The organism is Citrobacter sp. Cpo100 (assembly GCF_030332595.1).
In the GTDB taxonomy this organism is placed as follows: Bacteria; Pseudomonadota; Gammaproteobacteria; order Enterobacterales; family Enterobacteriaceae; genus Citrobacter; species Citrobacter portucalensis.
Window position 1 is genome coordinate 230,686 of the sequence record NZ_JAOWHM010000023.1, and the last position, 115,343, is coordinate 346,028.

Annotated in this window: 101 protein-coding genes and 2 pseudogenes (2 of these 103 only partly in view); 62 read left to right on the top strand and 41 right to left on the bottom strand. The window is 52.4% G+C overall.

Annotated features, from left to right (window positions below; translation table 11 throughout):
• Both secA and mutT read left to right on the top strand, forming a co-directional pair.
• Nucleotides 1-2,095 carry the 3' portion of a preprotein translocase subunit SecA gene (gene secA / locus OGX96_RS02230; protein WP_003829517.1) on the top strand. The gene continues 611 nt to the left of window position 1, outside the view, so the window shows 2,095 of its 2,706 coding nt (coding positions 612-2,706); its start codon lies off the left edge, out of view; the stop codon is at nucleotides 2,093-2,095.
• A gap of 56 nt (nucleotides 2,096-2,151) precedes the next feature.
• Nucleotides 2,152-2,541, top strand: coding sequence for an 8-oxo-dGTP diphosphatase MutT (gene mutT / locus OGX96_RS02235; protein ID WP_286582136.1), 390 nt, complete (start codon nucleotides 2,152-2,154; stop codon nucleotides 2,539-2,541).
• 172 nt (nucleotides 2,542-2,713) lie between these two features.
• Here mutT and yacG read toward each other — a convergent pair whose 3' ends face one another.
• The 3 genes from yacG to coaE are packed head-to-tail and all read right to left on the bottom strand — an operon-like array spanning nucleotide 2,714 to nucleotide 4,281.
• Nucleotides 2,714-2,908 (bottom strand): DNA gyrase inhibitor YacG, encoded by a 195-nt coding sequence (yacG, locus tag OGX96_RS02240; protein ID WP_003018740.1) that lies wholly within the window; start codon nucleotides 2,906-2,908, stop codon nucleotides 2,714-2,716.
• Nucleotides 2,909-2,917: 9 nt separating this feature from the next.
• Nucleotides 2,918-3,661 (bottom strand): cell division protein ZapD, encoded by a 744-nt coding sequence (gene zapD / locus OGX96_RS02245; protein ID WP_008786201.1) that lies wholly within the window; start codon nucleotides 3,659-3,661, stop codon nucleotides 2,918-2,920.
• Complete coding sequence (gene coaE, locus OGX96_RS02250; protein ID WP_008786202.1) at nucleotides 3,661-4,281, bottom strand: dephospho-CoA kinase; 621 nt, start codon at nucleotides 4,279-4,281, stop codon at nucleotides 3,661-3,663. The genes zapD and coaE overlap by 1 nt, the downstream gene beginning before the upstream one ends.
• A 225-nt stretch (nucleotides 4,282-4,506) precedes the next feature.
• Between coaE and OGX96_RS02255 the strand changes: the two genes are divergently transcribed.
• Entirely contained in the window at nucleotides 4,507-5,550 is a 1,044-nt protein-coding gene (locus OGX96_RS02255; RefSeq protein WP_003829510.1) for a GMP reductase, read from the top strand.
• A 57-nt stretch (nucleotides 5,551-5,607) separates the two neighbouring features.
• Here the strand turns inward: OGX96_RS02255 and hofC are convergent, their stop codons facing one another.
• The 4 genes from hofC to nadC all read right to left on the bottom strand — a co-directional run bounded on the left by hofC (nucleotide 5,608) and on the right by nadC (nucleotide 9,769).
• Nucleotides 5,608-6,810 carry a protein transport protein HofC gene (gene hofC / locus OGX96_RS02260; RefSeq protein WP_286582138.1) on the bottom strand — a complete coding sequence of 401 codons (1,203 nt, stop codon included), beginning with the start codon at nucleotides 6,808-6,810 and terminating at the stop codon, nucleotides 5,608-5,610.
• A complete protein-coding gene (gene gspE, locus OGX96_RS02265; protein ID WP_103285763.1) occupies nucleotides 6,800-8,185 on the bottom strand; it encodes a type II secretion system protein GspE in 1,386 nt (461 codons plus the stop codon). The genes hofC and gspE overlap by 11 nt, the downstream gene beginning before the upstream one ends.
• A 9-nt stretch (nucleotides 8,186-8,194) precedes the next feature.
• Nucleotides 8,195-8,632: a prepilin peptidase-dependent pilin gene (ppdD, locus tag OGX96_RS02270; protein ID WP_032942370.1), complete on the bottom strand. Its 438-nt coding sequence runs from the start codon at nucleotides 8,630-8,632 to the stop codon at nucleotides 8,195-8,197.
• Nucleotides 8,633-8,875: 243 nt separating this feature from the next.
• Nucleotides 8,876-9,769 (bottom strand): carboxylating nicotinate-nucleotide diphosphorylase, encoded by an 894-nt coding sequence (gene nadC, locus OGX96_RS02275; RefSeq protein WP_003837454.1) that lies wholly within the window; start codon nucleotides 9,767-9,769, stop codon nucleotides 8,876-8,878.
• 87 nt (nucleotides 9,770-9,856) lie between these two features.
• Between nadC and ampD the strand changes: the two genes are divergently transcribed.
• Nucleotides 9,857-10,420, top strand: a complete 564-nt coding sequence (ampD, locus tag OGX96_RS02280; protein ID WP_008786207.1) for a 1,6-anhydro-N-acetylmuramyl-L-alanine amidase AmpD — start codon at nucleotides 9,857-9,859, stop codon at nucleotides 10,418-10,420.
• A complete protein-coding gene (gene ampE, locus OGX96_RS02285; protein ID WP_204192001.1) occupies nucleotides 10,417-11,271 on the top strand; it encodes a beta-lactamase regulator AmpE in 855 nt (284 codons plus the stop codon). The genes ampD and ampE overlap by 4 nt, the downstream gene beginning before the upstream one ends.
• Before the next feature lie 92 nt (nucleotides 11,272-11,363).
• Here ampE and OGX96_RS02290 read toward each other — a convergent pair whose 3' ends face one another.
• From OGX96_RS02290 to aroP, 3 genes are all read right to left on the bottom strand, one after another.
• Entirely contained in the window at nucleotides 11,364-12,314 is a 951-nt protein-coding gene (locus OGX96_RS02290) for a glycoside hydrolase family 43 protein (RefSeq protein WP_286582141.1), read from the bottom strand.
• Nucleotides 12,314-13,720 carry a glycoside-pentoside-hexuronide (GPH):cation symporter gene (locus OGX96_RS02295; RefSeq protein WP_003829494.1) on the bottom strand — a complete coding sequence of 469 codons (1,407 nt, stop codon included), beginning with the start codon at nucleotides 13,718-13,720 and terminating at the stop codon, nucleotides 12,314-12,316. The genes OGX96_RS02290 and OGX96_RS02295 overlap by 1 nt, the downstream gene beginning before the upstream one ends.
• Before the next feature lie 159 nt (nucleotides 13,721-13,879).
• The gene (aroP, locus tag OGX96_RS02300) at nucleotides 13,880-15,253 is read right to left on the bottom strand and encodes an aromatic amino acid transporter AroP (protein ID WP_008786209.1); all 1,374 of its coding nucleotides are present in this window, start codon (nucleotides 15,251-15,253) and stop codon (nucleotides 13,880-13,882) included.
• A 564-nt stretch (nucleotides 15,254-15,817) separates the two neighbouring features.
• Between aroP and pdhR the strand changes: the two genes are divergently transcribed.
• The 5 genes from pdhR to traT all read left to right on the top strand — a co-directional run bounded on the left by pdhR (nucleotide 15,818) and on the right by traT (nucleotide 23,839).
• Nucleotides 15,818-16,582, top strand: coding sequence for a pyruvate dehydrogenase complex transcriptional repressor PdhR (gene pdhR / locus OGX96_RS02305; protein WP_003018699.1), 765 nt, complete (start codon nucleotides 15,818-15,820; stop codon nucleotides 16,580-16,582).
• A 163-nt stretch (nucleotides 16,583-16,745) separates the two neighbouring features.
• Nucleotides 16,746-19,409, top strand: coding sequence for a pyruvate dehydrogenase (acetyl-transferring), homodimeric type (gene aceE / locus OGX96_RS02310; RefSeq protein ID WP_048236129.1), 2,664 nt, complete (start codon nucleotides 16,746-16,748; stop codon nucleotides 19,407-19,409).
• Nucleotides 19,410-19,423: 14 nt separating this feature from the next.
• Complete coding sequence (aceF, locus tag OGX96_RS02315) at nucleotides 19,424-21,313, top strand: pyruvate dehydrogenase complex dihydrolipoyllysine-residue acetyltransferase (RefSeq protein WP_003829487.1); 1,890 nt, start codon at nucleotides 19,424-19,426, stop codon at nucleotides 21,311-21,313.
• 175 nt (nucleotides 21,314-21,488) lie between these two features.
• Nucleotides 21,489-22,913: a dihydrolipoyl dehydrogenase gene (gene lpdA, locus OGX96_RS02320; RefSeq protein ID WP_003829486.1), complete on the top strand. Its 1,425-nt coding sequence runs from the start codon at nucleotides 21,489-21,491 to the stop codon at nucleotides 22,911-22,913.
• Nucleotides 22,914-23,107: 194 nt separating this feature from the next.
• Entirely contained in the window at nucleotides 23,108-23,839 is a 732-nt protein-coding gene (gene traT / locus OGX96_RS02325) for a conjugal transfer complement resistance protein TraT (protein ID WP_048236127.1), read from the top strand.
• 63 nt (nucleotides 23,840-23,902) lie between these two features.
• On the opposite strand, the gene OGX96_RS02330 is transcribed toward traT, so the two are convergent.
• The gene (locus tag OGX96_RS02330; protein WP_008786213.1) at nucleotides 23,903-24,697 is read right to left on the bottom strand and encodes a DUF2950 family protein; all 795 of its coding nucleotides are present in this window, start codon (nucleotides 24,695-24,697) and stop codon (nucleotides 23,903-23,905) included.
• Between the two features lie 10 nt (nucleotides 24,698-24,707).
• Nucleotides 24,708-26,294: a DUF3300 domain-containing protein gene (locus OGX96_RS02335; protein ID WP_286582144.1), complete on the bottom strand. Its 1,587-nt coding sequence runs from the start codon at nucleotides 26,292-26,294 to the stop codon at nucleotides 24,708-24,710.
• A gap of 448 nt (nucleotides 26,295-26,742) precedes the next feature.
• On the opposite strand from OGX96_RS02335, the gene acnB reads away from it, so the two are divergent.
• The 6 genes from acnB (at nucleotide 26,743) to OGX96_RS02365 (ending at nucleotide 34,029) form a co-directional block, all read left to right on the top strand.
• Nucleotides 26,743-29,340 (top strand): bifunctional aconitate hydratase 2/2-methylisocitrate dehydratase, encoded by a 2,598-nt coding sequence (acnB, locus tag OGX96_RS02340; protein ID WP_057067418.1) that lies wholly within the window; start codon nucleotides 26,743-26,745, stop codon nucleotides 29,338-29,340.
• A 174-nt stretch (nucleotides 29,341-29,514) separates the two neighbouring features.
• Nucleotides 29,515-29,877, top strand: a complete 363-nt coding sequence (gene yacL, locus OGX96_RS02345) for a protein YacL (RefSeq protein ID WP_020996227.1) — start codon at nucleotides 29,515-29,517, stop codon at nucleotides 29,875-29,877.
• A 180-nt stretch (nucleotides 29,878-30,057) separates the two neighbouring features.
• Nucleotides 30,058-31,011 carry a 2-keto-3-deoxygluconate permease 1 gene (locus OGX96_RS02350; RefSeq protein WP_008786218.1) on the top strand — a complete coding sequence of 318 codons (954 nt, stop codon included), beginning with the start codon at nucleotides 30,058-30,060 and terminating at the stop codon, nucleotides 31,009-31,011.
• A complete protein-coding gene (gene dtnK / locus OGX96_RS02355; protein WP_060682743.1) occupies nucleotides 31,008-32,279 on the top strand; it encodes a D-threonate kinase in 1,272 nt (423 codons plus the stop codon). Before OGX96_RS02350 ends, dtnK begins: the two co-directional genes overlap by 4 nt.
• Nucleotides 32,269-33,252 (top strand): D-threonate 4-phosphate dehydrogenase, encoded by a 984-nt coding sequence (locus OGX96_RS02360; RefSeq protein ID WP_082196955.1) that lies wholly within the window; start codon nucleotides 32,269-32,271, stop codon nucleotides 33,250-33,252. Before dtnK ends, OGX96_RS02360 begins: the two co-directional genes overlap by 11 nt.
• 9 nt (nucleotides 33,253-33,261) lie before the next feature.
• Nucleotides 33,262-34,029 carry a DeoR/GlpR family DNA-binding transcription regulator gene (locus OGX96_RS02365; RefSeq protein ID WP_032942381.1) on the top strand — a complete coding sequence of 256 codons (768 nt, stop codon included), beginning with the start codon at nucleotides 33,262-33,264 and terminating at the stop codon, nucleotides 34,027-34,029.
• Between the two features lie 30 nt (nucleotides 34,030-34,059).
• On the opposite strand, the gene OGX96_RS02370 is transcribed toward OGX96_RS02365, so the two are convergent.
• The gene (locus tag OGX96_RS02370; RefSeq protein WP_032941691.1) at nucleotides 34,060-34,407 is read right to left on the bottom strand and encodes a YacC family pilotin-like protein; all 348 of its coding nucleotides are present in this window, start codon (nucleotides 34,405-34,407) and stop codon (nucleotides 34,060-34,062) included.
• 153 nt (nucleotides 34,408-34,560) lie between these two features.
• Here OGX96_RS02370 and cueO point away from each other — a divergent pair, with 153 nt between their 5' ends.
• From cueO to hpt, 3 genes are all read left to right on the top strand, one after another.
• Nucleotides 34,561-36,177: a multicopper oxidase CueO gene (gene cueO / locus OGX96_RS02375; protein WP_286582147.1), complete on the top strand. Its 1,617-nt coding sequence runs from the start codon at nucleotides 34,561-34,563 to the stop codon at nucleotides 36,175-36,177.
• Nucleotides 36,178-36,360: 183 nt separating this feature from the next.
• Nucleotides 36,361-38,016: a methyl-accepting chemotaxis citrate transducer gene (tcp, locus tag OGX96_RS02380; RefSeq protein WP_286582149.1), complete on the top strand. Its 1,656-nt coding sequence runs from the start codon at nucleotides 36,361-36,363 to the stop codon at nucleotides 38,014-38,016.
• 251 nt (nucleotides 38,017-38,267) lie between these two features.
• Nucleotides 38,268-38,804, top strand: a complete 537-nt coding sequence (gene hpt, locus OGX96_RS02385; RefSeq protein ID WP_003018658.1) for a hypoxanthine phosphoribosyltransferase — start codon at nucleotides 38,268-38,270, stop codon at nucleotides 38,802-38,804.
• A gap of 70 nt (nucleotides 38,805-38,874) precedes the next feature.
• Here the strand turns inward: hpt and can are convergent, their stop codons facing one another.
• Entirely contained in the window at nucleotides 38,875-39,537 is a 663-nt protein-coding gene (can, locus tag OGX96_RS02390; protein ID WP_008786227.1) for a carbonate dehydratase, read from the bottom strand.
• A 108-nt stretch (nucleotides 39,538-39,645) separates the two neighbouring features.
• Between can and OGX96_RS02395 the strand changes: the two genes are divergently transcribed.
• The 4 genes from OGX96_RS02395 (at nucleotide 39,646) to OGX96_RS02410 (ending at nucleotide 43,174) form a co-directional block, all read left to right on the top strand.
• The gene (locus OGX96_RS02395) at nucleotides 39,646-40,572 is read left to right on the top strand and encodes an ABC transporter ATP-binding protein (protein ID WP_003829469.1); all 927 of its coding nucleotides are present in this window, start codon (nucleotides 39,646-39,648) and stop codon (nucleotides 40,570-40,572) included.
• Nucleotides 40,569-41,339, top strand: coding sequence for an ABC transporter permease (locus OGX96_RS02400; RefSeq protein WP_008786229.1), 771 nt, complete (start codon nucleotides 40,569-40,571; stop codon nucleotides 41,337-41,339). The genes OGX96_RS02395 and OGX96_RS02400 overlap by 4 nt, the downstream gene beginning before the upstream one ends.
• Nucleotides 41,340-41,442: 103 nt before the next feature.
• Complete coding sequence (locus OGX96_RS02405) at nucleotides 41,443-41,883, top strand: PTS sugar transporter subunit IIA (protein ID WP_032942385.1); 441 nt, start codon at nucleotides 41,443-41,445, stop codon at nucleotides 41,881-41,883.
• A gap of 61 nt (nucleotides 41,884-41,944) precedes the next feature.
• A complete protein-coding gene (locus OGX96_RS02410) occupies nucleotides 41,945-43,174 on the top strand; it encodes a polysaccharide deacetylase family protein (RefSeq protein WP_286582151.1) in 1,230 nt (409 codons plus the stop codon).
• 1 nt (nucleotide 43,175) lies between these two features.
• Here the strand turns inward: OGX96_RS02410 and OGX96_RS02415 are convergent, their stop codons facing one another.
• From OGX96_RS02415 to thpR, 17 genes and pseudogenes are all read right to left on the bottom strand, one after another.
• On the bottom strand, nucleotides 43,176-44,240 hold the full coding sequence (locus OGX96_RS02415; protein ID WP_286582153.1) for a fimbrial protein StkG: 1,065 nt from the start codon (nucleotides 44,238-44,240) through the stop codon (nucleotides 43,176-43,178).
• A gap of 8 nt (nucleotides 44,241-44,248) precedes the next feature.
• Nucleotides 44,249-44,848, bottom strand: coding sequence for a fimbrial-like protein (locus OGX96_RS02420; RefSeq protein WP_198802722.1), 600 nt, complete (start codon nucleotides 44,846-44,848; stop codon nucleotides 44,249-44,251).
• Between the two features lie 14 nt (nucleotides 44,849-44,862).
• Entirely contained in the window at nucleotides 44,863-45,426 is a 564-nt protein-coding gene (locus OGX96_RS02425) for a fimbrial protein (protein ID WP_137377584.1), read from the bottom strand.
• Nucleotides 45,427-45,452: 26 nt separating this feature from the next.
• On the bottom strand, nucleotides 45,453-46,034 hold the full coding sequence (locus OGX96_RS02430) for a fimbrial protein (RefSeq protein ID WP_137377585.1): 582 nt from the start codon (nucleotides 46,032-46,034) through the stop codon (nucleotides 45,453-45,455).
• Between the two features lie 34 nt (nucleotides 46,035-46,068).
• Nucleotides 46,069-48,651, bottom strand: a pseudogene (locus OGX96_RS02435) (outer membrane usher protein); the annotation flags it as partial.
• Nucleotides 48,627-48,707: pseudogene (locus OGX96_RS22585) on the bottom strand (hypothetical protein); the annotation flags it as partial. The pseudogenes OGX96_RS02435 and OGX96_RS22585, both read right to left, overlap by 25 nt.
• Nucleotides 48,708-48,730: 23 nt before the next feature.
• A complete protein-coding gene (locus tag OGX96_RS02440) occupies nucleotides 48,731-49,483 on the bottom strand; it encodes a fimbrial chaperone (RefSeq protein WP_137377587.1) in 753 nt (250 codons plus the stop codon).
• Between the two features lie 79 nt (nucleotides 49,484-49,562).
• Nucleotides 49,563-50,168, bottom strand: a complete 606-nt coding sequence (locus OGX96_RS02445) for a fimbrial protein (RefSeq protein WP_286582162.1) — start codon at nucleotides 50,166-50,168, stop codon at nucleotides 49,563-49,565.
• Nucleotides 50,169-50,439: 271 nt separating this feature from the next.
• The gene (gene panD / locus OGX96_RS02450) at nucleotides 50,440-50,820 is read right to left on the bottom strand and encodes an aspartate 1-decarboxylase (RefSeq protein WP_000621526.1); all 381 of its coding nucleotides are present in this window, start codon (nucleotides 50,818-50,820) and stop codon (nucleotides 50,440-50,442) included.
• 95 nt (nucleotides 50,821-50,915) lie between these two features.
• Nucleotides 50,916-51,770, bottom strand: coding sequence for a pantoate--beta-alanine ligase (gene panC / locus OGX96_RS02455; RefSeq protein ID WP_008786233.1), 855 nt, complete (start codon nucleotides 51,768-51,770; stop codon nucleotides 50,916-50,918).
• Nucleotides 51,771-51,848: 78 nt separating this feature from the next.
• Entirely contained in the window at nucleotides 51,849-52,640 is a 792-nt protein-coding gene (gene panB, locus OGX96_RS02460) for a 3-methyl-2-oxobutanoate hydroxymethyltransferase (RefSeq protein ID WP_057066628.1), read from the bottom strand.
• Between the two features lie 120 nt (nucleotides 52,641-52,760).
• Entirely contained in the window at nucleotides 52,761-53,252 is a 492-nt protein-coding gene (gene folK / locus OGX96_RS02465) for a 2-amino-4-hydroxy-6-hydroxymethyldihydropteridine diphosphokinase (protein ID WP_003829228.1), read from the bottom strand.
• A gap of 51 nt (nucleotides 53,253-53,303) precedes the next feature.
• Nucleotides 53,304-54,701, bottom strand: coding sequence for a polynucleotide adenylyltransferase PcnB (gene pcnB / locus OGX96_RS02470; protein WP_204192014.1), 1,398 nt, complete (start codon nucleotides 54,699-54,701; stop codon nucleotides 53,304-53,306).
• 71 nt (nucleotides 54,702-54,772) lie between these two features.
• Complete coding sequence (gene gluQRS / locus OGX96_RS02475) at nucleotides 54,773-55,669, bottom strand: tRNA glutamyl-Q(34) synthetase GluQRS (protein ID WP_286582165.1); 897 nt, start codon at nucleotides 55,667-55,669, stop codon at nucleotides 54,773-54,775.
• A gap of 70 nt (nucleotides 55,670-55,739) precedes the next feature.
• Entirely contained in the window at nucleotides 55,740-56,195 is a 456-nt protein-coding gene (dksA, locus tag OGX96_RS02480; protein WP_003829221.1) for an RNA polymerase-binding protein DksA, read from the bottom strand.
• 177 nt (nucleotides 56,196-56,372) lie between these two features.
• Complete coding sequence (gene sfsA / locus OGX96_RS02485) at nucleotides 56,373-57,077, bottom strand: DNA/RNA nuclease SfsA (RefSeq protein ID WP_186413719.1); 705 nt, start codon at nucleotides 57,075-57,077, stop codon at nucleotides 56,373-56,375.
• Nucleotides 57,078-57,092: 15 nt separating this feature from the next.
• Nucleotides 57,093-57,623, bottom strand: coding sequence for an RNA 2',3'-cyclic phosphodiesterase (gene thpR / locus OGX96_RS02490; RefSeq protein WP_032942390.1), 531 nt, complete (start codon nucleotides 57,621-57,623; stop codon nucleotides 57,093-57,095).
• A gap of 73 nt (nucleotides 57,624-57,696) precedes the next feature.
• On the opposite strand from thpR, the gene hrpB reads away from it, so the two are divergent.
• The 10 genes from hrpB (at nucleotide 57,697) to fhuB (ending at nucleotide 74,273) form a co-directional block, all read left to right on the top strand.
• Nucleotides 57,697-60,126 (top strand): ATP-dependent helicase HrpB, encoded by a 2,430-nt coding sequence (hrpB, locus tag OGX96_RS02495; protein WP_286582167.1) that lies wholly within the window; start codon nucleotides 57,697-57,699, stop codon nucleotides 60,124-60,126.
• A gap of 135 nt (nucleotides 60,127-60,261) precedes the next feature.
• Nucleotides 60,262-62,802, top strand: a complete 2,541-nt coding sequence (gene mrcB, locus OGX96_RS02500) for a bifunctional glycosyl transferase/transpeptidase (RefSeq protein ID WP_008786249.1) — start codon at nucleotides 60,262-60,264, stop codon at nucleotides 62,800-62,802.
• A gap of 406 nt (nucleotides 62,803-63,208) precedes the next feature.
• On the top strand, nucleotides 63,209-63,775 hold the full coding sequence (locus OGX96_RS02505) for a fimbrial protein (protein WP_250671350.1): 567 nt from the start codon (nucleotides 63,209-63,211) through the stop codon (nucleotides 63,773-63,775).
• 47 nt (nucleotides 63,776-63,822) lie between these two features.
• On the top strand, nucleotides 63,823-64,536 hold the full coding sequence (locus OGX96_RS02510) for a fimbrial biogenesis chaperone (protein WP_008786251.1): 714 nt from the start codon (nucleotides 63,823-63,825) through the stop codon (nucleotides 64,534-64,536).
• 43 nt (nucleotides 64,537-64,579) lie between these two features.
• Nucleotides 64,580-67,066: a fimbria/pilus outer membrane usher protein gene (locus OGX96_RS02515; RefSeq protein WP_286582171.1), complete on the top strand. Its 2,487-nt coding sequence runs from the start codon at nucleotides 64,580-64,582 to the stop codon at nucleotides 67,064-67,066.
• Nucleotides 67,067-67,100: 34 nt separating this feature from the next.
• Entirely contained in the window at nucleotides 67,101-68,099 is a 999-nt protein-coding gene (locus OGX96_RS02520; RefSeq protein ID WP_233097517.1) for a fimbrial protein, read from the top strand.
• Between the two features lie 210 nt (nucleotides 68,100-68,309).
• Nucleotides 68,310-70,484, top strand: coding sequence for a ferrichrome porin FhuA (fhuA, locus tag OGX96_RS02525; protein ID WP_286582174.1), 2,175 nt, complete (start codon nucleotides 68,310-68,312; stop codon nucleotides 70,482-70,484).
• A gap of 47 nt (nucleotides 70,485-70,531) precedes the next feature.
• The gene (gene fhuC / locus OGX96_RS02530; RefSeq protein WP_003829206.1) at nucleotides 70,532-71,329 is read left to right on the top strand and encodes a Fe3+-hydroxamate ABC transporter ATP-binding protein FhuC; all 798 of its coding nucleotides are present in this window, start codon (nucleotides 70,532-70,534) and stop codon (nucleotides 71,327-71,329) included.
• Nucleotides 71,329-72,219 carry a Fe(3+)-hydroxamate ABC transporter substrate-binding protein FhuD gene (gene fhuD / locus OGX96_RS02535; RefSeq protein ID WP_286582176.1) on the top strand — a complete coding sequence of 297 codons (891 nt, stop codon included), beginning with the start codon at nucleotides 71,329-71,331 and terminating at the stop codon, nucleotides 72,217-72,219. Before fhuC ends, fhuD begins: the two co-directional genes overlap by 1 nt.
• A gap of 14 nt (nucleotides 72,220-72,233) precedes the next feature.
• Nucleotides 72,234-74,273, top strand: a complete 2,040-nt coding sequence (gene fhuB / locus OGX96_RS02540; RefSeq protein ID WP_286582195.1) for a Fe(3+)-hydroxamate ABC transporter permease FhuB — start codon at nucleotides 72,234-72,236, stop codon at nucleotides 74,271-74,273.
• A gap of 113 nt (nucleotides 74,274-74,386) precedes the next feature.
• Here the strand turns inward: fhuB and hemL are convergent, their stop codons facing one another.
• Nucleotides 74,387-75,667: a glutamate-1-semialdehyde 2,1-aminomutase gene (hemL, locus tag OGX96_RS02545; protein WP_100271481.1), complete on the bottom strand. Its 1,281-nt coding sequence runs from the start codon at nucleotides 75,665-75,667 to the stop codon at nucleotides 74,387-74,389.
• Between the two features lie 168 nt (nucleotides 75,668-75,835).
• On the opposite strand from hemL, the gene clcA reads away from it, so the two are divergent.
• From clcA to erpA, 3 genes are read left to right on the top strand one after another with little or no spacing between them, the layout of a single operon-like run.
• Nucleotides 75,836-77,257, top strand: a complete 1,422-nt coding sequence (gene clcA / locus OGX96_RS02550; protein WP_008786259.1) for a H(+)/Cl(-) exchange transporter ClcA — start codon at nucleotides 75,836-75,838, stop codon at nucleotides 77,255-77,257.
• Between the two features lie 23 nt (nucleotides 77,258-77,280).
• Entirely contained in the window at nucleotides 77,281-77,346 is a 66-nt protein-coding gene (yadW, locus tag OGX96_RS02555; RefSeq protein ID WP_122973801.1) for a small protein YadW, read from the top strand.
• Nucleotides 77,339-77,683: an iron-sulfur cluster insertion protein ErpA gene (erpA, locus tag OGX96_RS02560; RefSeq protein WP_032942401.1), complete on the top strand. Its 345-nt coding sequence runs from the start codon at nucleotides 77,339-77,341 to the stop codon at nucleotides 77,681-77,683. Before yadW ends, erpA begins: the two co-directional genes overlap by 8 nt.
• Before the next feature lie 119 nt (nucleotides 77,684-77,802).
• Here the strand turns inward: erpA and OGX96_RS02565 are convergent, their stop codons facing one another.
• From OGX96_RS02565 to mtnN, 3 genes are read right to left on the bottom strand one after another with little or no spacing between them, the layout of a single operon-like run.
• Nucleotides 77,803-78,426: a TRIC cation channel family protein gene (locus OGX96_RS02565; protein WP_003829199.1), complete on the bottom strand. Its 624-nt coding sequence runs from the start codon at nucleotides 78,424-78,426 to the stop codon at nucleotides 77,803-77,805.
• A 37-nt stretch (nucleotides 78,427-78,463) separates the two neighbouring features.
• Entirely contained in the window at nucleotides 78,464-79,264 is an 801-nt protein-coding gene (gene btuF, locus OGX96_RS02570; RefSeq protein WP_003829197.1) for a vitamin B12 ABC transporter substrate-binding protein BtuF, read from the bottom strand.
• Nucleotides 79,257-79,955: a 5'-methylthioadenosine/S-adenosylhomocysteine nucleosidase gene (gene mtnN / locus OGX96_RS02575; RefSeq protein WP_003829195.1), complete on the bottom strand. Its 699-nt coding sequence runs from the start codon at nucleotides 79,953-79,955 to the stop codon at nucleotides 79,257-79,259. Before mtnN ends, btuF begins: the two co-directional genes overlap by 8 nt.
• A gap of 83 nt (nucleotides 79,956-80,038) precedes the next feature.
• Here mtnN and dgt point away from each other — a divergent pair, with 83 nt between their 5' ends.
• The 3 genes from dgt to cdaR all read left to right on the top strand — a co-directional run bounded on the left by dgt (nucleotide 80,039) and on the right by cdaR (nucleotide 84,425).
• Nucleotides 80,039-81,556, top strand: coding sequence for a dGTPase (dgt, locus tag OGX96_RS02580; RefSeq protein WP_111466094.1), 1,518 nt, complete (start codon nucleotides 80,039-80,041; stop codon nucleotides 81,554-81,556).
• Nucleotides 81,557-81,685: 129 nt separating this feature from the next.
• Nucleotides 81,686-83,119 (top strand): serine endoprotease DegP, encoded by a 1,434-nt coding sequence (degP, locus tag OGX96_RS02585; RefSeq protein ID WP_003829191.1) that lies wholly within the window; start codon nucleotides 81,686-81,688, stop codon nucleotides 83,117-83,119.
• Between the two features lie 148 nt (nucleotides 83,120-83,267).
• The gene (gene cdaR, locus OGX96_RS02590; RefSeq protein ID WP_003829189.1) at nucleotides 83,268-84,425 is read left to right on the top strand and encodes a DNA-binding transcriptional regulator CdaR; all 1,158 of its coding nucleotides are present in this window, start codon (nucleotides 83,268-83,270) and stop codon (nucleotides 84,423-84,425) included.
• Between the two features lie 87 nt (nucleotides 84,426-84,512).
• Here cdaR and OGX96_RS02595 read toward each other — a convergent pair whose 3' ends face one another.
• From OGX96_RS02595 to map, 4 genes are all read right to left on the bottom strand, one after another.
• Nucleotides 84,513-84,899, bottom strand: a complete 387-nt coding sequence (locus OGX96_RS02595; RefSeq protein ID WP_005132126.1) for a DUF3461 family protein — start codon at nucleotides 84,897-84,899, stop codon at nucleotides 84,513-84,515.
• A 109-nt stretch (nucleotides 84,900-85,008) separates the two neighbouring features.
• Nucleotides 85,009-85,833, bottom strand: coding sequence for a 2,3,4,5-tetrahydropyridine-2,6-dicarboxylate N-succinyltransferase (gene dapD / locus OGX96_RS02600; protein ID WP_003829186.1), 825 nt, complete (start codon nucleotides 85,831-85,833; stop codon nucleotides 85,009-85,011).
• A gap of 31 nt (nucleotides 85,834-85,864) precedes the next feature.
• The gene (glnD, locus tag OGX96_RS02605; RefSeq protein ID WP_003829184.1) at nucleotides 85,865-88,537 is read right to left on the bottom strand and encodes a bifunctional uridylyltransferase/uridylyl-removing protein GlnD; all 2,673 of its coding nucleotides are present in this window, start codon (nucleotides 88,535-88,537) and stop codon (nucleotides 85,865-85,867) included.
• A 113-nt stretch (nucleotides 88,538-88,650) separates the two neighbouring features.
• Entirely contained in the window at nucleotides 88,651-89,445 is a 795-nt protein-coding gene (gene map / locus OGX96_RS02610; protein WP_003829182.1) for a type I methionyl aminopeptidase, read from the bottom strand.
• A 449-nt stretch (nucleotides 89,446-89,894) separates the two neighbouring features.
• Here map and rpsB point away from each other — a divergent pair, with 449 nt between their 5' ends.
• The 20 genes from rpsB (at nucleotide 89,895) to tilS (ending at nucleotide 113,442) form a co-directional block, all read left to right on the top strand.
• Nucleotides 89,895-90,620: a 30S ribosomal protein S2 gene (gene rpsB, locus OGX96_RS02615; protein WP_003018553.1), complete on the top strand. Its 726-nt coding sequence runs from the start codon at nucleotides 89,895-89,897 to the stop codon at nucleotides 90,618-90,620.
• Between the two features lie 136 nt (nucleotides 90,621-90,756).
• Nucleotides 90,757-91,608, top strand: coding sequence for a translation elongation factor Ts (gene tsf, locus OGX96_RS02620; RefSeq protein ID WP_003018551.1), 852 nt, complete (start codon nucleotides 90,757-90,759; stop codon nucleotides 91,606-91,608).
• Nucleotides 91,609-91,753: 145 nt separating this feature from the next.
• The gene (gene pyrH / locus OGX96_RS02625) at nucleotides 91,754-92,479 is read left to right on the top strand and encodes a UMP kinase (RefSeq protein ID WP_003018549.1); all 726 of its coding nucleotides are present in this window, start codon (nucleotides 91,754-91,756) and stop codon (nucleotides 92,477-92,479) included.
• 139 nt (nucleotides 92,480-92,618) lie between these two features.
• Nucleotides 92,619-93,176, top strand: coding sequence for a ribosome recycling factor (gene frr / locus OGX96_RS02630; protein ID WP_003018547.1), 558 nt, complete (start codon nucleotides 92,619-92,621; stop codon nucleotides 93,174-93,176).
• A 183-nt stretch (nucleotides 93,177-93,359) separates the two neighbouring features.
• Nucleotides 93,360-94,556, top strand: a complete 1,197-nt coding sequence (gene ispC / locus OGX96_RS02635) for a 1-deoxy-D-xylulose-5-phosphate reductoisomerase (RefSeq protein ID WP_003829176.1) — start codon at nucleotides 93,360-93,362, stop codon at nucleotides 94,554-94,556.
• Between the two features lie 187 nt (nucleotides 94,557-94,743).
• Complete coding sequence (gene ispU / locus OGX96_RS02640; protein ID WP_008786266.1) at nucleotides 94,744-95,502, top strand: (2E,6E)-farnesyl-diphosphate-specific ditrans,polycis-undecaprenyl-diphosphate synthase; 759 nt, start codon at nucleotides 94,744-94,746, stop codon at nucleotides 95,500-95,502.
• Nucleotides 95,503-95,514: 12 nt separating this feature from the next.
• Nucleotides 95,515-96,372 carry a phosphatidate cytidylyltransferase gene (gene cdsA / locus OGX96_RS02645; RefSeq protein WP_286582179.1) on the top strand — a complete coding sequence of 286 codons (858 nt, stop codon included), beginning with the start codon at nucleotides 95,515-95,517 and terminating at the stop codon, nucleotides 96,370-96,372.
• 11 nt (nucleotides 96,373-96,383) lie between these two features.
• Nucleotides 96,384-97,736, top strand: a complete 1,353-nt coding sequence (rseP, locus tag OGX96_RS02650; protein WP_003829173.1) for a sigma E protease regulator RseP — start codon at nucleotides 96,384-96,386, stop codon at nucleotides 97,734-97,736.
• 29 nt (nucleotides 97,737-97,765) lie between these two features.
• A complete protein-coding gene (gene bamA, locus OGX96_RS02655) occupies nucleotides 97,766-100,183 on the top strand; it encodes an outer membrane protein assembly factor BamA (protein ID WP_111466090.1) in 2,418 nt (805 codons plus the stop codon).
• Between the two features lie 122 nt (nucleotides 100,184-100,305).
• Nucleotides 100,306-100,791 (top strand): molecular chaperone Skp, encoded by a 486-nt coding sequence (skp, locus tag OGX96_RS02660; RefSeq protein ID WP_003018533.1) that lies wholly within the window; start codon nucleotides 100,306-100,308, stop codon nucleotides 100,789-100,791.
• A 3-nt stretch (nucleotides 100,792-100,794) separates the two neighbouring features.
• The gene (lpxD, locus tag OGX96_RS02665) at nucleotides 100,795-101,820 is read left to right on the top strand and encodes a UDP-3-O-(3-hydroxymyristoyl)glucosamine N-acyltransferase (protein WP_006686790.1); all 1,026 of its coding nucleotides are present in this window, start codon (nucleotides 100,795-100,797) and stop codon (nucleotides 101,818-101,820) included.
• A 103-nt stretch (nucleotides 101,821-101,923) separates the two neighbouring features.
• Nucleotides 101,924-102,379, top strand: a complete 456-nt coding sequence (gene fabZ, locus OGX96_RS02670; RefSeq protein ID WP_003018528.1) for a 3-hydroxyacyl-ACP dehydratase FabZ — start codon at nucleotides 101,924-101,926, stop codon at nucleotides 102,377-102,379.
• Between the two features lie 3 nt (nucleotides 102,380-102,382).
• Complete coding sequence (lpxA, locus tag OGX96_RS02675; RefSeq protein WP_003018525.1) at nucleotides 102,383-103,171, top strand: acyl-ACP--UDP-N-acetylglucosamine O-acyltransferase; 789 nt, start codon at nucleotides 102,383-102,385, stop codon at nucleotides 103,169-103,171.
• Complete coding sequence (lpxB, locus tag OGX96_RS02680; RefSeq protein ID WP_286582181.1) at nucleotides 103,171-104,319, top strand: lipid-A-disaccharide synthase; 1,149 nt, start codon at nucleotides 103,171-103,173, stop codon at nucleotides 104,317-104,319. The genes lpxA and lpxB overlap by 1 nt, the downstream gene beginning before the upstream one ends.
• Nucleotides 104,316-104,912, top strand: coding sequence for a ribonuclease HII (gene rnhB / locus OGX96_RS02685; RefSeq protein ID WP_003018518.1), 597 nt, complete (start codon nucleotides 104,316-104,318; stop codon nucleotides 104,910-104,912). Before lpxB ends, rnhB begins: the two co-directional genes overlap by 4 nt.
• A gap of 24 nt (nucleotides 104,913-104,936) precedes the next feature.
• Entirely contained in the window at nucleotides 104,937-108,419 is a 3,483-nt protein-coding gene (dnaE, locus tag OGX96_RS02690) for a DNA polymerase III subunit alpha (protein ID WP_008786271.1), read from the top strand.
• A 12-nt stretch (nucleotides 108,420-108,431) separates the two neighbouring features.
• Nucleotides 108,432-109,391 (top strand): acetyl-CoA carboxylase carboxyl transferase subunit alpha, encoded by a 960-nt coding sequence (accA, locus tag OGX96_RS02695; protein WP_003829164.1) that lies wholly within the window; start codon nucleotides 108,432-108,434, stop codon nucleotides 109,389-109,391.
• 99 nt (nucleotides 109,392-109,490) lie between these two features.
• A complete protein-coding gene (gene ldcC / locus OGX96_RS02700; protein ID WP_048236098.1) occupies nucleotides 109,491-111,629 on the top strand; it encodes a lysine decarboxylase LdcC in 2,139 nt (712 codons plus the stop codon).
• 66 nt (nucleotides 111,630-111,695) lie between these two features.
• Nucleotides 111,696-112,085, top strand: a complete 390-nt coding sequence (locus OGX96_RS02705) for a VOC family protein (protein ID WP_286582184.1) — start codon at nucleotides 111,696-111,698, stop codon at nucleotides 112,083-112,085.
• Nucleotides 112,086-112,146: 61 nt separating this feature from the next.
• The gene (tilS, locus tag OGX96_RS02710; protein WP_286582186.1) at nucleotides 112,147-113,442 is read left to right on the top strand and encodes a tRNA lysidine(34) synthetase TilS; all 1,296 of its coding nucleotides are present in this window, start codon (nucleotides 112,147-112,149) and stop codon (nucleotides 113,440-113,442) included.
• A gap of 42 nt (nucleotides 113,443-113,484) precedes the next feature.
• Here the strand turns inward: tilS and rof are convergent, their stop codons facing one another.
• Both rof and OGX96_RS02720 read right to left on the bottom strand, forming a co-directional pair.
• Nucleotides 113,485-113,745: a Rho-binding antiterminator gene (gene rof, locus OGX96_RS02715; RefSeq protein ID WP_003018503.1), complete on the bottom strand. Its 261-nt coding sequence runs from the start codon at nucleotides 113,743-113,745 to the stop codon at nucleotides 113,485-113,487.
• The gene (locus OGX96_RS02720; protein WP_003018499.1) at nucleotides 113,732-113,932 is read right to left on the bottom strand and encodes a YaeP family protein; all 201 of its coding nucleotides are present in this window, start codon (nucleotides 113,930-113,932) and stop codon (nucleotides 113,732-113,734) included. The genes rof and OGX96_RS02720 overlap by 14 nt, the downstream gene beginning before the upstream one ends.
• A gap of 188 nt (nucleotides 113,933-114,120) precedes the next feature.
• Between OGX96_RS02720 and OGX96_RS02725 the strand changes: the two genes are divergently transcribed.
• The 3 genes in view from OGX96_RS02725 to nlpE are tightly spaced (at most 30 nt apart) and all read left to right on the top strand, a layout consistent with a single transcriptional unit that may run on beyond the window.
• A complete protein-coding gene (locus tag OGX96_RS02725) occupies nucleotides 114,121-114,666 on the top strand; it encodes a YaeQ family protein (protein WP_003018497.1) in 546 nt (181 codons plus the stop codon).
• On the top strand, nucleotides 114,663-115,085 hold the full coding sequence (arfB, locus tag OGX96_RS02730; protein ID WP_032942412.1) for an alternative ribosome rescue aminoacyl-tRNA hydrolase ArfB: 423 nt from the start codon (nucleotides 114,663-114,665) through the stop codon (nucleotides 115,083-115,085). The genes OGX96_RS02725 and arfB overlap by 4 nt, the downstream gene beginning before the upstream one ends.
• A 30-nt stretch (nucleotides 115,086-115,115) precedes the next feature.
• A protein-coding gene (gene nlpE, locus OGX96_RS02735; RefSeq protein ID WP_085951559.1) for an envelope stress response activation lipoprotein NlpE crosses the window boundary here: on the top strand, nucleotides 115,116-115,343 show its start. It continues 471 nt past the right edge of the window; 228 of the gene's 699 nt are visible here — the first part of the coding sequence; it begins with the start codon at nucleotides 115,116-115,118; the stop codon falls past the right edge of the window.

Genomic DNA, 115,343 nt, shown 5'->3' on the forward strand with positions numbered 1-115,343 from the left:
CTATGCGCTGGTCGATGAAGTCGACTCCATCCTGATCGATGAAGCGCGTACGCCGCTGATCATTTCCGGCCCGGCTGAAGACAGCTCGGAAATGTACAAAAAAGTGAATAAAATCATCCCGCACCTGATCCGTCAGGAGAAGGAAGATTCCGACACGTTCCAGGGCGAAGGCCACTTCTCTGTTGATGAGAAAGCGCGCCAGGTTAACCTGACCGAACGTGGTCTGGTACTGATTGAAGAGCTGCTGGTTAACGAAGGCATTATGGACGAGGGCGAGTCACTGTACTCTCCAGGCAACATTATGCTGATGCACCACGTGACTGCCGCACTGCGTGCGCACGTGCTGTTTACCCGCGACGTAGACTACATCGTGAAAGACGGCGAAGTTATCATCGTCGATGAACACACCGGTCGTACCATGCAGGGGCGTCGCTGGTCCGATGGTCTGCACCAGGCTGTTGAGGCTAAAGAAGGCGTAGAGATCCAGAACGAGAACCAGACGCTGGCATCTATTACCTTCCAGAACTACTTCCGTTTGTACGAAAAACTGGCCGGTATGACCGGTACAGCCGACACTGAAGCGTTTGAATTTAGCTCCATCTACAAACTGGATACCGTGGTTGTGCCGACCAACCGTCCGATGATCCGTAAGGATTTACCGGATCTGGTGTACATGACCGAAGCGGAAAAAATTCAGGCGATCATTGAAGATATTAAAGAGCGTACCGCAAATGGCCAGCCGGTACTGGTAGGTACTATCTCCATTGAAAAATCGGAAGTAGTGTCTAACGAGCTGAGCAAAGCGGGTATCAAACACAATGTTCTGAACGCCAAGTTCCACGCCAACGAAGCTGCAATCGTCGCCCAAGCGGGTTACCCGTCAGCCGTGACTATCGCGACGAACATGGCCGGTCGTGGTACCGATATCGTGCTGGGCGGTAGCTGGCAGGCGGAAGTTGCCGAGCTGGAAAACCCAACTCCGGAACAAATCGCGCAGATTAAAGCCGAGTGGCAGGTTCGCCATGACGCGGTATTAGCTGCCGGTGGCTTGCATATTATCGGTACCGAGCGTCACGAATCTCGCCGTATCGATAACCAGCTGCGTGGTCGTTCGGGTCGTCAGGGTGATGCGGGCTCTTCCCGTTTCTATCTGTCGATGGAAGATGCGCTGATGCGTATTTTTGCCTCTGACCGCGTGTCAGGCATGATGCGTAAACTGGGTATGAAGCCAGGTGAAGCCATTGAACACCCATGGGTGACCAAAGCAATTGCTAACGCGCAACGTAAAGTGGAAAGCCGCAACTTCGATATTCGTAAGCAGCTGCTGGAATATGATGACGTTGCCAACGATCAGCGTCGTGCTATCTACACCCAGCGTAACGAACTGCTGGACGTAACTGACGTTAGCGAAACCATCAACAGCATCCGTGAAGATGTCTTCAAAGCAACTATTGATGCCTATATTCCGCCGCAGTCTCTGGAAGAAATGTGGGATATCCCGGGTCTGCAGGAACGTCTGAAAAACGACTTCGATCTTGAGATGCCGATTTCAGAGTGGCTGGATAAAGAGCCTGAGCTGCACGAAGAAACGCTGCGTGAACGTATCCTGGCAAACGCCATCGAAGTTTATCAGCGTAAAGAAGAAGTTGTGGGCGCGGAGATGATGCGTCACTTCGAAAAAGGCGTGATGCTGCAAACTCTCGACTCTCTGTGGAAAGAGCACCTTGCTGCGATGGACTATCTGCGTCAGGGTATCCACCTGCGTGGTTATGCGCAAAAAGATCCGAAGCAGGAATATAAGCGTGAATCCTTCTCTATGTTTGCGTCAATGCTGGAATCACTGAAATACGAAGTGATCAGCACCCTGAGCAAAGTTCAGGTGCGTATGCCTGAAGAAGTCGAAGCCATGGAGCAGCAGCGTCGTGAAGAAGCTGAGCGCTTAGCGCAGATGCAGCAGTTGAGTCATAAAGGCGACGATTCTGCCGCAGCAGAAGAGCTGGCAGCACAAACCGGCGATCGTAAAGTGGGTCGTAACGATCCGTGTCCTTGCGGCTCTGGCAAAAAATACAAACAGTGCCACGGCCGTCTGAGCTAAGAAAATAACTTACTGAAAAGGCGCAGAATTCTGCGCCTTTTTTATGGACGATAAAGATGAAAATACTGCAAATCGCCGTCGGGATTATTCGTAATCAGCAACATGAAATTTTTATCACCCAGCGTGCGGCTGATGCCCACATGGCAAATAAGCTGGAATTCCCCGGCGGGAAAATTGAAGCGGGCGAAACGCCGGAGCAGGCGCTGATTCGCGAGCTACAGGAAGAAGTGGGGATCACGCCGACTCAAAGCTCATTGTTCGAAAAGCTGGAGTATCAGTTTCCGGACAGGCATATCACTCTGTGGTTCTGGCTGGTTGAAAGCTGGGAAGGCGAGCCGTGGGGAAAAGAAGGGCAACCGGCGCAGTGGATTGCGCAAGATGCTCTGAATGCGAAGGATTTCCCGCCCGCGAATGCACCGGTCATTGAAAAGCTGATAGCTGGCTAATGGTGCTGTAGGCCGGATAAGGCAACGCCGCATCCGGCAAGTTATGGCGGGGCGCTACGCTTGCCCGCCCTACGTTTTAGTTCGTAGACCTGATAAGCGCAGCGCCATCAGGCAAAACAACATAAAATGCCGGATGCGGCGTTGCCTAATCCGGCCCACCGTTTTAGCAGAATTACTTCTGTTCTTCACTCCAGTCGTCGCTTTCTGACAGATCACCAGAGCTTGGGATGCGTTTCTCTTCTGCGGCCCACTCTCCCAGATCGATTAACTGGCAGCGCTTGCTGCAGAATGGGCGAAACGGACTGACCTCAGCCCATACTACAGGCTTGCCGCAGGTTGGGCAGTTGACGATGGTTTGTTCAGACATGTTGACTCCTTAACAGCACGCCAGTTCAAAATCGAGGCGCTCAGGCACCTGACCATTCTCGCTATCCAGCGGCATAAAGCGGATGGCAAAACGGCTCTTATGACCAGAAATTTGCGGATAAAGCAGCGAATCAAGCGGCAGCTGTAAGCGCAGTAGATCTGCATCTTCGCCGTTGTCCTGATAAAAACCATTCAGGCTGGTTTGCTTACGAAACGGTGCTGAGTTGCGAATTAAATCCAGTACCAGCGACAGCGCCTGGTTGAGCGGATTCAGGCTGGCAAGCCAGGTTTCAACCTGCGCGTCACGATGTGACTGTGCCAGGTGTAACCAGATATGCAGAGTCGGCAGATCGAAACTACAGCACCCGCCAGGAATACTTAAACGCTGACGGACGAGACCAATCAGACGATCTTCGCGCAGCGTCTGTCCAATACGCGGGGCAGAAATCAGAATGCTGCCTGCACTTTTTAGCTGCTGACGCAAAGAGTCGATTCTGCTTTGATCGACGCCGGGAACTTCGACCCAGGCCTGGAGTTTACGCTGCTGTCGCTCCAGTTCTTTGAGGAGTTCGGTACGGACTTCGCCGCGTTCAAATACATCCAGTAAATCTCCGATATTGCGGAAAAAATGCAGAGCGCCGGCATGGTCAGTAATGGGCAAATTAACGGAGAGCTGTTGGATTAAAAACTCAATGCGCAGCCATGTACGCATCTTCTCATTGAGAGGGTGTTCAAAAAGGACCTGGGTGTGCATTACGGTTTTTCCTGTGAGACAAACTGCGACGCGCATTGCAAATAGAGCGCGTGCAGGCGGGCGACATCCGAGGCGATGGCTTCCGGTGCGCCATTATTATCAATAACATCGTCTGCCACGGCCAGCCGCGCTTCACGCGTTGCCTGGGCAGCAAGAATTTGTTCAACATGCTCACGCGTGACGTCATCACGCTGCATGGTGCGTCTGAGCTGGGTTTCGGGGGTGACATCCACCACGAGTACGCGGTCGGCTTTTTTATACAGCGAATTTTCCACCAGCAAAGGGACAACCCATAGCAGATAAGGAGAGGTTGCTTGCTGAAACTGACGCTGCGTTTCCTGCTGAATAAGCGGATGAAGCAGGGCATTCAGCCAGCTTTTCTCCTCAGGATTGGAAAAAATGCGTTCGCGTAAAATGCGTCGCTGCAACGATCCGTCTGCGGCTATAACGTCGGAACCAAAATGTTCTTCGATCGCCTTAAGAGCAGGTGTGCCGGGTTCAACCACCTGGCGCGCAATAATATCTGCATCAATGACGTTTATTCCGAGGTCAGCGAACGCATTTGCAACGGTGGTTTTACCACTGCCAATGCCGCCGGTTAAGGCTACCGTATACCTCATAGATGCCGATCCTGGAGTTTAAGTTTGATTATCAAACAGTTAAAAGTTATGCGTGCGAAGGCGAGGCTGCTGCAGGATTAACCTACTATTCGCCAGGTAAATTTATGGGATTGTAGCGTAAAAAAAGAGAATTTCGCAGTCTTGCGCAGCATTGATTAGTGCGTATGATAGCGTCACTGGAGTTGTGAGTTTCGATTTTTCGCCATTAACCCCAGGAATCCGCACATGCGTATCGAAGAAGATCTGAAGTTAGGTTTCAAAGACGTTCTTATCCGCCCTAAGCGTTCTACTCTCAAAAGCCGTTCCGATGTTGAGCTGGAACGTCAATTTACCTTTAAGCATTCAGGTCAGACCTGGTCCGGCGTACCTATTATTGCCGCGAACATGGACACTGTCGGGACGTTTGCCATGGCAACGGCACTGGCTTCCTTCGACATCCTGACCGCTGTGCACAAACACTATTCTGTTGAAGACTGGGCCGCCTTCATCGCAGAGAGCTCTGCCGATGTGCTCAAACACGTAATGGTTTCAACCGGTACGTCTGATGCAGATTTCGAAAAAACTAAACAGATTCTGGCGCTCAACCCCGCGCTGAACTTTATCTGCATTGATGTGGCCAATGGCTACTCAGAGCATTTTGTTCAGTTCGTGTCGAAAGCGCGTGAAGCATGGCCGACTAAAACGATCTGTGCGGGCAATGTGGTCACCGGTGAAATGTGCGAAGAGCTGGTACTCTCCGGTGCTGATATTGTCAAAGTCGGCATTGGCCCAGGTTCTGTATGTACCACGCGTGTAAAAACCGGCGTTGGCTATCCACAGCTTTCTGCGGTTATTGAATGCGCCGATGCAGCCCACGGTCTGGGTGGCATGATTGTCAGCGACGGCGGCTGCACAATGCCGGGTGACGTGGCAAAAGCGTTCGGTGGCGGCGCAGACTTCGTGATGCTCGGCGGCATGCTGGCTGGTCATGAAGAAAGTGGCGGCAAAATTGTTGAAGAGAACGGTGAGAAATTCATGCTGTTCTACGGTATGAGCTCTGAATCTGCCATGACGCGTCACGTAGGTGGTGTTGCACAGTACCGCGCTGCAGAAGGTAAAACCGTCAAGCTGCCACTGCGCGGCCCGGTTGATAATACTGCTCGCGATATCCTCGGCGGTTTGCGTTCTGCTTGTACCTATGTGGGCGCATCCCGTCTGAAAGAGCTGACCAAACGTACAACGTTTATTCGTGTACAGGAACAAGAAAACCGTGTTTTCAATAGCCTGTAAGAACAGCTAGTTCTGTGAAATGCCTGATGGCGTTACGCCGTCATCAGGCATTTGAATCTATCCCACCCCGCTCATCGCATCTCCCAAATGGAAAATCGGTAAATACATCGCGACGACCAGTGTACCGATGATAAGCCCCGTAATGACCAGCAACGCAGGCTCAAGTAATGCAGCCAAATTATCAGCCTGAGCCAGGGTTTTCTCGCCATGGTGATGAGCAAGATTGCGCAGCATTGCATCCAGCGAGCCGGAAGCTTCACCAGTTCTGACCAGCTGTATACACAATGGGCTGAATTCACAGCTATTTTTAAGTGCTAACCAGATCGGTTTTCCTGAGCTGATGTCCTGCTGAACCAGTGCTAAACGTTGCGACCAGAAAGGGTTAGCCAGCGTTTCGGTAACGCTCTCAAGACCCTGCAAAAAGGGAATGCCCGCATTTTGCGTTAACGCCAGAACAGTGAATATCTGCGTGAGTTTTTGCCCTCTCACCATCGTCCCTATGACCGGGAGGCTGAGCAGCAATTTCTGGCGCAGAATGAGCCAGTACGGTTTCTGCTTTATCAAATGATGTGTGGCAACTGCTACCAGGCCAAGCGCTACCGCCAGCCATCCCCATTGGCTGCTACAGTGTGCGATGGTAATAATCCACTGAGTGAGCGCCGGTAGCGGGGTGTTGAACGTCTGGTAGATAGCGGCAAACTCAGGGAGTACAAACTGCAGCATCGCAAATACGACCATCACCGCCATTGTTATGATGATGATCGGATAGCGCAGGGCTTTTTTAACTTTATCAGCAAGTTGCTGTTGTTTCTTTTGCTGGTAGGCGAGTTCAAAACAGCAGTCGTCCAGCTTACCCGTAAGTTCTCCGGTACGGATCATTGCCTGGTAAAGGGGCGGAAAAACGTGTTGCCATTGTGATAACGAGGCGGAGAGGGTTATGCCCTGTTCCATATCGTAAGCCAGCGTACGCAGTAGCGCCTGCCATTGAGTGCTGGGATGCTGTTCAGCAAGCAGAGCTAGCCCTGTTGAGAGCGTTAACCCTGCCTTTAGCAATGTCGCCAACTGGTGTATGGTTTCGGCGCTTCTTGTTCGGCTCCAGTGCGAGGTTTTGACACGCATACATTTAATGCGCAGCGGCGTAATCTGTTGTTTCTCAAGAGCCAGCATCAATGACGGTCGGGTATCGGCCCATAGTGTGCCTTCCAGCGATTTACCTTCGTTGTTAATGCCTTGCCAGCGCCAAAGCTGTTTAGCGGACATGAGGCATGCCCAGTACACGAATCAGCTCTTCAAATGTCGTTAACCCTTGCTCGACGGCCTGACAGCCATTCTCGAAAAGCGTTCTCATTCCTGATTGCTGAGCATCAGATTCCACTTCGTCTACGGATGTGCCACTGGCAATACTCTGACGTAATGCCGGAGTAACAGGGAGCACTTCAAACAATGCCGTACGGCCATAAAATCCGTGATAACAATGTTTGCAGCCAGGGGCCTGCCAATTCGGTAGTGGTGTAGGCCAGACAGTTTTCGGGAGCGTGATAGGCGTACTCTGACGTTGTCGGCAATGGGGGCACAACTTTCTGACCAACCGCTGTGCAATAACGAGCGTCAGCGCGGAGGCGATCATCCAGCGTGCGACACCCATTTGTTGCAGGCGCACCAGCGTTTCACTGGTGGAATTGGTATGCAGCGTAGAAAGAACCAGATGACCTGTTTGTGCGGCTTTAAGGGCTATTTCTGCCGTTTCGCCATCGCGGATTTCACCCACCATGATAATGTCGGGATCCTGGCGCAGCAGCGCGCGTAAGACTCCCTGAAAAGTCAAACCGGCGCGTGGGTGAATTTGCGTCTGGTTGAGGCCTGCGATCGGGATCTCTACCGGATCCTCCACGCTACAAAGATTCACATCCGGGGTGTTTCGGGTTTGCAGCGCACTGTACAGCGTGACCGTTTTGCCGCTTCCGGTAGGCCCGGTAACCAGAATCAGCCCCTGAGGCTGCTGCAAGGCTTGCGAAAATGCGGCCAGCTGCGCGTCTTGCATTCCCAGCGCCGCGATCTCCAGTGACTGATCGACCTGATGAAGTAGCCGTAACACGACTTTTTCGCCGTAGCGACAGGGTAGGGTGGCGATGCGAAACGAGACCGGCTCTCCTGAAATCTCAACGGTAAATTGTCCGTCTTGTGGAAGCCGATGCTCGGCGATATCCAGGCTGCCTAATACTTTTAACCTTGCGGTGATGGCAATGCCCATCTCGGTCGTGACTTCCGGTAAAGCGTGAAGCACGCCATCTACGCGTAATCTGATTCGATAGTGATTTTCCTCGGGTTCAAAATGAATATCAGAAGCCCGTTGCGTCAGAGCGGAATGAAACGTCTGATTCAGCAAGTCTGCCGCGCTGGCGCTGCTTTTCGTGACTACTGCTGGGAGCATTTTCTGCGGTGTATGCGTGTGGCCTTCCATTTGCTGACGTGTCCAGCAGACAATGTCGATGTGTCGGGTGGTGGCAAAATGCAGCGCATCCAGCAGCTCGTGTGATGGGGCGTCTACGACGGCGATATGCACCACTTCATTGTCTGCATCCAGTAATATTGCCTGATAACGTTGGCATAGTGCCGTAAGTTGGGTGGTGTTCATCTCTGTTCCTTAGTGGGTATCGAAGCGGAAAACGTCTTCACAGGCCTGCTGCAATGCGCTGTCGTTCTGGATGACGCAGTTTCGGTTCCAGCCGGTAATGCCGTTGGCATTGTCCCAACCTGGCGTCATGGTGATGCTTAGCCCGTTCAGGCTTTCCTGCCCACTAAGGCTGACAACTCCCTTTTCAACGCTCATGGCTGAGACGTAACGGGTAGTTGTTGGAGAGGGAATACCATTCGTTCCGGCATCACAGGTATTTGTTCCGCCATGCTCCAGTGCACAGAGCTCAACCGCCGTGCGATAGGGGACAAATGTTTGTAGCATGTCCGTCAGCGCGGCTTTGCGCAGATAGTTTTGATATGCCGGAATGCCGATGGCGCTAAGGATGGCAATAATGCCAATCACCACCATGAGTTCGATAAGCGTAAAGCCTCGTTGCTTGTTCATCGTTCGCTCCTTGAGTTTGCTGGCGCTACTTTGGCAAACCGACGGGAGGACGGCGAGAGACAAAAAACAAAACGGGAAAGCGGGTTCAGAGGATTTTTACGAAATTACAGAGTCAGACAATGTACTTGCGAAGAGACTCGAAGAAACTGCCGGGTGGTGGTGTAAATGCCGTATTCGGCTTACGGAATAAACCTGTGTAGTAGGCCCGATAAGCGAAGCGTCATCGGGCAATACAATCAGCAATTAGCGAAATCGCATGGAGAGATCGAGTGCGCGAACATGTTTGGTCAGCGCGCCAACGGAGATAAAGTCCACACCGGTTTCGGCAAATTCGCGCAGCGTTTCATGGGTGACGTTGCCCGACACTTCCAGACGCGCCTGGCCGTTGGTGCGCTTTACCGCTTCGCGCATTTGGTCAGTTTCGAAGTTATCGAGCATGATGATATCGGCCCCGGCTTTCAGCGCGTCGTCCAGTTCATCCAGGCTTTCTACTTCGACTTCAACCGGCACATCCGGGTGCAACCAGAAGGCTTTTTCGACGGCCTGACGTACCGAGCCGGAAGCAATAATGTGGTTTTCTTTAATCAGGAAGGCGTCGGACAGCCCCAAACGATGATTCGCGCCGCCGCCGCACAATACGGCGTATTTTAGCGCGGTACGCAGTCCCGGCAGGGTTTTGCGCGTATCCAGCAGTTGGGTCTTGGTTCCCGCTAACAGGTCGACGTATTTACGCACTTCACTCGCTACACCTGAAAGCGTCTGCACAAAATTCAGCGCAGTACGTTCACCGGTCAGTAAAACGCGGGAAGGGCCGTCCAGTTCAAACAGCGGCTGATTGGCCTTTATGCTGTCGCCATCTTCGACATGCCAGGTGATGTTGACATCATCGCCAGCCAGCTGAATAAAGACCTCTTCCACCCAACGTTTTCCACAAAAAACGCCATCTTCGCGGGTGATTACGGTGGCATGGGAGCGCATGTCTTCGGGTAAAAGCTGTGCGGTGATATCGTTATTGGCATCAACTTCTCCGCCTAAATCTTCACGCAGCGCCTGAGCTACAGCGGCAGGGATATCCAGATTTATGCGTTCCAACAGCGCGTCACGTCGGTAGTCAGGGTTATAGCGGCGAGGCGGCATGATAAAACTCCAAATTGCTAACGAATCATAAGGTGGAAACATGCTACCCTGAACCTGATATGAGCACCACCAATAAGGAGATTCTGCATGTTGTTAGACGAGGGCTGGCTGGCAGAGGCGCGACGCGTTCCCTCTCCGCATTACGATTGCCGCCCGGATGACGAAAACCCTTCTCTGCTGGTGGTGCATAATATCAGCCTGCCGCCCGGCGAGTTTGGTGGCCCGTGGATAGACGCGCTGTTTACGGGCACGATTGATCCCAACGCCCATCCTTATTTTGCCGGGATCGCCCATCTGCGTGTTTCGGCCCATTGTTTGATTCGCCGTGACGGTGAAATCGTGCAATATGTGCCTTTTGATAAACGCGCCTGGCATGCGGGTGTGTCGAGCTATCAAGGGCGAGAACGCTGTAATGATTTTTCAATTGGTATTGAGTTGGAAGGGACGGATACGCTGGCCTATACCGATGCGCAGTATCAGCAACTGGCTGCCGTGACGAATACTCTGATTACGCGTTATCCGGCCATTGCTAACAACATGACAGGACATTGCAATATTGCGCCCGAGCGTAAGACCGATCCCGGGCCGTCCTTTGACTGGGCAAGGTTCCGCGCCCTGGTCACCCCCTCGTCGCACAAGGAGATGACATGACGCTGTTTACAACATTATTGGTGTTGATTGTTGAACGCCTGTTTAAGCTGGGTGAGCACTGGCAGCTTGATCACCGGATTGAAGCTTTTTTCCGCCGGATTAAGCATTTTTCGATGATGCGTACGGTAGGCATGACTCTGATTGCGATGGGAGTGACATTTCTGCTACTGCGCGTACTTCATGGGCTGTTGTTTAATGTTCCGTTGCTGGTGGCGTGGATCTTAATTGGCTTGCTGTGCATCGGTGCTGGCAAGGCGCGCCTTCACTATCACGCTTACCTGAACGCGGCTGCTCGCGATGATGCTCACGCCCGTGATGCGATGGCCAGCGAGCTGACGCTTATCCATGGGGTTCCGCCGGACTGCGATGAGCGTGAATTCTTGCGCGAACTGCAGAACGCGCTGTTATGGAACAACTTCCGTTTTTATCTGGCGCCGTTATTTTGGCTGATTGTCGGTGGTCCGTGGGGACCTGTGACGCTGGTTGGTTATGCTTTTTTACGCGCCTGGCAGTCCTGGCTGGCGCGCTATCAGACACCGCACCAGCGTCTGCAATCAGGCATTGATGCGATCCTGCATGTGCTGGATTGGATCCCGGTGCGTCTGGCGGGCGTGGTCTATGCGCTGTTGGGACATGGTGAGAAAGCGCTGCCGGCCTGGTTTGCCTCGCTTGCGGATCTGCACACGTCGCAATATCAGGTGCTTACGCGTCTGGCGCAGTTCTCGCTGGCGCGTGAACCGCACACCGATAAAGTCGAAACGCCAAAAGCCGCCGTTTCGCTGGCGAAGAAAACCTCGTTTGTGGTGGTGGTGGTTATTGCGGTGCTCACCATTTATGGGGCATTAGTATAGCGTTGTGCCGGATGGCGCTAATGCTTATCCGGCCTACAATGAAAAAACGTGTAGGCCCGGTAAGCGCTAGCGCCACCGGGCAGTGCAACGGTTTAGTTCGTATCAGCAGGCGGCACGCCAAAATCTGGCATGCCGTTTTCGTCCCAACGCACGAGCTTCAGACGAGTGTGGCGGTTTGGGTCGTACAGCGGATCGCCCTCGATTTCGGTGTAGTTTCTCGCGTGATACACCAGTACATCTTCACCTTCCGGCGTTTGTGTAAAGCTGTTGTGTCCTGGCCCAAACTGGCGGTTTTCATAACTGGTGGTAAAGACCGGACGCGGTGATTTGTGCCAGTTCTGCGGTTTGAGCGGATCGGCGTTGAGGTCAATCCACAATAATCCCATACAGTAGTTCTCATCGGTGGCGCTGGCGGAATAGCTGATAAACAGCTTATCGCCATGAACCATGACGGCAGGACCTTCATTGACCCAAAAACCCCGGCATTCCCAGTCATACTCAGGATGACTTAGCATGACCGGCTCGCCTTTAATCGTCCATGGATTTTCCAGCTCTGCGAGGTAGATATTGGAGTTTCCGGCGATATCGGGCGACTTCTGCGCCCAGAGGTACCACTGTTTTCCCTGATGGTTAAAGGTGGTGGCATCAAGCGCAAAGGTATCAAACTGCGTTTTAATCTGACCTTTCTCCGTCCACTGCCCGGTCAGCGGATCGGCGTCGGCACATTCGAGCGCAAACATGCGATGCTGGAACATCCCCAGCTTGTCGAGCGACTGTGTGTGGGTGGCAGCAAAATAGATGTACCACTTGCCTGCCTGATGATGGATTTCGGGTGCCCAGATGAGTTGGCTCATGGGGCCGCTTTCTGGTTTGCGCCAGACGACAACCGGGGCGGCGGTGCGCAACCCCTCCAGCGAGTCGGCCCGGCGTATCTCCAGTCGGTCATATTCGGGTACTGAAGCAATGAAATAATAGTGGCTACCGTCACGTAAGATAAACGGATCGGCACGCTGTTCAATAAAGGGATTTGGCCACTGATTCATTAGGCTTTCCTTACGGTTTCAGTCGTTTTTATATCGTGGTATTCATTCAGTTCACGGTAGTTGGCGCGGCGCTTTTCTAAATCTGTCTGGATTTGCTGCATAAACTCGCGGTCAACTTTAAGCAGACGAACCACGCCTGCGGTAATCAGGTAGCCTACGCCCGGTATGATGGTAAACAGCAGCATAATACCGTTAATGGCAGAGTCGCTTTGCGCTTTCGCCCCAGCGTCGTAACCGTACCAGGAGAGCAGGAAGCCGACCATCGCTCCGGCAATCGCCAGGCCCAGTTTCAGGAAGAACAGGTTACCGGAGAAGCTGATTCCGGTGATGCGTTTACCGGTTTTCCACTCGCCATAGTCATCGACATCCGCCATCAGCGACCAGTGCAGCGGAGAAGGAATTTGGTGCAGGATGTTGAGCAGGAAGTAGAGCACCATAATCATCATGGTGGCTTTCGGATCGAAGAAGTAAAACGCGGCAGAGAAAATCGCCAGGATAATATTGGTCCAGAAGAAGACTTTCAGTTTGCACCAGCGATCGGTTAATACCTTCGCCAACATACTGCCGATCATCATGCCGACCACACCAAGACTGATAAACAGCGTTGCGAACTGCGTGCTTTGCTGCATAACCCATGTCACGTAGTACATGGTGGCAGCCATGCGAATAAAGCCCGGACAGACGTTGCACAGTGTTAACAGCAGAATTTTTACCCACTGATCGTTCTTCCACACGTCTTTCAGATCGGCTTTTAAATCGTCATTGGTCTGGACAGCAGGGCGCACGCGTTCACGGACCGTAGCGAAGCAAAACAGGAACATACACATGCCGATGAAAGCCAGAACCGCCATCGCCATCTGATACCCTTTGGCTTTGTCTTCCCCGCCGAACCAGTCGGCCATTGGCAGCAAGGTGAGGGACAGCAGCAGGGTTGCAATGCCTACCAACACAAAGCGATATGACTGGCAGGCGACGCGTTCCTTCGGATCGTTGGTGATGACGCTGCCGAGCGAGCAGTAGGGAATGTTGATCGCTGTATAAGTAATAGATAGCAGGAAGTAGGTAACGAACGCATAGATAACTTTGCTGTTATAGGTCCACTCTGGAGTGGTAAACATCAGTACGCTGAATAACGCGTACGGGAAAGCCATCCATAAAAGCCATGGACGAAATCGACCATATTTACTACGGGTGCGGTCGGCCATCGCGCCCATTATAGGGTCGGTAACGGCGTCGATAACGCGTACTGAGAGCAGTAATACGCCGACCAGTGCAGGTGCCAGACCAAAAATGTCTGTGTAAAAATAGTTAACAAACAACATGATGGCGCCAAAGATGATGTTGCATCCGGCGTCGCCCATTCCATAGCCGATCTTTTCTTTCACCGTGAGCTTACTGGTTTCCATCAACTGCACTCCATTAATGAGATATGGAGAGAATTATTGTCCGGCACCGGTGTTTTTGCGTTGCAGGATAACGCCGCTGATATGGACTAAACAGTCGTGAGTGGGAAAGTGTGAGGCAGGTAACAACCCCCACCTGACGCAGGTGGGGGGAGGGGGGGATTAATGCGCTTTAACCGCGCCGGCCGTTTTTTGTTTACACAGGTAGCCGATGCCAAGAATGGCAATCCATACAGGGATTAAGTACACCGAGATCGCCATACCCGGCGTCATCAGCATAATCACCAGTACTGCAGCCATGAAAATCAGGCACACCCAGTTACCCAGCGGATAGAGCAGCGCCGGGAAGCGGGTGGTAACACCCTGCTGCTGTTTGGCTTTGCGGAACTTCATGTGTGCCAGGCTAATCATTGCCCAGTTGATCACCAGTGCGGAAACCACCAGCGCCATCAGCAGGCCAAAGGCGGATTCCGGTGCCAGGTAGTTGATCAGCACACACAGAGCCGTCACCAGTGCGGAAACCAGAATGGTGTTCACCGGTACACCGCGTTTGTCGACGTTCATCAGCGCTTTGGGCGCATTGCCCTGCTGTGCCAGACCGAACAGCATACGGCTGTTGCAGTATACGCAGCTGTTATAGACAGAAAGGGCGGCAGTCAGCACTACGATGTTCAGGGCATTAGCAACAAAGGTGTCGCCCAGTTCGTGGAAAATAAGGACAAACGGGCTGGTATCCGCCGTGACACGCGTCCACGGCATCAGGGAAAGCAGAACCGCCAGCGAACCCACATAGAAAATCAGGATACGGTAGATAACCTGGTTGGTCGCTTTGGGAATGCTTTGCTCCGGGTTATCCGCTTCTGCTGCGGTGATCCCGACCAGCTCCAGCCCACCGAAAGAGAACATAATAATAGCCATCATCATCACCAGACCGGTGAAGCCATGCGGCAGGAAGCCTCCCTGGTCCCACAGGTTGCTGACGCTGGCCTGCGGGCCGCCGTTACCGCTAAACAGTAACCAGCCGCCGAACAGGATCATCGCTACGACGGCAATGACTTTAATAATGGCGAACCAGAACTCCATCTCACCAAACACTTTCACGTTGGTCAGGTTGATGGCGTTGATCAGCACAAAGAAGGCAGCCGCAGACACCCATGTTGGGATCTCCGGGTACCAGAACTGGATGTATTTACCCACGGCAGTTAGCTCTGCCATGGCAACCAGCACGTACAGCACCCAATAGTTCCAGCCGGAAGAGAACCCCGCGAAACCACCCCAGTATTTATAAGCAAAGTGACTAAATGAGCCTGCAACGGGCTCTTCAACCACCATTTCACCTAACTGACGCATAATCAAAAAGGCGATAAAGCCGGCAATAGCGTAACCCAGAATAATACCCGGTCCTGCAGACTGGATAACGGATGCGCTACCGAGGAATAACCCGGTACCAATCGCGCCACCCAGCGCGATTAGCTGTATATGGCGGTTCTTAAGGCCGCGCTTGAGCTGATCGCCATGCTGTTGACTTTCCATCATGAAACCTCGTGTGTGGTTTTACTCTTCATATTTCGAGTGCTTATTTTTTGAACTACGCAGCAATGCGTGTGTAAGTTTGCAATTCCGTTTGTTGTATTAATTTGTTTACAGATGCTTTTGATAAAATGTTGCCTTAATACTTTTGTCTTGATCAGAATAATGATATGCGAGCGCGAATGCACCTGCTTTATGCGGGGAAGATGACGAGTTGAATAAAAAGAAACCATTTGTAAATGCGAGTTTATCTACCACAAAATTTCCATTTTGAATTTCTATTCATTAATAGTGGTTGATATATCGATAAATAAGCAGGTGAATCGGTTCAGATGAGATAATTTTTCGTTTCAATTCCGTTAAAACTACCCCGAGGTGGGTAAATTTAACATTTGTGCATAGTTACATGTTTGAAACGTTATTTCTGTAATGTTGTTAAAATATGCCTCCTTTACTGATTTCAATCAAAACCTGTATGGACAGAAGGTGAATACTTTGTTACTTTAGCGTCAAGAACATGAAATTGGTAAGACCAATTGACTCCGGGCAAATGGCTTAAGACAGGAAATCATGGCCTACAGCAAAATCCGCCAACCAAAACTCTCCGATGTGATTGAGCAGCAGCTGGAGTTTTTAATTCTTGAGGGGACACTTCGCCCCGGAGAAAAACTCCCACCGGAACGCGAGCTGGCAAAACAGTTCGACGTCTCCCGCCCCTCCTTACGCGAGGCGATCCAACGCCTTGAAGCGAAGGGCTTACTGCTTCGTCGTCAGGGCGGTGGCACTTTTGTTCAGAGCAGCCTGTGGCAGAGCTTTAGCGACCCACTGGTAGAGCTGCTCTCCGACCATCCTGAATCCCAGTTTGACCTGCTTGAGACGCGCCATGCGCTGGAAGGTATTGCGGCTTATTACGCTGCACTGCGCAGCACGGATGAAGACAAAACGCGTATCCGTGAACTCCACCATGCGATCGAGCTTGCTCAACAGTCCGGCGATCTTGACGGCGAATCTGATGCGGTACTCCAGTATCAAATTGCTGTCACCGAAGCGGCACACAATGTGGTGCTGCTCCATTTGCTAAGGTGTATGGAGCCGATGCTGGCCCAGAACGTTCGGCAAAACTTCGAATTGCTGTATGCGCGTCGTGAAATGCTGCCACTGGTTAGCAGTCACCGTACCCGTATTTTTGAAGCAATTATTGCCGGGAAGCCGGAAGAGGCGCGTGAAGCGTCCCACCGTCACCTGGCGTTTATCGAAGAGATCCTGCTAGACAGAAGCCGTGAGGAAAGCCGTCGTGAACGCGCCTTACGCCGTCTGGAGCAACGAAAGAATTAGTGATTTTTCTGGTAGAACGTTAACCAGAAGATGTTGTAAATCAAGCGCCATATAAAGTGCGCGGCAACTAAACGCAGAACCTGTCTTATTACGCTCTCTGGCGAGAACGTAATGGGACAGGTTCCAGATAACTCAACGTATTAGATAGATAAGGAATACCCCCATGTCAGAACGTTTCCCAAATGACGTGGATCCGATCGAAACTCGCGACTGGCTACAGGCGATCGAATCGGTCATCCGTGAAGAAGGTGTTGAGCGTGCTCAGTATCTGATCGACCAACTGCTTTCAGAAGCTCGCAAAGGCGGCGTGAAAGTAGCGGCAGGTGCAGGGGCCAGCAATTATGTAAACACTATTGCCGTTGAAGATGAACCGGAATACCCGGGCAATCTGGAGCTGGAACGTCGTATTCGTTCTGCTATCCGCTGGAACGCCATCATGACCGTACTGCGCGCGTCTAAAAAGGACCTCGAGCTGGGTGGCCACATGGCATCCTTCCAGTCCTCCGCAACGGTATATGATGTTTGCTTCAACCACTTCTTCCGCGCACGCAACGAGCAAGATGGCGGCGATCTGGTGTACTTCCAGGGTCACATCTCTCCGGGCATCTACGCACGCGCATTCCTGGAAGGTCGTCTGACTGAAGAGCAGATGAACAACTTCCGTCAGGAAGTACATGGCAAAGGCCTGTCTTCCTACCCGCACCCGAAACTGATGCCAGAATTCTGGCAGTTCCCGACCGTATCTATGGGTCTGGGCCCAATCGGTGCTATCTACCAGGCTAAATTCCTGAAATATCTGGAACACCGTGGCCTGAAAGATACCTCTAAACAGACCGTTTACGCCTTCCTGGGCGACGGCGAGATGGATGAGCCAGAATCTAAAGGTGCGATCACCATCGCGACCCGTGAAAAACTGGACAACCTGGTCTTTGTTATCAACTGTAACCTGCAGCGTCTTGACGGCCCGGTAACCGGTAACGGCAAGATTGTTAACGAACTGGAAGGCATCTTCGCAGGCGCTGGCTGGAACGTTATCAAAGTCATGTGGGGCGGTCGTTGGGATGAGCTGCTGCGTAAAGACACCAGCGGTAAACTGATCCAGCTGATGAACGAAACCGTTGACGGCGACTACCAGACCTTCAAATCCAAAGATGGCGCATACGTACGTGAGCACTTCTTCGGTAAATACCCGGAAACCGCAGCACTGGTTGCTGACTGGACTGACGAGCAGATTTGGGCTCTGAACCGTGGTGGTCACGATCCGAAGAAAGTCTACGCTGCACTGAAAAAAGCGCAGGAAACCAAAGGCAGAGCAACTGTAATCCTGGCCCATACCATCAAAGGTTACGGCATGGGTGACACTGCTGAAGGTAAAAACATCGCTCACCAGGTTAAGAAAATGAACATGGACGGCGTGCGTTATATCCGCGACCGTTTCAACGTTCCTGTGACTGATGAGCAGGTTGAAAACCTGTCTTACATCACCTTCCCGGAAGGTTCTGAAGAGCACACTTATCTGCACGCTCAGCGTCAGAAACTGCATGGCTACCTGCCAGCTCGTCAGCCGAACTTCACCGAGAAGCTGGAACTGCCAGCTCTGGAAGACTTCGGTGCGCTGCTGGAAGAGCAGAACAAAGAAATCTCCACCACTATCGCTTTCGTTCGTGCCCTGAACGTGATGCTGAAGAACAAGTCGATCAAAGATCGTCTGGTTCCGATCATCGCTGACGAAGCGCGTACTTTCGGTATGGAAGGTCTGTTCCGTCAGATTGGTATCTACAGCCCGAACGGTCAGCAGTACACCCCGCAGGACCGTGAGCAGGTTGCTTACTACAAAGAAGACGAGAAAGGTCAGATCCTGCAGGAAGGTATCAACGAACTGGGTGCAGGCGCATCCTGGCTGGCTGCTGCGACTTCTTACAGCACCAACGATCTGCCGATGATCCCGTTCTACATCTACTACTCCATGTTCGGGTTCCAGCGTATTGGTGACCTGTGCTGGCAGGCAGGCGACCAACAGGCTCGTGGCTTCCTGATTGGTGGTACTTCCGGTCGTACGACGCTGAACGGTGAAGGTCTGCAGCACGAAGATGGTCACAGCCATATTCAGTCTCTGACTATCCCGAACTGTATCTCTTACGATCCGTCTTACGCGTACGAAGTTGCGGTCATCATGCACGATGGTCTGGAGCGTATGTACGGTGAGAAACAAGAGAACGTTTACTACTACATCACCACGCTGAACGAAAACTACCACATGCCGGCAATGCCAGCAGGTGCCGAGGAAGGTATCCGTAAAGGTATCTACAAACTCGAAACCCTCGAAGGTAAGAAAGGTAAAGTTCAGCTGCTGGGCTCCGGTTCTATCCTGCGTCACGTGCGTGAAGCAGCACAGATCCTGGCGAACGACTACGGTGTAGGATCTGACGTTTACAGCGTAACCTCCTTCACTGAACTGGCGCGTGATGGCCAGGATTGTGAGCGCTGGAACATGCTGCACCCGCTGGAAACTCCGCGCGTTCCGTACATCGCTCAGGTGATGAACGACGCTCCGGCAGTGGCATCTACTGACTATATGAAACTGTTTGCCGAACAGGTTCGTACTTATGTACCGGCTGATGATTATCGCGTACTGGGTACTGACGGTTTCGGTCGCTCTGACAGCCGTGAAAACCTGCGTCACCACTTCGAAGTTGATGCTTCCTACGTGGTTGTAGCGGCCCTGGGCGAACTGGCTAAACGTGGCGAAATCGATAAGAAAGTGGTTGCTGACGCAATCATCAAATTCAACATCGATGCAGATAAAGTTAACCCGCGTCTGGCGTAAGAGGTAAAAGAATAATGGCTATCGAAATCAATGTACCGGACATCGGGGCTGATGAAGTTGAAATCACCGAGATCCTGGTCAAAGTAGGCGACAAAGTTGAAGCTGAACAGTCGCTGATCACCGTAGAAGGCGACAAAGCCTCTATGGAAGTTCCGTCCCCTCAGGCGGGTATCGTTAAAGAGATCAAAGTCTCTGTTGGCGACAAAACTGAGACCGGCAAACTGATCATGATTTTCGATTCCGCCGACGGTGCAGCAGCAGCTGCACCTGCTCAGGCAGAAGAGAAGAAAGAAGCAGCTCCGGCAGCAGCACCTGCTGCCTCTGCGGCGAAAGACGTACACGTACCTGACATCGGCGGCGACGAAGTAGAAGTTACCGAGATCATGGTTAAAGTGGGCGACACCGTTGCGGCTGAACAGTCTCTGATCACCGTTGAAGGTGACAAAGCCTCTATGGAAGTTCCGGCGCCGTTCGCAGGTACCGTCAAAGAGATCAAAATCAACACGGGTGACAAAGTGTCTACCGGTTCCCTGATTATGGTCTTCGAAGTGGCGGGCGCTGCGCCTGCTGCTGCACCGGCTCAGGCGGCTGCTCCAGCAGCAGCGGCGGCTCCGGCTGCTTCCGGCTCGAAAGAAGTTAACGTACCGGATATCGGTGGTGACGAAGTTGAAGTCACTGAAGTGATGGTTAAAGTGGGCGATAAAATTGCCGCTGAGCAGTCACTGATCACCGTTGAAGGCGATAAAGCGTCGATGGAAGTTCCGGCACCGTTCGCGGGTACCGTGAAAGAAATCAAAATCAGCACCGGCGACAAAGTTAAAACCGGTTCTCTGATTATGGTCTTCGAAGTCGAAGGCGCAGCACCTGCAGCCGCTCCTGCACAAGCAGCAGCTCCGGCTCCGGCCGCTGCACCAGCGCCTGCGCAAGCCGCAGCTCCGGCCGCGAAAGCGGAAGGCAAATCTGAGTTTGCTGAAAACGACGCTTACGTTCATGCAACGCCGCTGATTCGTCGCCTGGCGCGCGAATTCGGTGTGAACCTGGCGAAAGTGAAAGGTTCTGGCCGCAAAGGTCGTATCCTGCGTGAAGACGTTCAGGCTTACGTGAAAGACGCTATCAAGCGTGCTGAAGCGGCTCCGGCTGCAGCAGCAGGTGGCGGTATCCCGGGCATGCTGCCTTGGCCGAAAGTGGACTTCAGCAAGTTTGGTGAAATCGAAGAAGTGGAACTGGGCCGTATCCAGAAAATTTCTGGTGCTAACCTGAGCCGTAACTGGGTGATGATCCCGCACGTTACTCACTTCGATAAGACCGATATCACCGATCTGGAAGCGTTCCGTAAACAGCAGAACGCCGAAGCTGAAAAACGTAAACTGGACGTGAAATTCACCCCAGTAGTCTTCATCATGAAAGCCGTTGCCGCAGCTCTGGAACAGATGCCGCGCTTCAACAGCTCCCTGTCTGAAGACGGTCAGCGCCTGACCCTGAAGAAATACATCAACATCGGTGTAGCGGTTGATACTCCGAATGGTCTGGTTGTTCCGGTCTTCAAAGACGTGAACAAGAAGAGCATTACCGAGCTGTCTCGTGAACTGACCGTGATCTCCAAGAAAGCGCGTGATGGCAAGCTGACCGCTGGCGAAATGCAGGGCGGTTGCTTCACCATCTCCAGCATCGGTGGCCTGGGTACTACCCACTTCGCGCCGATTGTGAACGCGCCGGAAGTGGCTATCCTCGGTGTCTCCAAGTCCTCTATGGAGCCAGTGTGGAACGGTAAAGAGTTTATGCCGCGTCTGATGATGCCGATTTCGCTCTCCTTCGACCACCGTGTAATTGACGGTGCGGATGGTGCGCGCTTTATCACCATCATCAACAACATGCTGTCTGACATTCGCCGCCTGGTGATGTAAGCGAAAAAGCCGGCCCGACGGCCGGCTTTTTTCTGGTAATCTCATGAAGTCAGTGAGGTTATTGTGCGAAAGACAAATCGGTTGCCGTTTGTTGTTTCAAAATTGTTAACAATTTTGTAAAATACGGGCGGATAGAACGACCCGCTGGACGACGGGTATAAATTAAGAGGTCATGATGAGCACTGAAATCAAAACTCAGGTCGTGGTACTTGGGGCAGGCCCTGCAGGTTACTCTGCTGCCTTCCGTTGCGCAGATTTAGGTCTGGAGACCGTCATCGTAGAACGTTACAGCACCCTTGGCGGTGTTTGTCTGAACGTCGGCTGTATCCCTTCTAAAGCGCTGCTGCACGTAGCAAAAGTTATCGAAGAAGCCAAAGCGCTGGCTGAACACGGTATCGTTTTTGGCGAGCCGAAAACCGATATCGACAAGATTCGTACCTGGAAAGAAAAAGTTATCACTCAGCTGACCGGCGGTCTGGCGGGTATGGCCAAAGGCCGTAAAGTGAAAGTGGTTAACGGTCTGGGTAAATTTACCGGGGCAAACACCCTGGAAGTTGAAGGCGAAAACGGCAAAACCGTGATCAACTTCGACAACGCAATCATCGCGGCGGGTTCCCGTCCGATCGAACTGCCGTTTATTCCGCATGAAGATCCGCGCGTGTGGGATTCCACCGATGCACTGGAACTGAAAACTGTTCCTAAGCGCCTGCTGGTAATGGGCGGCGGTATCATCGGTCTGGAAATGGGTACCGTGTACCATGCGCTGGGTTCAGAGATCGACGTGGTTGAAATGTTCGATCAGGTTATCCCGGCTGCCGACAAAGACGTGGTTAAAGTCTTCACCAAGCGTATCAGCAAGAAATTCAACCTGATGCTGGAAACCAAAGTGACCGCCGTTGAAGCGAAAGAAGACGGTATCTACGTTTCCATGGAAGGCAAAAAAGCCCCTGCCGAAGCTCAGCGTTACGATGCTGTGCTGGTCGCTATCGGTCGTGTACCGAACGGTAAAAACCTCGACGCGGGCAAAGCTGGCGTGGAAGTTGACGACCGTGGCTTCATCCGCGTTGACAAACAGCTGCGCACCAACGTACCGCACATCTTTGCTATCGGCGATATCGTCGGTCAGCCGATGCTGGCACACAAAGGTGTTCATGAAGGTCACGTTGCCGCTGAAGTTATCGCCGGCAAGAAACACTACTTCGATCCGAAAGTTATCCCATCCATTGCATACACTGAACCAGAAGTTGCATGGGTTGGTCTGACCGAGAAAGAAGCGAAAGAAAAAGGCATTAGCTACGAAACCGCCACCTTCCCGTGGGCTGCTTCTGGTCGTGCTATCGCTTCCGATTGCGCAGACGGTATGACCAAACTGATTTTTGACAAAGAATCTCACCGTGTTATCGGTGGTGCGATTGTCGGTACCAACGGCGGCGAGCTGCTGGGCGAAATCGGTCTGGCGATCGAAATGGGTTGTGACGCAGAAGATATCGCGCTGACAATCCACGCGCACCCGACTCTGCACGAGTCCGTGGGCCTGGCGGCAGAAATCTTTGAAGGTAGCATTACCGACCTGCCAAACCCGAAAGCGAAGAAAAAGTAATCTTCCCGCTTTTGTGAAAACGCCTCTTCGGAGGCGTTTTTTTTGCCTGAAAACTACCAGTTTTAGTAGTCATCTCATTGATATTTCCACTAAAAAAAATTGCGCAACTGCCGATACTTTTTTCGCCATTGTGTGGCTACTGGCCGCACGGAGAAGAGGCTCTGGACTCTCTATTACACGAAAAAGGAAAATACATGTCTTTAAAAAAAATCGCGGTTGTTGGCATGGTTGTCGCGACAATGACGCTGACCGGTTGTGGTGCGATGACCACCGCCGTTAAAAAACGTAACCTTGAAGTGAAAACGCAGATGAGTGAAACCATCTGGCTGGAGCCTTCCAGCGAGAAGACCGTCTACATTCAGGTAAAAAACACCTCTGACAAAGACATGAGTAACCTGCAAACCCTGCTGGCAAATGACCTGTCAGCGAAGGGGTATAAAGTGACCAGTTCGCCAGACAGCGCTTATTACTGGGTGCAGGCGAACGTGTTGAAAGCGGACAAAATGGATCTGCGTGAAGCTCAAGGCTTCCTGAAAACGGGTTACGAAGGTGCCGCGATGGGCGCAGCGCTGGGCGCGGGGATTACCGCTTATAACAGCAACTCCTCTGGTGCGGCGCTGGGTGTTGGTATCGCGGCGGGGCTGATCGGCATGGCCGCGGATGCGATGGTGGAAGACGTTAACTACACCATGGTTACTGACCTGCAAATCTCTGAACGCAGCAAAGCTAAAGTGACAACGGATAATGTTGCTGCATTGCGTCAAGGGACATCTGGCATCAAGCTGCAAACCAGCAGCGCGCAAGGCGATCGCGCAAAATACCAGACCCGCGTTGTGTCTAATGCTAACAAAGTGAATCTGAAGTTCGAAGAAGCGAAGCCGGTGTTGGAAGCTCAATTGGCGAAATCTGTCGCTAACATCCTGTAATTTGTTGCGGGTTGCCGGGGGGCGGCTATGCCTTACCCGGCCTACTAACCTTCCGACTCGGTATCAGGGCGCTACAGGTTGCCAGTTTTTATCCGGATGGAATGTGGTTAACGCTTGTGCTTTCTGCTGTGATTCAACACCGAGATCGGCCTGGTAGACTTTGTCTTCACCGTTAATCATAAAACTCATCACGCCGGTGTGATCGTAGCTAACGGGCCAGGCTACCATGGCAAAACCGCTGGTTTTATCGGGAAGGATCCGGAAGCGATAGCCGTGATAGCCCATGCCCGGCTCCTGTGGACTGAAGGCTGGGCCAAGCGGGCTTGGCGCTTCGCCCGGCGAAACAGGCCAGTACAGACCATCCTTTTTCCCTTCAGAACTGACAATCTTTTGCGCGTATTTCTGGTTCATCGCAAAATAGCTCTGCTGAGCATCCACATAGGCGTGCAACGCCTCAATGGCAGCAAGTTCGTTGCGTCCAATCTCACGGGTCAGGATCTCTTCGGCCGCTTCCTTGATATCAAATTGCCAGCCTGAAGCGTTTTTGACGACCGGGATTGGCAGTTGCCAGTCGCTGTCCCCAACCACAAGATGCGCCGTATTGCCGTCGATGACAGTGCTATGGCGTACCTTCCAGTCACGCAGGAAGCGATCAACCGCATCAGGATCGACGCCTTCTGGCGGCAGAAAATCACGCCAGTTTTCCCCGAGCAGGTTGCTCATTGCACTTTCATTTTGCTCACTGATAGCGTTTGCCAGCGCATCTGTTGCCTGGTCTGGTGTGCTGAAGGATTGTTGTGCCATCGCGGTGGCCGAAACCATGAACAACACCATTCCACTGAGTAGTTTATTTTTCATGTCGGTTCCCTTAACGATGACGGAATTCACGGTGTTCAGCACGCCCGCCAGAAGGCTGGCGCGATGGCTGATTACGGGCGACCTGCCGGCTCTGGGCACCTCGCTGTTGCTGTGCCTGCCAGTTGGCGGAGCGACTGTCGTTACCGCTCAGCGCATTGGCGCGTGGCTGGCTGGTTCGCTGTTGAAGATTGCGCTGTTGCACATTGCGTTGTTGCGCCGGTTGCGTGACCCGTTTCTCCTGTCGCTGGGCGACTGCCTGGCGATTCTCCCGCTGCTGAGTGCTCGTCCGCTTCGCGGTTTGCGGTTTGGTATCGTAACCGCGGTAGTTATTACGTTGGGAAATTTGCTTCAGTTGTTGATTCGATGCCTGACGCTGGGCGTCTCTCGTGCCCGAGCGTGCCGTCTGCGGGAATGTTTTCCCCGTCGATTTTTCCATTTGGCTCATCGCGGCCTGGCGCTGGTTATCACGGTTGACCGGTCTTTGCTGGGTCGAACTTAATCCGGTTGCCGTGTTAGTGGAGTGGAAGCGGTTATTGAGCTGGCTATTTGGGTAAGGCACACCCTCACGGTAGGCCGGGTTATGCTGCCAGGTACGGTTGGCATCTGTCAGGCGCTGACCACTGATTTTATTGAAGTTATCAACGTTAATGTTGATGTTGTTATCACCGTTGCGGTTATAGCCGCCATGGTTATCCCAGTCATCATTATGATGGTGGTCGTCGTCGTCATCCCAGTCGATGTTGCTGAAGATGGCATAGGTTGTGGCGACACCAAGGCTGAAGCCTAAACCATTGACGAAGCTGTTACCAAATTGCTCACCGGGCGTTGGTGGCAGATAGGTTGGCGGATAGGCGGTATTCGGCCAGGTACCGTAAACCGTGTTCGGGTTATAGGTTGGAACGTACACCACCTGCGGATCGGCGGATTCAATCTTGATGACAGTAGGGCTTGTCGTGGTGGTAGTGCTGGTTGTTGACGTGCTGGTGGCGGTTTTCGCCGGTGCCGCTTTGGTCACGGTGGTGACGGTCTGTTGCGGTGTTGATTGCAGCGCGCCGGTTTGTTGCGCCAGTACACGCAGACGTTGAACGGAATCCATGACGTCCTTCGGCTGTGCGAGGAAAGCATCGCCCAGGCTTTGTACCCACGGCGGATTTTCACCCATCAGCGACATCAACTGAGGAAAAGCGACCAGCGATTTCACGCTGGGATCCCAGGGCTGGCTGGCAACGGCCTGAATGGCGGCATCGCCCTGCATTTTGGGATTGTCTTTTGACCACTGTGCGGCCTGGATGACGTTAGCCGGATAGGTTGAGGCCATCAAAATTTGCGACAACAGCGAGTCTGGATAGAGCGCGATGGGTGCAACCCACTGATCGATTTGTGCTGCTGAGTAGGTTGGTGCCACGGCGGGCGCTGTTTGGTCGGCCGGGGCAGGGGCCGCTACGGGAGCTGGGGCCGGTGTTGACGGTTGCTGCGCAACGGGGGCCGGAGCAGCAGGCTCCGTTGTGCGACTTTTAACAAACATCACGCCAGAGGCGGCAAACAGCCCGGCACTGCACAAAAGGACAAGCAGATGTGGCTTAAGGGGCAACTTCATAAAATGACTCCAACGAGACGAGCGCTGTGCCGTGAGGCGTTCCTGTTGCCGCGAGTATTATTCACCCGTGTTAGACAGTTTTGACTTTTATGGTTGATTCACCAGGTAGGTCCGAAAAAAGAGTGTGAGTATTTATTACACAATTATATGTGATGGCGGAAAAATCGCTGGAATATTCAGCCGATCGCGCTTGAAAATTAACCGTTTATGGGCGGTTTTAAGCTGACTTAATTTCACCTCGCCTTGTCGCTATACCATTCTTAACGATTCAGCCAATTTTTTATGTTGCTTTTTTGTAAACGGATTAACACTTAATGAAAATCCTGTTATTGTGCCTTATGCGGTACCGGGCATTTACCCTACTAACTACTGTCTCACAGGAGCGTGAAGAGAATCGCCCATCTACAAAAGCGCCGCATTATGACAATGAGAGCGAGGAGATATCGTCGTGCTAGAAGAATACCGTAAGCACGTAGCTGAGCGTGCTGCCCAGGGGATTGTGCCAAAACCTTTAGACGCAACCCAAATGGCTGCACTTGTCGAGCTGCTGAAGACCCCGCCTGTGGGCGAAGAAGAATTCCTGTTAGACCTGTTGATCAACCGCGTTCCTCCTGGCGTAGATGAAGCCGCTTATGTTAAAGCTGGTTTTCTCGCCGCTGTCGCAAAAGGCGACACCACCTCCCCGCTGGTTACCCCAGAAAAAGCCATTGAACTGCTGGGCACCATGCAGGGTGGCTACAACATTCATCCGCTGATCGACGCGCTGGACGATGCAAAACTGGCGCCGATTGCCGCCAAAGCGCTCTCTTCAACGCTGCTGATGTTCGATAACTTCTACGATGTAGAAGAAAAAGCCAAAGCGGGCAACGAATATGCGAAGCAGGTAATGCAATCCTGGGCTGATGCCGAATGGTTCCTGAACCGTCCAGCTCTGGCAGAAAAAATCACCGTTACCGTCTTTAAAGTGACGGGTGAAACCAACACCGATGACCTTTCTCCGGCACCGGATGCATGGTCTCGCCCGGATATCCCTCTGCACGCGCTGGCGATGCTGAAAAACGCCCGTGAAGGTATCGAACCGGATCAGCCGGGCGTGGTTGGCCCGATCAAACAGATCGAAGAATTGCAGAAAAAAGGTTACCCGTTGGCTTATGTGGGTGATGTTGTCGGTACCGGTTCTTCGCGTAAATCCGCAACCAACTCCGTGCTGTGGTTCATGGGTGACGACATTCCTCATGTGCCGAACAAGCGTGGCGGCGGCCTGTGCCTCGGCGGTAAAATTGCACCTATCTTCTTCAACACCATGGAAGATGCGGGCGCACTGCCGATTGAAGTGGACGTGTCGAACATGAACATGGGCGACGTGATTGACGTTTACCCGTTCAAAGGCGAAGTACGCAACCACGAAACCGGCGAACTGCTGGCAAGCTTTGAGCTGAAAACCGAAGTCCTGATCGACGAAGTACGCGCCGGTGGCCGTATCCCGCTGATCATCGGTCGTGGCCTGACCACCAAGGCGCGCGAAGCGCTGGGCCTGCCGCACAGCGACGTATTCCGTCAGGCGAAAGACGTGGCGGAAAGCAGTCGTGGCTTCTCCCTGGCACAGAAAATGGTTGGCCGCGCCTGCGGCGTGAAAGGCATCCGTCCGGGCGCATACTGCGAACCGAAGATGACCTCCGTCGGTTCTCAGGATACCACTGGCCCTATGACCCGTGACGAACTGAAAGACCTGGCGTGTCTGGGCTTCTCTGCTGATCTGGTGATGCAGTCCTTCTGCCACACCGCGGCCTATCCGAAGCCGGTGGACGTGAACACGCATCACACGCTGCCAGACTTCATCATGAACCGCGGCGGTGTGTCGCTGCGTCCGGGCGACGGCGTTATTCACTCCTGGCTGAACCGCATGCTGCTGCCGGATACCGTAGGTACCGGTGGTGACTCCCATACCCGTTTCCCGATTGGTATTTCCTTCCCGGCAGGTTCTGGTCTGGTGGCGTTTGCTGCGGCGACCGGCGTGATGCCGCTGGATATGCCGGAATCCGTTCTGGTGCGTTTCAAAGGCAAAATGCAACCGGGTATCACCCTGCGCGATCTGGTACACGCCATCCCGCTGTACGCGATCAAACAGGGTCTGCTGACCGTTGAGAAGAAAGGTAAGAAGAACATCTTCTCTGGCCGCATTCTTGAAATCGAAGGTCTGCCGGATCTCAAAGTAGAGCAGGCGTTCGAATTGACCGACGCCTCCGCTGAACGTTCTGCTGCCGGTTGTACCATCAAGCTGAACAAAGAGCCGATCGTTGAGTATCTGAGCTCTAACATCGTTCTGCTGAAGTGGATGATCGCAGAAGGTTACGGCGATCGCCGTACGCTGGAACGTCGTGTGCAGGGCATGGAAAAATGGCTGGCGGATCCGCAGTTGCTGGAAGCCGACGCTGACGCAGAATACGCGGCAGTGATCGACATCGATCTGGCGGATATCAAAGAGCCAATCCTGTGTGCACCGAACGATCCGGACGATGCGCGTCTGCTGTCTGACGTACAGGGCGAGAAGATCGACGAAGTGTTCATCGGCTCCTGCATGACTAACATCGGCCACTTCCGTGCCGCTGGTAAGCTTCTGGATGCGCACAAAGGCCAACTGCCAACGCGTCTGTGGGTGGCTCCGCCAACCCGTATGGATGCGGCACAGCTGACCGAAGAAGGTTATTACAGCGTGTTCGGTAAGAGCGGTGCGCGTATCGAAATTCCAGGCTGCTCTCTGTGCATGGGTAACCAGGCGCGTGTAGCCGACGGCGCAACGGTGGTGTCGACCTCTACCCGTAACTTCCCGAACCGTTTAGGTACCGGAGCGAACGTCTACCTGGCTTCTGCGGAGCTGGCGGCGGTTGCGGCGCTGATCGGCAAACTGCCGACGGCGGAAGAGTACCAGACCTATGTGGCGCAGGTAGATAAAACGGCCGTAGATACTTACCGTTATCTGAACTTCGACCAGCTGTCTCAGTACACCGAGAAAGCCGATGGTGTGATTTTCCAGACCGCGGTGTAATGCCTTAAAGCATTTTGTGTAAAAACGCATCAATGCCCGGAGAAGTCTGCTTCTCCGGGCATTTTTATTTCTATTCCTTATACCCACTACGCTTTTTTTCTGCCGCGCTGCTGCGATAATTACAGCAAGGCGCAATGCGGTATTGGCGCATTGCCGGGAGTAGAGGAAGACATTATGGATTACGAATTTCTGCGCGATATTACCGGGGTGGTAAAAGTGCGTATGTCCATGGGCCACGAGGTGGTGGGGCACTGGTTTAATGAGGAAGTGAAAGAAAACCTGGCCTTACTTGATGAAGTGGAACAGGCAGCGCGTGCGGTTAAGGGCAGTGAGCGCTCCTGGCAGCGAGCAGGGCATGAATACACGCTCTGGCTGGATGGCGAAGAAGTGATGGTTCGCGCTAATCAGCTGGAGTTCTCTGGCGATGAGATGGAAGAGGGGATGAGCTACTACGACGAAGAAAGTTTTTCGCTCTGTGGTGTAGAGGACTTTCTTCAGGTTGTGGCGGCATACCGCGAATTTGTGCATCAATCCTGAGATATTTCAGATATCAATGAAGCCGGGTGAGACAAACCCGGCTTTTTTTTCGTCCGAATGATTATTTGATTTTTATTAATCATTCAAAAACTGTGATCTGCCGCGTTTGTGATCTGATTTTGATTGAATATAATCGCTGTGATTTTATTTAATCACAACATAACAACAGGCGGGAAGACCATGAACATCAAGAAGGCAATAGAACGCGTACCCGGCGGCATGATGGTTGTGCCGTTGGTTATCGGTGCCATTATCAACACTTTTGCCCCGCAGGCGTTGCAGATCGGTGGATTCACCACGGCTTTATTTAAAAATGGCGCGGCTCCCTTGATTGGCGCGTTCCTGCTCTGTATGGGGGCGGGAATTAGCGTAAAGGCGGCGCCGCAAGCTTTGCTACAAGGCGGCACGATTACGCTGACCAAGTTACTGGTCGCGATTGCAATTGGTCTCGGGGTTGAACACCTGTTTGGCGCGGAGGGCATCTTTGGCTTAAGCGGTGTTGCCATTATTGCGGCAATGAGTAACTCCAATGGCGGGCTTTACGCGGCGCTGGTTGGCGAGTTTGGCAATGAACGTGATGTCGGTGCGATCTCCATTTTGTCTCTGAATGACGGGCCTTTCTTTACCATGATCGCGCTGGGCGCGGCGGGTATGGCAAATATTCCTATCATGGCGCTGGTGGCGGTTCTTGTTCCGCTGGTGGTTGGCATGATCCTCGGTAACCTCGACGCTAATATGCGTGACTTCCTGACCAAAGGCGGTCCACTGCTCATTCCTTTCTTTGCATTTGCACTTGGAGCCGGTATTAACCTGGAAATGCTGCTGCAAGGCGGTCTGGCGGGCATTCTGCTGGGCGTGCTGACCACCTTTGTGGGCGGTTTCTTTAACATTCGTGCCGATCGTCTGGTTGGCGGGAGTGGTATTGCTGGTGCTGCGGCATCCAGTACGGCGGGGAACGCCGTCGCGACGCCACTGGCCATAGCACAGGCCGATCCCTCGCTGGCAGAGGTTGCCGCTGCGGCAGCGCCGCTGATCGCTGCGTCAGTCATTACAACCGCAATTCTGACGCCAATTCTTACGTCGTGGGTCGCGAAAAGGCAGTCTCGTCAGGCCGTGCAGGAGAAGAAAGCATGAAAATGATCGTTATCGCCGATGACTTTACGGGCTCTAACGATACCGGCGTACAGCTGGCGAAAAAAGGGGCGCGTACCGAAGTAATGCTGACCCCAGCGCAGAAACCGTCGCGCCGCGCCGATGTTCTGGTCATCAATACGGAAAGCCGGGCGATGCTGGCAACGCAGGCCGCCGCGGCTGTACAACAAGCGTTAGCGCCATGGTGTGAGGGCGAAGCAACACCGCTGGTATACAAAAAAATAGACTCGACATTTCGTGGCAATGTGGGGGCTGAAGTCACTGCAGCCATGCGTACAGCCGGTCGGACGCTGGCCGTGATTGCGGCGGCAATTCCTGCTGCCGGGCGCACCACGCAGGATGGCTTGTGCCTGGTCCATGGTGTGCCGCTGCTGGAAACGGAATTCGCCAGCGATCCAAAAACGCCTATTCACTCTTCGCGTATTGCTGAACTGGTCGCGCTGCAAAGCGATGTCCCTGTACATGAGGTGTCGCTGGTGGATGTGCGTCGGGGAAGTTTGAGTGCGCTGCTGAGCGCTTTTGCAAAAGCCGGCGAATGTATGGTGGTGGTGGATGCCGTGGAAGAGCGAGATCTCGCGCTCATTGCGCAGGCGGTTTGTGAGCAAAAACAGATGCCGCTGCTCGTAGGGGCGGCAGGGCTGGCCAATGCGCTACCAGCCGCAACGTTTATGCAAGAAAAGCAGGAATTACCGGTGTTGGTTGTGGCTGGCTCAATGAGTGAGGCAACGCGACGTCAGGTGGAAAAAGCAGTGTGTCAGGGTCGGGCAAAAGTCGTTGATATCGATGCCGCGCGGTTGGTTGCATCGTCATTTGCACCGGAAATGGACTCTGTTATTGAACAGGCTTGTGCGCAACTGAGCCAGCAGCAGCACACGATCTTACGCACCAGTCGATGTGCAGAAGACCGGGACATGATCGACACGCTGTGTTTCAACGTGGGGATGAGTCGCCAGCAGTTGGGAGAACTTCTGAGTCAGCGTCTAGGGGAGATAACGCTGCGCATTATTGAACAAGCACGTATCGGCGGATTGTTCCTGACCGGAGGCGATATTGCCACGGCGGTCGCCAGTGCGTTGGGTGCAGAAGGGTATCGCATCCACAGTGAGGTCGCCCCCTGTATTCCGTGCGGAACGTTTGTGAATAGCGAGATTGACGACTTGCCGGTTATTACCAAAGCGGGTGGATTCGGTTCTGATACGACCCTTTGCGATGCGCTGTATTTTATTGAGGAGATGTACCGTGGTAACTAAAACAATTGCGATTACGATGGGAGACCCGGCGGGGATTGGTCCGGAAATTATTGTTAAAGCGCTACGCGAAGATGAACTTAATGGTGCGCCGCTGGTGGTGGTCGGGTGCCTAAAAACGCTGCAGCGGTTACAGGCTCAGGGGCTGGCTGACGGAGTAACATTTCGCGCTATTGAACAGGTCGCCGATGCCAGATTCACGCCAGATACGATTCATGTGATTGATGAACCGCTGGCGAAACCTGACGAACTGCTCCCAGGTACAGTGCAGGCGCAGGCGGGCGATCTGGCCTATCGCTGTGTGAAGCGGGCGACTGAACTGGCGATGAAGGGGGATGTACATGCCATCGCGACCGCGCCGTTGAACAAAGAAGCGCTGCATCTCGGCGGACACAATTATCCTGGACATACCGAACTGCTGGCAACGCTAACCGAAAGCCGCGACTATGCGATGGTGCTGTACACCGATAAGCTGAAAGTTATCCATGTTTCGACGCATATCGCACTGCGCAAATTCCTTGATACGCTCAATGGGCAACGTGTCGAAACGGTGATTGGTATCGCGGATACCTTCCTGAAGCGCGTAGGCTTTGCACACCCGCGTATTGCCGTTGCGGGGGTGAATCCACATGCCGGAGAGAATGGCCTGTTTGGCGATGAGGAAATTCGTATTGTCGGACCCGCGATTGAGAATATGAAAGCGAAGGGGATGGATGTTTACGGTCCGTGCCCGCCGGATACCGTGTTTTTACAGGCTTATGAAGGTCAGTATGACATGGTGGTGGCGATGTACCACGATCAGGGGCATATCCCGCTGAAATTGCTGGGTTTCTATGATGGTGTAAATATCACAGCAGGTTTACCGTTTATTCGTACCTCTGCCGATCACGGTACGGCATTTGATATCGCCTGGACGGGAAAAGCAAAATCTGAGAGCATGGCCGTATCGATCAAACTGGCAATGCAACTGGCGTAATTTACTGTTATGAAAGGGCAACACCGTCTGGATAAGATTGTGGCGTATTTGAAAAATCATACGCTGGTTACCGTGGAACAGTTGGTTGACGCGGTTGACGCCTCTCCAGCAACGATCAGGCGCGATCTCATCAAGCTGGATGAACAGGGTGTGATCAGCCGCAGCCACGGCGGTGTTGCGTTACGACGCTTTGAAGCGGCGCAGCCAACCACAAACGAAAAGCAACTGCGATCGCCTGCTGAGAAACGGGCGATTGCGCGTTTTGCCGCCTCAATGGTGCGTGCGGGCGATGCCGTGGTGCTTGATGCCGGTACCACAATGCTGGAGCTGGCAAAATGTCTGACGCATTTGCCGCTGCGAGTGATTACCGTTGATCTGCATATTGCCCTGTTTTTGTCAGAATTCCGTCAGATAGAGGTGACGATCGTCGGTGGACGCATCGATGACAGCAGCCAGTCCTGTATTGGTGAGTTTGGCCGGAAAATGTTGCGCAGCGTCTATCCTGATATTGCTTTTATGAGCTGTAACACCTGGAGTATGGAAAAGGGTGTAACCACGCCAACGGAAGACAAAGCGGGATTAAAGCAGGAAATTATTGCGAATGCCCAACGGAAGGTATTACTGGCGGATAGCAGTAAGTACGGCGCACATTCGTTATTTAACGTCGCGCCGCTTAGTTGCTTTACCGATGTTGTTACCGATGTGAATCTACCGCCAAACGCGCAGGCTGAATTAAAAGCGCAATCCGTTGCCCTGACGCTGGTACAGCCAGAGTAACTGCACTCTCAACCCTGATTGCGCCGGAGATTATTTAACGTAGGCCAGCAGGCTCAGAGAGTCACGCGCCAGCGCTTTGCATTTCTTTGCTGTTGGGATGCCGATACCGCTGAGATCGCGGTAGCTGTCTTCACCCAGCGCTTTCATATTGAAGGTGTCGTAATTACTCAGGTCCCACTGGTTTTGCTGGGCAAAAAAGACCAGTGCGCGACGAATCTGCCCATTAGGCAAATTCTGGTATCCACAGTCATTTTTCAGAAAAACAAAAACTGCCGTTAAATCGGCCATATCTTCGGCTTCGGACTCGCTGAGCGCGTAGCTATTTGCGCATACGGCCATCAGGGTGCCGAACAAAACTGTTCTGAAAAACGTCTTCATTGCTTCTACCACTGCATCACGGAATTTAAACGTTAGCATACTGCGAGCGAAGCGACGACCTTTATTATTAGCCGTTCACTTGACCTTCCCGTAAGGGGAAGGCTTATGCTTAAAAGATAGCCTGCTTAAGCTGCTGAATATAAGGAAGTGATTATGCAACGTCGTGACTTTTTAAAGTACTCCGTGGCGCTGGGCGTCGCGTTAGCGTTACCTCTGTGGAGCCGGAGCGTATTTGCCGCAGACCGCCCTGCATTGCCCATTCCTGACCTGCTAACCGCGGATGCCTCAAACCGTATGCAATTGGTGGTGCAAGCCGGAAAATCGAGCTTTGCTGGTAAAACAGCGACGACCTGGGGATATAACGGCAATTTACTCGGACCTGCGGTCAAGCTGAACAAAGGGCAGTCGGTGACCGTGGATATCCATAACCAGCTTGCCGAAGAGACGACGTTGCACTGGCACGGTCTGGAAATCCCCGGTGAAGTCGACGGTGGGCCGCAAGGCATTATCCCGGCGGGCGGGAAACGTTCAGTGACCTTCACGCCGGATCAACGGGCGGCGACCTGCTGGTTCCACCCGCATCAGCATGGAAAGACCGGCCGTCAGGTAGCTATGGGACTGGCCGGACTGGTGCTAATTGAAGATGAAGAGATTCGCAAGCTGATGCTGCCTAAGCAGTGGGGCATTGATGATGTGCCGGTGATTATTCAGGATAAACAGTTCTCTGCTGATGGGCAGGTTGATTATCAACTGGACATCATGACCGCCGCCGTCGGCTGGTTTGGCGATACGCTGCTGACCAACGGGGCGATTTATCCTCAGCATGCCGCACCGCGTGGCTGGTTGCGTCTACGCCTGTTGAATGGTTGTAACGCACGCTCACTGAACATTGCGGCCAGCGACAATCGTCCTTTGTACGTCATTGCCAGCGACGGCGGACTGTTGGCGGAACCGGTAAAAGTGACCGAGCTTCCTATGCTGATGGGCGAGCGCTTTGAAGTGCTGGTGGATGTCAGTGACGGCAAAGCTTTTGATCTGGTCACTCTGCCAGTCAGCCAGATGGGGATGGCGATTGCGCCATTCGATAAGCCGCACCCGGTGATGCGCGTTCAACCGTTGCTGATTACCGCTTCCGGCACGCTGCCAGATTCGCTGACATCCATGCCATCGCTGCCATCACTGGAAGGTCTGACGGTGCGCAAGCTGCAGCTGTCGATGGATCCGATGCTCGATATGATGGGCATGCAAATGCTGATGAAGAAATACGGCGGTCAGGCCATGGCGGGTATGGATCATGGGAAGATGATGGGCCATATGAATAATGACAATATGGGCCACGGCAATATGAATCATGGCAATATGAACCACGGTGAGATGGGGAATATGCAGCATGGCGACATGGGCAACATGAAGCATGGAACATTCGACTTCCATAATGCCAACCGGATTAATGGCCAGGCATTTGATATGAATAAACCGATGTTTGCCGCGGCGAAAGGTCAGCACGAACGCTGGGTGATTTCCGGCCAGGGCGACATGATGCTGCATCCGTTCCACATTCACGGCACGCAGTTCCGCATTCTGTCTGAGAATGGCAAAGCGCCTGCCGCACACCGCGCGGGATGGAAGGACACTGTGCGGGTAGAAGGCGGCGTGAGCGAGGTGTTAGTGAAGTTTGACCACGACGCGCCAAAAGAGCATGCCTATATGGCGCACTGCCATCTGTTAGAGCATGAAGATACCGGGATGATGCTCGGCTTCACCGTCTAAAATATTACGCTGAGCTTATCCGGCCTGCAGAAATCTCTCGTAGGCCGGATAAGACACAGTCTCTTTACAGCGTTTCACCGCACGACTCCCTCCTCCTGCAAATTCTTCTATTGCACATAAAGTAATCGCCTTTGAAGCCGATAATCATTGGGTACCCAATGTGAGTTCAATGGATGAAATACTATGATTAAAAATGTGCGTGTTATTACCGGCATTCTTCTGGTTCTCGCCATTTTCTGTTTGCTACAGGTCGTGACAGGAAGCTTTTTTTATTCTGCGGTAAACAATGATCGCCATAATTTCCAGAACTCAGGCACCCTGAATGCCCAACAGGAAAATCTGAGTGATAGCGTCAATACGCTGATTAAAACCCGAGTAACGGTAACCCGCGTAGCAATTCGTTTCTTAAAGAATCAACGCGATCCGGCCTCACTGGCGGCCATTGATACTTTGCTAAAGACGGCGAGTGAGTCGATGAAGAAGGCTGAGGGATACTTCGCGCATTATCAGTCATTGCCGCAGGTGTCGGGGCAGAATCCGCAAATTGCATCTGAAATGGAAAAACAGTATCGGCAGATGCACGACGTGATGGCGTTATCGATAGAGTATCTGCGCGCGAATAACTATCAGGCCTATGGCGATCTTGATGCTCAGAAGGCGCAGGATGAAATGGAAGCCAGCTATGACCAGTGGCGTAACGAAAACAACGCGTTGCTGCAGCACGCGGCGGCGGAGAATCAGCACAGCTTTACCCGCATGCAATGGACGTTAGGGGCAATTGTCGTCGCTGTGCTCATCGTTCTGGGCATGATCTGGAGTGGGTTGCAGCATATGCTGCTTAAACCCCTGGCGCAGATCATGGAGCATATCCGCATTATTACCCGTGGTGATCTGACCCATCAACTCGACGTCCAGGGACGTAATGAAATGGGACGTTTGGCGACGGGCTTAGATGAAATGCGACAGTCGCTGATTTCGACAGTCACGTCGGTGCGTAACAGCTCAGAAACGATTCATAGCGGCGCAACGGAAATCTCATCAGGTAACAACGATCTGTCTTCGCGTACTGAGCAGCAGGCTGCTTCACTTGAAGAGACAGCCGCCAGCATGGAACAGCTTACCGCGACCGTGAAGCAAAATACGGACAATGCGAAACAGGCGACTCAACTGGCTAAGAATGCGTCTGATACTGCCGCACGTGGTGGACGGGTTGTTGATACTGTCGTGCACACGATGAGTGAAATTGCCGGTAGTTCACAGCAAATTGCGCAGATCACCAGCGTCATCGACAGTATTGCTTTCCAGACCAATATCCTGGCGCTCAACGCGGCGGTCGAGGCTGCCAGAGCAGGAGAGCAGGGACGCGGATTTGCTGTTGTGGCGGGTGAAGTCCGTACCCTGGCAAGCCGTAGCGCTCAGGCAGCCAAAGAGATCAAAGCGTTGATTGATAACTCAACCCACAGCGTGGGGATGGGATCTCAGCAGGTGTCGGACGCGGGTAAAACGATGAAAGAGATTGTCGCAGCGGTCACCCGCGTGACGGACATCATGGGGGAAATCGCCTCAGCCTCGGAGGAACAGAGTCGGGGGATTGAGCAGGTGAGTCTCGCGGTCTCGCAGATGGACAGTGTCACACAACAAAACGCCGCGCTGGTAGAGGAGTCTGCCGCCGCAGCCGCTTCGTTGAAACAACAAGCTGAACAGTTACGCCTGGCCGTGGCGGCATTTCGCATCACTCGCGATGCCTCCAACAGTGAGCATCGAAAACCACCTAAGGATACTCCACGAGCGACCTCTGCGGGGAGTTCGCCACAAGATCCACACTGGGAAACGTTTTAGCCACAGACTGCCGTGCACTCCTGGTTTTGATTAATAAGCGTACAAAAAACGACGCAAACGGGTTCTCCTGTGAACTATCAGAGGAACCCGCTCTCTTTACTGGTATACTTCATCAACTGAATTGTTTGTATGCTGTCGCAAGTTTTGTGGTTAGAGCGGGTCGCCGTCTGTCAGTCGGTGTATCAACGTAAGCGCTTTCTTTCGATTTGCATGATGTGTCAACTGATAAAAATCAGTGAGTTATAGGGTTTATGAAACATACTGTTGAAGTGATGATCCCGGAAGCGGAGATCAAAGCGCGTATTGCTGAACTGGGGCGCCAGATTAACGAACGTTACAAGGACAGCGGCAGCGATATGGTGCTGGTTGGTCTGTTACGTGGCTCATTTATGTTTATGGCGGATCTGTGCCGTGAAGTGCATGTCTCTCATGAAGTCGATTTCATGACGGCATCCAGCTACGGTAGCGGAATGTCTACCACGCGTGATGTTAAAATCCTGAAAGACCTGGATGAAGACATTCGTGGCAAGGACGTGCTGATTGTCGAAGACATCATCGATTCCGGCAATACGCTGTCCAAAGTGCGTGAAATTCTGAGCCTGCGCGAGCCGAAATCCCTGGCTATTTGTACGCTGCTGGACAAACCTTCTCGTCGTGAAGTGAATGTTCCGGTCGAGTTTATCGGCTTCTCAATTCCTGATGAGTTTGTGGTCGGTTACGGCATTGACTATGCCCAGCGTTATCGCCATCTGCCGTATGTTGGCAAAGTAGTGCTGCTGGACGAGTAATTGGCTGGAGCGCCTGATGGCGCAGGTTTGTAGGCCGGGTAAGGCGTCGCCGCCTCCCGGCAATGTCACATTATTTATGGTTGCTGTGTTTCTGACTCAGGTTAGACAACCCCTGGCGATAGCGCTGTTCCAGCGTTTCGCGGCTGGTGGCGGTGACGTCGAGATCGCGCAGCAGGCCATCATGAATACCGTAAGCCCAGCCGTGAATGGTCACTTTCTGACCGCGCTTCCAGGCTGAACGCATAATGGTTGAGTGGCCCAGGTTATAGACCTGTTCCATGACATTCAGTTCGCACAGGGTGTCCATACGACGTTCCTGCGGCATTTCGCCCAGCAGTGAGCTGTGTTTGAACCAGATATCGCGGATGTGCAGTAACCAGTTATCAATCAGCCCCTGTTCTTTATTTTCAATCGCCGCCTGGACGCCGCCGCATCCATAGTGGCCGCATATAATAATATGTTCCACTTCCAGCACATCCACCGCATACTGAACCACTGAGAGGCAGTTCAGGTCGGTGTGAATAACCAGATTGGCAACATTGCGGTGAACAAATAATTCACCCGGTTCAAGACCGGTCAATCGTTCAGCGGGAACGCGGCTATCGGAACATCCAATCCATAGAAAACGCGGATTCTGGGCATGCGTCAGCGTTTCAAAAAATCCGGGATCTTCTTCTATCAGCATCTTTGACCATAGTGCATTGTTGCTGATGAGTGTATCTATGTCTTTCATGGAGTAGCACGACCCGAAGCCAGATAAATTCGATGGGCTAATATAGGGTAACTCCATCATTATTTAAACTATATATAAAATGTCAGAACGTAAGGTAAGTATAAAAACATGACCATTGCTCTGGAACTTCAACAACTTAAAAAAACTTACCCCGGTGGCGTTCAGGCGTTACGCGGGATAGATTTGCAAGTCGAAGCGGGTGATTTTTATGCGCTTTTGGGACCGAATGGCGCAGGAAAATCCACCACCATTGGAATAATCAGCTCGCTGGTGAATAAAACCTCCGGGCGGGTGAGCGTCTTCGGATACGATCTTGAAAAAGATACGGTTAATGCTAAACGCCAGCTTGGCCTGGTACCGCAGGAGTTTAACTTTAACCCGTTTGAAACCGTGCAGCAGATTGTGGTCAACCAGGCGGGTTACTACGGTGTTGAGCATAAAGAAGCGGTCAAACGCAGCGAACTATATTTAAAGCAGCTCGATTTATGGGAAAAACGTAACGAGCGCGCGCGCATGCTGTCTGGTGGGATGAAACGTCGTCTGATGATTGCCCGTGCGCTGATGCACGAGCCGAAATTACTCATTCTGGATGAACCAACGGCGGGCGTCGACATTGAGCTGCGTCGTTCAATGTGGGGCTTTTTAAAGGATTTAAACGACAAAGGCACCACCATTATTCTGACCACTCACTATCTCGAAGAAGCGGAAATGCTGTGTCGTAATATCGGCATTATTCAGCACGGCGAGCTGGTGGAAAACACCTCGATGAAGAGTCTGCTCTCCAAGCTGAAATCCGAGACCTTTATCCTCGATCTGGCACCAAAAAGTCCGCTGCCGAAACTGGAAGGTTATCAGTACCGACTGGTCGACACTTCCACGCTGGAAGTGGAGGTTCTGCGTGAACAAGGGGTCAACAGCGTCTTCTCTCAGCTGAGCGCACAGGGCATTCAGGTATTGAGTATGCGTAACAAAGCGAACCGACTGGAAGAACTTTTTGTTTCTCTGGTGCATGAAAAACAAGGAGATCGCGCATGATGCAGCTTTACTGGGTTGCGCTGAAAAGCATCTGGGCGAAAGAGATCCACCGCTTTATGCGTATCTGGATCCAGACTTTGGTGCCACCCGTCATCACCATGACGCTCTATTTTATTATCTTTGGTAACCTGATCGGCTCGCGTATCGGCGAAATGCATGGCTTTAGCTACATGCAGTTTATTGTGCCGGGGCTGATTATGATGGCAGTGATCACCAACTCGTACGCCAACGTGGCCTCGTCGTTCTTTAGCGCCAAGTTTCAGCGCAATATCGAAGAGCTGCTGGTCGCCCCGGTGCCGACGCACGTGATTATCGCCGGTTTTGTCGGCGGCGGCGTGGCGCGTGGCCTGTGCGTAGGCATTCTGGTCACGGCTATTTCACTGTTCTTCGTGCCGTTCCAGGTGCATTCCTGGGTCTTTGTGGCGCTCACGCTGGTGTTAACGGCGGTACTGTTCTCGCTGGCCGGTTTGCTGAACGCAGTCTTTGCTAAAACCTTTGACGATATCAGCCTGATCCCCACCTTCGTGCTGACGCCGCTGACCTATCTGGGTGGCGTGTTCTATTCGTTAACGCTGCTGCCGCCGTTCTGGCAGGGACTGTCGCATCTGAACCCAATTGTCTACATGATTAGCGGCTTCCGCTACGGCTTCCTGGGTATTCATGATGTTCCGCTGGTCACCACGTTTGGCGTGCTGGTGGTGTTCATTGCGGCGTTTTACTTGCTGTGCTGGTACCTGATTCAGCGCGGACGCGGCCTGCGTAGCTAATTCTTTCTTCCTCTTCTGACTCGGGAGAGGAAGACTTTTGATGCTTATCACCATTACCGATTTATCACCCTGATAAACTACTTGCCTGCTAAGGAGGTAGGCAATGTTAGGTTGGGTAATTACCTGTCATGACGATAAGGCACAGGATATGCTGCATCGTCTGGAGAAAAAGTACGGTCCGTTGGAGCAATGTCAGGCGGTAAGTTTCTGGCGTGGGCTCAGCTCGAATATGTTAAGCCGCATGATGTGCCATGCCCTGCATGCCACAGACTCTGGTGAAGGGGTAGTATTCCTGACGGATATGGCCGGGGCTGCGCCATACCGTGTAGCCTCGTTAATGAGTCATAAACATCCCCAGTGCGAAGTGATTTCAGGTATCAGCTATCCATTGCTTGAGCGAATGATTTCGTCACGGGAATCGCTGAGCAGTTCTGCGTTTCGCGATTGCATCGTCGCGCTTGGCGGCCCCGAAGTCTCCAGCCTCTGGCATCAACAACAAAAAAATCCCCCCTTCGTGTTGAAGCATGATTTGTATGAGTATTAATCATTGGTATTGATGATGCTTTTGCTACAATAACCGAGGTTTCTCGCCTCGGTTAAATCATATGGTTATGCGCGTTCTGTTTGTTCTGTTGCTCCTGTTTTCTGGTGGCGTAGGTGCGGCCTTGCCCGCTCGCTATATGCAAACCACGGAAAATGCGGTGATCTGGGCGCATATTGGCAATAAGACGGAGACTGTCGGTAATTTACGTGCCGGACAGATTATTGCCGTTGAACCGGATGCAAAGGATTACTACACCTTCAACTTCGGCTTTGGCAAAGGCTACATCGACAAAGGGCACCTGGAACCTGTGCAGGGGCGTCAGCGTGTGGAAGACGGCCTGGGTGACTTAAATAAACCGTTGAGTAACCAGAACCTGATTACCTGGAAAGATACTCCGGTCTATAACGCGCCGGACGTAGGCAGTGCGCCGTTTGGTACGCTGGCTGAGAATCTACGCTACCCGGTGCTCAGTCGGCTGAAAGACAGACTGAATCAGACCTGGTATCAGATTCGCATCGGCGAGCGGCTGGCCTATATCAGCGCGCTGGATGCTCAGCAGGATAACGGTATCCCGATTCTGACTTACCATCATATTCTGCGCGATGAAGAGAACACGCGTTTTCGTCATACCTCCACCACCACATCAGTGCGCGCGTTCAGTAACCAGATGACCTGGCTGCGAGATATGGGCTATACCACGCTGACGATGTATCAGTTAGAAGACTACCTCAATAATCGCGCAAACCTTCCGGCGCGTTCGGTCGCTATTACGTTCGATGATGGCCTGAAGTCCGTTAGCCGCTATGCGCATCCCGTCCTCAAGCAGTATGGCTTTAAGGCGACGGCGTTTATCATTAGCTCACGTATCAAGCGCCACCCACAGAAGTGGGATCCGAAATCGCTGCAGTTTATGAGTATTTCCGAGCTGGAAGGGATTAAAGATGTTTTCGACTTCCAGTCGCACACCCATTTCTTGCATCGGGTGGATGGCCAGCGACGACCTATTTTACTCAGCCGTAACTATCACAATATTCTGTTTGATTTTGAACACTCCCGTCGGGCGCTCGGGCAGTTTAATCCGCATGTGCTCTATCTTTCCTACCCGTTTGGCGGCTATAACGCGACGGCGGTGAAAGCGGCGCATGATGCCGGTTTTCATTTGGCGGTGACGACGGTGAAAGGGAAGGTGAAGCCTGGCGATAACCCGATGTTGCTAAAGCGGCTGTATATCCTGCGGACGGATTCGCTGGAAACAATGTCGCGGCTGATAGTCAATCAGCCGCAGGGGTAGTTTACTGGTAGGTTATCTGGAAGGTGACAGACGTTCCGAAAATGCCAGGGGTTACGGCTTCAGTCCCTGTTTTGACAAGCTTTGCCTTAAAGTTAGCGTTTACCGAGGTCACAGGCATTCCGATTATCGCACCCACGGCAATGACTTCAGCTGTGCTGTCGGCATACATTTGCGAATAGGCTGGAGAGCTTATTTTCACGCCGACGCCGCCAGCCGCGGTGATGCTGGCGTTGCTGGTGATCGAGTTGGTGAATAAGCTTTTATCCGCTGTGGTGTACGATGATTTAGCCACGAACGAGACTTCAATCGTCCCGGTACAGGTGCCGCTAATCTGGAAAGGCACCTCGGTGGTTTGGTCTTTCTCCACGTCACTTCGATACCAGTCGCCTAAATTCACGGTGGTGGGGGCTGTAAGAATGCAGGTCGGTTCGGAGAATGGAATGTAAAATGTGGCATCTGACATCGTAATCAGCGGACGAGGATGGTCGCTGCCCTCGGAGCTACTGGGGTTTCCCAGCACAATATGACCGATCGGACCGCCGACGGCGCTAAGAAAACCGATGCCTTCAGGCACACCGCTAAAGCCCGGTAGCTGGTAGATATCCATGACCGCATGCCATTTTTTTTCACTGAAGTAGCTTTCATTATCATTAGATATCGCAGATTCGGTATACGAGTTGGTGTTGGTGAGGAACCATGCAGTAAGCGGTCGTCCGTCGGGGTAGAGCCCGATGGTGTACTCAATGCCCGGAATGTTAGTACGAAACAACGCCTTCCCATCGACAGAGCCGATTAATAAGCTGCTGTCCGTCATTGAGAAGACATCTTCGCCATCAATCCCCATCATGCAGTGGCTTTGCATCTGCGGGGTGAGTTCCATAATGATATTGCTCGCCAGCAACGTAGCGCTAGACACGGAAGGCAGGAAGGTGATCGTCGGTGCGGTACCGGGAGACATGATTTCCCGCGTTGTATCATTGTAAAATTTACATTCCTGGTCAGCATATGCTGCACCGGATGCGCCCAACAGTAACAACGCGGCCAGGTGAGGGGAGAGCTTCATCATAAATCCTTTTATTCGTAGCTGACGTCAACCAAGACGTTGCTGGTGACAACGCCGCTGACAACTGCGCCCGTATTCTGATAGCGCGCGTAAAACTGATAATCCGTTAAATACTGTGAACTGCTTTTCTCGCTGACGTCGTAAACAACATTTGAACTGCCATCGCTGTTTAAGACGTTAGTTTTAGCGTCCGCAGAAAAAATAACGATACCGACGTTTTGCGCGGCATCCACCGTGGCATCATTTTTGAAAACCTGGTTCTGGTTGCTCCAGAAGCCAGATTGCGGCGTAAAACTGAACATCAGTTGCTTGATACTGCCGTTATCGGCGCAGTCTTCGAGCCGGACGTTAAAAGGTGTGCCGCCAGCATCATCGGTTGGTGCATATTTACTGCTGCCGTCACTATGGTAAAACCATGCCCGTGCAACAGTGGGGAGATAAATCTCCCCTCCGTTTTCCAGACTCAGCTGACAAGTGTTGTTGATGATATTGGCCGTTAGGTTGATATCCAAACCAGCACTTGCCTGGCTTACCCCAGACGCCAGCCCACTCGTCAGGCCCGCAAGCAACACAAGACCGGGCTGGCGAAAAAAGAACGGTAATTGTTGCATGTGCATTACCTGCTTTACGGGTAGGTAACGGTGAAGGTGACCGGTGCGAGCGCGGAGCCTGTTTTCACATCACTTATCGTTCTGTCTTGCGCTACAACGATACGTGAATTCATGGGAAACTCGCCGACACCTTCGGTAATAGTCACTTCCTGCGCTGCTGGCGGCCTTTTGCAGCTCAGCATAAGGCCGGTGTCCGCCTCGCCGGACCACACTTCAAACCCTGTGCCCAAGCCAGCCGCAAAGGAATCTCCATTGCTATTTGGGCCAGAGCATCCCCCGCCAGAACCCGGCTTGGCGGCTACAGTGGCGATGTCGACCCCGGAGCAGTTAGTGAATTTAATTTTCAGGGGTTCAATACGTGTTTTATTCGCGATATCGGAGATATAAACATCGCCAAAACCGATTTCTGCGGTTTCTGTCCCCGCTCCATTAACCACGCTAGCGTTACAGGTACCGGTGGTTACCGTTGATGTAAAGGTCATTTGCACGCTGTCGGTGCCGCTAATTGCCGCATTAACCATGCCGGAAAATAAAATGGCAGAAACGGATAAAGCGAGTAATGCTGAGTTAAATTTCATAGGAGTTCTCCGTTATTCTGCGCGAATTAATCGTATTCAAACTCGAATACGGCGGTGGCTTCAAATTTACCCACGGTCAGTGAACTGGCCTTGGTTTCTTGCAGAGAAGCGACCAACGGTACGGATTTATTCGAGATCTCCGTTTCCGTCCAGACCAAACGTTCTGCATCAGCGGTTGAGTTAATGACAAAAGGGGTGGTTGATGCGGTTTGTCGCGCGATGGTGACGGCGGAGTAGTCTGAAACGCCAGTGCCTTTCGCCAGTGAGTTGGCTAACCCGGTGGGCAGAAGATTTGACGGCGTACCGGTGACCGTTGTTTTTAATGAGCTGAGCGATGCCGGGCATTCGACGAGCACAATCTGGAAATTCGCCGTTGCCGCATTATTACGTACATCATCGAGGCGAACTTCACCATTAGCATTACCTATGGTTAAGCTCTGCACGGTATCGCTCCCCGTACCACCGACCAGTTTCATGTTACACGTCGTCTCGAAAATAGTAGCCGTGAAGTTAACATCAAGGTTGGTGGAGTTAGCAGCAAGGGCGCTTCCAGAGGCTGCCATCGCGACAAATGCCGCGATGGGAAGACTGAGGCAGTTTCTTTTCATATAAACTCTCATTAGTTTTTCCCTAAACAGGTCATTACATGTGGCAAAGTTGGTTACTTAATACGGGCGTTAGCCCCGCTTTTGCCGTGGTTTCGGTAAACTGATAATGCACCGTACAGGTGCTTTCTTTACCACTGCCCCACACCACGCGAAGTTCGCCTTGTGGGTCTACACCGCGGACGTAGGCTTGCCCGGCCTGACCTACGGTGCCGACGGTTTCATTTTTCTCGTTAAGGACATCTGCGCCTAAAGGAATAAAACCTTTATCGCTGCGCAGTAATTCCAGAATCAGTGAGCGCCCTTCATTGGTTTCAAAATTGACCAGCACGACGGCACCGCTTCGCGGTACGGTAACGGTACTGGTACTTTTGATTTCAACATCGTTTTCCAGCGTGCTGATATCCAGCGACACCCGGTTCTCGCGGTAGGCCGACATATACGGCAAAATGCCGTAGCCTGAGCTTCCGATTTCACTGCTGCTGTAACCTAACCCTGCACCTTTCGCGCCACTGGCTTTTACCAGCGCGACGGCGTCGCTCTCGCCAATGCTGCCCGGCGCGAACGCTACACCGCCAGAATGCAGCACCATGCCACCGCTGTAGCTGGCGGAATATTGCTGGCTATTGTCGTCGCCAAAAGAAGCGGAAAGCCCTAATGGGCCGTAACTGCTGTTGAGGGAACCAAAGCCGCTCACCTGATTCAGATTGCCGTAATTACCGCTACTGGAGGCGGCGCTAACGGAGTAGCTGATGTCGTTATCTTTGGTGTTACCGCTGGCGGTGGAGTTGACGTTAGTACCGCCCTTCATGTCAGAGCGCAGGCCCATGTTGATATTGGAGAAGCCGCCAGAGCGTTCCCCGCTGTGGGAAAACATACTCAGTGGAATACTGAAGCTGACATAGATGCTGTCGTCTTTATTGCCGTTCTGGTCATAGGCACGTTGTACCGACAGGCTATAGCTGCCGTAGGCAAAACTGTTGTTGTAACCCACGCTATAGTTGGCCGTTGATCCCGCGTCATTCCAGTAATCTTGCCATGTTCCGCTGACATACACAGAACCCCAGGCAGTTTCTCCCTGGTTTAAGGGCTGGTTGATACTGACCTGCACCTGGTTTTTGGTGCGCTGGTAATCAGCATAAAGCTCATCACCTGATTGGTAACTTTGCTGGGCGTATTGCCGGTGTTTAACACTGTCTTGCAGAGATGCAGCGTCATTCAGGCTGAGGTAATCTTCGGTGGAAAAGCGATAAGCGGCGACGTTAAACGAGGTATTGGTCGCTTCTATCATTTTGCTGTATGTCAGTCGGTAGCTTTGCCCACTGAGTGTGCCTAGATCATCAATGCTGGCGTGAGATTGCGTCACATCAAAGGCGAATGCGCCAATGCCGGTGTTCATTGCCAGGCCTAATAACCCGGCATAGAAGTCCATATCGGTATATTGCGCGCCAATATAGCCGGTAAAGGTGTTGTTCAGGCCATAGTAAAACTGCGCGTAACCCACCTGTGGTTTATCATGCAAAGAATCATCGTTCAGCTCGCCGACGCCGATATCCCAACGTGTCGCGCCGGGGCGTAACATTTGGGTGACAGAAGAAAAGGGGACAGAAAAGCTGCGTTTGCTGCCATCGGTTTCTTCTACGGTAACCAGCAGATCGTTACCGTAACCCGTGGTGCTGAGGTCGTTAATCTCAAACGCGCCCGGCGGTACGGTCGTTTCGTAGATTTTATTACCGCTTTGCATCACCGTGACTTTGGCGTTGCTGTTGGCGATGCCGCGGATGACGGGCGCATAGTTGCTGGAGCCCATCGGCAGCATGCGATCGTCGTTATAAATGCGTGTCCCGCGCAGACTGAAGGAGTCAAACGCATCGCCACGGGTATAGGAATCGCCTATCACCATTTGCGCTTTCAGCGCCGTGATATCTCGCTGTAAATAAACGTCCTGATTGTTGTATTCGCTACCGGTCTCTTTGTTCCAGTTAAGGCTGCCTCGGGAACGCAAACGCCACGGCCCCATATTTAAACCGTAACGCAGGCCCATATAGGCGGTATCGGATGTCGTACCATTGCCTTCACTGTGCCACGCGTTCATATCATAAGAGACGATTGCTGCTGGAACACCATCCTCCCACAGAGAAGGGTCAACATACCCGGCGGGGCGCTTCAGGATATAAATTTGCGGGAAGTTAAGATCCATTGCCTGTTTGCCGGAATCATAAGTTGCCGTAGCTCCAGGGTAGTATTTTTTTATATCCAGGCATGAAGTGTTGTCATCAGCCTCGAAATCATCGCTCATCGAGGTGGGATCAACACCTGCCTGGGTGAGTAAAAGTGGCGTCAGGCACGCGCTGGCGCGCGGCGTACCGTTTTCATTAAAGGTAATTTCAGAGGTGGATTTCAACGCATTGTTAAGGTTTACTTTTACACGATAGGTTCCGGCGAGTACCGGGTTGCCATACGTATACCGACTAATATCGATATTCGCACCGCTGTTAAGTAAAAATTGCTCGTTAAATTCTACGGCTTCATCTGACTCGACAATGGTTTTAGCTGATTCTGAATTTGCAGCAGAAACAGAAAAAGGGAGCGCAGCGCCAATAGCAAGGCATAGTAATGAGCGTTGAAATAGCATTCTTTATCCGAATAATTGATGTGGGCTATTGTTGCCCACAATATTGAAGCGTAATTATTATTAATTAGTCGATTTTGGCTTCTCGCTTATCTGTACCGCCATTATCATTAATGGTGTTATAGATAACTGTACCACTGGTATTACTCGAAAGATTTTTTACGGGCATGCCTATCCCGCTGAAGGGCAAGACAGATTTACTATCGACGGTATATTCTTTGCCGCCCACTTTAAATTTAACGTTGGAAATGGAAACATTGTACGGGCTATCATTCTGGGCAAACAGTGAAAACGTATTGCCTTCTTTTTTCTGCGACCATTTTAGATTTTCAGCCGCATCGCCAGGCGTGCCTTTCAGGCCATCTGGACGGAAAAATAATTTGATACGCGTGCGAAAGGCGAGTTGAAGTTGATTTAAATTTTCGCCTTCTTTCGCTTTTGATTTTGGCGGGATTTCCAGCACGTTAAACCAAAACAGTGATTCCCGATCCTGAGGTAATGCGCTACCCATATACGTAATGCGTAAGGATTGCCCTTTTTGTGGATCGATACGAGATACCGGGGGAGTAATGACAAATGGTAGTTTTAGCTCCTGAGGATCAACACCGTCACGCCCGTCATCCAACCAGGTTTGCACCAGTAGCGGTTTATTCCCCCGGTTATCCAGATTCACAATCACGTCTTTTGATGACTGCGGGTACACTATACGTGTTCCGGAAATGACGATATCCGCGTTGACCTGGAACGCTGTAAATGCCGAGAAGGCCGCAGCAGCGAAGCAGGTGGCTTTAAATCCCTTTGTAATAACCGTATTGACCATTTTACCCTCCCTGTAGGTACACTTTAAAATCCCCCAACACAGTCGCTGAGGGATTGGCTAATCTTTTTAAATAAAAGGATTAGTTATAAACAACGGTGAAGGCAACCTGCGCCTGTACGGTCCCTGCCGTTACCGGGCTGCTGTCTGCATTCCACTTCTGGCCCTGGGTGTAGGCTACGCGGTAGAACAGGTCACCGGTACCATCAGCGGAAATAGTGGCTTTCTGCGTGTTGTTAGTCTGGTCAACTTTGATCAGATCGGTAGCGCCGTTGCCGTTGTTAGACAGCACCAGGTTAACGTTTTCTGCCGCACCCTGTAGGTTAGCCGGCGGTACTAACAGGCCACCAGACGTAGAACTGGAACCACCCCAGGAATCAAACTGAGCGGAGGCATCTTTTACCGTTGCGTTATCACATTCGCTCAGGTTCAGAGCGAATTGTTTTTCGCCCAGAGTACTGTCATTACCCAGCGCGGTAGCGAAGTTTTTAACAAAAACGGTATCCAGAGTAACGTCAAAATCATTACCGTCTTGATCGATTTTATTATCAAGAGAGATTTTACAGGTGTTGTTAGAAACCAGGCCGTGGAAAGTAATTGTACCCGTATCTGAATTCGATGCCATTGCAGAGCCTGCGCTCAAAATCATTGCAACAGCGGCTGCCATACCATATTTTCTAAAAGACATTTCTAATATCCATATTTAGTTTTTAAATATAAACATAAGATATAATTTCATATATCTTATTTTTTGAAATATTGAATTTCGGAGCGTATTTTATAGAGGGCGATGACGAAAGGGAATTGGGAGATTATTAGAAATGCTTTAAGTTCTTTTAAGTATAATTAAAGTGTATTACTTAATAAATAAGATAGATAATAAATAATATTATTTATAGGTTTTAAATACAACTCATCAAAAATATGTTTATCTTGATGAGTTGTATTAGTGGTGAGATCTAGGCGACCTGTACCGGAATGGCTTTTGCAGTACGTTTCATTTCGTTGTCGCCTTCGAAATAGGCCACTTTCGGACGCCATGTACGGGCTTCTTCGTCAGACATAGTGACGAAGCTGGCGATAATCACAATGTCGCCAACTTCAGCACAGTGCGCCGCTGCACCGTTCACCGAGATGATTCTGGAGCCGCGTTCAGCCGCAATGGCATAGGTTGAGAAACGTTTACCATTGGTCACGTTCCAGATATCAATAGCTTCGTTTTCCAGAATACCTGAGGCATCAAGGAAATCCTGGTCGATGGCGCAGGAGCCTTCGTAATGCAGGTCCGCCTGCGTGACTTTTACGCGGTGGAGCTTGCCTTGCAGCATGGTGCGAATCATAACTTCTATACCCTGTCGTTTACCTTGGCTAAGCAGGCGCGACTGGCCTGCTTTGAGAAATCTTCAGGCAGTATTGCCCGATTTTTAACCCCTGTCTACTGGGCTAATGTAACGCTTTGATTATCGATCAGACGAGCCTGACCCAGCCATGCTGCGGCCAGAATCACCGCGCGTTTACTGGTTTCAGTCAACTCCAGCAGCGTGTCGGCATCACGAATCTGAATATCGTCGGCGCGGAAGCCTTTTTCATTCAGTTCTTGTTCGGCAATGGTAATAATTTCTTGCAGCTCACGATTACCCGCAATCAGCTTTTCAGCGATACCGTTCATCACGTTGTGCAGGCCTGGCGCAATTTTACGCTGTTCTGCCGTTAGATAACCGTTACGTGAGCTGAGGGCCAGACCGTCTTTGGCGCGAATAATTGGTACGCCAACGATCTCAATGTCATAACCCATGTCCGCTACCATTTTGCGGATCAGCGCCAGCTGTTGGAAATCTTTTTCACCAAAGCAGGCGATATCAGGTTGGATCAGGTTAAACAACTTGCTGACGATAGTGGAAACACCACGGAAGTGGCCCGGGCGGCTGGCGCCTTCCAGCATGGTAGAGAGGCCGGGAACATCAACGAAAGTCTGGCCTTCCAGACCCTGCGGGTAGATCTCTTCAACGGCCGGAGCAAAGACATAATCGACTTTACGCTTGTTCAGCTTTTCGCAATCTTCCTGCAGGGTGCGCGGATAGCGCACCAGATCGTCTGGTCGGTCAAACTGCATCGGGTTAACGAAAATGCTGACGAACACCACATCAGCCCGCGCTTTTGCTTCATCGACCAGTTTCATATGGCCGTCGTGCAGGTTGCCCATGGTGGGAACCAGTGCGACGCGTTTGCCTTCCTGACGCAGACGACGAATATGCTGGCGCAGCAGCGGCAGGGTTTCAATGATTAACACGACAAGACTCCTTGAGTTGCCTGAGGTACCGTAGGCCGGATAAGACGCGTAGCGTCGTCATCCGGCACGGTCAGAAAATTAGTGGAAGCTGTGCTCTTCGCCCGGATAAACGCCGGACTCCACTTCAGCCATATACTGCCGCACTGCGGCGCGCATGTCGCCTGCTTCATTGAGGAAATTCTTCGCAAATTTCGGGATATGGCCACCGGTAATGCCAAAGGCATCATGCATGACGAGGATTTGTCCGTCGGTGACGTTACCGGCGCCGATACCAATCACCGGAATCGACAGCGCTTCAGTGACGCGCTTCGCCAGCTCAACCGGCACGCACTCCAGCACCAGCAACTGAGCGCCAGCGGCTTCTAAGGCCAGCGCATCATCCAGCAGTACCTGCCCGGCGTCGCCGCGGCCCTGAATTTTATAGCCGCCGAAGATATTCACCGACTGGGGCGTTAATCCCAGATGGCCGCAAACCGGCACCGCGCGTTCGGTGAGCATTTTCACCGTATCTACCAGCCAGGCGCCGCCTTCGATTTTGACCATATTAGCGCCCGCGCGCATAACTACCGCAGCGTTTTCAAACGCCTGCTCCGGAGTGGCGTAAGCCATAAACGGTAGGTCGGAGAGCAGCAGACAATTCGGTGCGCCGCGACGCACTGCTCGGGTGTGGTAAGCAATGTCTTCAACGGTGACGGGCAGGGTGGAGTCGTGCCCCTGTACCGTCATGCCCAGCGAATCACCGACCAGCATCACGTTGATGCCTTCATCGGCAAACAGCTTAGCGAAGCTGTAGTCGTAGGCGGTGATAGTCGCGAAGCGCTTTTTCTCTTGCTTGCATTTCTGCAGCAGTGAAATGGTGGTGGGTTTCATAACATTTCCTGATGATGAAAGTCATATTTATCGGCATTCTAACAGTCACATTCAGGGGGGCAATTGTTTTAAGCAATCGTTTGGCGCTAAAGCAGTAAACGCTAAAGGGGAGAAGATACTTTACCAGTGTGCAGGTTTTGCGGCACCAAGATGGGTGAGGTGCTGATGCAGGCTGATACCATCCGGAAAGATAAGCTCAGGAGCAATTTCGAATAACGGCCACAGCATAAAACCACGGTTTTTCATGTCGTAGTGCGGTACGGTCAGACGTTCGGTGTTAATCACTTCATCGCCAAACAGCATAATGTCGAGGTCCAGCGTTCGTGGTCCCCAGCGTTCGGCTTTGCGTACCCGGCCCTGCTGTAACTCAATGCGTTGGGTGTGATTGAGTAATTCTTCCGGCGCGAGGGTGGTTTCCAGTGCGACGGCGGCGTTCAGGTAATCGGGTTGATCCTGTGGGCCTAATGGTGGCGTACGGTAAAATGAGGAGACAGCCACGATTCGGCTGTCAGGGATTTCACCGATCGCTTTCACGGCAGCATTAACCTGCTCCAGAGGGGAGGCTAAATTACTGCCGAGGGCGATATATACCCGTCGTTTTTCAAGCTGCATCTGTGTCACCATCTTGATGCGACTCGAAATTTGTTGGGTATACGTGATAGGTCATGCGGAGCCTTCACGGCGTGGCGCGCGTTTACGCGGACGACGATGGCGACGACGTGCGTCTGGCTCTTCATCCAGTTCGTTCAGCATGCCTTTTTGTTCTGGCGGCGCAGAAACCTGGAATTCACCCCACCATTTCGCCAGTCGCTGCAATTCCGCGTTGTGTTCGACTTCTGCACGCAGCGCTAACAGGTCGTAAGCTGCGCGGAACTTTGGATGCTCCATCAGCTTCCAGGCGCGTTTACCCTGGCGACGCGACATACGTAACTGCAACTGCCAGATATCGCGGGTCAGTGAGGTCAGACGTTTCGGGATCGCCAGCGAGCGGCAGGCTTCGTCCAGCACGTCGTTCATTGCCAGCGCGAAAGCGTCGTAATAGGCCAGACCGCTTTCTTGCGCAATTTTCTGTGCGGCTTCCAGTAACGGATACCAGAACATGGCAGCAAACAAGAACGCCGGGTTAACGCGCATATCATTGTGAATGCGGTTATCGGTATTCTTCAGTACCTGGGCAATGATGCGTTCCATCGGGCTGTCACCATCTTCGGTGAAGTAGCGCGTAATGGTTGGGAACAGCGGTTGGAACAGGCTGTACTCACGCAGTTTTTTATAGGTTTCGTACCCATAGCCCGCCTGTAACAGCTTGAGCGCTTCTTCAAACAGGCGTGCAGGAGGAATATCGTTAAGCAAGGTAGCCAGACGTGGGATCGGCTCTGCGGTTTCCGGGCTGATACGCATGTCGAGCTTGGCGGCAAAGCGTACGGCGCGCAGCATGCGCACAGGATCTTCGCGATAGCGCGTTTCCGGATTACCGATCAGGCGAATGATGCCCTCTTCGAGATCCTGCATTCCCCCAACGTAATCACGTACGGTGAAATCGGCCACGCTGTAATACAGGCTGTTAATCGTGAAATCGCGACGCTGTGCATCTTCTTCGATGGAGCCGAAGATGTTGTCACGCAGCAGCATACCGTTTTGCCCGCGCTGCGATGTTGTGCGATCGGATTCGCTGCCTTCATGATGGCCGCGGAACGTCGCCACTTCGATAATTTCTGGGCCGAACATGACATGGGCCAGACGGAAACGGCGACCGACCAGGCGACAGTTACGAAACAGTTTGCGCACCTGATCCGGCGTTGCGTTAGTGGTGACATCAAAATCTTTCGGCTTTTTGCCCAGCAAAAGATCGCGTACACCACCGCCAACCAGCCATGCCTCGTATCCGGCCTTATTGAGCCTGTACATTACCTTCAGGGCATTTTCACTGATATCTTTGCGGGAGATAGAGTGCTGCTCACGCGGAATTACCGTCATATGTGGACGGGCGACGGCGAGCTCAGCCTCGCGCTCCTCGCGGCTTAGCACCTTGCGGCAAAAATTAGCGACTCGGGTAAAAATAGTGCACCTCGGTAGTGTCAAACTTCAATCAGAACAAGTGTTGCTGTGTAAAAATAGCGGCTAATCATAGCTCAGCATGATGCATTTGAGAATGCCGGATTTAAGATCGCCGATTCAGGCACCGCTGTCAGACGCCAATTCTCAACAGCAAACTCCAGGATCTGATCAACCTGCATATCCTGCCACGGGATATCGGCACGCTGGCCGAGAAAGCGCAGCGCGGCAATAATCACCGGACGCGGATCGCCTTGCGGCAGCGCAGGTGCATGATTTTGTTTTGAAAGTTTAGCGCCTTGTTCGTTGAGCGCCAGCGGAAGATGAATATAGTCAGGTGCTTGCCAGCCAAACTGCTGATACAAAGAGATTTGCCGCACCGTGGGTTCGATAAGATCGGCACCGCGTACAATCTCTGTTACGCCCTGAAAGTGGTCATCAACCACCACGGCGAGGTTATAGGCAAACAGCCCGTCGCGACGGTGAATGATAAAATCTTCGCCTGCAAGCTGCGGGTCTGCCTGAATTTCACCGCGCAGTTGGTCAGTAAACTGCATCACCGGGTGACGTTGCTTTATGCGGACTGCCGCCTGCTCTGGTCTGAGGCGTAACTCACGGCAGTGGCCGTCATAAATACCGCCGACGCTTTGAATACGCGCCCGCGTACAGGTGCAGTAATAGCTCAGATCCTGTTGATGTAACCAGGCGAGCGCCTCGCGGTAGGCATCATGACGTTGGGATTGCCATAAAATATCGCCATCCCAGTGCAGTCCGTAATGTTCCAGCTGACGCAGAATCGTATCTGCAGCACCGGGAACTTCACGAGGGGGGTCAATATCTTCAATGCGTACTCGCCAGATTCCACGCCGGGCACGAGCCTGCAGGTAACTCCCGAGGGCGGCAATTAGTGAGCCGAAATGCAGTTCGCCGGAAGGGGAAGGGGCGAAGCGGCCAATATAGTGTGAATCGCTCATTTTGCGGACTAACAAATAATAAGGCGGGAGAAGCTCCCGCCTGTAGTAAACGTGGTAAAAATGACCGGAATTAACCTGCCATTTGTTTTTCGCGGATTTCTGCCAGCGTTTTACAGTCGATGCACAGATCGGCTGTCGGACGCGCTTCCAGACGGCGAATACCAATTTCTACGCCGCATGATTCGCAGTAGCCGAAATCTTCGTCTTCTACTTTCTTCAGCGTCTTCTCGATCTTTTTGATCAATTTGCGCTCACGGTCACGGTTACGCAGCTCAAGGCTGAATTCTTCTTCCTGTGCGGCGCGGTCCACCGGATCAGGGAAGTTAGCCGCTTCGTCTTGCATATGAGTTACGGTGCGATCGACTTCATCCCTAAGTTGATTGCGCCATGCCTCAAGAATACGCCTGAAGTGCGACAGCTGGGCTTCGTTCATATACTCTTCGCCCGGTTTCTCCTGGTACGGCTCCACCCCAGCGATGGCGAGAATACTCAGGGACGATGTTTTACGGTTTTGCCCTTCTTGCATGTTGCTTCTCCTTAACACGCACTATCGATCCCCATGTTCGGGGGAAAAATCAGGTCGCTATAAATAGCAGATGCTTTTCCGGATAGCAATTATCTAAACGTAACACTTGACAACCCTGTGAGGAAAAGCGTATTTGCCCACGCGCCCAGAATACTAATTGACCAGATATTTACACCATTACAAGGTAATGGGCAACGGCTCTTTAAGAGTCATTCCGTGGGCAGAAAGTTCCGCTTTATAAACCAGAATTTCAACCCCCTTAAGCTGTGCTTCAACTAATAATTGCGCATATTTTGCATCGATATGGCGCGCGGGTGAAAACCGTGTAATGGCTGAATGTAGCACGGCGAAAAATATCACTGCCCGCTTGCCTTCAGCCGCTACGCTCATCAATTCCCGAAGATGCTTCTGACCTCGTTCAGTGATGGCATCGGGAAAATAACCCTGCTCTTTTTCCGCCAACGTGACTGATTTCACTTCAATATAGCAGTCAGGTCGGGAATCTGCCTGTAACAAAAAGTCGATGCGGCTCCCTTCGGCGCCGTATTTTACTTCACTTTTCAAAGTACTGTAGCCTGAAACTTCCGAAATTAACGCCTGCTGAATCGCCTCTTTCGTTAATCTGTTGGCCCACAGCGTGTTAACACAAATAAATTCACCGGATTGGGTTTGCGTTAATTCCCAGGTATGTGGATATTTGCGTTTAGTATTTTCTGATGTCGAATACCAAACGGTGTCACCTGGTATTGCGCATCCGGTCATCGCACCTGTATTTGGGCAGTGTAGCGTTAACGCTGTGCCATCGGGTGTGATCACATCCGCTAAAAAGCGCTTATAGCGCTGAATGAGCGTTGCAGGTTGTAAAGGTGGAGAAAATTGCATAAGCAGTCCCTTTAATTATTCAGTCAGCGTCCAGCGTTGCAGCGGCGTATAACGCGTGCGTCCTCGTGAAAATGAGGAGGAGTAAAGTGCGAACTCCGTTACCGGAAATGACCAGCCAAAGCCCGGTGGAGGGATTGGAACCGCGTGACCGGCATCGCGCAGCAGCGTGATATGTGGGTGAAACGGCTGCGGGCTTTGATAGCACCCGCTACGCGCTGCCTGCGCCCGTAGCATATTCGCCAGTTGCAGCAACCCGCGCGGCGGCTGACGCATACCCAGCCACACGACCCTGGAGCGCAGCCATTGCCCGGCATCATCGAATTTGAGCGTGAAACCTGGCTGGCGAATACGCCCCGCGAGCTGCGACAGCGCCTGTTGCTTCTCAGCGCTGACGTCGCCTAAAAAGGCCAGCGTCAGATGCAGATTATCAGCCGCGACGGGGCGACCCGCTTCAGGGGGGAACTGCGCGGCCCGCCAGTGGATTAGCTGCTCCCGAACCCCGGCTGGCAATTCAATCGCAAAGAACAGCCTTTTTGGCTCAGACATGATGGATACTCGGTTATGAATTAACGCGATGCTACAATGCAGCGCGAAGAATGTTAACCCTCTGGAGCCATTTGTGACGTTGTTGCCCGTTGCTGCCGTAGTGCCTGAACTGCTTACCGCCCTTGATGCCTCGCCGCAGGTTCTGCTGACGGCGCCGACCGGTGCCGGGAAATCGACCTGGCTGCCATTGCGACTTCTTGAGCATCGCGGTATTACGGGGCGGATTATTTTGCTGGAGCCGCGCCGCCTGGCAGCGCGCAATGTGGCGCAACGATTAGCGGAATTGCTGAACGAAAAGCCTGGTGAAACAGTGGGCTATCGCATGCGCGCACAAAGTTGCGTAGGGCCGCAGACCCGGCTGGAAGTGGTAACAGAGGGCGTCCTGACGCGGATGATCCAACGCGATCCTGAACTGACAGGCGTCGGGCTGGTGATCCTCGACGAATTTCACGAACGGAGTCTACAGGCTGATTTGGCGCTGGCGCTATTGCTGGATGTGCAGCAAGGGCTGCGGGACGATCTGAAACTGTTGATTATGTCCGCCACTCTGGATAACGGGCGTTTGCAGCAGATGTTGCCCGATGCGCCGACGATCGTTTCTGAAGGCCGCGCATTTCCCGTTGAGCGGCGGTATCAGCCGTTGGCGGCGCATTTGCGTTTTGATGAAGCGGTAGCGATAGCGACGGCGGAGCTATTGCGCCATGAAAGCGGGTCACTGCTGCTATTTTTACCGGGTGTGGGCGAAATCCTGCGTGTACAGGAGCAGCTGGCTACGCGTGTAGGCAGCGATGTTGTGCTGTGTCCACTGTACGGCGCGTTAACGCTTTCCGAGCAGCGTCAGGCGATTGTGCCCGCGCCGCAAGGCAAACGCAAAGTGGTGCTGGCCACCAATATTGCTGAAACCAGCTTAACGATCGAAGGCATCCGACTGGTGGTGGACTGCGCCCAGGAACGCGTGGCGCGCTATGACGTGCGTACCGGTCTGACGCGACTGATTACCCAGCGCATCAGCCAGGCTTCGATGACTCAGCGCGCGGGACGTGCGGGTCGTCTGGAGCCCGGTATTTGCCTGCATCTGCTTGCCAAAGAGCAGGCAGAAAGAGCGGCAGCGCAGGGGGAAGCGGAGATATTGCAGAGCGATCTGTCCGGGCTACTGATGGAGTTGCTGCAATGGGGATGTACCGAACCTGAACAACTGAACTGGCTGGATATGCCGCCCGCCATCAACCTGCAGGCGGCAAAACGGCTGTTGCGGATGCTGGGCGCGCTTGAGGGCGACAGGCTCAGTGCCCGCGGGCAGAAAATGGCGGCATTGGGTAACGATCCTCGTTTAGCGGCGATGCTGGTCGGTGCCAAAAATAATACCGAAGCGGCTACGGCGGCAAAACTGGCTGCGATTCTGGAAGAGCCGCCGCGCGGCGGAAGTACCGATCTGACCGTGGCGTTTTCACGAAATCAGCCAGCCTGGCAGCAGCGCAGTCAACAGTTGCTGAAACGGCTTAACGTTAGCAGCGGGCAGCCCGACAGCACGCTGTTCCCCTCATTGCTAGCGCGGGCGTTTGCCGATCGGATCGCGCGTCGACGCGGGCAGGAAGGGCGCTATCAACTGGCGAATGGCATGGGCGCCATGCTGGATGCCGATGATGCCTCAGGACGCCATGAATGGCTGATAGCGCCACTTTTGTTGCAGGGCAGCGCTTCGCCAGACGCGCGTATCTTGCTGGCTCTGCCGCTGGATATCGAGTCGCTGATGCAGGCATGTCCTGAGCTGCTACAACAGTCCGACACCATCGAATGGGATGAAACCCAGGGAACGTTAAAGGCATTGCGTCGGTCGCGCATTGGTCAGCTCACGGTAAAAGTACAGCCATTGGCCAAACCCTCGGAAGAGGAGTTGCATCAGGCGATGTTGAATGGCATTCGCGATAAAGGGCTAAGTGTGCTCAACTGGACGCCGGAAGCCGAGCAGTTTCGACTGCGTCTGCAATGTGCGGCAAACTGGTTGCCAGAATACGACTGGCCCGCGGTAGATGAGGATTCTCTGCTGGCGTCGCTGGAGACCTGGCTGCTGCCGCACATGAGCGGTGTGCACTCGTTACGCGCATTAAAAGCACTCAATGTGGGACAGGCGTTGCGCGGTTTACTGGACTGGTCAATGTTGCAACGTCTGGATAGTGAGCTGCCTGCGCATTACACTGTGCCGACGGGAAGCCGGATTGCCATTCGCTATCATGAGGATAATCCTCCAGTATTGGCGGTTCGGATGCAGGAAATGTTTGGTGAAGCAAAGACTCCAACCATTGCCCAGGGGCGCGTGCCGCTGGTGCTGGAGCTGCTGTCTCCGGCCCAAAGACCGCTACAGGTGACGAGCGATCTGAGCGCGTTCTGGCAGGGATCGTACCGCGAGGTGCAAAAAGAGATGAAAGGGCGTTATCCCAAACATGTCTGGCCGGACGATCCGGCGAATACCGCGCCAACGCGGCGCACCAAAAAGTATTCGTAATGTAACTTTAGGCCGGATAAGGCGTTATGCCGCATCCGGCGAAAGAGCGGTAATAATTGAGAGATTTCTTCTTCTGTCGCAGGACGGAAGAACAGAGAATCGGGCCCTTGCGCCTGAATGTTGCGGAGAAAAAGCATGGCGGGGAATGACCGCGAGCCAATTGGACGTAAAGGAAAACCCTCGCGTCCGGTGAAACAAAAGGTGAGCCGTCGTCAACTCAGAGATGATGAGTATGACGACGATTATGATGATGATGACTATGAGGATGAAGAACCGATGCCGCGTAAGGGTAAAGGCAAAGGGCGTAAGCCTCGTGGTAAGCGCGGCTGGTTCTGGCTGCTGGTAAAACTGTCGATTGTCTTTTTGGTGCTGATTGCCATTTACGGCGTTTATCTGGACCAAAAAATCCGTAGCCGTATTGATGGCAAAGTCTGGCAGCTTCCTGCGGCAGTTTATGGCCGTATGGTTAACCTTGAGCCAGAAATGCCTATCGGCAAAAACGAGATGGTGAAGCTGCTGGAGGCCACGCAGTATCGTCAGGTGACGAAGATGACGCGTCCGGGCGAATTTACCGTGCAGGCGAAGAGCATCGAGATGATTCGCCGTCCGTTTGATTTCCCGGACAGCAAAGAAGGGCAGGTGCGTGCGCGTCTGACCTTTGACGGCGATCATCTGGACACCATCGAGAATATGGATAACAACCGCCAGTTCGGTTTCTTCCGTCTCGATCCGCGTCTGATCACCATGCTCTCTTCACCTAACGGTGAGCAGCGCCTGTTTGTTCCGCGTAGCGGCTTCCCGGATCTGCTGGTGGACACGCTGCTGGCGACCGAAGATCGTCATTTCTATGAGCATGACGGTATCAGTCTCTATTCCATTGGCCGTGCGGTGCTGGCGAACCTGACAGCTGGTCGTACGGTACAGGGGGCCAGTACGCTGACTCAGCAGCTGGTGAAAAACCTGTTCCTGTCCAGCGAACGTTCCTACTGGCGTAAGGCCAACGAAGCCTATATGGCGCTGATCATGGATGCGCGTTACAGCAAAGACCGCATTCTTGAGCTGTACATGAACGAAGTTTATCTCGGCCAAAGCGGTGATAACGAGATTCGCGGCTTCCCGCTGGCGAGCCTCTATTATTTCGGTCGTCCGGTAGAAGAGCTGAGCCTCGACCAGCAGGCGCTGCTGGTGGGGATGGTTAAAGGGGCGTCGATCTACAACCCGTGGCGTAACCCGAAACTGGCGCTGGAGCGTCGTAACCTGGTTCTGCGTCTTCTGCAACAGCAGCAGATTATCGACCAGGATCTGTATGACATGCTGAGTGCGCGTCCGTTAGGCGTACAGCCGCGTGGTGGAGTGATCTCCCCGCAGCCAGCCTTTATGCAGATGGTGCGTCAGGAGCTCCAGGCGAAGCTGGGCGATAAAGTTAAAGATCTCTCCGGCGTGAAGATTTTCACCACCTTTGATTCCGTGGCGCAGGACGCCGCAGAAAAAGCGGCGGTGGAAGGCATTCCGGTACTGAAGAAACAGCGTAAGCTGAGCGATCTGGAAACCGCGATTGTGGTTGTTGACCGCTTTAGCGGCGAAGTTCGCGCCATGGTCGGCGGAGCAGAACCGCAGTTTGCGGGCTATAACCGTGCGATGCAGGCGCGTCGTTCGATTGGTTCTCTGGCCAAGCCTGCGACCTATCTGACCGCGCTCAGCCAGCCGAAACTGTACCGCCTGAATACCTGGATTGCCGACGCGCCGATTGCACTGCGTCAGCCGAACGGCCAGGTGTGGTCACCGCAGAACGATGACCGTCGCTATAGCGAAAGCGGTAAAGTGATGCTGGTGGATGCGTTAACGCGTTCAATGAACGTGCCAACGGTAAATCTGGGGATGGCGCTGGGCCTGCCTGCTGTAACCGATACCTGGTTGAAGCTGGGGGCGCCGAAAGATCAGCTTAACCCGGTTCCGGCCATGCTGCTGGGGGCGTTGAACCTGACGCCAATCGAAGTGGCGCAGGCATTCCAGACTATCGCCAGCGGCGGGAACCGCGCGCCGCTGTCGGCGCTGCGTTCGGTGATTGCCGAAGATGGAACCGTACTGTACCAGAGTTTCCCACAGGCCGAGCGTGCCGTTCCGGCGCAGGCAGCGTATATGACGCTGTGGACTATGCAGCAGGTGGTTCAGCGTGGTACAGGTCGCCAACTTGGCGCGAAGTATCCGGGTCTGCATCTGGCAGGGAAAACCGGGACCACCAACAACAACGTGGATACCTGGTTTGCCGGGATCGACGGCAGCCAGGTGACCATTACCTGGGTGGGCCGCGATAACAACCAGCCAACCAAGCTGTACGGTGCCAGCGGCGCGATGTCGATTTATCAGCGTTATCTGGCCAACCAGACGCCAACACCGCTGGTGTTGACGCCGCCGGAGGATGTGGTGGATATGGGCGTAGACTACGACGGTAACTTCGTTTGTAGCGGCGGGATGCGCACGCTTCCTGTATGGACCACCGATCCGGATTCACTGTGTCAGCAAGGTGAGATGCTGCAACAGTCGGGTAATCCGTTCGATCAATCTTCTCAGCAGCCGCAGCAACAGCAGCCTCAACAGCAGCAACCGCCGCAGCAAGAGAAGAAGGACGGCGATGGCGTAGCCGGTTGGATTAAAGAGATGTTTGGTAGTAATTAATTCAGTAATAAATTAGACCTAAACACCCGCTATTAGCGGGTGTTTTTATTTCTGGGTAAAATGATTTTTATTTTTTCATGATGTAATTGTATTGATTTAATTTTAATTAAGAACAAATTAAGTAAAATAAATGTTTGTAAAAGACATTGGAAATTAAATAGTTAACTTCTTTTATGGTGTGTGAAAAATCGCAGGCTATAGACAGTCTCTCCGGTGGTTTGATTTAATCCGCGAGTGAACACTATACACGATTCATTGTATTGATTTGATGAAGGGATTTCAGAAGATCATGTTTTTTGCATATCTTTATTCTTTTCTCTCCGTGCTCACCCTCAATATTTCTCACCAGTAATTTATTATTGGTAATGGGACTTTGTCATTCAATCGTTCTGATTAAGGGATTCTAATGAATAAAAAGCTTCTTACTGTGCTGATGGCCGGAAGCCTGATTGCCGCTGTAAATACGTCTGCATTTGCAGAAGATACGGGTAAGGTAGAGTTTTCTGGCCGTATTGTCGCCGACACTTGCGTTATTGATGTCGATGGCGCAGGAGCAAATACCGTGGTTACTTTTGCTGATGCTTACCCGGAGAATTTTGGTACTGATGGGACCCCTGGCCCGACAAAAGATTTCCAGATTTCTCTGGCTAAATGTGACCCTGCCATAGCAAGTTTAAACCTGAGGTTCAGTGGCGACACAACTGACGGCGAGAATTTACGCTTGAAGAACGACCTTAGTGATGCGAGTGCTGCAAAAAATGTGGGTATTACCGTGACCAATAATAATGGTGGTAACACTGACGTTGTGTTTGATGACTCCGTTCCGGCATCAACCACGGATGTGGCGAATACTGGCGATGAAGCAACGCCTTCTATTTTCAACTATACCGCGAAAGTGATTCAGATTGGTGATGAAAAACCGACTGCAGGTAAATATCACGCCTCCGCGAATTTTACCGTGTTCTATCGTTAAGTATGACAGGCAGCCCTTCAGGGCTGCCTGACCAGGGAGTATTGCGGGTGAAATTATATGCGCGAATTTGTTTTGCCATCATTGGGCTTATTGCCATAAATGCACAGGCCAGCATTGTCCTGGGGGGTACTCGAATCATTTACCCGGAGAATAAAAAAGAAGTACAGATATCTATTAAGAATAAAGAAGATGCCAATAAATATCTGATACAAAGCTGGGTAACAAAGACAGATAACACAAAAGCGCCATTTATTATCACTCCGCCGATTTATAAAATGGACGCTAATGGCCAGGCTCTGCTGCATATCGTCTTTATTGGCGATAAAGGATCGCTACCACAAGACCGTGAATCGATGTTTGTTGCCAACTTTAAATCTGTTTCGGCTATGCCTGATGAATTAAAAGATAAAAATACGCTGCAGTTTGCGATGAAAACACAGCTGAAACTTTTTTGGCGGCCAGTAAGTCTTAAAGAATCGGCCGCTGCCGGTGCGTGGGAAAAATTACGGTTTAGCCGTCAGGGTTCTCAATTAACCGCAAAGAATCCAACGCCATTTCATGTTTCATTATTAGAACTCTCTGTTGGTGGAAAGCGGGTAAAACCTCTCGCTGACAGTTCTGTACCTGAGTCATTGTCAATGACGATTCCTCCCTTTGGGGAACAAATATTTTCAATACCTGCAGCAGCAGTAGGTGATGTGTCATGGGCTGCAGTGAATGACTATGGTGCTGCAACGGTGAAAAAGCGCCAACAACTATAAACGCAATGACGCGTATGGGTAAAAATTAAAGGGACTTTATTATATGCAGCCTTATCCTTTGCGATCTTGCCGACTCTTTTTGCTCAACAGCATTACGCTGGCATTATGCTCATTTTTGCACCCAGCGAGTGCTGAAGATGAATTCAATTTGCATATTCTGGAACTCGGTACACCGTTAGAGAATACGTCAACACTGGAAACCTTTTTGCAAAATAATGGGTTACAACCAGGGACTTATTTGACTGAAGTTATGTGGGATTATGATCGCATTGATAAGCGAAATATTACTTACGTACTATCGCAGGATAAGACGCAGTTACTCCCGCAGTTCAGCAAAGGGGATCTCAGAGAGCTGGGGGTGAAGGTCGATAGCCTTCCCGGCTTGAAATCATTGGCTGATACGGCTCCAGTTGGCGACATCGCCCAGTACATATCGGGAGCAAAGTTTGATTTTCAACTCGATAGCCAAACTCTTTTCGTGCGGATCCCGCAAATTTATCGCGACCAGCAAGTCGCTGGCGCTATCCCTATTAAAGACTGGGACGATGGCATTCCTGCGGCATGGAGCAGCTATTACATTAGCGGCAACCGCCAGCAAGTAAATGGCGAGAACGATAACTCGAACTGGGCAAGCCTTAATTCTGGTCTAAATCTTGGCGCCTGGCGGCTTCGTAATTCAAGTACCTACAGCAATTCGGATGGCTGGGATGCGATCAGCACCACGCTGGAGCGGGATATTAAATTTCTGCAAAGCCAGCTTGAAATTGGCCAGACATATACCAACGGCGAACTGTTTGACAGCGTACAGATGACAGGGGTGAAGCTGGAAACCGATACCAGCATGTTACCCAATAGCTTACAAGGGTTTGCGCCTGTTGTGCGCGGAATTGCCAATAGCGATGCAAAAGTAACGATTAAGCAAAATGGCTACACGATATATCAGACTTATGTCTCCAGCGGCCCCTTTGAAATCAGAGATCTCAGTCAGGTAACAGCAGGGTCAGATTTACAAGTTACCGTTAAAGAGGCTGATGGAAGCGAGCATTCGTTTATTCAGGCAAGCGCTTCGGTACCCATCTTACAGCGTGAAGGTGCGCTGAAATATAGCCTTGCTGGTGGAAAATACCGCGATAGCGATAACGGCGAGGAACCTGGGTTTGGTCAGGCGACGGTAATCTACGGCATGCCTCATGGCATTACGCTGTATGGCGGAGCGCTCGAAGCATCAATTTATCGTGCCGGTCTGGTCGGGGCGGGGGCCGATCTCGGTGAGCTTGGTTCTGTGTCTGTAGATGTTACTGCGGCCAGAACTCAGTTTGACGATGGGCGTGGTAATGCCAATGGTTTATCCTGGCGCGCACAATATTCCAAAGACTTTTCTGCAACAGATACCACGGTGACGCTGGCCAGTTACCGTTATTCCACTTCTGGTTTTTATACCTTCCAGGAAGCACTCGATCAGCGTGATAGAGGCGAAGATGATGGAATTTACAATTACCGTAAAACAAACAATCGCCGTAGCCGTTTACAGTTGAGTATGTCGCAATCATTGGGCTCTGTCGGGTCTGTGTATATCAATGGTTATCAACAAGATTACTGGGATATGAGTGGGCATGAACGCAGTGCCAGTATGGGATTCAGCTCCAGTTGGCAGGACATCACCTGGTCTGTGAACTATAGCCTGACAAAAACACCAAACAGCGATAATGACCAGCAGGTTGCATTTTCCGTCAATATTCCTTTGTCACGTTGGCTGTCAAACAGTTGGGCGACCTACAACCTAAACAGCGCTAAAAATGGCAATACCGTGCATCAGGTTGGGATTGGCGGGACTGCGCTGGAAGATAACAACTTAAGTTATAACCTGCAGCAAAGCTATACCGATCACGATACTGGATATGGTGCGAGCATGACGGGGCGTTATCGTGGCTCATACGGTGAAATTGGGGCGAACTATAGCTATGCCAAAGATAGCAAACAGTGGAACTACAGCGCGCAAGGATCCGTCGTCGCACATCCTTATGGTATTACGCTGGGGCAATCTGTCCAGGATGCTTTTGCTATTGTCCATATTGACGAGGGAGCAGATGTTAAAGTCCAGAATATGCAAGGTATTTACACTGACTACTGGGGAAATGCGGTCGTACCATATCTAACTAATTATCGTCGTAATACCGTCACGGTGAACAGCGGGGAACGCGACGATCTGGATATCGAAAAACCGGCCAAAGATGTCGTACCTACGAAAGGGGCAGTTGTCGCAGCTAATTTCTCTGCCCGCCAGGGTATTCGCGCCTTATTAACACTTCACCATGGATCGAGTTTTGTGCCTTTCGGCGCGGTACTGTCAATTGAGGGGGGCTCCTCAATAGTCGGAGATGGTGGCGAAGTTTATCTGACCGGTTTGAAAGGTAATGTACCGTTTAAAGTACAGTGGGGTAGTGCTCCAGAACAACGCTGCGAAGGAAATGCACAGATCCCGGAAGATATCGAGTCCTCTATTTACCAGGCTGCGGTTGAGTGTCGATAGTGTAAAGGGAAAACATAAAATGGACTGTGGGAATATGAATAATTATATGATTTTTAGATTGATTCTATGTTGCGGTCTATTGTTCGCACAGCAATCAGTTCAGGCATCCTGCAAAATAGATAATGATGCGTCGCCGTCAACCTCTACGTTCAATATGCCGTCGTTTACGGTAAATGCGGACGCCGCTCCAGGTACGATCATTGCAACCCAGGAAGTGACTGGCGACCTTATTAATGTCGTGGACTGTACAGATAGTGGCGATATCTATACAGGTTATACCGTATTCACGAGTAGCGATGCCCGCACGGATAATCCCCTTAGCCGTGTTTATCAAACAAATGTTCCGGGAATAGGTTTTCGGGTTGCCTGGTCTAAAGATAACAGTTCCGGCCTAACAGAAGGATCGCTGGTCACCCCTATGCATTTAGGGTCGGCAAAAACATCCAATTTAAGTGACTATAGTATTCAATCACATGCGAGAGCTGAATTTGTCGTCACTGGTGTTGTGCAGTCAGGGGTTATTGACGTCAACATGCTCAATGCGGACTGGATTTATGATTCGCAGGTTATTGCTCAAATTCGCTTTGCGCCAATAGCGATTAACGTTACTGCTAACACCTGCAATTTGGTTGAAAAAAATATCACAGTGCCGCTTAAGAGAATCATGACTAGCGATATTGTGGACGGTTATTCCGATGTTGTATCTGATGATAGTTTCAAGATTCAGCTGGAACAGTGTGTCGCGGGCATCAAACTTGATTATAAATTCACCACTGCCGGTTCAACTGGCGTGAGTGGCAATAGCGACATCCTGGAGATCGCCAGTGGTAATGACGCAGCCGAAGGGGTCGGATTACAAATTCTCGACAGCAACAATAATGTGCTGAAATTTGATCAAGATTACAACGCGGTAGCGCAAACAACCGATAGGCAGTCTGTCACTATCCCTTTGAAAGCAAGATATGTACAAACAGGAACTGTAAAAGCGGGAAAGGTTGACTCTGTTGCGACATTTAACGTTTTTTACCGCTAGCCAAAAATAGCCTGTGTATTTGCAGGCTTTTCTTTTCAACATTCCAGCCTAATTTATTAACCCTTTCTTTTCATCTGGTTATTTCTTAACCCCTCAGTTTTAGTAGGGACGCGTATTGCTTGCTATCTCGCCAGAGTTTCGAATATTATGCTGCCGTTATAATAATAATTCTCGTTTACGTTATCATTCACTTTCATCAGAGAAATACCAATGGCGCGTCTTAAAACTGCTCAGCCAAGTTCATCGCTGCGTAAAATCGCAGTAGTGGTAGCCACAGCGGTTAGCGGCATGTCTGTCTATGCACAGGCGGCGGTTGACCCGAAAGAAGAAACCATCACCGTAACTGCTGCACCTGCCGCACAAGAAAGCGCATGGGGACCATCCCCAACCATCGCTGCGAAGCGGTCTGCCACTGCAACCAAGACCGATACGCCTATCGAAAAGACCCCGCAATCTGTTTCGGTAGTGACACGTGAAGAGATGGATATGCATCAGCCTGGGTCGGTAAAAGAGGCTTTAGCCTATACCCCTGGTGCTGCCGTTTCTACGCGCGGCGCTTCCAGTACTTATGATTTCGTCATTATTCGTGGCTTCTATACACCTGGCCCAACACCGAATAATTACCTTGATGGCGTCAAGTTACAGGGGGATTACTACAGCTCTGCCGTTGTTGATCCTTACATGCTTGAACGCGTCGAGCTTATGCGCGGGCCAACGTCTGTACTTTACGGGAAAAGTAATCCTGGTGGCTTGATCTCAATGGTTAGCAAAAGCCCCACATCAGAGCCGTTAAAAGAAATTCAATTCAAAATGGGTTCGGATAATCTGTTCCAAACCGGTTTTGATTTCAGCGATTCCCTGGATGACGACGGCGTCTACTCATACCGCCTGACAGGGCTGGCACGTTCTAATGACGAACAACAGGATTTTGCGAAGCAGAAGCGTTATGCCATTGCTCCCGTGTTTAGCTGGAAGCCTGATGACCGAACCAACCTGACTCTGCGAGCAAACATTCAGAATGAGCCTTCAACAGGTTATTACGGCTGGCTGCCGAAAGAAGGTACGGTTGAGCCATTACCTGATGGTTCCCGTTTGCCTGTGAGCTTTACGGATTATGCGCCGAACAATACCTATTCGCGTTATGAGCGAATGGTTGGCTACAGCTTTGAACACAGTTTTGATGATACCTTCACTGTGCGCCAAAATTTACGTTATAGCCAAATCAAAACATCTCAACAGAGTGTGTACGGCTTTGGCGCAGTGGGTAATCAATTGACCCGTCAGATTATCGTCGCCGATGAACGCTATAATGATTTTGGCGTAGATACTCAATTGGAAAGCAAGTTCGCGACAGGAGATGTTGGACACACTCTGCTTACCGGTGTCGACTATTCACGTTTGAGAAACGATATCGATAACGCCTACGGAAGTGCACCGCCTTTAGATATGAATAATCCGGTGTATGAAGATGTTGATTTCCCTGACGCGAAACCGTTCCAGCTTAACACGCAGCACCAAACCGGTGTGTATGTACAGGACCAACTGGAATGGAATAAATGGGTTGCAACGCTGGGAGGCCGCTATGACTGGTCTCAGCAGGCAACAACTATTCGTTCCAGTAATCAGAAAGTTGAACGTAACGATGAGCAGTTTACTTGGCGCGGTGGGATAAACTATCTCTTTGACAATGGTATTACGCCGTACTTTAGCTACAGCGAATCATTCGAGCCGAACCCTTCTAAAGCATGGGCCGCAACACCTGCCGACAACGTTGCTTATGCACCGTCAAAAGGTAAGCAATATGAAGCTGGCGTGAAATATGTTCCAAAAGATCTGCCCGTTGTTGTTACTGCCGCGGTATATGAGCTGACAAAAACGAATAACCTGACTACAGACCCGCTTAACCCGTATGCGCAGGTTCCGGCTGGTGAAATCCGTTCTCGTGGCGTTGAATTAGAAGCAAAAGCCGCAGTGAATGCGAACATTAACCTGACAGCGTCTTACACGTATACCGATGCGGAATATACAGAAGACACGACGCTTAAAGGTAAAACACCTGTGCAAGTACCAAAAAACATGGCTTCTCTGTGGGGGGATTACACCTTCTACGAAGGCCCGCTGTCTGGGTTAACGTTGGGTACTGGTGGTCGTTATGTTGGCTCTAGCTATGGCGATCCGAAGAATACCTTCAAAGTGGGTAGTTCAACCGTGATGGATGCAGTCGTTAAATACGATCTCGCGCGCCTGGGTATGGCAGGTTCTAGTGTTGCTGTTAACGTTACAAACCTGTTTGACCGCGAATATGTTGCCAGCTGCTTCGATACTTATGGCTGCTTCTGGGGCGCAGAACGTCAGGTCGTTGCAACTGCAACCTTCCGTTTCTAATTTCTCTTTGGGCACGCTTTGCGTGCCCGTTTTACAAGTTGGCTGCTATGCAGGAAAACAGATCCCATCCCGACACCACTTTTGCGTTGCGTAATGTCTCCTTTCGTGTGCCTGGCCGCACGCTTTTGCATCCTCTCTCATTAACTTTTCCTGTAGGGAAAGTGACTGGCCTTATCGGCCACAACGGTTCCGGTAAATCGACATTATTGAAAATGCTGGGACGTCATCAGCCGCCGTCAGAAGGTGAAATCCTGCTCGACGAACAGCCGCTGGAGAGCTGGAGTAGCAAAGCGTTTGCCCGCAAGGTCGCCTATCTGCCGCAACAGCTGCCGCAGGCAGAAGGGATGACCGTACGCGAACTGGTGGCGATTGGTCGTTATCCGTGGCACGGGGCGCTGGGGCGTTTTGGCGTTGCCGACAGAGAGAAAGTAGAAGAAGCAATTTCGCTGGTAGGTTTAAAGCCGCTGGCGCACCGTCTGGTCGATAGCCTGTCCGGTGGGGAACGCCAACGCGCGTGGATTGCCATGCTGGTGGCACAGGACAGCCGCTGTCTGCTGCTTGATGAACCGACTTCCGCGCTGGATATCGCCCATCAGGTTGACGTGCTGGCGCTGGTGCACCGCTTAAGCCAGCAGCGCGGGCTGACGGTGGTTGCGGTGCTGCATGATATCAATATGGCGGCCCGTTACTGCGATTACCTCGTTGCGCTGCGCGGTGGTGAGATGATTTCTCAAGGAACGCCTGCTGAACTGATGCGCAGTGAAACTCTGGAACAAATTTACGGTATCCCGATGGGCATTTTGCCGCATCCGGCCGGTGCCGCACCCGTGAGTTTTGTCTATTAATGATCGGAATACATCATATTACTCGTCGGCGGCTGCTTACGGCGATGGCGCTGTCGCCTATGCTGTGGCGGATGAATACGGCGCACGCCGCGGCGGTTGATCCCCAGCGCATTGTAGCGCTGGAATGGCTGCCGGTAGAGCTGCTGCTGGCGCTGGGTATTACGCCGTATGGCATCGCAGACATCCCTAACTACAAGCTGTGGGTCAGTGAGCCTCCTCTACCGGACTCGGTAATTGACGTCGGGCTACGTACGGAACCCAATCTCGAACTGCTGACCGAAATGAAGCCCTCGTTTCTGCTCTGGTCGGCAGGTTACGGTCCTTCTCCTGAAAAGCTGGCGCGGATTGCACCAGGCCGGGGATTTAACTTTAGCGATGGCAAAAAGCCGCTGGCCGTTGCGCGACAGTCGCTGCAGGAAATGGCGCAATTGTTCAATCTGCAAGCTTCTGCTGAACGTCATTTGACTGAGTACGATCATTTTATCGCCAGCCTGAAACCGCGCTTTATGCAACGCGGCGCGCGTCCCGTGCTCCTGACATCCCTGCTTGATTCGCGGCATATGCTGGTGTTTGGTTCAAACAGCCTGTTCCAGGACGTACTGGACGAATATGGGATCCCTAACGCCTGGCAGGGAGAAACAAACTTCTGGGGCAGCACTGCCGTGAGTATTGACCGTCTGGCTGCTTATAAGGATGTCGATGTGCTGTGCTTTGATCACGGCAACGATAAAGAGATGGCTGCGCTGATGTCTACGCCATTATGGCAGGCAATGCCGTTTGTCCGTGGCGGAAGTTTTCAACGTGTGCCTGCCGTTTGGTTCTATGGCGCAACGCTATCGGCCATGCATTTTGCCCGTATTCTGGATAATGCGTTGGGAGGCAAAGCGTGAGCAGGAAACTTGAAATGCCGGATGGCGGCGCGAAAAGCGCTTTATCCGACCTACGGTTTGGGCGCTTTGTAGGCCGGATAAGGCGAAGCCGCCATCCGGCGTTGCTGTTGTTGGTGCTGTTTGTTGCTGCCTGCTGGCTGACATGGGTTAACTTCTCCGTTGCGCTACCGCGCAGTCAGTGGCAACAGGCTATCTGGTCACCGGATATCGACATCATTGAGCAGATGGTTTTTCACTATAGCCTGCTGCCGAGGCTGGCGATTTCGCTATTGGTCGGCGCCGGGCTGGGCCTGGTCGGCGTGTTGTTTCAGCAGGTGTTGCGTAACCCGCTGGCGGAGCCAACCACGCTGGGCGTTGCGACTGGTGCGCAGTTGGGCATTACGGTTACCACGCTGTGGGCTATTCCTGGTGCGCTGACCACGCAATTTGCGGCGCTGGCGGGAGCATGTGTCGTTGGGGCGCTGGTGTTTGGCGTTGCCTGGGGCAAGCGTCTTTCTCCGGTGACGTTAATCCTTGCCGGGCTGGTGGTCAGCCTGTACTGCGGGGCGATTAACCAGTTGATGGTTATCTTCCATCACGATCAGCTGCAAAGCATGTTTTTATGGAGCAGCGGCACGTTAACGCAAACCGACTGGAGCGGCGTACAGCGTCTGTGGCCGCAGTTGTTGGGCGGTGTGATGCTGACTCTGTTGTTATTACGCCCAATGACGCTGATGGGACTGGATGACGGCGTGGCGCGCAACCTCGGTCTGGCGCTGTCGCTGGCACGTCTGGCGGCGTTATCGCTGGCCATTGTCATCAGCGCCTTACTGGTTAACGCGGTTGGGATTATCGGCTTTATTGGCCTGTTTGCACCGCTGCTGGCGAAAATGCTCGGTGCGCGTCGTTTGCTGGCACGTCTGGTACTGGCCCCGCTGATTGGTGCGTTGATCCTCTGGCTCTCCGACCAAATCATTCTGTGGCTGACCCGCGTATGGATGGAAGTCTCCACCGGTTCAGTGACGGCGTTGATTGGCGCACCGTTGCTACTGTGGTTGTTGCCGCGCTTGAGGAGTATGAGCGCCCCGGATATGAACGCCAGTAATCGCATCGCCGCTGAGCGTCAGAATGTGCTGATGTTTGCGCTGGCAGGTGGCGTTATCTTGCTGCTAACCCTCGTGGTGGCGCTGTCGTTTGGCCGCGACGCACATGGCTGGACATGGGCCAGCGGCGCGATGCTGGATGAGCTGATGCCCTGGCGCTGGCCTCGCATTCTGGCGGCCCTGATTGCCGGGGTGATGCTGGCGGTAGCGGGCTGTATTATTCAACGTCTGACGGGCAACCCGATGGCCAGCCCGGAAGTGCTGGGCATTAGCTCCGGTGCGGCATTTGGCGTGGTGCTCATGCTGTTTTTGGTCCCCGGAAATGCTTTTGGCTGGCTGCTGCCTGCCGGAAGCCTCGGGGCCGCGGCTACTCTGCTTATCATTATGATTGCCGCTGGGCGCGGTGGTTTTTCACCGCATCGTATGCTGTTGGCCGGCATGGCGCTCAGCACGGCCTTTACTATGCTGCTGATGATGCTGCAGGCCAGCGGCGATCCGCGCATGGCGGGCGTGTTGACCTGGATTTCCGGTTCAACCTATAACGCGAGCGGAGAGCAGGTAATGCGTACCGGGATTGTGATGGTGATTCTGCTGGCGATGACGCCGCTGTGCCGCCGTTGGCTAACAATTTTACCGCTCGGCGGCGATACGGCGCGGGCTGTCGGTATGGCTATCACGCCATCACGCGTGGGGTTACTGCTGCTGGCTGCAGGGCTGACGGCGACAGCCACCATGACAATTGGACCGTTGAGCTTTGTCGGGCTAATGGCTCCGCATATTGCCCGTATGATGGGTTTTCGTCGGGCGATGCCGCATATGCTGATTTCGGCGCTGGCGGGTGGCGTGTTGCTGGTCTTTGCTGACTGGTGCGGCAGGATGGTGCTGTTTCCGTATCAGATCCCGGCGGGATTATTGTCGACGTTTATTGGTGCGCCGTACTTTATCTATCTGCTAAGAAAGCAGAGCCGCTGAGACTGACCCCTTTCATGTAGGCCGGATAAGACGCTTTGCGTCGACATCCGGCAATAAAAAAGCCGGGTGGCGGCTTCGCCTTACCCGGCCTACATTTCTGCACGTTCTCTTTTTTACAATTTCGCAAACACCCGGCGCGCGGCGTCGATGGTGTTATTGATATCGTCTTCACTGTGCGCCACGGACATAAAGCCCGCTTCGAAAGCAGACGGCGCCAGATAAATTCCTTCATCCAGCATCATGTGGAAGAAGCGCTTGAAGCGTTCGACGTCGCATGCCATCACATCCTGATAGCAGGTTACGGTTTCTGCATCTGTGAAGAAAATCCCGAACATCCCGCCCACATGGTTAACCACCAGCGGAATATTCGCTTCTTCGGCAGCTTCCAACAGACCTTCCGCCAGACGCGTCGTCAGTTCGTTCAGCGTTTCATGAATACCCGGTTGGGCGACTTCGGTCAGACAGGCATAACCTGCCGCCATCGCGATCGGGTTACCGGAAAGCGTCCCCGCCTGGTAAACCGGACCGGTCGGCGCCAGTGCGTCCATCACATCGCGGCGACCGCCGAATGCGCCAACGGGCATTCCGCCACCGATGATTTTACCGAGGCAGGTCAGATCCGGCACGACGCCGTAATAATCCTGTGCTCCGGCCAGCGCTACGCGGAAACCGGTCATCACTTCATCGATGATCAACAGTGCGCCAAACTCATCGCACAGCGCACGCAGGCCCGGCAGGAATTCCGGCAGCGGCGGGATGCAGTTCATGTTGCCGGCGACCGGCTCAACGATGATGCAAGCGATCTCCTGCGGGTACTGTTCAAATGCCGCACGTACTGAAGCAAGATCGTTGTAGGTGCAGGTCAGGGTGTGTTTCGCGAAATCGGCCGGAACGCCTGGGGAGTTCGGCTGGCCCAGCGTTAATGCGCCGGAACCGGCCTTAACCAGCAGGCAGTCGGCATGGCCGTGGTAGCAGCCTTCAAATTTGATGATTTTATCGCGACCGGTGAAACCGCGCGCCAGACGGATTGCGCTCATTGTCGCTTCCGTACCGGAGTTCACCATGCGCACCATGTCCATGGTCGGCACTAATTCGGTGACCAGCTCCGCCATTTTCACTTCCATCTCGGTCGGTGCACCGAAGCTTAAACCGCGCTCCGCAGCTTCAATCACCGCATTACGGATTGCCGGGTGGTTGTGACCCAGTACCATCGGTCCCCAGGAACCGACGTAATCGACATAGGCTTTACCATCGACATCGTACAGATACGCGCCGTCCGCTTTTTCGATAAACAGCGGAGTACCACCCACGCCAGTAAAGGCGCGAACGGGGGAGTTAACGCCGCCTGGGATAAGTTCGCGTGCTGCGCTGTAGAGATTTTCAGACTTACTCATGGATGGGGTCCTGGTTCGTAGAAAAAGTAAATGCCCGCTATTCTAGTTATTCAGAGAAGGTTATGAAAGTTTTACGCATTTGAAACAATGCGATTTGCAGGGGATTTTCGCGAAATGTGCGAGTAGAATGCCGATTCCGTATTTGTATTACCAATTAATGATCATCTGATGAAGACAGACACTCCCTCTTTTGAAGCACAGCAAATTGTGCGTTTACGCCGCAGGGATCAAATTCGTCGTCTCCTGGAACGAGACAAAACGCCGTTGGCGATCCTGTTGATGGCTGCAGTAGTGGGTACTGTGACAGGGCTTGTTGGCGTGGCATTTGAGAAAGCGGTGACCTGGGTGCAGAATCAGCGCATTGGCACGCTGGCTCAGGTTGCGGACCATGACATTCTGCTGTGGCCGCTGGCGTTTATTCTCTCGGCGTTGCTGGCGATGGTCGGCTATTTCCTGGTGCGTAAATTTGCGCCGGAAGCCGGTGGTTCGGGGATCCCAGAGATTGAAGGTGCGCTGGAAGAGCTGCGACCTGTGCGTTGGTGGCGTGTCCTGCCGGTGAAATTTATCGGCGGCATGGGCACGCTGGGTGCTGGCATGGTGCTTGGGCGTGAAGGTCCGACCGTGCAGATTGGCGGTAACCTCGGGCGCATGGTGCTGGATATTTTCCGCATGCGTAGCGCCGAAGCGCGGCATACCTTATTGGCTACCGGTGCCGCAGCGGGCCTTTCGGCGGCGTTTAACGCTCCGCTGGCGGGGATCCTGTTCATCATTGAAGAGATGCGCCCGCAGTTTCGCTATAACCTTGTGTCGATCAAAGCCGTGTTTACCGGCGTTATTATGTCGAGCATTGTGTTTCGTGTTTTCAACGGTGAAGCCCCGATAATTGAAGTCGGGAAACTGTCTAATGCGCCGGTGAATACGCTGTGGCTGTATCTCGTGCTCGGGCTTATTTTTGGCTGTGTCGGGCCATTGTTCAACACCATGGTGTTGCGCACCCAGGATATGTTCCAGCGCTTTCACGGCGGTGAAATTAAAAAATGGGTGCTGATGGGCGGCGCGATCGGCGGTCTGTGCGGTATCCTGGGATTAATTCAACCTGAAGCGGCAGGCGGTGGCTTTAACCTGATCCCGATTGCCGCAGCAGGCAATTTTAGCGTCGGTCTACTGCTGTTTATATTTATCACCCGGGTCGTCACCACGCTGCTGTGCTTCTCATCCGGCGCGCCCGGTGGGATCTTTGCCCCGATGCTGGCGTTGGGGACGTTGCTTGGTACGGCGTTCGGTATGGCTGCGGCGGCCTCTTTTCCGCAGTATCACCTGGAGGCCGGAACCTTTGCCATTGCCGGAATGGGGGCTTTGTTGGCTGCTTCGGTGCGTGCGCCGCTAACAGGTATTGTACTGGTGCTGGAGATGACCGATAACTATCAGCTCATTTTGCCAATGATTATTACCTGTCTTGGCGCAACACTATTAGCCCAATTTATGGGCGGAAAGCCGCTATACTCGACTATCCTCGCTCGTACGCTGGCAAAACAGGAAGCGGAGCAGGCGGCAAAAAGCCAGGGTACTGCCGCTGGCGAGAATACTTGAACGAAATACCAGGGTATTAGATAATGGCCCAAAATATTGGGTTGAAATTTACCCAATTGCCGATGTCGTTTGGAGCAAAATATGAGTGATGACGTAGCGCTGCCACTGCAATTTACTGAAGCAGCAGCCAATAAAGTTAAAAGCCTGATCGCTGACGAAGATAACCCGAATCTGAAATTACGCGTGTATATCACTGGCGGTGGTTGCAGCGGTTTCCAGTACGGTTTCACCTTTGATGATCAGATCAATGAAGGTGATATGACCATTGAGAAACAAGGTGTTGGTCTGGTCGTTGATCCGATGAGTCTGCAATATCTGGTGGGCGGCGCGGTTGACTATACCGAAGGTCTGGAAGGTTCCCGCTTCGTTGTGACTAACCCGAATGCGAAAAGCACCTGCGGGTGTGGTTCTTCTTTCAGCATCTGATTGCTGTCTGTAATACTGATGGTCTGATGTTGTAGGCCCGGTAAGCGTAGCGCCACCGGGCAATGTGCCGGATAGCGGCGTAAACGCCTTATCCGGCCTACATGTTCTGTATCGTCATATCAACGCCCGTTATCATCCAGCGCAAACGTCGGCAATTTCAGATGCCAGCGAATGGCGGCAAGCCGAATCAGCAGGGTGACAATCATCCCCATCATACTGGCGTTTTCCAGTGAAACATCAAAGGTATAAAACGCTGTCGCATGCACGATCCCGCCGATAATACAGGCTGTGGCGTAGATCTCGGTGCGCAAAATCATCGGGACTTCACGAGCTAACACATCGCGAATGATCCCACCACCAACGCCGGTAATCACCCCCATACAAATCGCCACCAGCGGCCCTGTTCCTGCGAGAAATGCCTTGTTGACCCCAATACCCACGAACACAGCCAGACCAACGGCATCCAGCACCGGAAGGATCCATTTCGGTATGCGTCTTGGTTGACGTACCAACAGGATCGTCAGCATGCTGGTGATCATCGCCACCACCAGATCGGTCGGATCCTTAACCCAAAAAACCGGTCCATTATCCAGCGCCATATCGCGGATCGTTCCACCACCAACGGCGGTAACCACGCCGAGTACCAGGACGCCAAACGGATCCATACGTAATTTTCCGGCCAGTAATACGCCAGAGATTGCAAATACCGCGGTGCCGACAATATCAAGCCAATAGACGAGCATTTTTAAATCCTCACAACAGACCTGGTGGGGGCAGGCGCTAATTTATCTGTGAAAGCGCATTACAGAGTTGTTTTGCGGCGAGGATAATACGCGGGCTCGCGCGTTCGAACCAGTCACTATTAAGTGTAATAATGGGTATTTTTAGCTGGTTTCCCCAGTATTGCTCAATTTTCAGAGTTTCACCCGGACCGCCTGTGGCAACAATAGCCTGGGGGGCTCGTGCCAGGACCTGCTCACGGCTAACCTGCGGCCAGGGAACCCGACTACCGGCAAAGATGTTTTCTCCGCCGCATACCTCAAGAACTTCGTGCTGAATAGAACCTTTTCCACTGGTAAACAGAGGATTGGCACCAAACTGGAGAAACACGCGTTTTTTCGGTTTGTTGGCATACTGAGATTTAAGTAAAGCATAGTCATCAAGCATGGTTTGCGCCGCCTGTTTAGCTTGTTCAGGCTTGGGGCTCCATGCTGCTAATTGGCGTAGCGCATCGGCAACCTGCTCAATGGTAACGGCATCCACCCAGATGACCTTAATTCCCAGAGAGGTCAGTTGATTCACCTGCCGCTCAGCATTTCCCCCGCGCCAGGCGACGACCAAATCAGGTTTCAGCGCCACAATACGTTCAAGATTCATCCCTTGCCAGGTTGAGACTTCCTCAATATTTTTGGCTTCTGGCGGGTAGTTTGAATAGCTGCTGACGCCAACGGGGGTAATGCCAGCGGCAAAAGCGAGTTCAGTATTGGCAGGAGAAAGCGTCACAACACGCGGCGCGGCGTAAAGGAACGCCGGGAGAGTGAAAAGCAGGGCGACCAGCGCCCTGGAGAGTAATTTAGCCATGCGCCAGTTTCTGTACCAGCGTTTCGACCATCAGGCTTGACTGCTTCGCGGCAACCACCAGGAATTCGTCAAAGCTGAGATGGGACTGCTGATCGGCAACGTCAGAGATAGCGCGAACCACGACAAATGGCACGTTAAAGTTGTGGCAAACGTGCGCAATTGCGGTCGCTTCCATCTCAACGGCAATCGCCTGTGGGAAGTTATGCTTAATTTTAGCCAGCCCCACGGAACCGTTAATGAATGCGTCGCCGCTGACGATAAGTCCGCGAACGGCGTTCAGATTGAGTTCGGCGATGCAAGACTCTGCGGCAGCAATCAACGCAGGATCGGCTTTAAAACCAGCCGGGCAGCCCGGTAGTTGACCAAATTCATAGCCAAAGGCAGTGACGTCGGCGTCGTGATAGCGCGCTTCGTCAGAAACTACGATATCCCCGACTTTCAGCGTAGAGGCCAGGCCACCCGCAGAACCGGTATTAATGATGGCGTCCGGCTTGCAGCGTTCAAGCAGCAGCGTAGCGCCCAGTGCCGCAGCCACTTTACCGATACCCGATTTCAGCAGCGCAACCTCTGTACCGTTCAGTTGGCCGGTGTAAATTTCACAACCGCCGAGCGCGATGGTCTGACGGTTTTCGATTTTGTCACGCAGCAGCGTAACTTCTTCTTCCATTGCACCAATGATGCCGATTTTCATAGATTTACTCGCGATAAGCCAGATTTGAGGGCATAGTCTATCATGCGCTTAAGGGGTAGCGCATTTCTCAGGCGGGAGAGGACATGGCACAGATCGATTTCCGAAAAAAAATAAACTGGCATCGTCGTTACCGTTCGCCGCAGGGCGTGAAGACTGAGCATGAGATCCTGCGTATTTTCGAAAGCGATCGCGGACGTATTATCAATTCTCCGGCAATTCGCCGACTGCAACAAAAAACGCAGGTCTTTCCGCTGGAGCGTAATGCGGCAGTACGCACGCGCTTGACGCACTCGATGGAAGTTCAGCAGGTTGGGCGCTATATCGCGAAAGAGATCCTCAGCCGACTGAAAGAACTAAAGCTGCTGGAGCTGTATGGCCTGGATGAACTGACAGGGCCATTTGAGAGTATTGTCGAAATGTCCTGCCTGATGCATGACATTGGTAATCCGCCGTTTGGCCATTTTGGGGAGGCGGCAATTAATGACTGGTTCCGCCAGCGGCTGTATCCCGCAGATGCAGAAAGTCAGCCCCTAAGTGATGACCGTTGCCAGGTGACGGCATTACGGTTGCGTGAAGGCGAAGAGTCGCTGAATGATATTCGCCGTAAGGTACGCCAGGACCTGTGCCATTTTGAAGGCAATGCGCAGGGTATTCGCCTTGTGCATACGTTGATGCGTATGAACCTTACCTGGGCGCAGGTTGGCGGTATTTTAAAATATACCCGTCCGGCGTGGTGGCGCGGCAGTGCACCCGAGACACACAACTATTTAATGAAGAAGCCGGGTTATTACCTTTCTGAAGAACCGTATATTGAGCGGTTGCGTAAAGAATTATCATTAGCGCCTTACAGTCGCTTTCCATTAACCTGGATTATGGAAGCTGCCGATGATATCTCTTATTGCGTGGCGGATCTGGAAGATGCCGTTGAGAAAAGAATCTTTAGCGTCGAGCAACTTTATCACCACCTGTATGAGGCGTGGGGGCAGCATGAAAAAGGTTCCCTGTTTAGCCAGGTTGTTGAGAACGCCTGGGAGAAGTCACGTTCAAATACATTAAGCCGGAGTACCGAAGATCAGTTCTTTATGTATTTACGCGTCAATACGCTGAATAAACTGGTGCCATATGCGGCCCAGCGGTTTATTGATAATTTGCCGCAGATTTATGAAGGCAGCTTTAATCATGCGCTGCTAGAAGATGCCAGTAGCTTCAGCCAGTTACTGGGTGTTTATAAAAATGTGGCGGTAAAACATGTGTTTAGCCATCCGGATGTTGAACAACTGGAACTACAGGGCTATCGGGTGATCAGCGGGTTGCTGGAGATCTATCAGCCGCTATTAAAAATGTCTCAGTCAGATTTTTCTGAACTGGTCGACAATGAAAGAGTAAAACGTTTTCCTATCGAGTCCCGTTTATTTCAGAAGTTGTCTACCCGCCATCGTCTTGCGTATGTTGAGGCGGTTAGTAAAATATCGACGGGGTGCGCCGAGTATTCGGTTCTGGAATATTATTATCGCTGTCGGCTGATTCAGGATTATATCAGCGGAATGACAGATTTGTATGCCTGGGATGAATATCGTCGCTTGATGGCCGTAGAACAATAAATACTCATTTGTAAAGACGGACAATAAAATTTTACTTTTTCCTTAAACTTAATTCTGGAACTTAGCGCTATAAAACGACTCTGACGTATACAGCAATTTTGCGTTACCTGTTAATCGAGAACGAAACACATGAAAAAAACCACATTAGCAATGAGTGCACTGGCTCTGAGTTTAGGTTTGGCGTTGTCCCCCCTGTCTGCTACAGCGGCTGAGACGTCGTCTTCAGCAATGACCGCCCAACAGATGCCAAGCCTGGCCCCGATGCTCGAAAAAGTGATGCCATCGGTGGTAAGTATTAACGTCGAGGGGAGCACGACGGTAAATACGCCGCGCATGCCGCGTAATTTCCAGCAGTTCTTCGGTGATAATTCACCGTTCTGCCAGGACGGTTCTCCGTTCCAGAGTTCACCGTTCTGCCAGGGCGGCGCACCGGGCGCTGACAATGGCGGCGGCCAGCAGCAGAAATTTATGGCACTCGGTTCCGGCGTAATTATTGATGCCGCGAAAGGGTATGTCGTGACCAATAACCACGTGGTAGATAACGCCACGGTGATTAAAGTTCAGTTGAGCGATGGTCGTAAATTTGACGCGAAGATCGTGGGTAAAGATCCGCGCTCCGATATCGCGCTGATCCAAATTCAGGATCCGAAAAACCTGACGGCGATTAAGCTGGCAGATTCCGATGCGCTGCGCGTGGGTGATTACACCGTGGCAATTGGTAACCCGTTTGGCCTTGGTGAAACGGTGACTTCCGGTATTGTTTCTGCGCTGGGACGTAGTGGCCTGAACGCGGAGAACTACGAAAACTTTATTCAGACGGATGCTGCGATCAACCGGGGTAACTCCGGTGGTGCGCTGGTCAACCTGAACGGTGAGCTGATCGGTATTAACACCGCGATCCTCGCACCGGACGGCGGTAACATCGGTATCGGTTTTGCGATCCCAAGCAACATGGTGAAAAACCTGACCTCGCAGATGGTTGAGTTTGGCCAGGTTAAACGCGGTGAGCTGGGCATTATGGGTACCGAGCTGAGCTCTGAGCTGGCGAAAGCGATGAAAGTTGACGCCCAGCGTGGCGCATTCGTCAGCCAGGTGATGCCGAACTCTTCCGCAGCGAAAGCGGGGATTAAAGCCGGGGATGTGATTACCTCCCTGAACGGCAAACCTATCAGCAGCTTCGCCGCCCTGCGTGCGCAGGTCGGTACGATGCCGGTTGGCAGCAAAATCACCCTGGGTCTGCTGCGTGACGGTAAGCCGGTCACCGTGAACCTGGAATTGCAGCAGAGCAGCCAGACTCAGGTTGACTCCAGCTCTATCTTTAAAGGCATCGAAGGTGCCGATATGAGCAACAAAGGCCAGGACAAAGGTGTCGTGGTAAGCGACGTGAAACCGAATTCTCCGGCTGCACAGATTGGCCTGAAGAAAGGGGATGTGATTATCGGCGCGAACCAGCAGCCGGTGAAAAACATCGCTGAACTGCGCAAAATCCTCGACAGCAAACCGGCTGTACTGGCGCTGAACATTCAGCGCGGTGACAGCTCCATCTATCTGTTGATGCAGTAATCTCCCTCAACCCCTTCCTGCACAGGAAGGGGTTTCTTTTTGTGATACTTCCCACAACTCCATACTTCTCCCTTTCGCTTTGTGCATTTGCACAATGTCGCCGCTTATTATCTTCCCTATGCTTGAGCTCTGCTCACAGGAGGGGTTTATGGCTGGTTGGCATCTTGATACCAAAATGGCGCAGGATATCGTGGCGCGTACCATGCGCATCATTGATACCAATATCAACGTAATGGATGCCCGTGGGCGGATAATCGGCAGCGGCGATCGCGAACGTATTGGTGAATTGCACGAAGGCGCGCTGCTGGTGCTTTCGCAGGGTCGGGTGGTCGATATCGACGATGCGGTGGCACGTCACTTGCACGGTGTACGACAGGGGATAAACCTGCCTCTACGTCTGGAAGGCGAAATCGTTGGCGTTATCGGCCTTACCGGCGAGCCGGAGCATCTGCGCAAATACGGCGAGTTAGTATGTATGACCGCCGAAATGATGCTGGAACAGTCGCGCTTGATGCATCTGTTAGCGCAGGATAGCCGTCTGCGTGAAGAGCTGGTGATGAACCTGATTCAGGCGGAAGAGAATACGCCAGCGCTGATGGAATGGGCCCAGCGTTTAGGCATTGATTTGAACCAGCCACGCGTGGTGGCGGTGTTGGAGGTCGATAGTGGCCAGCTTGGCGTTGACAGTGCGATGGCGGAGTTACAGCAATTGCAGAATGCGTTGACCACACCCGAACGTAATAATCTGATTGCGATTGTTTCCCTGACCGAGATGGTGGTGCTGAAACCGGCGCTCAATCAGTTTGGCCGCTGGGACGCTGAAGATCATCGTAAGCGCGTTGAGCAGCTTATTGCCCGTATGAAAGAGAACGGACAGCTGCGTTTTCGCGTATCGTTGGGCAACTATTTTACCGGGCCCGGTAGCATTGCCCGTTCGTATCGTACGGCGCGCACTACCATGATGGTCGGCAAGCAGCGGATGCCGGAAAGCCGTAGCTATTTCTATCAGGATTTGATGCTGCCAGTACTGCTGGACAGCCTGCGCGGTGGCTGGCAGGCCAATGAGCTGGCGCGTCCGTTGGTGAGGCTGAAAGCGATGGATAACAATGGGTTGCTGCGTCGGACATTGGCGGCATGGTTTCGTCATAACGTCCAGCCGCTGGCCACCTCAAAGGCACTGTTTATTCACCGCAATACGCTGGAATATCGCCTGAATCGTATTTCAGAACTGACCGGGCTGGATCTGGGGAATTTTGACGACCGACTGCTGCTGTATGTGGCGTTACAACTGGATGAACAGCATTGATTAATTGCCTGATGGCACTACGCTTATCAGGCAAAATGCCGGGTGGCGGCTTCGCCTTACCCGGCCTACGAATACATTCACGTGCGGTTATTTACGCGTCAGTTTTTCCAGATCGGCTTCAATTTCGCTGATCTTGTTGGTCACGACGCTTTCGAGATGGCGTAAATCATCAAGGATCTTGCGTTTAAGATCGACTTCGCTGCGATCGCGCTGGCAGATCTGATCCAGTTCATCGATCACATAGCGCAGGTTGGGACTGATCTCCTGCACTTCTTTGTAACCCTGGCCGATGCCGTCAGCTACCACCGTTTTGCGCTGACGGGGATATTTGAACTTCACGCTCTTAGCAAAAAACTCGCCTTTATCCTTTTGGAAATAGATTTTCAGGATATCGTTGTTGGCTTCTTGCCGCAGGCTGTAACGATCGATCTCTTCAGGATTAGTAATGCCCAGACTTTTCAGATTGTCATACATAGCGGTACCCTTAAGCTCACTATAACCATTGAATAATTAACGAAAAGCCTTGTTTATGCCACTCGCAGATGTAAAAAAAGCGGGCTAAGCCCGCTTTTTCAAATCGCTGTTAGTCGATAGTGCGCAACAGTTCGTTGATTCCCACTTTGCCACGCGTTTTGGCATCGACTTTCTTCACAATCACCGCGCAGTACAGGCTGTATTTGCCATCTTTCGACGGCAGGTTGCCGGAGACGACCACGGAGCCAGCCGGAACGCGACCATAATGCACTTCGCCAGTTTCGCGATCGTAAATACGGGTGCTCTGACCGATGTACACGCCCATGGAGATAACAGAACCTTCTTCGACGATCACGCCTTCAACCACTTCAGAGCGCGCGCCGATGAAGCAGTTGTCTTCGATGATGGTCGGGTTAGCCTGCAACGGCTCCAGTACGCCGCCGATGCCAACGCCGCCGGACAGGTGTACGTTTTTACCGATTTGCGCACAGGAACCGACTGTTGCCCAGGTATCAACCATCGTACCTTCATCAACATAAGCGCCGATGTTTACGTAAGATGGCATCAGCACGGTGTTACGGGCGATAAACGCACCCTGACGCACGGCCGCAGGCGGAACCACGCGGAAACCTTCCTTCTGGAAGCGCGCTTCGTCGTAGTTGGCGAATTTCATCGGTACTTTATCGAAGTAACGGCTTTCCGCACCTTCGATGACCTGATTATCGTTAATACGGAAAGAGAGCAGGACCGCCTTTTTCAGCCACTGATGTGTGACCCACTGACCCTCAATCTTCTCTGCGACGCGCAGTGCACCGGAATCCAGTAAAGAAATAACCTGATTGACCGCTTCGCGGGTTACGGTATCTACATTTGCCGGAGTAATGTCGGCACGGCGCTCGAAAGCGGACTCAATAACGTTCTGTAACTGCTGCATTGTTAAACTCTTTCCATAATAAATAAAAACATCACCCTTTATCGTTTGGATTGAGGGCCTCTGTCAACCGTTGATGCACTTCCTGCTGCAGCTCATTATTAAGGGCGCGCCGGTCGGCGGTGGCGATTATGAATAAATCTTCTACTCGCTCGCCAATGGTTGTAATTCGGGCGCCATGCAGCGAAATTCCCAGATCGGCAAAAATCTGCCCGACCCGCGCCAGCAGGCCGGGCTGGTCGAGAGCGATAAGCTCCAGGAATGATTTTCGGTCGGTATGGGTCGGTAAAAAGGTGACCTCAGTATCGACGGTAAAGTGGCGTAATTTTGCCGGCTGGCGACGCGGTTGCGGTGGCTGCCAACTGCGCTGCGTGATGGCCTGTTCCAGTCCAAAACGGATCGCTTCGTGTCGATCTGAAGACAACGGGCTGCCGTCCGGTTCCAGCACGATGAACGTATCCATCGCCATCCCATCGCGGGTAGTGAAAATCTGCGCATCGTGGACGCTAAGATTACGCCTGTCCAGTTCAGCGCAGACGGCGGCAAACAGGTAAGGGCGGTCAGGGCTCCAGATGAAAATTTCTGTCCCGCCGCGCGTGGCCTGTGGGCTGAGCAGGATCAGCGGCTTGCTGAGATCGTGTTGCAGCAGATGGCGCGCATGCCAGGCCAGCTGATTTGGGCTGTGACGCACGAAGTAGTTGGCGCGACAGCGTGACCAGATGTGGTGCAACGCTTCTTCATCAATGTTGTCCATTCGCAGTAGCGCCAGCGCCTGAAGCTGATGATGGCGTACACGCTCACGCATATCCGGCGTATTTTGCATGCCACGACGGAGTTGTTTTTCCGTTGCGAAGTACAGCTCGCGTAGCAGGCTTTGCTTCCAGCTATTCCACAGCGTTTCGTTGGTGGCGCAAATATCCGCGACGGTCAGACACACCAAAAAGCGCAGACGGTGTTCCGTTTGTACCTCTTCGGCGAATTGCTTAATTACTTCGGGATCCTGAATATCGCGGCGCTGAGCGGTCACCGACATCAGCAAATGCTGGCGCACCAGCCACACGATCAGCTGCGTTTCGCGGGAATTCAGGCCGTGCAGTTCGGCGAACTTGAGCACATCCTGAGCGCCGAGTACCGAGTGATCGCCGCCGCGACCTTTGGCGATATCGTGGAACAGCGCGGCAATCAGAATCAACTCCGGCTGTCGCAGACGCGGCCATAGATCCACACACAGCGGATGGCGCTGACGGGTCTCTTCGTTAGCAAAACTTTCCAGCTTGAGCATTACGCGGATGGTGTGTTCATCCACCGTATAGGCATGAAACAGGTCAAACTGCATTTGGCCGACAATATGCGACCATTGCGGCATATAGGCCCACAACACGCTGTGGCGATGCATCGGCAGCAGACCGCGGCTCACCGCGCCCGGATGGCGTAACATACTGAGAAACAGCGATCGAGCTTCCGGGATGTAGCACAGCGGCTGCGTTAAATGACGGCGGGCATGACGCAGATGGCGCAGCGTGGTGGAGTAAATCCCGCTGATCGCGCTGTTACGCACCATGATGTAAAACATCCGCAGTATCGCTTCTGGTTTGCGGATAAACAGATCGTCGTTGCGCAGGTCGATCAACGTGCCGCGCAGTTGAAAGTCGTCATCAATCGGGCGCGGTTTTTCATCGGCGGGCATGGCGAGGATCGCCTCGTCGAACAGTTGCAACAGCATGTGATTCAGTTCGCTGACCCGTCGGGTGACGCGGAAATAGTCTTTCATCATCCGCTCGATAGGCTCGTTGCCTTCGCCGCCGTAGTTTAGCCTTTGCGCCACGCTGAGCTGGCGGTCAAACAGCAGGCGGTTGTCGTAACGACTAACGACCAGATGCAGGGCGAAGCGAATCCGCCACAGGATATGCAAACATTCATTCAGCTCGGCGCGTTCAGCCAGTGTCAAAAAGCCGAAGCCGACCATTTCGTCCAGTGAGGTGGCGCCAAAATGGCGGCGGGCCACCCATTGCAGGGTATGGATATCGCGCAGGCCGCCGGGACTGCTTTTGATGTCCGGCTCCAGGTTGTAGCTGGTGCCGTGATAGCGCTGGTGGCGCTGATTCTGCTCTTCCACTTTGGCGGCGTAAAACTTATCGGAAGGCCAGAAACCTTCGCTAAAAATATGCTTTTGCAGCTCCAGAAACAGCGCCACATCGCCGATCAGCAGGCGAGTTTCAATCAGGTTGGTGGCGACGGTTAAATCTGATAATCCTTCCAGCAGACACTCTTCCAGCGTACGCACGCTATGCCCAACCTCCAGCCTCACGTCCCATAGCAGCGTTAACAGCTCACCGACTTTCTCGGCCTGCGCATCAGGCAGCTTTTTACGACTCAGGATCAGCAGGTCAATATCGGAAAGCGGGTGCAGTTCGCCTCGCCCGTAGCCGCCAACGGCAACCAGCGCCAGATCGGCTATTTGCCCGAACCCAGCTTCTATCCACAAACGCTGTAGCAGTTGGTCAATAAATTCGGTGCGGGCCTCAATGAGCTGTTCTGCGGAAATTCCACTGTCAAACGCTTCGCCTAACCAGTTCTGGAAGGTGTCGATATGCGCTTTAATGCCGGAGCAGTTGAGATCTTGCTGTGGCCATGTCCCTGGGTTTTGCGGTTGGCCAGGCAGGGTGGGGAGGGCAGTATTTGCGTGCTGTTCAGGAAGAGTATTCATTATGCGCCACCCATTAAAAAGCCGGATGATGGCGTGAACGCCTTATCCGGCCTACTAAGTAGTACAATTTGTAGGCCTGATAAGATGCGAATGCATCGCCATCAGGCAAAACATTATTCGCCGTGTGTGATGATCGCCGGGATGGTGTCATCCTTGCGTAACGTCAGAATTTCACAGCCGTTTTCCGTCACTACAATAGTATGCTCGTACTGTGCAGACAAGCTCCGGTCTTTGGTTTTCACCGTCCAGCCGTCTTTCATGGTGCGGATGCGGTAATCACCGGCATTCAGCATCGGTTCTATGGTGAACGTCATGCCCGGCTGCAGTACCACACCACCGTCGTCTGCATCGTAGTGCAGAACCTGTGGCTCTTCATGGAAGCCGCGACCGATACCGTGACCGCAGTATTCACGAACAACAGAGAAACCTTCGCCTTCCGCGTATTTCTGAATTGCAGCGCCCAGCGTGCGCAGGCGAATGCCCGGTTTTACCATCCGCAGCGCCAGGTACAGGCTTTCCTGCGTGACGCGGCACAGACGCTCGCCCAGAATAGTAGGTTTGCCGACGATAAACATCTTGGAGGTATCGCCGTGGTACTCGTCTTTAATTACGGTGACGTCGATGTTAACGATATCGCCGTCTTTCAGAAGTTTGGCGTCGTCCGGGATCCCGTGGCACACCACTTCATTAATAGAGATACATACGGATTTCGGATAGCCGTGATAGCCCAGGCAGGCGGAAATGGCCTGCTGCTCATTCACGATATAGTCATTACAGAGGCGATCCAGCTCGCCGGTGCTGACGCCCGGTTTAACAAACGGCGCGATCATTTCCAGTACATCAGCGGCCAGGCGGCCAGCGACGCGCATTTTTTCGATTTCTTCAGGGGTCTTGATTGAGATAGCCATAAATTCTGTCCATCAGTGCCGATGATATCGGCAATAATTGTTTAAGTGCTGCCAATGGTATCAGTCTGGGGTGTACCCTGCCAAATTGAGAATCATTCTGAACTTCGCCTTTCGTGCCACAGATGCGTTGGCTACATTTTTTCACCCCAGTCACTTACTGGTTGTAAGCTCCCGGGGATTCAAAAATTTGCCGCCTTCCTGTAACACGAAATTCATCGTTCATTCAGCACAGACCGCCAACAATTATTGGTGTCGGTGGCGTATTTGTGGTATAAAGCGCGCCGGACTTCCGATCCATTCGAAGACTACACACGATGGACGGGAGCGACAAATCTCACTTTGTGTAACAACACACACGTATCGGCACATATTCCGGGGTGCCCTTTGGGGTCGGTAATATGGGATGCGTGGAGGCTTAACCCCAACTTTTATATATAGAGGTTTTAATCATGGCAACTGTTTCCATGCGCGACATGCTCAAGGCTGGTGTTCACTTCGGTCACCAGACCCGTTACTGGAACCCGAAAATGAAGCCGTTCATCTTCGGTGCGCGTAACAAAGTTCACATCATCAACCTTGAGAAAACTGTACCGATGTTCAACGAAGCTCTGGCTGAACTGAACAAGATCTCTGCTCGTAAAGGTAAAATCCTTTTCGTTGGTACTAAACGCGCTGCAAGCGAAGCGGTGAAAGAAGCTGCTAACAGCTGCGACCAGTTCTTCGTGAACCATCGCTGGCTGGGCGGTATGCTGACTAACTGGAAAACCGTTCGTCAGTCCATCAAACGTCTGAAAGATCTGGAAACTCAGTCTCAGGACGGTACTTTCGAAAAGCTGACCAAGAAAGAAGCGCTGATGCGTACTCGTGAGCTTGAGAAACTGGAAAACAGCCTGGGCGGTATCAAAGACATGGGCGGTCTGCCGGACGCTCTGTTCGTAATCGATGCTGACCACGAGCACATTGCTATCAAAGAAGCAAACAACCTGGGTATCCCAGTATTTGCTATCGTTGATACCAACTCTGATCCGGACGGTGTTGACTTCGTTATCCCGGGTAACGACGACGCAATCCGTGCTGTGACCCTGTACCTGGGCGCTGTAGCTACTACCGTTCGTGAAGGCCGTTCTCAGGATCTGGCTTCCCAGGCGGAAGAAAGCTTCGTAGAAGCTGAATAATAAGGCACGCTCGTTAGAGCCCTTATAGACCAGGTAGTATCACGTTTGGTTAGGGGGCCTGTATATGGCCCCCTTTTTCACTTTTAAATCTGTGCGGTTTCATGCCGGGCAGATCAAATCTTCCGAGGATTTTAGAATGGCTGAAATTACCGCATCCCTGGTAAAAGAGCTGCGTGAGCGTACTGGCGCAGGCATGATGGATTGCAAAAAAGCACTGACTGAAGCTAATGGCGACATCGAGCTGGCAATCGAAAACATGCGTAAGTCCGGTGCAATCAAAGCGGCGAAAAAAGCAGGCAACGTTGCTGCTGACGGCGTAATCAAAACCAAAATCGACGGCAACATCGCTTTCATTCTGGAAGTTAACTGCCAGACTGACTTCGTTGCTAAAGATGCTGGTTTCCAGGCATTTGCTGACAAAGTACTGGACGCTGCCGTTGCTGGCAAAATCACTGACGTTGAAGTTCTGAAAGCACAGTTCGAAGAAGAACGTGTTGCTCTGGTTGCTAAAATCGGTGAGAACATCAACATCCGTCGCGTTGCTTCCCTGGAAGGCGAAGTTCTGGGTAACTACCAGCACGGTGCTCGTATCGGTGTTCTGGTTGCTGCAACTGGCGCTGACGAAGAACTGGTTAAACAGCTGGCAATGCACGTTGCTGCAAGCAAACCAGAATTCGTTAAGCCGGAAGACGTTTCCGCTGAAGTGGTAGAAAAAGAATACCAGGTTCAGCTGGACATCGCTATGCAGTCTGGCAAGCCGAAAGAAATCGCAGAGAAAATGGTTGAAGGCCGCATGAAGAAATTCACCGGCGAAGTTTCTCTGACCGGTCAGCCTTTCGTCATGGAACCGAGCAAATCTGTTGGTCAGCTGCTGAAAGAGCATAACGCTGACGTAACTGGTTTCATCCGCTTTGAAGTGGGTGAAGGCATCGAGAAAGTTGAGACTGACTTTGCAGCAGAAGTTGCTGCGATGTCCAAGCAGTCTTAATTTTTAAAGGAGCCGCCTGAGGGCGGCTTCTTTTTGTGTCTGGCTTGTAAATTCAGCGAACCGCTATAGTGGTCATGCTGAAAAGCGACATACAATGTCGCCGGAATTAACTCATCTCATTCGTTGACAGTCTCAGGAAAGAAACATGGCTACCAATGCAAAACCCGTCTACAAACGTATTCTGCTTAAGTTAAGTGGCGAAGCTCTGCAAGGTTCAGAAGGCTTCGGTATTGATGCAAGCATCCTCGACCGCATGGCTCAGGAAATCAAAGAGCTGGTTGAGCTGGGTATTCAGGTTGGCGTAGTGATTGGTGGTGGTAACCTGTTCCGTGGCGCTGGTCTGGCGAAAGCGGGGATGAACCGCGTTGTGGGCGACCACATGGGCATGTTAGCCACCGTAATGAACGGTCTGGCGATGCGCGATGCGCTTCACCGCGCCTATGTGAACGCTCGCTTGATGTCCGCAATTCCTCTGAACGGCGTGTGTGATAACTACAGCTGGGCCGAAGCTATCAGCCTGCTGCGTAACAACCGCGTTGTTATTTTGTCTGCGGGTACCGGCAATCCGTTCTTCACCACCGATTCTGCAGCCTGCCTGCGCGGTATTGAAATTGAAGCGGATGTGGTTCTGAAAGCCACCAAAGTCGATGGCGTATTTACTGCCGACCCGGCTAAAGATCCAACGGCGACCATGTACGAACAGTTGACCTACACTGAAGTACTGGATAAAGAGCTGAAAGTAATGGATCTTGCCGCGTTCACGCTGGCTCGTGACCACAAATTACCGATTCGTGTCTTTAACATGAACAAACCAGGTGCACTGCGCCGTGTTGTTATGGGTGAAAAAGAAGGCACGTTAATCACGGAATAATTCCCGTTGCGGCTAAATGCAGGTAATATTCCGCTTTAATGTCGCGGGATACGTCCCTCAAAATTAATCAAGACTATACTTGTCACATCTTGCGTGGCGGGTATGGTCTGACTGAAACAAGCTTTCAAGGATTCGTAACGTGATCAACGATATCAGAAAAGATGCTGAAGTACGCATGGACAAATGCGTCGAAGCGTTCAAAAACCAAATCAGCAAAATTCGCACGGGTCGTGCTTCTCCTAGCCTGCTGGATGGTATTGTCGTGGAATATTACGGCACGCCGACTCCGCTGCGCCAGCTGGCAAGCGTAACGGTTGAAGATTCCCGTACCCTGAAAATCAACGTATTTGACCGTTCTATGGGTCCAGCCGTTGAGAAAGCAATCATGGCTTCCGACCTCGGTCTGAATCCAAGCTCTGCGGGCTCTGACATCCGCGTTCCGCTGCCGCCGCTGACCGAAGAGCGTCGTAAAGATCTGACCAAGATCGTACGTGGTGAAGCTGAAGGCGCGCGTGTTGCGGTACGTAACGTACGCCGCGATGCAAACGACAAAGTGAAAGCGTTGTTGAAAGAAAAAGAGATCAGCGAAGATGACGATCGCCGTTCTCAGGACGACGTACAGAAACTGACTGACGCAGCAATCAAAAAAGTTGATGCGGCGCTGGCAGAGAAAGAAGCAGAACTGATGCAGTTCTGATTCGCCTGTACGCTAAAAACGCCGCTTAGAAGGCCTGAGAAGGCTGGATGGCGGCGTTTTGCTTTTTTCTGTCTACATACTCTAAATAATTCAAGTTGCAGGAAGGCGGTGACGCCAAAGGCCGAGTAAAGCCAACGTACATGCAACTTGAAGTATGACGAGTAAAATTCTTCTGGATGTCCGATGAAGCAATTAACCATCCTGGGATCAACCGGTTCCATTGGTTGCAGTACGCTGGATGTAGTACGCCATAACCCGGAAAAATTTCGTGTTGCTGCGTTGGTGGCGGGTAAAAATGTTGCCCGTATGGTAGAGCAATGCCTGGAGTTTGCGCCTCGCTATGCGGTAATGGATGATGAAAAAAGTGCGGCACAGGTAAAAGCTGCTCTTTTGGCACAGGGTAGCCGTACCGAGGTGATGAGCGGACAGCAGGCTGCCTGTGATATGGCTGCGCTGGATGATGTTGATCAGGTCATGGCGGCGATTGTCGGCGCAGCGGGTTTGCTGCCGACGCTGGCGGCAATTCGTGCGAGCAAAAGCATTTTGCTGGCGAATAAAGAATCTCTGGTGACCTGCGGTCGTCTGTTTATGGACGACGTGAAACGCCACAAAGCGCAGCTTTTGCCGGTAGATAGCGAGCATAACGCGATTTTTCAGAGTTTACCGCAACCTATCCAACACAATCTGGGATACGCTGACCTTGAGCAAAACGGCGTCATGTCAGTTCTGCTTACCGGGTCTGGTGGCCCATTCCGTGAAACGCCATTGCGCGATCTGGTCTCTATGACTCCCGATCAGGCATGCCGTCATCCGAATTGGTCGATGGGACGAAAAATCTCTGTCGATTCCGCCACCATGATGAACAAAGGTCTGGAATACATTGAAGCGCGTTGGTTATTTAATGCCAGTGCAAGCCAGATGGAAGTGCTGATTCACCCGCAGTCGGTTATTCATTCGATGGTCCGTTATCAGGATGGTAGTGTTCTGGCGCAGTTGGGTGAACCTGATATGCGTACACCTATTGCCCATACGATGGCATGGCCAGAACGTGTGACGTCCGGTGTTAAGCCTGTCGACTTTTGCAAACTCAGTGCGTTGACGTTTTCCGCACCTGATTACCAGCGTTATCCGTGCCTGAAACTGGCGATGGACGCGTTTGAGCAAGGTCAGGCGGCGACGACCGCACTCAATGCCGCGAATGAAATTACCGTTGCCGCATTCCTGGCGCAGCAGATCCGATTTACCGATATTGCCGATCTCAATTTATCTGTACTGGATAAGATGGATTTGCAGGAACCGCAGAGCGTTGACGACGTGTTGAAGGTCGATGCCATCGCGCGGGAAGTCGCCAGAAAAGAAGTGATGCGACTCTCAAGCTGATGATAATCCCTCTACGGAGAATCGTGCTATTTGTTAGCGTTGGGCTTCAGTGATATAGTCTGCGCCACCCGATCGCGGGTATTTGCTTTTTTTCGGTCGGGTAAGCCGTGGTTTGACACGGCTTTTTTGTGGATAGGCTTCAGTATTCCTGAGTACCGTAAATCCTTTCAGGGACTAATAACGCGTTATGTTGTCTGCAACTAAACCATTAAGCGAAAATTTGCCAGCACATGGTTGTCGCCATGTCGCAATTATCATGGATGGCAATGGCCGCTGGGCGAAAAAGCAAGGGAAGATTCGCGCCTTTGGGCATAAGGCTGGAGCAAAATCCGTCCGCCGGGCTGTCTCTTTTGCTGCCAATAACGGTATTGATGCGTTAACGCTGTATGCCTTTAGCAGTGAGAACTGGAACCGACCTGCGCAGGAAGTGAGCGCGTTAATGGAACTGTTTGTGTGGGCACTTGATAGCGAAGTGAAAAACCTGCATCGCCATAACGTACGCCTGCGTATTATCGGGGATATCAGTCGATTTAACTCACGTTTGCAAGAACGGATTCGCAAATCAGAAGCGATTACCGCCCAGAATACCGGGTTGACGCTGAATATTGCAGCGAATTACGGTGGACGGTGGGATATTGTCCAGGGAGTCAGGCAACTGGCACAACAGGTGCAGGACGGTGTGCTGCATCCTGAGCAAATCGATGAAGAGATGCTTGGGCAGCAAATTTGTATGCATGAGCTGGCTCCTGTGGATTTAGTGATAAGGACTGGGGGAGAGCACCGAATTAGTAATTTTCTGTTGTGGCAAATTGCCTACGCCGAACTTTACTTTACCGATGTTCTCTGGCCCGATTTCGATGAACAAGACTTTGAAGGTGCGCTGCATGCCTTTGCTAATCGTGAGCGTCGTTTCGGCGGCACCGAACCCGGTGATGAAAAAGCCTGATGGGGGTCGCTTTTGCTGAAGTATCGCCTGATTTCTGCTTTTGTTTTAATACCCGTTGTCATCGCGGCGCTGTTTTTGCTGCCGCCGGTGGGGTTCGCCATTGTTACGTTGGTCGTCTGTATGTTGGCCGCCTGGGAGTGGGGACAGTTAAGCGGTTTTACCACGCGTACGCAGCGAGTCTGGCTGGCGGTTTTGTGCGGGCTATTGCTGGCACTGATGCTATTTTTGCTGCCAGAATACCATCGCGATATCCATCAACCGCTGCTTGAAGTATCGCTGTGGGCGTCGCTGGGCTGGTGGGGCGTAGCGCTGTTACTGGTATTGTTTTACCCAGGGTCTGCGTCGGTCTGGCGTAATTCCAAAACATTACGCATAATTTTCGGCGTGTTAACCATTGTCCCGTTCTTTTGGGGAATGCTGGCGCTACGTGCATGGCACTATGATGAGAATCATTATAGTGGCGCGCTATGGCTGCTGTATGTCATGATCCTCGTTTGGGGAGCGGACTCTGGTGCGTATATGTTTGGTAAGCTATTTGGCAAACATAAGCTGGCCCCGAAGGTTTCTCCTGGTAAAACCTGGCAGGGTTTTTTTGGCGGACTCGCCACTGCGGCCGTGATCTCATGGGGTTATGGCATGTGGGCGAATCTTGAAGTTGCGCCTGTCACCTTGCTCATTTGCTCCATCGTTGCAGCCCTGGCCTCCGTGCTGGGTGACCTGACCGAGAGTATGTTTAAGCGTGAAGCAGGTATTAAGGACAGTGGTCACTTAATTCCAGGACACGGCGGTATTCTGGATCGTATTGATAGCCTGACGGCTGCGGTACCGGTCTTTGCCTGCCTGTTGTTACTGGTGTTCAGGACGCTCTAACGGATGGTCTTATGCTGAGTATTCTCTGGAATTTGGCTGCATTCATCATCGCACTTGGTGTGCTTATCACCGTGCATGAATTTGGTCATTTCTGGGTTGCGCGGCGCTGCGGAGTCCGCGTCGAACGCTTTTCCATTGGCTTTGGAAAAGCGCTTTGGCGGCGTACCGATAAATCAGGTACGGAATACGTCATCGCCATGATTCCTCTCGGCGGTTACGTCAAAATGCTGGATGAGCGCGCTGAACCGGTCGCACCGGAATTGCGCCATTACGCCTTCAACAATAAAACGGTTGGACAACGTGCTGCCATTATCGCCGCGGGTCCGATTGCAAACTTCCTTTTTGCTATTTTTGCTTATTGGCTGGTGTTTATCATTGGTGTCCCTGGCGTTCGTCCGGTTGTTGGTGAAATAACACCCAACTCGATTGCTGCACAGGCGCAAATTCAGCCGGGTACGGAACTAAAAGCGGTTGATGGCATCGAAACCCCTGATTGGGATGCCGTGCGATTGCAACTGGTATCCAAAATTGGCGATGAGCATACGACCCTCAGCGTGGCGCAATTTGGCAGTAACCAGCGACAGGACAAAACGCTGGATTTACGCCATTGGGCATTTGAGCCAGACAAAGAGGATCCTGTCTCTAGTTTGGGCATGCGTCCGCGTGGTCCGCAGATTGAACCGGTACTGTCAGAAGTGCAGGTTAACTCCGCTGCAAGTAAGGCAGGTTTGCAAGCTGGCGACAGGATCGTTAAAGTCAATGGTCAGTCGCTGACGCAATGGATGACGTTCGTGACGCTGGTGCGCGATAATCCGGATACGCCGTTAGCGCTAGATATTGAAAGACAAGGAAGTTCCTTGTCTTTAACGTTAACCCCAGATTCAAAACAGGTTAACGGTAAGGCAGAAGGGTTTGCGGGCGTGGTGCCTAAAGTTATTCCTCTGCCTGATGAGTATAAGACTGTACGCCAGTATGGGCCATTCAGCGCCATCCTCGAAGCCTCGGATAAAACGTGGCAGTTGATGAAGCTGACGGTCAGTATGCTGGGAAAATTGATTACCGGTGATGTAAAACTGAACAACCTCAGTGGGCCGATTTCTATCGCCCAGGGGGCTGGGATGTCAGCGGAGTTCGGGATTATTTATTACCTGATGTTCCTTGCGCTTATCAGCGTGAACTTAGGGATAATCAACCTGTTTCCGTTGCCCGTTCTTGACGGGGGGCATCTGCTGTTCCTGGCGATTGAAAAGCTGAAGGGCGGTCCGGTATCCGAGCGGGTTCAAGACTTTAGTTATCGCATTGGCTCTATCTTGCTGGTGTTGTTAATGGGGCTTGCACTTTTCAATGATTTCTCTCGGTTGTAAGAGAGTGTTAGGAAGAACGCATAATAACGATGGCGATGAAAAAGTTGCTCATAGCGTCGCTGCTGTTTAGCAGCGCCACCGTATACGGTGCTGAAGGGTTCGTAGTGAAGGACATTCATTTCGAAGGCCTACAGCGAGTCGCCGTTGGTGCGGCTCTCCTCAGTATGCCGGTGCGCACAGGCGACACGGTTAATGATGAAGACATCAGTAATACCATTCGTGCTCTGTTCGCCACCGGAAACTTTGAGGATGTCCGCGTCCTGCGCGATGGTGATACCCTTCTGGTTCAGGTAAAAGAACGTCCGACGATTGCCAGCATCACTTTCTCCGGTAACAAATCGGTGAAAGATGACATGCTGAAGCAAAACCTCGAGGCGTCTGGCGTGCGTGTTGGCGAGTCTCTGGATCGCACAACGCTTGCCGATATCGAAAAGGGCCTGGAAGATTTCTACTATAGCGTCGGTAAGTACAGCGCCAGTGTGAAAGCGGTGGTGACGCCGTTGCCGCGTAACCGCGTTGACCTCAAGCTGGTCTTCCAGGAAGGTGTTTCGGCGAAGATCCAACAGATCAATATCGTCGGCAACCATGCCTTCTCGACTGACGAACTTATCTCTCACTTCCAGTTGCGTGACGAAGTGCCGTGGTGGAACGTGGTGGGCGATCGTAAATACCAGAAACAGAAGCTGGCGGGCGACCTTGAAACCCTGCGTAGCTACTATCTGGATCGCGGTTATGCTCGCTTCAATATTGATTCCACTCAGGTCAGCCTGACGCCGGATAAAAAAGGCATCTACATCACCGTTAACATCACTGAAGGCGAGCAGTACAAGCTTTCTGGGGTTCAGGTGAGCGGTAACCTGGCCGGGCACTCCGCCGAAATTGAGACCCTGACGAAGATCGAGCCAGGTGAACTCTATAACGGCACCAAAGTGACCAAAATGGAAGATGACATCAAGAAGCTTCTGGGTCGCTATGGCTATGCCTATCCGCGCGTTCAGTCGCAGCCTGAAATCAACGACGCCGACAAAACCGTTAAATTACGTGTAAACGTGGATGCGGGTAACCGTTTCTATGTGCGTAAGATCCGTTTTGAAGGTAACGACACTTCTAAAGACTCCGTTCTGCGTCGCGAAATGCGTCAGATGGAAGGCGCATGGTTGGGCAGCGATCTGGTCGACCAGGGTAAAGAGCGTCTGAACCGTCTGGGTTACTTTGAAACCGTTGATACCGATACTCAGCGTGTTCCGGGCAGCCCGGATCAGGTTGATGTGGTCTACAAGGTCAAAGAGCGTAACACCGGTAGCTTTAACTTCGGCGTCGGTTACGGTACCGAGAGCGGCGTGAGCTTCCAGGCTGGCGTTCAGCAAGATAACTGGTTAGGTACCGGTTATTCTGTCGGGATTAACGGCACCAAAAACGACTACCAGACCTATACTGAGTTGTCTGTCACTAACCCGTACTTCACCGTTGATGGTGTGAGCCTTGGTGGCCGCGTCTTCTATAACGACTTTGAAGCGGATGATGCAGACCTGTCCGACTATACCAACAAAAGTTATGGTACAGACGTGACGCTGGGCTTCCCGGTCAACGAATACAACACGTTGCGTGCGGGCCTGGGTTATGTACATAACAAACTGTCCAATATGCAGCCGCAGGTTGCGATGGATCGTTATCTTGAGTCAATGGGTGAGACCAATACCAACAGCTTTGCTGCGGATGACTTCACCTTTAACTATGGTTGGACATATAACAAGCTTGACCGCGGCTACTTCCCAACGGAAGGTACGCGCGTCAACCTGAACGGCAAAGTGACCATTCCGGGTTCTGACAACGAATACTATAAAGCGACGTTGGATACCGCGACCTATGTGCCGATCGATGACGATCATAAATGGGTCGTCCTGGGTCGTACCAAGGTAGGTTATGGAGACGGTATAGGCAGCAAAGAGTTGCCGTTCTACGAGAACTTCTATGCGGGTGGCTCCAGCACCGTGCGTGGTTTCCAGTCTAATACCATCGGTCCGAAAGCGGTCTATAAACCTGGGGCTTACGCCGGCGATACTGACAGCTACGAAGAGTGTACCAATAAAGACGGTTCGTACTGTAAATCAGACGATGCGGTCGGTGGTAACGCCATGGCCGTAGCCAGCCTGGAATTTATTACCCCGACGCCGTTTATCAGCGATAAGTATGCTAACTCGGTCCGTACCTCCTTCTTCTGGGATATGGGTACCGTTTGGGATACTAACTGGCAGGATAGCGATCAAACTCGCGCTATTGGGGTTCCAGATTACGGTGATCCGAGCAATATCCGTATGTCTGCAGGTATCGCGTTACAATGGATGTCCCCATTGGGGCCGTTGGTTTTCTCCTACGCCCAGCCGTTCAAGAAGTACGATGGAGACAAAGCGGAACAGTTCCAGTTTAACATTGGTAAAACCTGGTAACTGTTCTTCGCAAAGGAATGTAGTGGTAGTGTAGCGATGACTTTAGGCGATCTTGCATGGGATCGCCTGGCCACGCAAAGAACTGCACCTTCGGGTGCAAATGGGATGGTAAGGAGTTAATTGTGAAAAAGTGGTTATTAGCTGCAGGTCTCGGTTTAGCGATGGCAACGTCCGCACAGGCTGCTGACAAAATTGCAATCGTCAATATGGGTAGCCTGTTCCAACAGGTTGCACAGAAGACGGGTGTTTCTGCTACGCTGGAAAACGAGTTCAAAGGCCGTGCCAGCGAACTGCAGCGTATGGAATCCGATCTGCAATCTAAAATGCAGCGTCTGCAATCAATGAAAGCAGGTAGCGATCGTACCAAGCTGGAAAAAGACGTCATGGCTCAGCGCCAGACTTTCTCTCAGAAAGCTCAGGCTTTCGAGCAGGATCGTGCACGTCGTTCCAACGAAGAACGTGGCAAACTGGTTACTCGTATCCAGACAGCTGTGAAATCTGTTGCCAGCAGCCAGAGCATTGATCTGGTCGTTGACGCAAACACCGTTGCATACAACAGCAGCGATGTAAAAGACATCACCGCTGACGTACTGAAACAGGTTAAATAAGTAATGCCTTCAATTCGACTGGCTGATTTAGCAGAGCAGTTGGATGCAGAATTACACGGTGATGGCGATATCGTCATCACCGGCGTAGCGTCCATGCAATCTGCGCAAACTGGCAATATCACGTTCATGGTGAATCCTAAATACCGTGAACATTTAGGCGTATGCCAGGCGTCTGCCGTTGTGATGACGCAGGACGATCTTCCTTTTGCTAAGAGTGCGGCGCTGGTAGTGAAGAATCCCTACCTGACCTATGCACGTATGGCGCAAATTTTAGATACCACGCCTCAGCCTGCACAGAACATTGCACCCAGTGCAGCGATCGATGCGACGGCGAAGCTGGGTAATAATGTCTCTGTGGGCGCAAATGCGGTCATTGAGTCTGGCGTAGAACTGGGCGATAACGTGGTTATCGGTGCAGGTTGCTTCGTCGGAAAAAATACCAAAATCGGTGCAGGTTCACGCTTGTGGGCGAATGTGACGATTTACCACGACATCCAGATCGGTGAAAATTGCCTGATCCAGTCCAGCACCGTCGTTGGATCTGATGGATTTGGTTACGCGAACGATCGTGGTAACTGGGTGAAGATCCCCCAGCTTGGTCGCGTGATTATCGGCGATCGCGTCGAGATCGGCGCTTGTACCACCATTGACCGTGGTGCTCTGGACGATACTGTGATCGGTAATGGTGTTATCATTGATAACCAGTGCCAGATTGCGCATAACGTTGTGATTGGCGACAATACGGCGGTAGCCGGTGGCGTCATTATGGCGGGTAGCCTGAAGATTGGCCGTTATTGCATGATTGGCGGTGCCAGCGTGATCAATGGGCATATGGAAATATGCGACAAAGTTACGGTAACTGGCATGGGTATGGTGATGCGTCCTATCACTGAACCTGGCGTCTACTCCTCAGGCATTCCGCTACAACCCAACAAGGTATGGCGTAAAACAGCTGCACTGGTGATGAATATTGATGATATGAGCAAGCGCCTCAAAGCGATTGAGCGCAAGGTTAATCAACAAGACTAAAGCACCTTTTTTGCATGTCTGACTTTTCGGCCTGTCCCATTCATACGATTGCGACAGGCCGTGTTATTATTGCCTTTTAGTATATTTTGACAGGAAGAGTATTTTGACTACTAACACTCATACTCTGCATATTGAAGAGATTTTAGAACTTCTGCCGCACCGTTTTCCGTTTCTGCTGGTTGACCGCGTGCTGGATTTTGAAGAAGGTCGTTTTCTGCGCGCAGTGAAAAATGTATCCGTTAACGAGCCTTTCTTTCAGGGCCACTTCCCGGGTAAACCTATTTTCCCTGGCGTATTGATTCTGGAAGCGATGGCACAGGCTACCGGTATCCTCGCGTTTAAAAGCGTAGGAAAACTGGAACCAGGCGAACTGTATTATTTCGCTGGTATTGATGAAGCACGCTTTAAGCGTCCTGTCGTGCCTGGCGATCAGATGATCATGGAAGTGACTTTCGAGAAAACGCGCCGTGGCCTGACCCGTTTTAAAGGGGTTGCGCTGGTCGACGGTAAAGTTGTGTGCGAAGCAACGATGATGTGTGCCCGTAGCCGGGAGGCCTGATACGTGATTGATAAATCCGCCTTTATTCACCCGACCGCCATTGTAGAAGAGGGCGCCAGCATTGGTGCCAATGCTCACATTGGCCCATTTTGTATTGTTGGACCCCATGTTGAAATTGGTGAGGGTACCGTACTGAAGTCTCACGTTGTCGTGAATGGCCATACAAAAATTGGTCGCGATAACGAGATCTATCAGTTTGCCTCCATCGGTGAAGTTAACCAGGATCTTAAATATGCTGGTGAACCGACCCGTGTGGAAATTGGCGATCGCAACCGCATCCGCGAAAGCGTCACCATTCATCGTGGCACAGTGCAGGGCGGTGGAGTGACGAAGGTGGGCAGCGATAACTTACTGATGATTAATGCGCACGTCGCGCATGATTGTACGGTAGGCAACCGCTGTATTCTGGCGAATAACGCCACGCTTGCCGGACATGTTTCGCTTGATGATTTTGTTATCATCGGCGGCATGACTGCGGTGCATCAGTTCTGCATCATCGGTGCGCATGTGATGGTTGGTGGCTGTTCTGGTGTGGCCCAGGATGTGCCTCCGTACGTTATCGCCCAAGGCAACCACGCGACGCCGTTTGGCGTCAATATCGAAGGTTTGAAGCGTCGTGGATTCACCCGCGAAGCGATTACCGCGATTCGTAACGCCTACAAAGCGTTGTACCGTAGCGGTAAAACGCTGGAAGAAGTGAAACCCGAAATCGCGGAACTGGCGAAACAGTATCCCGAAGTTCAGGCTTTCAGCGACTTCTTTGAGCGCTCAACGCGTGGCCTGATTCGTTAATGACTGAACAGCGTCCTTTAACGATAGCCCTCGTCGCCGGAGAAACCTCCGGCGATATTCTTGGTGCAGGGTTAATTCGTGCACTCAAGGCTCGCGTTCCCAATGCGCGTTTTGTTGGCGTGGCGGGGCCGCTGATGCAGGCCGAAGGCTGTGAAGCCTGGTACGAAATGGAAGAGCTGGCGGTCATGGGTATTGTTGAAGTGCTCGGACGCCTGCGCCGTTTACTGCATATTCGTGCCGACCTCACTCGCCGATTCACCGAATTAAAGCCGGATGTTTTCGTCGGCATTGATGCACCTGATTTCAACATTACCCTCGAAGGGAACTTGAAAAAACAGGGCATTAAAACCATTCATTATGTCAGTCCGTCCGTCTGGGCGTGGCGACAGAAACGCGTTTTCAAAATAGGCAGATCCACCAACATGGTGCTGGCCTTTCTGCCTTTCGAAAAAGCGTTTTATGACAAATTTAACGTCCCGTGCCGCTTTATCGGTCATACCATGGCGGATGCCATGCCATTGGACCCGGATAAAAATGCGGCGCGTGATGTTCTGGGCATTCCTCATGACGCTCACTGCCTGGCGCTACTGCCAGGAAGCCGCGGTGCAGAAGTGGAGATGCTCAGCGCCGATTTTCTGAAAACGGCGCAGCTATTACGCCAGCATTATCCGGATCTCGAAGTGGTGGTGCCGTTGGTGAATGCCAAACGTCGCGAGCAGTTTGAACGCATTAAAGCGGAAGTTGCACCGGAGCTTTCTGTACATCTGCTCAATGGTATGGGACGTGAAGCAATGGTGGCCAGCGATGCCGCACTGCTGGCTTCAGGTACCGCCGCGCTGGAATGTATGCTGGCAAAATGCCCGATGGTGGTTGGCTACCGTATGAAACCCTTCACCTTTTGGCTGGCGAAGCGCCTGGTGAAAACGGATTACGTTTCGCTACCTAACCTGCTGGCGGGAAGAGAACTGGTTAAAGAGCTGTTGCAGGAAGAGTGTGAACCGCAGGCGCTGTCGCAAGCGCTGTTGCCGTTGCTGGCAAATGGTAAAACCAGCCATGCGATGCACGACACATTCCGTGAACTGCACCAGCAGATCCGTTGCAATGCTGATGAGCAGGCGGCGGATGCGGTCCTGGAGTTAGCGCAATGATTGAATTTGTGTATCCGCATACGCATTTAGTGGCGGGTGTGGATGAAGTCGGGCGCGGCCCTTTGGTTGGCGCAGTCGTCACAGCTGCCGTCATTCTGGATCCGGCTCGCCCTATTATCGGTCTTAACGACTCAAAAAAACTGTCAGAAAAACGTCGCCTGGCGCTGTTTGATGAAATTAAAGAAAAAGCGTTAAGCTGGAGCCTTGGTCGGGCGGAACCGCATGAAATCGACGAGCTGAACATTTTGCATGCCACCATGCTGGCCATGCAGCGTGCTGTTGCGGGTCTGCATATTGCGCCCGAATACGTGCTGATTGACGGCAATCGTTGCCCGGCATTACCGGTACCGTCGATGGCGGTGGTCAAAGGTGATAGCCGCGTGGCGGAGATTAGCGCCGCATCGATTCTGGCAAAAGTGACCCGTGACGCTGAAATGGCGGCGCTGGATACGGTTTTTCCACAGTATGGTTTTGCACAGCACAAAGGCTATCCAACCGCATTTCATCTGGAAAAATTGGCACTGCATGGTGCGACTGAGCACCATCGCCGCAGCTTTGGCCCCGTCAAACGCGCACTGGGACTCTCGTCCTGATTCTTGTGTCGAAGGAATCTGAAGATGTCTGAACCACGTTTCGTCCACCTACGGGTGCACAGCGACTACTCCATGATCGATGGGCTGGCGAAAACCGGGCCGCTGGTGAAAAAGGCGGCCGCTTTAGGCATGCCTGCGCTGGCGATCACCGATTTTACCAACCTGTGTGGTCTGGTGAAGTTTTACGGAGCGGGCCACGGCGCGGGTATCAAGCCGATAGTTGGCGCAGATTTTCATGTCCGCAGTGAGCTGTTGGGCGATGAACTCACGCAGCTCACCGTGCTGGCCGCAAATAATACCGGCTATCAGAACCTGACGTTGTTGATTTCGAAAGCCTATCAGCGCGGCTATGGCGCAGAAGGACCGGTTATCGACCGGGACTGGTTGGTTGAGCTAAAAGAAGGTTTGATTTTGCTCTCCGGCGGTCGCATGGGCGATGTCGGACGCAGCCTGCTGCGCGGCAATAGCGCACTGGTTGACGAGTGCGTGGCGTTTTACGAAGAACATTTTCCCAATTGCTATTTCCTCGAACTGATTCGCACCGGCAGGCAAGATGAAGAAAATTATCTGCACGCAGCTGTAGCGCTAGCCGAAACGCGTGGTCTACCGGTGGTGGCGACTAACGATGTCCGCTTCCTGGAAACCGGAGATTTCGACGCGCATGAAATCCGCGTAGCAATCCACGACGGGTTCACCCTTGATGACCCGAAACGCCCGCGTAACTATTCGCCGCAGCAGTACATGCGCAGCGAAGATGAGATGTGCGAGCTGTTCTCCGATATTCCGGAAGCACTGCAAAACACCGTCGAGATAGCCAAACGCTGCAACGTGACGGTGCGTCTGGGCGAATACTTCCTGCCGCAGTTCCCGACCGGCGATATGACCACCGAGGATTTCCTCGTGGCGAAATCACGCGAAGGGCTGGAAGAACGTCTCGAATTTTTGTTCCCTGACCCTGAAGTTCGTGCGCAAAAGCGCCCGCCTTACGATGAACGTCTGGAAGTTGAACTTAAAGTTATCAACCAGATGGGATTCCCTGGCTACTTCCTGATCGTTATGGAATTTATCCAGTGGTCGAAAGATAACGGCGTACCGGTAGGCCCGGGACGTGGTTCCGGCGCTGGCTCACTTGTCGCCTATGCGCTGAAAATTACCGATCTCGATCCGCTGGAATTTGACCTGCTGTTCGAACGTTTCCTTAACCCGGAACGTGTCTCAATGCCCGACTTCGACGTTGACTTCTGTATGGAGAAACGCGACCAGGTTATCGAGCACGTGGCGGAAATGTACGGTCGTGATGCGGTTTCGCAGATTATTACCTTTGGTACGATGGCTGCAAAAGCGGTTATCCGCGACGTGGGCCGCGTGCTGGGGCATCCGTACGGTTTCGTTGACCGTATTTCGAAACTGGTGCCGCCCGACCCGGGCATGACGCTGGCAAAAGCCTTTGAAGCCGAACCCCAACTGCCAGAAATCTATGAGGCAGATGAAGAGGTTAAAGCGCTGATCGATATGGCGCGTAAGCTGGAAGGCGTCACGCGTAACGCTGGTAAGCACGCCGGTGGTGTGGTTATCGCACCGACAAAAATTACTGATTTTGCGCCTCTGTACTGCGATGAGCAGGGGCTGCACCCGGTTACTCAGTTTGATAAGAACGACGTGGAATATGCCGGTCTTGTGAAGTTCGACTTCCTCGGCCTGCGTACGCTCACCATCATCAACTGGGCGCTGGAAATGATCAACGCGCGCCGTGAAAAGAACGGTGAGCCACCGCTGGATATTGCGGCCATCCCGCTGGATGACAAGAAAAGCTTCGATATGCTGCAACGCTCGGAGACCACGGCGGTCTTCCAGCTTGAATCCCGCGGTATGAAAGACCTGATCAAACGTCTGCAGCCTGACTGCTTCGAAGACATGATCGCACTGGTGGCTCTGTTCCGCCCAGGTCCGCTACAGTCGGGGATGGTAGATAACTTTATCGACCGTAAGCATGGTCGCGAAGAGATTTCCTACCCGGACGTACAATGGCAGCATGAGTGTCTGAAACCGGTACTGGAGCCGACCTACGGCATTATCCTGTATCAGGAACAGGTTATGCAGATTGCCCAGGAGTTGTCCGGGTACACCCTTGGCGGCGCGGATATGCTGCGTCGTGCGATGGGTAAGAAAAAGCCGGAAGAGATGGCTAAGCAGCGCGGCACCTTTGAAGAAGGGGCGAAAAAGCGCGGCGTAGACGGCGAACTGGCGATGAAAATCTTTGACCTGGTGGAGAAATTCGCCGGTTACGGATTTAACAAATCGCACTCCGCAGCCTATGCGCTCGTCTCTTACCAGACGCTGTGGCTGAAGGCGCATTATCCTGCTGAGTTTATGGCGGCGGTAATGACCGCCGATATGGATAACACTGAGAAAGTGGTCGGGCTGGTAGATGAATGCTGGCGTATGGGGCTCAAAATCCTGCCGCCGGATATCAACTCCGGGCTTTACCATTTTCACGTGAATGATGATGGCGAGATTGTTTATGGCATCGGCGCGATAAAAGGCGTGGGTGAAGGACCAATTGAAGCTATTATTGAGGCGCGTAACGAAGGCGGTTACTTCCGTGAGCTGTTTGATCTCTGTGCGCGCACGGATATCAAAAAACTTAACCGCCGGGTGCTGGAAAAGCTAATTATGTCTGGGGCGTTTGATCGCCTTGGTCCGCATCGCGCGGCGTTGATGAATTCGCTCAACGATGCGCTAAAAGCCGCCGATCAGCATGCAAAAGCCGAAGCCATCGGTCAGGCCGATATGTTTGGCGTGCTGGCGGAAGAACCGGAGCAAATTGAACAATCCTATGCCAGTTGCCAACCGTGGCCGGAGCAGGTGGTATTAGATGGTGAGCGTGAAACGTTGGGGCTTTACCTGACGGGACACCCCATCAACCAGTATTTAAAAGAAATTGAGCGCTATGTCGGAGGCTACAGGCTGAAAGACATGCATCCGACAGAACGTGGTAAAGTCACCACGGCTGCGGGGCTCGTCATTGCTGCGCGGGTAATGGTCACCAAGCGCGGCAATCGTATCGGCATCTGTACACTGGATGACCGTTCCGGACGTCTGGAAGTTATGTTGTTTACCGATGCTCTGGATAAATACCAGCAATTGCTGGAAAAAGACCGCATACTTATCGTCAGCGGACAGGTCAGCTTTGATGACTTCAGCGGCGGGCTTAAAATGATGGCCCGTGAAGTCATGGATATTGACGAAGCCCGGGAAAAATATGCTCGCGGGCTTGCTATCTCGCTGACGGACAGGCAAATTGATGACCAGCTTTTAAACCGACTCCGTCAGTCTCTGGAACCCCACCGCTCGGGGACAATTCCAGTACATCTCTACTATCAGAGGGCGGATGCACGTGCGCGGTTGCGTTTTGGCGCGACGTGGCGTGTTTCTCCGAGCGATCGTTTGCTAAACGATCTCCGTGGCCTTATTGGTTCGGAGCAGGTGGAACTGGAGTTTGACTAATACAGGAATACTATGAGTCTGAATTTCCTTGATTTTGAACAGCCGATTGCAGAGCTGGAAGCAAAAATCGATTCTTTGACTGCGGTTAGCCGTCAGGATGAGAAACTGGATATTAACATCGATGAAGAAGTGCATCGCCTGCGTGAAAAAAGCGTAGAACTGACGCGTAAAATCTTCGCCGATCTTGGCGCATGGCAGGTAGCCCAACTGGCGCGCCATCCACAGCGTCCGTACACCCTGGATTATGTCCGCCTGGCGTTTGATGAATTTGATGAGCTGGCGGGCGATCGTGCCTATGCGGATGATAAAGCTATTGTCGGCGGTATCGCGCGTCTGGATGGTCGTCCGGTGATGATCATTGGTCATCAGAAAGGCCGTGAGACCAAAGAAAAGATTCGCCGTAATTTCGGCATGCCAGCGCCGGAAGGCTATCGCAAAGCGCTGCGTCTGATGGAAATGGCCGAGCGTTTCAACATGCCGATCATTACCTTCATCGACACCCCAGGGGCTTACCCGGGCGTGGGCGCGGAAGAGCGTGGTCAGTCAGAAGCGATCGCACGCAACCTGCGTGAAATGTCGCGTCTGAGCGTACCGGTAATCTGTACCGTTATCGGTGAAGGTGGTTCCGGTGGCGCGCTGGCGATCGGTGTAGGCGATAAAGTGAATATGCTGCAATACAGCACCTATTCCGTTATCTCCCCGGAAGGTTGTGCTTCAATTCTGTGGAAAAGCGCCGACAAAGCACCGCTGGCCGCAGAAGCGATGGGAATTGTTGCCCCGCGTCTGAAAGAGCTGAAGCTTATCGACTCTATCATTCCGGAACCGTTAGGCGGCGCACACCGCAATCCGGAAGTGATGGCTGCGTCCCTGAAAGCACAGCTGCTGGCCGATCTCGCCGATCTCGACGTGTTAAGCAAAGACGATCTGAAAAACCGTCGTTACCAGCGTCTGATGAGCTACGGTTACGCGTAAACTGCATTAATTCCGAAAAGGGCCACAACGTTGTGGCCCTTTTTTTTACCTGTGGTTTGGCCAGGCTATGATTAACTAAGGTTTTTCCAGGAGGAACGCATGAATATCATTGCCATCATGGGACCGCATGGCGTCTTTTATAAAGATGAGCCCATCAAGGAACTTGAACGTGCGCTGCAACAGCAGGGATTTCAGATTATCTGGCCGCAGAATAGCGTTGACCTGCTGAAGTTTATCGAACACAACCCGCGAATTTGCGGCGTCATTTTTGACTGGGATGAATATAGCCTGGAGCTGTGTAGTGACATCAACCAGCTCAACGAGTATCTCCCGCTCTACGCCTTTATTAATACCCATTCGACGATGGATGTCAGTGCGCACGACCTGCGCATGGCGCTGTGGTTTTTTGAGTATGCGCTGGGTCAGTCTGAAGACATTGCCACCCGCATTCGCCAGTACACCAGCGAATACCTCGATAACATCACGCCTCCGTTCACCAAGGCGCTGTTTACCTATGTGAAGGAAGGAAAGTATACCTTCTGTACGCCCGGGCACATGGCGGGTACGGCGTACCAGAAAAGCCCGGTCGGCTGCCTGTTCTATGATTTCTTTGGCGGCAATACGCTGAAAGCCGACGTGTCCATTTCCGTAACCGAACTGGGTTCATTGCTTGATCATACCGGACCACACCTCGAAGCGGAGGAGTACATCGCGCGTACTTTTGGTGCCGAACAGAGCTATATGGTGACCAACGGCACCTCGACATCGAACAAGATTGTCGGCATGTATGCTGCGCCTGCAGGCAGTACGTTACTGATTGACCGCAACTGCCATAAGTCGCTGGCGCATTTGCTGATGATGAGCGATGTGGTGCCAATCTGGCTGAAGCCTACGCGTAACGCGTTGGGGATCCTCGGCGGTATACCCCGTCGGGAATTTACCCGTGCAAGTATTGAACGCAAGGTAGAAGAGACGACTCAGGCGCAATGGCCGGTACACGCGGTGATCACCAACTCCACCTATGACGGGCTGCTTTATAACACCAACTGGATCAAGCAAACCCTGGATGTGTCCTCCATCCATTTTGATTCAGCCTGGGTGCCGTATACCCATTTTCATCCGATCTATCAGGGGAAAAGCGGGATGAGCGGCGAACGGGTACCGGGAAAGGTGATATTTGAAACCCAGTCCACCCACAAGATGCTGGCGGCGTTGTCACAGGCTTCGCTGATCCACATTAAGGGTGACTATGATGAAGACACGTTCAACGAAGCCTTTATGATGCACACCTCCACGTCTCCGAGCTATCCGATTGTGGCGTCGATAGAAACGGCGGCGGCAATGCTGCGTGGCAATTCCGGCAAGCGGTTAATCAATCGTTCGGTGGAACGGGCGCTGCATTTCCGTAAAGAAGTGCAGCGTCTGCGCGAAGAGTCGGATGGCTGGTTCTTTGATATCTGGCAGCCGGAAAAGGTCGATGAAGCAGAATGTTGGCCGGTAGCGCCTGGTGAAGACTGGCACGGATTTGTTGATGCTGATGCCGACCACATGTTCCTCGACCCGGTGAAGGTCACGATTCTGACGCCGGGAATGGATGAACAGGGAAATATGAGCGAAGAGGGGATCCCCGCGGCGCTGGTGGCGAAATTCCTTGATGAACGCGGCGTCGTCGTCGAAAAAACGGGACCGTATAACCTGTTATTCCTGTTCAGTATTGGCATTGATAAAACCCGGGCGATGGGGCTACTACGTGGCCTGACGGAATTTAAGCGCTCGTACGATCTGAATTTACGCGTGAAAAATATGCTGCCGGATCTGTATGCTGAAGATCCCGATTTCTATCGCAATATGCGTATTCAGGATCTGGCACAGGGGATCCATAAGCTGATCCGCCAGCACGATCTCTCCGGACTGATGCTGCGGGCATTTGATACCTTGCCGGAAATGAAAATGACACCGCACCAGGCCTGGCAGCGGCAGATCAAAGGTGAGGTGGAAACCGTGGCGCTTGATCAACTGGTAGGACGCGTGTCCGCCAATATGATCCTGCCTTATCCTCCAGGCGTGCCGCTCTTGATGCCCGGGGAAATGATCACTGCCAAAAGCCGGGCTGTCCTCGATTTTCTTCTGATGCTGTGTTCGGTGGGGCAGCGCTACCCGGGATTTGAAACCGATATCCATGGCGCTAAACTGGGCGAGGATGGCGTGTATCGCGTGAGAGTCTTAAAAATGGCATAACGACTTGCCTGACCCTAAGACGTACGAGTAACGTGCTGACAGAAAAATGAAAGAGGCGATGACGCTATGCTGGGATTAAAACAGGTTCACCATATTGCCATTATTGCGACGGACTACGCGGCGAGTAAGGCATTTTACTGCGATGTGCTTGGCTTTACACTGATGAGCGAAGCCTATCGGGAAGAGAGAGACTCGTGGAAAAGCGATCTGGCATTGAACGGCCAGTATGTGATTGAGCTTTTTTCTTTCCCGTTTCCACCTTGCCGTCCGAGCCGACCGGAAGCCTGCGGTTTGCGTCATCTGGCGTTCAGCGTGGAGGATGTGGAAAAGTCGATCGCGCATCTGGAAGCACACCACGTGAAGTGTGAATCCATACGTATCGATCCATTTACCGGTAAACGCTTTACGTTTTTCAACGATCCGGACGGATTGCCCCTCGAACTGTACGAGCTGTAAGGCTTGTCATTGTGGCGTTAGCCCGGTAACGTGCCGGGCAATGCCATTGTAAGTAACCATCATGACGACACTCACGCTGAACACTTCACTGCTGAATTCTCAATCGATTTTGGTCGCCTTTAGCGGCGGGCTGGACTCAACCGTACTCCTGCATCAGCTGGTGCAGTGGCGAGCGCAGCATCCTGAGGTCGCTTTACGCGCAATCCATATTCATCACGGATTAAGCCCACATGCAGACAGTTGGGTGCAGCACTGTGAGTCAGTATGTATGCAGTGGCAGGTGCCGCTGGTGGTTGAGCGGGTACACCTTGAGGATGATGGTCTGGGCATCGAAGCTCAGGCACGACGCGCGCGCTATCAGGCATTTGCGCAGACCTTACTACCGGGCGAGGTGCTAATGACTGCCCAGCATCTCGATGACCAGTGTGAAACCTTTCTGCTGGCGCTTAAGCGCGGCAGCGGCCCTGCCGGACTTTCCGCCATGGGCGAAAACTCACCGTTCGCCGGAACCCAGCTGATTCGACCGCTGCTGGCGCAAACGCGAGAGGCGCTTGAAGCATGGGCGCAGCAGCATGAATTATGCTGGATTGAAGATGAAAGCAATCAGGATGATACCTACGATCGCAATTTTCTCAGATTGCGCGTTACCCCATTGCTGCAACAGCGCTGGCCGCACTTCGCGCAAGCCGTAGCCCGCAGCGCCGCGCTGTGTGCTGAGCAGGAGAGTTTACTGGATGAACTGCTGGCCAGCGATTTAGCCGATTGCATCACAGCCCATGGCACACTGCTACTGGTACCGTTAATGATGATGAGCGACGTGCGTCGTGCCGCGCTACTTCGTCGCTGGCTGGCGGGGTTAAATGCGCCGATGCCTTCTCGTGATGGACTGGAACGTATCTGGCAGGAAGTGGCGCTGGCGCGGGAAGATGCCTCACCCTGTTTTCGCCTCGGGGAGTACGAGGTCCGTCGTTATCAGTCACAGCTGTGGTGGGTGAAGTCAGTCGATGGGCAAAGCGAAACCGTTATCCCATGGTTAGAGTGGAAAACACCGTTGGCGCTGCCTGCCGGATTGGGTTCGGTTCAGTTAATTTCTGCGGGTGAATTGCGCATGCCGCAAGCGGATGAAGCTGTCAGCATTCGTTTCAAAGCACCAGGGTTATTGCATATTGTCGGGCGTAACGGTGGACGGAAATTAAAGAAAATCTGGCAGGAGCAGGGGATTCCACCCTGGCGACGAGATACCACACCGATGCTGTTTTACGGCGAAACGTTGATTGCGGCTGCGGGTGTTTTCGTGACGCGTGAGGGAGCGGCGGAAGATGAAGAAGGCGTGAGTCTGGTTTGGCGTGGAAAGTAGGCCGGATAAGGTGCTTTGCACCGTCATCCGGCACCAAAATAATCAGGATTCGCTGACCACCACGGTACCGATCTGCGGGTGGCTGAAGCTGGCAATTTTGTCGAGGCGAAGCTCCCGGGTTTCACCTGCGACATCTGCGACCAGATACTCCACGTTTTTGCGTGAAACCAGGTCGTTCGCTTTCGCCTGCAAAACTTCGCCATCTTTTAACGCCAGCGTCAGTAACAAATGGTGCTGGCAGGCGAGTTCAAGATTGTCGTAATCATCGCAATTGATGGGTTGATACGTTTCATTCATTGACATAATCGCTCACCAGTAAGTTCGCGGCAGCATAGGCCGCTTTTTCCCTAACCGACTCTGGAAGGGCGCTGTCTGCCGCCACTTCATTAAGCACCTTCAATACGCAACCCAGCGCATCCGGGATATACCCTAAGTCTCCGCTGGCGATTTCCGCGTACCGCTTGCGTATTAACTCACAATATTTTTCCACATGCCCTCCTGTCAGCACTCTGACTTAACCGTGGATGCAAGTCTAAGCCTACGAAGATAAACTCTGTTTAGCAAGGTGACTATACCATACTCATTCAAGCAATATCAGCGCCTTGATAGATGAGCAGTTAGCAGCCTTTTGCCGCAGTTTTCGCTACAATGTGCGCCTGATTCGAAAGGAGTTCTCCCATGGCGCTTAAAGCGACAATTTATAAAGCCGTCGTCAACGTAGCGGATCTTGACCGCAACCAGTTTCTTGACGCGGCCTTGACGCTGGCGCGTCACCCCTCTGAAACCCAGGAGCGCATGATGCTGCGCCTGCTGGCCTGGATTAAATATGCCGATGAACGGCTGCAGTTCACGCGTGGCCTGAGTGCGGAAGACGAGCCTGAAGCATGGCTGCGTAACGACCATCTGGGCATCGATCTTTGGATTGAGCTGGGTCTGCCGGATGAGCGCCGTATCAAGAAAGCCTGTACCCAGTCTGGTGAGGTTGCTCTGTTTGCCTACAACAGCCGTGCGGCTCAGATCTGGTGGCAGCAAAACCAGAACAAATGTGCGCAGTTTAAAAATCTCACCGTGTGGTATCTGGATGATGAACAGCTGGCGCAACTGAGTGATTTTGCTGGTCGTACAATGGCGCTGCAGGCGACTATTCAGGACGGCGCTATTTGGCTGTCCGACTCTCAGAACAATCTGGAAATTCATCTGACCGCGTGGCAGCCGCGTTCATGATTGTTCTCTCCCGAAACGTCTCTATCCCTGATAATGAGCTGGAAATCACGGCGATTCGGGCACAAGGCGCGGGTGGTCAGCACGTTAACAAGACCTCGACGGCTATCCATTTGCGCTTTGACATTCGGGCCTCGAGCCTGCCAGAGTATTACAAGGAACGCCTGCTGGCCGCCAGCCATCATCTGATTAGCGGCGATGGCATTATTATCATTAAGGCGCAGGAATACCGTAGCCAGGAGCTCAATCGGGAAGCGGCAATCTCCCGACTGGTGGCGGTGATAAAAGAATTAACCGCGGTGCAAAAAAGCCGACAGGCAACTCGCCCTACGCGCGCCTCGAAAGAGCGCAGGTTGTCATCGAAGGCGCAAAAATCCACAGTGAAAGCACTGCGCGGGAGAGTTCGTCGAACGCAAGACTGACGAGCGGGAATAAAAATTAATAAGGAATTGATAGTGAAAACAGCAATATTGTCCGTGGTCGCTGCATGCACGCTTTTTTCCTTGATCGGCTGTAATAACCGTACTGAAGTTGAAGTACTACAGCCGACGCGGGCGGCAGAATTAAAACCGATGCAGCAAAGCTGGCGTGGCATCTTACCTTGCGCGGACTGCGAAGGGATTGAAACCTCTCTGTTTCTGGAAAAAGACGGTACATGGGTGATGAACGAACGCTATCAG

Excerpts from the sequence above, each read along its gene's own strand:
- mutT (WP_286582136.1), top strand. The coding sequence starts at position 2,152 with ATGAAAATACTGCAAATCGCCGTCGGGATTATTCGTAATCAGCAACAT.
- yacG (WP_003018740.1), bottom strand. The coding sequence starts at position 2,908 with ATGTCTGAACAAACCATCGTCAACTGCCCAACCTGCGGCAAGCCTGTA.
- zapD (WP_008786201.1), bottom strand. The coding sequence starts at position 3,661 with ATGCACACCCAGGTCCTTTTTGAACACCCTCTCAATGAGAAGATGCGT.
- coaE (WP_008786202.1), bottom strand. The coding sequence starts at position 4,281 with ATGAGGTATACGGTAGCCTTAACCGGCGGCATTGGCAGTGGTAAAACC.
- OGX96_RS02255 (WP_003829510.1), top strand. The coding sequence starts at position 4,507 with ATGCGTATCGAAGAAGATCTGAAGTTAGGTTTCAAAGACGTTCTTATC.
- hofC (WP_286582138.1), bottom strand. The coding sequence starts at position 6,810 with ATGTCCGCTAAACAGCTTTGGCGCTGGCAAGGCATTAACAACGAAGGT.
- gspE (WP_103285763.1), bottom strand. The coding sequence starts at position 8,185 with ATGAACACCACCCAACTTACGGCACTATGCCAACGTTATCAGGCAATA.
- ppdD (WP_032942370.1), bottom strand. The coding sequence starts at position 8,632 with ATGAACAAGCAACGAGGCTTTACGCTTATCGAACTCATGGTGGTGATT.
- nadC (WP_003837454.1), bottom strand. The coding sequence starts at position 9,769 with ATGCCGCCTCGCCGCTATAACCCTGACTACCGACGTGACGCGCTGTTG.
- ampD (WP_008786207.1), top strand. The coding sequence starts at position 9,857 with ATGTTGTTAGACGAGGGCTGGCTGGCAGAGGCGCGACGCGTTCCCTCT.
- ampE (WP_204192001.1), top strand. The coding sequence starts at position 10,417 with ATGACGCTGTTTACAACATTATTGGTGTTGATTGTTGAACGCCTGTTT.
- OGX96_RS02290 (WP_286582141.1), bottom strand. The coding sequence starts at position 12,314 with ATGAATCAGTGGCCAAATCCCTTTATTGAACAGCGTGCCGATCCGTTT.
- OGX96_RS02295 (WP_003829494.1), bottom strand. The coding sequence starts at position 13,720 with ATGGAAACCAGTAAGCTCACGGTGAAAGAAAAGATCGGCTATGGAATG.
- aroP (WP_008786209.1), bottom strand. The coding sequence starts at position 15,253 with ATGATGGAAAGTCAACAGCATGGCGATCAGCTCAAGCGCGGCCTTAAG.
- pdhR (WP_003018699.1), top strand. The coding sequence starts at position 15,818 with ATGGCCTACAGCAAAATCCGCCAACCAAAACTCTCCGATGTGATTGAG.
- aceE (WP_048236129.1), top strand. The coding sequence starts at position 16,746 with ATGTCAGAACGTTTCCCAAATGACGTGGATCCGATCGAAACTCGCGAC.
- aceF (WP_003829487.1), top strand. The coding sequence starts at position 19,424 with ATGGCTATCGAAATCAATGTACCGGACATCGGGGCTGATGAAGTTGAA.
- lpdA (WP_003829486.1), top strand. The coding sequence starts at position 21,489 with ATGAGCACTGAAATCAAAACTCAGGTCGTGGTACTTGGGGCAGGCCCT.
- traT (WP_048236127.1), top strand. The coding sequence starts at position 23,108 with ATGTCTTTAAAAAAAATCGCGGTTGTTGGCATGGTTGTCGCGACAATG.
- OGX96_RS02330 (WP_008786213.1), bottom strand. The coding sequence starts at position 24,697 with ATGAAAAATAAACTACTCAGTGGAATGGTGTTGTTCATGGTTTCGGCC.
- OGX96_RS02335 (WP_286582144.1), bottom strand. The coding sequence starts at position 26,294 with ATGAAGTTGCCCCTTAAGCCACATCTGCTTGTCCTTTTGTGCAGTGCC.
- yacL (WP_020996227.1), top strand. The coding sequence starts at position 29,515 with ATGGATTACGAATTTCTGCGCGATATTACCGGGGTGGTAAAAGTGCGT.
- OGX96_RS02350 (WP_008786218.1), top strand. The coding sequence starts at position 30,058 with ATGAACATCAAGAAGGCAATAGAACGCGTACCCGGCGGCATGATGGTT.
- dtnK (WP_060682743.1), top strand. The coding sequence starts at position 31,008 with ATGAAAATGATCGTTATCGCCGATGACTTTACGGGCTCTAACGATACC.
- OGX96_RS02365 (WP_032942381.1), top strand. The coding sequence starts at position 33,262 with ATGAAAGGGCAACACCGTCTGGATAAGATTGTGGCGTATTTGAAAAAT.
- OGX96_RS02370 (WP_032941691.1), bottom strand. The coding sequence starts at position 34,407 with ATGAAGACGTTTTTCAGAACAGTTTTGTTCGGCACCCTGATGGCCGTA.
- cueO (WP_286582147.1), top strand. The coding sequence starts at position 34,561 with ATGCAACGTCGTGACTTTTTAAAGTACTCCGTGGCGCTGGGCGTCGCG.
- tcp (WP_286582149.1), top strand. The coding sequence starts at position 36,361 with ATGATTAAAAATGTGCGTGTTATTACCGGCATTCTTCTGGTTCTCGCC.
- hpt (WP_003018658.1), top strand. The coding sequence starts at position 38,268 with ATGAAACATACTGTTGAAGTGATGATCCCGGAAGCGGAGATCAAAGCG.
- can (WP_008786227.1), bottom strand. The coding sequence starts at position 39,537 with ATGAAAGACATAGATACACTCATCAGCAACAATGCACTATGGTCAAAG.
- OGX96_RS02395 (WP_003829469.1), top strand. The coding sequence starts at position 39,646 with ATGACCATTGCTCTGGAACTTCAACAACTTAAAAAAACTTACCCCGGT.
- OGX96_RS02400 (WP_008786229.1), top strand. The coding sequence starts at position 40,569 with ATGATGCAGCTTTACTGGGTTGCGCTGAAAAGCATCTGGGCGAAAGAG.
- OGX96_RS02405 (WP_032942385.1), top strand. The coding sequence starts at position 41,443 with ATGTTAGGTTGGGTAATTACCTGTCATGACGATAAGGCACAGGATATG.
- OGX96_RS02410 (WP_286582151.1), top strand. The coding sequence starts at position 41,945 with ATGGTTATGCGCGTTCTGTTTGTTCTGTTGCTCCTGTTTTCTGGTGGC.
- OGX96_RS02415 (WP_286582153.1), bottom strand. The coding sequence starts at position 44,240 with ATGATGAAGCTCTCCCCTCACCTGGCCGCGTTGTTACTGTTGGGCGCA.
- OGX96_RS02420 (WP_198802722.1), bottom strand. The coding sequence starts at position 44,848 with ATGCAACAATTACCGTTCTTTTTTCGCCAGCCCGGTCTTGTGTTGCTT.
- OGX96_RS02425 (WP_137377584.1), bottom strand. The coding sequence starts at position 45,426 with ATGAAATTTAACTCAGCATTACTCGCTTTATCCGTTTCTGCCATTTTA.
- OGX96_RS02430 (WP_137377585.1), bottom strand. The coding sequence starts at position 46,034 with ATGAAAAGAAACTGCCTCAGTCTTCCCATCGCGGCATTTGTCGCGATG.
- OGX96_RS02440 (WP_137377587.1), bottom strand. The coding sequence starts at position 49,483 with ATGGTCAATACGGTTATTACAAAGGGATTTAAAGCCACCTGCTTCGCT.
- OGX96_RS02445 (WP_286582162.1), bottom strand. The coding sequence starts at position 50,168 with ATGTCTTTTAGAAAATATGGTATGGCAGCCGCTGTTGCAATGATTTTG.
- panD (WP_000621526.1), bottom strand. The coding sequence starts at position 50,820 with ATGATTCGCACCATGCTGCAAGGCAAGCTCCACCGCGTAAAAGTCACG.
- panB (WP_057066628.1), bottom strand. The coding sequence starts at position 52,640 with ATGAAACCCACCACCATTTCACTGCTGCAGAAATGCAAGCAAGAGAAA.
- folK (WP_003829228.1), bottom strand. The coding sequence starts at position 53,252 with ATGCAGCTTGAAAAACGACGGGTATATATCGCCCTCGGCAGTAATTTA.
- gluQRS (WP_286582165.1), bottom strand. The coding sequence starts at position 55,669 with ATGAGCGATTCACACTATATTGGCCGCTTCGCCCCTTCCCCTTCCGGC.
- dksA (WP_003829221.1), bottom strand. The coding sequence starts at position 56,195 with ATGCAAGAAGGGCAAAACCGTAAAACATCGTCCCTGAGTATTCTCGCC.
- sfsA (WP_186413719.1), bottom strand. The coding sequence starts at position 57,077 with ATGCAATTTTCTCCACCTTTACAACCTGCAACGCTCATTCAGCGCTAT.
- thpR (WP_032942390.1), bottom strand. The coding sequence starts at position 57,623 with ATGTCTGAGCCAAAAAGGCTGTTCTTTGCGATTGAATTGCCAGCCGGG.
- mrcB (WP_008786249.1), top strand. The coding sequence starts at position 60,262 with ATGGCGGGGAATGACCGCGAGCCAATTGGACGTAAAGGAAAACCCTCG.
- OGX96_RS02505 (WP_250671350.1), top strand. The coding sequence starts at position 63,209 with ATGAATAAAAAGCTTCTTACTGTGCTGATGGCCGGAAGCCTGATTGCC.
- OGX96_RS02515 (WP_286582171.1), top strand. The coding sequence starts at position 64,580 with ATGCAGCCTTATCCTTTGCGATCTTGCCGACTCTTTTTGCTCAACAGC.
- OGX96_RS02520 (WP_233097517.1), top strand. The coding sequence starts at position 67,101 with ATGAATAATTATATGATTTTTAGATTGATTCTATGTTGCGGTCTATTG.
- fhuA (WP_286582174.1), top strand. The coding sequence starts at position 68,310 with ATGGCGCGTCTTAAAACTGCTCAGCCAAGTTCATCGCTGCGTAAAATC.
- fhuC (WP_003829206.1), top strand. The coding sequence starts at position 70,532 with ATGCAGGAAAACAGATCCCATCCCGACACCACTTTTGCGTTGCGTAAT.
- fhuD (WP_286582176.1), top strand. The coding sequence starts at position 71,329 with ATGATCGGAATACATCATATTACTCGTCGGCGGCTGCTTACGGCGATG.
- fhuB (WP_286582195.1), top strand. The coding sequence starts at position 72,234 with ATGCCGGATGGCGGCGCGAAAAGCGCTTTATCCGACCTACGGTTTGGG.
- hemL (WP_100271481.1), bottom strand. The coding sequence starts at position 75,667 with ATGAGTAAGTCTGAAAATCTCTACAGCGCAGCACGCGAACTTATCCCA.
- clcA (WP_008786259.1), top strand. The coding sequence starts at position 75,836 with ATGAAGACAGACACTCCCTCTTTTGAAGCACAGCAAATTGTGCGTTTA.
- erpA (WP_032942401.1), top strand. The coding sequence starts at position 77,339 with ATGAGTGATGACGTAGCGCTGCCACTGCAATTTACTGAAGCAGCAGCC.
- OGX96_RS02565 (WP_003829199.1), bottom strand. The coding sequence starts at position 78,426 with ATGCTCGTCTATTGGCTTGATATTGTCGGCACCGCGGTATTTGCAATC.
- btuF (WP_003829197.1), bottom strand. The coding sequence starts at position 79,264 with ATGGCTAAATTACTCTCCAGGGCGCTGGTCGCCCTGCTTTTCACTCTC.
- mtnN (WP_003829195.1), bottom strand. The coding sequence starts at position 79,955 with ATGAAAATCGGCATCATTGGTGCAATGGAAGAAGAAGTTACGCTGCTG.
- dgt (WP_111466094.1), top strand. The coding sequence starts at position 80,039 with ATGGCACAGATCGATTTCCGAAAAAAAATAAACTGGCATCGTCGTTAC.
- degP (WP_003829191.1), top strand. The coding sequence starts at position 81,686 with ATGAAAAAAACCACATTAGCAATGAGTGCACTGGCTCTGAGTTTAGGT.
- cdaR (WP_003829189.1), top strand. The coding sequence starts at position 83,268 with ATGGCTGGTTGGCATCTTGATACCAAAATGGCGCAGGATATCGTGGCG.
- OGX96_RS02595 (WP_005132126.1), bottom strand. The coding sequence starts at position 84,899 with ATGTATGACAATCTGAAAAGTCTGGGCATTACTAATCCTGAAGAGATC.
- dapD (WP_003829186.1), bottom strand. The coding sequence starts at position 85,833 with ATGCAGCAGTTACAGAACGTTATTGAGTCCGCTTTCGAGCGCCGTGCC.
- glnD (WP_003829184.1), bottom strand. The coding sequence starts at position 88,537 with ATGAATACTCTTCCTGAACAGCACGCAAATACTGCCCTCCCCACCCTG.
- map (WP_003829182.1), bottom strand. The coding sequence starts at position 89,445 with ATGGCTATCTCAATCAAGACCCCTGAAGAAATCGAAAAAATGCGCGTC.
- rpsB (WP_003018553.1), top strand. The coding sequence starts at position 89,895 with ATGGCAACTGTTTCCATGCGCGACATGCTCAAGGCTGGTGTTCACTTC.
- tsf (WP_003018551.1), top strand. The coding sequence starts at position 90,757 with ATGGCTGAAATTACCGCATCCCTGGTAAAAGAGCTGCGTGAGCGTACT.
- pyrH (WP_003018549.1), top strand. The coding sequence starts at position 91,754 with ATGGCTACCAATGCAAAACCCGTCTACAAACGTATTCTGCTTAAGTTA.
- ispC (WP_003829176.1), top strand. The coding sequence starts at position 93,360 with ATGAAGCAATTAACCATCCTGGGATCAACCGGTTCCATTGGTTGCAGT.
- ispU (WP_008786266.1), top strand. The coding sequence starts at position 94,744 with ATGTTGTCTGCAACTAAACCATTAAGCGAAAATTTGCCAGCACATGGT.
- rseP (WP_003829173.1), top strand. The coding sequence starts at position 96,384 with ATGCTGAGTATTCTCTGGAATTTGGCTGCATTCATCATCGCACTTGGT.
- bamA (WP_111466090.1), top strand. The coding sequence starts at position 97,766 with ATGGCGATGAAAAAGTTGCTCATAGCGTCGCTGCTGTTTAGCAGCGCC.
- lpxD (WP_006686790.1), top strand. The coding sequence starts at position 100,795 with ATGCCTTCAATTCGACTGGCTGATTTAGCAGAGCAGTTGGATGCAGAA.
- lpxB (WP_286582181.1), top strand. The coding sequence starts at position 103,171 with ATGACTGAACAGCGTCCTTTAACGATAGCCCTCGTCGCCGGAGAAACC.
- rnhB (WP_003018518.1), top strand. The coding sequence starts at position 104,316 with ATGATTGAATTTGTGTATCCGCATACGCATTTAGTGGCGGGTGTGGAT.
- dnaE (WP_008786271.1), top strand. The coding sequence starts at position 104,937 with ATGTCTGAACCACGTTTCGTCCACCTACGGGTGCACAGCGACTACTCC.
- accA (WP_003829164.1), top strand. The coding sequence starts at position 108,432 with ATGAGTCTGAATTTCCTTGATTTTGAACAGCCGATTGCAGAGCTGGAA.
- ldcC (WP_048236098.1), top strand. The coding sequence starts at position 109,491 with ATGAATATCATTGCCATCATGGGACCGCATGGCGTCTTTTATAAAGAT.
- OGX96_RS02705 (WP_286582184.1), top strand. The coding sequence starts at position 111,696 with ATGCTGGGATTAAAACAGGTTCACCATATTGCCATTATTGCGACGGAC.
- tilS (WP_286582186.1), top strand. The coding sequence starts at position 112,147 with ATGACGACACTCACGCTGAACACTTCACTGCTGAATTCTCAATCGATT.
- rof (WP_003018503.1), bottom strand. The coding sequence starts at position 113,745 with ATGTCAATGAATGAAACGTATCAACCCATCAATTGCGATGATTACGAC.
- OGX96_RS02725 (WP_003018497.1), top strand. The coding sequence starts at position 114,121 with ATGGCGCTTAAAGCGACAATTTATAAAGCCGTCGTCAACGTAGCGGAT.
- arfB (WP_032942412.1), top strand. The coding sequence starts at position 114,663 with ATGATTGTTCTCTCCCGAAACGTCTCTATCCCTGATAATGAGCTGGAA.